The sequence below is a fragment of the Paenibacillus sp. FSL H8-0317 genome, from assembly GCF_045040685.1.
Classification (GTDB): domain Bacteria; phylum Bacillota; class Bacilli; order Paenibacillales; family Paenibacillaceae; genus Paenibacillus.
This window is the reverse complement of record NZ_CP150294.1, coordinates 403,701-519,043: the sequence shown is the minus strand read 5'-3', so window position 1 is coordinate 519,043 and position 115,343 is coordinate 403,701. Positions and strand designations below refer to the sequence as shown.

The 115,343-nt window shown below is 46.7% G+C and carries 95 protein-coding genes, 17 tRNA genes, 3 rRNA genes and 3 pseudogenes (1 of these 118 only partly in view); 40 read left to right on the top strand and 78 right to left on the bottom strand.

The features are described 5' to 3' along the window. Positions 1-295 precede the first annotated feature (295 nt). Both MHB43_RS02610 and MHB43_RS02605 read left to right on the top strand, forming a co-directional pair. On the top strand, positions 296-1,000 hold the full coding sequence (locus MHB43_RS02610; protein ID WP_405131258.1) for a hypothetical protein: 705 nt from the start codon (positions 296-298) through the stop codon (positions 998-1,000). Between the two features lie 9 nt (positions 1,001-1,009). Next, positions 1,010-1,210 carry a hypothetical protein gene (locus MHB43_RS02605; protein WP_405131257.1) on the top strand — a complete coding sequence of 67 codons (201 nt, stop codon included), beginning with the start codon at positions 1,010-1,012 and terminating at the stop codon, positions 1,208-1,210. 162 nt (positions 1,211-1,372) lie between these two features. Here MHB43_RS02605 and MHB43_RS02600 read toward each other — a convergent pair. Beyond that, a pseudogene (locus tag MHB43_RS02600) lies at positions 1,373-1,591 on the bottom strand (transposase); the annotation flags it as partial. 323 nt (positions 1,592-1,914) lie between these two features. Between MHB43_RS02600 and MHB43_RS02595 the strand changes: the two are divergent. Further along, on the top strand, positions 1,915-2,118 hold the full coding sequence (locus MHB43_RS02595) for a hypothetical protein (RefSeq protein WP_405132495.1): 204 nt from the start codon (positions 1,915-1,917) through the stop codon (positions 2,116-2,118). Between the two features lie 123 nt (positions 2,119-2,241). Here the strand turns inward: MHB43_RS02595 and MHB43_RS02590 are convergent. From MHB43_RS02590 to MHB43_RS02560, 7 genes and pseudogenes are all read right to left on the bottom strand, one after another. Continuing rightward, positions 2,242-2,720, bottom strand: a pseudogene (locus tag MHB43_RS02590) (reverse transcriptase/maturase family protein); the annotation flags it as partial. A 277-nt stretch (positions 2,721-2,997) separates the two neighbouring features. Then, the gene (locus tag MHB43_RS02585) at positions 2,998-3,756 is read right to left on the bottom strand and encodes a nucleoside phosphorylase (RefSeq protein ID WP_405131256.1); all 759 of its coding nucleotides are present in this window, start codon (positions 3,754-3,756) and stop codon (positions 2,998-3,000) included. 1 nt (position 3,757) lies between these two features. After that, positions 3,758-4,429: a sulfite oxidase-like oxidoreductase gene (locus MHB43_RS02580; protein WP_221823885.1), complete on the bottom strand. Its 672-nt coding sequence runs from the start codon at positions 4,427-4,429 to the stop codon at positions 3,758-3,760. 47 nt (positions 4,430-4,476) lie between these two features. Continuing rightward, positions 4,477-5,400 (bottom strand): ABC transporter permease, encoded by a 924-nt coding sequence (locus MHB43_RS02575; protein WP_017691011.1) that lies wholly within the window; start codon positions 5,398-5,400, stop codon positions 4,477-4,479. Beyond that, entirely contained in the window at positions 5,384-6,451 is a 1,068-nt protein-coding gene (locus tag MHB43_RS02570; RefSeq protein ID WP_405131255.1) for an ABC transporter permease, read from the bottom strand. The genes MHB43_RS02575 and MHB43_RS02570 overlap by 17 nt, the downstream gene beginning before the upstream one ends. Continuing rightward, on the bottom strand, positions 6,448-7,947 hold the full coding sequence (locus MHB43_RS02565) for an ABC transporter ATP-binding protein (protein WP_405131254.1): 1,500 nt from the start codon (positions 7,945-7,947) through the stop codon (positions 6,448-6,450). Before MHB43_RS02565 ends, MHB43_RS02570 begins: the two co-directional genes overlap by 4 nt. 293 nt (positions 7,948-8,240) lie before the next feature. Further along, positions 8,241-9,272: a BMP family protein gene (locus MHB43_RS02560; RefSeq protein ID WP_221823881.1), complete on the bottom strand. Its 1,032-nt coding sequence runs from the start codon at positions 9,270-9,272 to the stop codon at positions 8,241-8,243. A gap of 276 nt (positions 9,273-9,548) precedes the next feature. On the opposite strand from MHB43_RS02560, the gene MHB43_RS02555 reads away from it, so the two are divergent. The 3 genes from MHB43_RS02555 to MHB43_RS02545 all read left to right on the top strand — a co-directional run bounded on the left by MHB43_RS02555 (position 9,549) and on the right by MHB43_RS02545 (position 13,946). Next, positions 9,549-10,970: a hypothetical protein gene (locus MHB43_RS02555; RefSeq protein ID WP_405131253.1), complete on the top strand. Its 1,422-nt coding sequence runs from the start codon at positions 9,549-9,551 to the stop codon at positions 10,968-10,970. A gap of 243 nt (positions 10,971-11,213) precedes the next feature. Further along, positions 11,214-11,804, top strand: a complete 591-nt coding sequence (locus MHB43_RS02550; RefSeq protein WP_076216483.1) for a DUF5317 domain-containing protein — start codon at positions 11,214-11,216, stop codon at positions 11,802-11,804. Between the two features lie 309 nt (positions 11,805-12,113). Further along, on the top strand, positions 12,114-13,946 hold the full coding sequence (locus MHB43_RS02545) for a diguanylate cyclase (protein ID WP_221823876.1): 1,833 nt from the start codon (positions 12,114-12,116) through the stop codon (positions 13,944-13,946). A gap of 133 nt (positions 13,947-14,079) precedes the next feature. Here the strand turns inward: MHB43_RS02545 and MHB43_RS02540 are convergent, their stop codons facing one another. Beyond that, the gene (locus MHB43_RS02540) at positions 14,080-14,247 is read right to left on the bottom strand and encodes a hypothetical protein (RefSeq protein WP_017691019.1); all 168 of its coding nucleotides are present in this window, start codon (positions 14,245-14,247) and stop codon (positions 14,080-14,082) included. Positions 14,248-14,551: 304 nt separating this feature from the next. Here MHB43_RS02540 and MHB43_RS02535 point away from each other — a divergent pair, with 304 nt between their 5' ends. The 4 genes from MHB43_RS02535 (at position 14,552) to MHB43_RS02520 (ending at position 19,246) form a co-directional block, all read left to right on the top strand. After that, the gene (locus tag MHB43_RS02535) at positions 14,552-15,382 is read left to right on the top strand and encodes a sensor histidine kinase (protein ID WP_405131252.1); all 831 of its coding nucleotides are present in this window, start codon (positions 14,552-14,554) and stop codon (positions 15,380-15,382) included. 1 nt (position 15,383) lies between these two features. Beyond that, positions 15,384-16,040: a response regulator transcription factor gene (locus MHB43_RS02530; RefSeq protein WP_211084473.1), complete on the top strand. Its 657-nt coding sequence runs from the start codon at positions 15,384-15,386 to the stop codon at positions 16,038-16,040. A 250-nt stretch (positions 16,041-16,290) separates the two neighbouring features. After that, positions 16,291-18,006, top strand: coding sequence for a copper resistance CopC/CopD family protein (locus MHB43_RS02525; protein WP_405131251.1), 1,716 nt, complete (start codon positions 16,291-16,293; stop codon positions 18,004-18,006). 463 nt (positions 18,007-18,469) lie between these two features. Further along, positions 18,470-19,246: a YcnI family protein gene (locus tag MHB43_RS02520; protein WP_405131250.1), complete on the top strand. Its 777-nt coding sequence runs from the start codon at positions 18,470-18,472 to the stop codon at positions 19,244-19,246. A 229-nt stretch (positions 19,247-19,475) separates the two neighbouring features. Here MHB43_RS02520 and MHB43_RS02515 read toward each other — a convergent pair whose 3' ends face one another. The 4 genes from MHB43_RS02515 to MHB43_RS02500 all read right to left on the bottom strand — a co-directional run bounded on the left by MHB43_RS02515 (position 19,476) and on the right by MHB43_RS02500 (position 23,047). Then, a complete protein-coding gene (locus tag MHB43_RS02515) occupies positions 19,476-19,754 on the bottom strand; it encodes a hypothetical protein (protein WP_237177562.1) in 279 nt (92 codons plus the stop codon). Positions 19,755-19,799: 45 nt separating this feature from the next. After that, positions 19,800-21,140, bottom strand: a complete 1,341-nt coding sequence (locus MHB43_RS02510) for a hypothetical protein (RefSeq protein ID WP_237177561.1) — start codon at positions 21,138-21,140, stop codon at positions 19,800-19,802. Positions 21,141-21,155: 15 nt separating this feature from the next. Next, entirely contained in the window at positions 21,156-21,437 is a 282-nt protein-coding gene (locus MHB43_RS02505; RefSeq protein WP_405131249.1) for a hypothetical protein, read from the bottom strand. Positions 21,438-21,790: 353 nt separating this feature from the next. Next, a complete protein-coding gene (locus MHB43_RS02500) occupies positions 21,791-23,047 on the bottom strand; it encodes a DUF445 domain-containing protein (protein ID WP_221823869.1) in 1,257 nt (418 codons plus the stop codon). Positions 23,048-23,380: 333 nt separating this feature from the next. On the opposite strand from MHB43_RS02500, the gene MHB43_RS02495 reads away from it, so the two are divergent. The 3 genes from MHB43_RS02495 (at position 23,381) to MHB43_RS02485 (ending at position 25,849) form a co-directional block, all read left to right on the top strand. Continuing rightward, entirely contained in the window at positions 23,381-24,208 is an 828-nt protein-coding gene (locus MHB43_RS02495) for an aldo/keto reductase (RefSeq protein ID WP_221823867.1), read from the top strand. A gap of 274 nt (positions 24,209-24,482) precedes the next feature. Continuing rightward, a complete protein-coding gene (locus MHB43_RS02490; protein WP_405131248.1) occupies positions 24,483-25,001 on the top strand; it encodes a sigma-70 family RNA polymerase sigma factor in 519 nt (172 codons plus the stop codon). Next, positions 24,998-25,849 (top strand): hypothetical protein, encoded by an 852-nt coding sequence (locus MHB43_RS02485; RefSeq protein ID WP_405131247.1) that lies wholly within the window; start codon positions 24,998-25,000, stop codon positions 25,847-25,849. The genes MHB43_RS02490 and MHB43_RS02485 overlap by 4 nt, the downstream gene beginning before the upstream one ends. Positions 25,850-26,001: 152 nt before the next feature. Here MHB43_RS02485 and MHB43_RS02480 read toward each other — a convergent pair whose 3' ends face one another. Further along, entirely contained in the window at positions 26,002-26,460 is a 459-nt protein-coding gene (locus MHB43_RS02480) for a cupin domain-containing protein (RefSeq protein ID WP_076216501.1), read from the bottom strand. A gap of 257 nt (positions 26,461-26,717) precedes the next feature. Between MHB43_RS02480 and MHB43_RS02475 the strand changes: the two genes are divergently transcribed. Continuing rightward, positions 26,718-27,569, top strand: a complete 852-nt coding sequence (locus MHB43_RS02475; protein WP_017691033.1) for an AraC family transcriptional regulator — start codon at positions 26,718-26,720, stop codon at positions 27,567-27,569. A gap of 152 nt (positions 27,570-27,721) precedes the next feature. Here MHB43_RS02475 and MHB43_RS02470 read toward each other — a convergent pair whose 3' ends face one another. After that, positions 27,722-29,335 (bottom strand): glycoside hydrolase family 28 protein, encoded by a 1,614-nt coding sequence (locus tag MHB43_RS02470; protein WP_221823861.1) that lies wholly within the window; start codon positions 29,333-29,335, stop codon positions 27,722-27,724. A 487-nt stretch (positions 29,336-29,822) separates the two neighbouring features. Here MHB43_RS02470 and MHB43_RS02465 point away from each other — a divergent pair, with 487 nt between their 5' ends. The 4 genes from MHB43_RS02465 (at position 29,823) to MHB43_RS02450 (ending at position 33,007) form a co-directional block, all read left to right on the top strand. Further along, a complete protein-coding gene (locus MHB43_RS02465) occupies positions 29,823-30,551 on the top strand; it encodes an amino acid ABC transporter ATP-binding protein (protein WP_051449904.1) in 729 nt (242 codons plus the stop codon). A gap of 39 nt (positions 30,552-30,590) precedes the next feature. Beyond that, a complete protein-coding gene (locus MHB43_RS02460; protein WP_017691036.1) occupies positions 30,591-31,421 on the top strand; it encodes a transporter substrate-binding domain-containing protein in 831 nt (276 codons plus the stop codon). Positions 31,422-31,522: 101 nt separating this feature from the next. Next, complete coding sequence (locus tag MHB43_RS02455; protein ID WP_036616642.1) at positions 31,523-32,245, top strand: amino acid ABC transporter permease; 723 nt, start codon at positions 31,523-31,525, stop codon at positions 32,243-32,245. 111 nt (positions 32,246-32,356) lie between these two features. Then, positions 32,357-33,007 carry an amino acid ABC transporter permease gene (locus MHB43_RS02450; RefSeq protein WP_315370831.1) on the top strand — a complete coding sequence of 217 codons (651 nt, stop codon included), beginning with the start codon at positions 32,357-32,359 and terminating at the stop codon, positions 33,005-33,007. 519 nt (positions 33,008-33,526) lie between these two features. Here MHB43_RS02450 and MHB43_RS02445 read toward each other — a convergent pair. The 16 genes from MHB43_RS02445 to MHB43_RS02370 all read right to left on the bottom strand — a co-directional run bounded on the left by MHB43_RS02445 (position 33,527) and on the right by MHB43_RS02370 (position 50,698). Continuing rightward, positions 33,527-34,864 (bottom strand): FAD-dependent oxidoreductase, encoded by a 1,338-nt coding sequence (locus MHB43_RS02445; RefSeq protein WP_340907611.1) that lies wholly within the window; start codon positions 34,862-34,864, stop codon positions 33,527-33,529. 59 nt (positions 34,865-34,923) lie between these two features. Then, positions 34,924-35,778, bottom strand: coding sequence for a carbohydrate ABC transporter permease (locus MHB43_RS02440; protein WP_405131246.1), 855 nt, complete (start codon positions 35,776-35,778; stop codon positions 34,924-34,926). Then, positions 35,762-36,676: a sugar ABC transporter permease gene (locus MHB43_RS02435; protein ID WP_339181419.1), complete on the bottom strand. Its 915-nt coding sequence runs from the start codon at positions 36,674-36,676 to the stop codon at positions 35,762-35,764. The genes MHB43_RS02440 and MHB43_RS02435 overlap by 17 nt, the downstream gene beginning before the upstream one ends. Before the next feature lie 276 nt (positions 36,677-36,952). Continuing rightward, positions 36,953-37,663 carry a hypothetical protein gene (locus MHB43_RS02430; RefSeq protein WP_221823856.1) on the bottom strand — a complete coding sequence of 237 codons (711 nt, stop codon included), beginning with the start codon at positions 37,661-37,663 and terminating at the stop codon, positions 36,953-36,955. A gap of 32 nt (positions 37,664-37,695) precedes the next feature. Beyond that, positions 37,696-38,991 (bottom strand): sugar ABC transporter substrate-binding protein, encoded by a 1,296-nt coding sequence (locus MHB43_RS02425; protein ID WP_339181415.1) that lies wholly within the window; start codon positions 38,989-38,991, stop codon positions 37,696-37,698. Between the two features lie 103 nt (positions 38,992-39,094). Then, positions 39,095-39,862, bottom strand: a complete 768-nt coding sequence (locus MHB43_RS02420; RefSeq protein WP_339181412.1) for a response regulator — start codon at positions 39,860-39,862, stop codon at positions 39,095-39,097. 5 nt (positions 39,863-39,867) lie between these two features. Continuing rightward, positions 39,868-41,691: a sensor histidine kinase gene (locus tag MHB43_RS02415; RefSeq protein WP_405131245.1), complete on the bottom strand. Its 1,824-nt coding sequence runs from the start codon at positions 41,689-41,691 to the stop codon at positions 39,868-39,870. A 242-nt stretch (positions 41,692-41,933) separates the two neighbouring features. Next, on the bottom strand, positions 41,934-42,122 hold the full coding sequence (locus tag MHB43_RS02410; RefSeq protein ID WP_036673231.1) for an aspartyl-phosphate phosphatase Spo0E family protein: 189 nt from the start codon (positions 42,120-42,122) through the stop codon (positions 41,934-41,936). Positions 42,123-42,311: 189 nt separating this feature from the next. Continuing rightward, positions 42,312-42,581, bottom strand: a complete 270-nt coding sequence (locus tag MHB43_RS02405; RefSeq protein WP_405131244.1) for a hypothetical protein — start codon at positions 42,579-42,581, stop codon at positions 42,312-42,314. Between the two features lie 76 nt (positions 42,582-42,657). Beyond that, positions 42,658-43,056, bottom strand: a complete 399-nt coding sequence (locus MHB43_RS02400; protein ID WP_405131243.1) for a hypothetical protein — start codon at positions 43,054-43,056, stop codon at positions 42,658-42,660. 191 nt (positions 43,057-43,247) lie between these two features. Beyond that, positions 43,248-44,216, bottom strand: a complete 969-nt coding sequence (locus MHB43_RS02395) for a hypothetical protein (RefSeq protein WP_405131242.1) — start codon at positions 44,214-44,216, stop codon at positions 43,248-43,250. 465 nt (positions 44,217-44,681) lie between these two features. After that, a complete protein-coding gene (locus MHB43_RS02390; protein WP_076319567.1) occupies positions 44,682-44,855 on the bottom strand; it encodes an aspartyl-phosphate phosphatase Spo0E family protein in 174 nt (57 codons plus the stop codon). A gap of 207 nt (positions 44,856-45,062) precedes the next feature. Next, positions 45,063-46,403: a helix-turn-helix domain-containing protein gene (locus MHB43_RS02385; protein ID WP_405131241.1), complete on the bottom strand. Its 1,341-nt coding sequence runs from the start codon at positions 46,401-46,403 to the stop codon at positions 45,063-45,065. A 24-nt stretch (positions 46,404-46,427) separates the two neighbouring features. Next, complete coding sequence (locus tag MHB43_RS02380) at positions 46,428-47,786, bottom strand: helix-turn-helix domain-containing protein (protein ID WP_405131240.1); 1,359 nt, start codon at positions 47,784-47,786, stop codon at positions 46,428-46,430. Positions 47,787-47,816: 30 nt separating this feature from the next. After that, complete coding sequence (locus MHB43_RS02375; protein ID WP_405131239.1) at positions 47,817-49,187, bottom strand: transcriptional regulator; 1,371 nt, start codon at positions 49,185-49,187, stop codon at positions 47,817-47,819. A 260-nt stretch (positions 49,188-49,447) separates the two neighbouring features. Beyond that, entirely contained in the window at positions 49,448-50,698 is a 1,251-nt protein-coding gene (locus MHB43_RS02370; protein WP_405131238.1) for a transcriptional regulator, read from the bottom strand. A gap of 405 nt (positions 50,699-51,103) precedes the next feature. Between MHB43_RS02370 and MHB43_RS02365 the strand changes: the two genes are divergently transcribed. Then, on the top strand, positions 51,104-52,228 hold the full coding sequence (locus tag MHB43_RS02365) for an LLM class flavin-dependent oxidoreductase (RefSeq protein WP_339181396.1): 1,125 nt from the start codon (positions 51,104-51,106) through the stop codon (positions 52,226-52,228). Positions 52,229-52,337: 109 nt separating this feature from the next. Here the strand turns inward: MHB43_RS02365 and MHB43_RS02360 are convergent, their stop codons facing one another. Next, positions 52,338-52,913: a TetR/AcrR family transcriptional regulator gene (locus MHB43_RS02360; RefSeq protein WP_221823956.1), complete on the bottom strand. Its 576-nt coding sequence runs from the start codon at positions 52,911-52,913 to the stop codon at positions 52,338-52,340. Positions 52,914-53,218: 305 nt separating this feature from the next. On the opposite strand from MHB43_RS02360, the gene MHB43_RS02355 reads away from it, so the two are divergent. Then, positions 53,219-54,427, top strand: coding sequence for an MFS transporter (locus tag MHB43_RS02355; protein WP_339181395.1), 1,209 nt, complete (start codon positions 53,219-53,221; stop codon positions 54,425-54,427). 111 nt (positions 54,428-54,538) lie between these two features. Here the strand turns inward: MHB43_RS02355 and MHB43_RS02350 are convergent, their stop codons facing one another. Next, complete coding sequence (locus tag MHB43_RS02350; protein ID WP_127548030.1) at positions 54,539-54,949, bottom strand: DUF2000 family protein; 411 nt, start codon at positions 54,947-54,949, stop codon at positions 54,539-54,541. Beyond that, positions 54,946-55,509, bottom strand: a complete 564-nt coding sequence (locus MHB43_RS02345; RefSeq protein WP_339181390.1) for a hypothetical protein — start codon at positions 55,507-55,509, stop codon at positions 54,946-54,948. The genes MHB43_RS02350 and MHB43_RS02345 overlap by 4 nt, the downstream gene beginning before the upstream one ends. Positions 55,510-55,726: 217 nt before the next feature. Between MHB43_RS02345 and MHB43_RS02340 the strand changes: the two genes are divergently transcribed. Both MHB43_RS02340 and MHB43_RS02335 read left to right on the top strand, forming a co-directional pair. Further along, the gene (locus MHB43_RS02340) at positions 55,727-56,968 is read left to right on the top strand and encodes an ATP-grasp domain-containing protein (protein WP_405131237.1); all 1,242 of its coding nucleotides are present in this window, start codon (positions 55,727-55,729) and stop codon (positions 56,966-56,968) included. Positions 56,969-57,034: 66 nt separating this feature from the next. Continuing rightward, positions 57,035-58,321: an MFS transporter gene (locus MHB43_RS02335; protein WP_405131236.1), complete on the top strand. Its 1,287-nt coding sequence runs from the start codon at positions 57,035-57,037 to the stop codon at positions 58,319-58,321. A 46-nt stretch (positions 58,322-58,367) separates the two neighbouring features. Here MHB43_RS02335 and MHB43_RS02330 read toward each other — a convergent pair whose 3' ends face one another. Then, entirely contained in the window at positions 58,368-59,429 is a 1,062-nt protein-coding gene (locus MHB43_RS02330; RefSeq protein ID WP_405131235.1) for an alkene reductase, read from the bottom strand. Positions 59,430-59,585: 156 nt separating this feature from the next. Here MHB43_RS02330 and MHB43_RS02325 point away from each other — a divergent pair, with 156 nt between their 5' ends. Continuing rightward, positions 59,586-60,449, top strand: coding sequence for a LysR family transcriptional regulator (locus tag MHB43_RS02325; protein ID WP_405131234.1), 864 nt, complete (start codon positions 59,586-59,588; stop codon positions 60,447-60,449). A gap of 154 nt (positions 60,450-60,603) precedes the next feature. Here the strand turns inward: MHB43_RS02325 and MHB43_RS02320 are convergent, their stop codons facing one another. The 3 genes from MHB43_RS02320 to cdaS all read right to left on the bottom strand — a co-directional run bounded on the left by MHB43_RS02320 (position 60,604) and on the right by cdaS (position 64,928). After that, positions 60,604-62,679, bottom strand: a complete 2,076-nt coding sequence (locus MHB43_RS02320) for a methyl-accepting chemotaxis protein (RefSeq protein ID WP_405131233.1) — start codon at positions 62,677-62,679, stop codon at positions 60,604-60,606. Between the two features lie 227 nt (positions 62,680-62,906). Next, positions 62,907-64,013: a Glu/Leu/Phe/Val dehydrogenase gene (locus MHB43_RS02315; RefSeq protein WP_405131232.1), complete on the bottom strand. Its 1,107-nt coding sequence runs from the start codon at positions 64,011-64,013 to the stop codon at positions 62,907-62,909. Between the two features lie 285 nt (positions 64,014-64,298). Then, on the bottom strand, positions 64,299-64,928 hold the full coding sequence (cdaS, locus tag MHB43_RS02310) for a sporulation-specific diadenylate cyclase CdaS (RefSeq protein WP_405131231.1): 630 nt from the start codon (positions 64,926-64,928) through the stop codon (positions 64,299-64,301). A gap of 82 nt (positions 64,929-65,010) precedes the next feature. Here cdaS and MHB43_RS02305 point away from each other — a divergent pair, with 82 nt between their 5' ends. Next, on the top strand, positions 65,011-65,169 hold the full coding sequence (locus MHB43_RS02305; RefSeq protein WP_405131230.1) for a hypothetical protein: 159 nt from the start codon (positions 65,011-65,013) through the stop codon (positions 65,167-65,169). On the opposite strand, the gene MHB43_RS02300 is transcribed toward MHB43_RS02305, so the two are convergent. Beyond that, positions 65,138-66,652, bottom strand: a complete 1,515-nt coding sequence (locus MHB43_RS02300; protein ID WP_405132378.1) for a DUF6359 domain-containing protein — start codon at positions 66,650-66,652, stop codon at positions 65,138-65,140. The genes MHB43_RS02305 and MHB43_RS02300 overlap by 32 nt on opposite strands. 389 nt (positions 66,653-67,041) lie before the next feature. Here MHB43_RS02300 and MHB43_RS02295 point away from each other — a divergent pair, with 389 nt between their 5' ends. Continuing rightward, a complete protein-coding gene (locus MHB43_RS02295; protein ID WP_017691064.1) occupies positions 67,042-67,197 on the top strand; it encodes a hypothetical protein in 156 nt (51 codons plus the stop codon). Positions 67,198-67,322: 125 nt separating this feature from the next. Then, on the top strand, positions 67,323-67,880 hold the full coding sequence (locus MHB43_RS02290) for a GNAT family N-acetyltransferase (protein ID WP_405131229.1): 558 nt from the start codon (positions 67,323-67,325) through the stop codon (positions 67,878-67,880). A gap of 162 nt (positions 67,881-68,042) precedes the next feature. On the opposite strand, the gene MHB43_RS02285 is transcribed toward MHB43_RS02290, so the two are convergent. Next, a complete protein-coding gene (locus MHB43_RS02285) occupies positions 68,043-68,819 on the bottom strand; it encodes a Crp/Fnr family transcriptional regulator (protein ID WP_237177533.1) in 777 nt (258 codons plus the stop codon). A gap of 560 nt (positions 68,820-69,379) precedes the next feature. On the opposite strand from MHB43_RS02285, the gene MHB43_RS02280 reads away from it, so the two are divergent. The 6 genes from MHB43_RS02280 to MHB43_RS02255 all read left to right on the top strand — a co-directional run bounded on the left by MHB43_RS02280 (position 69,380) and on the right by MHB43_RS02255 (position 73,593). After that, the gene (locus MHB43_RS02280) at positions 69,380-69,811 is read left to right on the top strand and encodes a GAF domain-containing protein (RefSeq protein ID WP_339181370.1); all 432 of its coding nucleotides are present in this window, start codon (positions 69,380-69,382) and stop codon (positions 69,809-69,811) included. A 109-nt stretch (positions 69,812-69,920) separates the two neighbouring features. Then, a complete protein-coding gene (locus MHB43_RS02275) occupies positions 69,921-70,571 on the top strand; it encodes a response regulator transcription factor (RefSeq protein ID WP_017691068.1) in 651 nt (216 codons plus the stop codon). Continuing rightward, positions 70,564-71,679, top strand: a complete 1,116-nt coding sequence (locus MHB43_RS02270) for a PAS domain-containing protein (RefSeq protein ID WP_339181368.1) — start codon at positions 70,564-70,566, stop codon at positions 71,677-71,679. Before MHB43_RS02275 ends, MHB43_RS02270 begins: the two co-directional genes overlap by 8 nt. Before the next feature lie 271 nt (positions 71,680-71,950). After that, entirely contained in the window at positions 71,951-72,445 is a 495-nt protein-coding gene (locus MHB43_RS02265; RefSeq protein WP_036616550.1) for an Lrp/AsnC family transcriptional regulator, read from the top strand. A 12-nt stretch (positions 72,446-72,457) separates the two neighbouring features. Further along, positions 72,458-73,045 (top strand): chromate transporter, encoded by a 588-nt coding sequence (locus MHB43_RS02260; protein WP_339181364.1) that lies wholly within the window; start codon positions 72,458-72,460, stop codon positions 73,043-73,045. 2 nt (positions 73,046-73,047) lie between these two features. Beyond that, entirely contained in the window at positions 73,048-73,593 is a 546-nt protein-coding gene (locus MHB43_RS02255) for a chromate transporter (RefSeq protein ID WP_017691072.1), read from the top strand. Positions 73,594-73,753: 160 nt separating this feature from the next. Here MHB43_RS02255 and MHB43_RS02250 read toward each other — a convergent pair whose 3' ends face one another. Continuing rightward, positions 73,754-76,129 (bottom strand): Ig domain-containing protein, encoded by a 2,376-nt coding sequence (locus MHB43_RS02250; protein WP_405131228.1) that lies wholly within the window; start codon positions 76,127-76,129, stop codon positions 73,754-73,756. A gap of 208 nt (positions 76,130-76,337) precedes the next feature. Here MHB43_RS02250 and MHB43_RS02245 point away from each other — a divergent pair, with 208 nt between their 5' ends. After that, positions 76,338-76,943 carry a class I SAM-dependent methyltransferase gene (locus tag MHB43_RS02245; RefSeq protein WP_339181360.1) on the top strand — a complete coding sequence of 202 codons (606 nt, stop codon included), beginning with the start codon at positions 76,338-76,340 and terminating at the stop codon, positions 76,941-76,943. Between the two features lie 323 nt (positions 76,944-77,266). Here the strand turns inward: MHB43_RS02245 and MHB43_RS02240 are convergent, their stop codons facing one another. The 7 genes from MHB43_RS02240 to MHB43_RS02210 all read right to left on the bottom strand — a co-directional run bounded on the left by MHB43_RS02240 (position 77,267) and on the right by MHB43_RS02210 (position 85,687). Further along, complete coding sequence (locus MHB43_RS02240; protein ID WP_339181357.1) at positions 77,267-78,403, bottom strand: glycosyl hydrolase; 1,137 nt, start codon at positions 78,401-78,403, stop codon at positions 77,267-77,269. 190 nt (positions 78,404-78,593) lie between these two features. After that, positions 78,594-80,546, bottom strand: a complete 1,953-nt coding sequence (locus MHB43_RS02235; RefSeq protein ID WP_339181354.1) for a glycosyl hydrolase — start codon at positions 80,544-80,546, stop codon at positions 78,594-78,596. After that, the gene (locus tag MHB43_RS02230) at positions 80,539-82,530 is read right to left on the bottom strand and encodes a heparinase II/III family protein (RefSeq protein WP_405131227.1); all 1,992 of its coding nucleotides are present in this window, start codon (positions 82,528-82,530) and stop codon (positions 80,539-80,541) included. Before MHB43_RS02230 ends, MHB43_RS02235 begins: the two co-directional genes overlap by 8 nt. Before the next feature lie 266 nt (positions 82,531-82,796). Continuing rightward, complete coding sequence (locus MHB43_RS02225; protein WP_339181349.1) at positions 82,797-83,453, bottom strand: SGNH/GDSL hydrolase family protein; 657 nt, start codon at positions 83,451-83,453, stop codon at positions 82,797-82,799. 302 nt (positions 83,454-83,755) lie between these two features. Beyond that, positions 83,756-84,553 (bottom strand): NAD(P)-dependent oxidoreductase, encoded by a 798-nt coding sequence (locus tag MHB43_RS02220; RefSeq protein ID WP_339185287.1) that lies wholly within the window; start codon positions 84,551-84,553, stop codon positions 83,756-83,758. 109 nt (positions 84,554-84,662) lie between these two features. Further along, positions 84,663-84,992 (bottom strand): AzlD domain-containing protein, encoded by a 330-nt coding sequence (locus MHB43_RS02215; RefSeq protein ID WP_339181346.1) that lies wholly within the window; start codon positions 84,990-84,992, stop codon positions 84,663-84,665. Continuing rightward, positions 84,983-85,687 carry an AzlC family ABC transporter permease gene (locus tag MHB43_RS02210; RefSeq protein ID WP_036616527.1) on the bottom strand — a complete coding sequence of 235 codons (705 nt, stop codon included), beginning with the start codon at positions 85,685-85,687 and terminating at the stop codon, positions 84,983-84,985. Before MHB43_RS02210 ends, MHB43_RS02215 begins: the two co-directional genes overlap by 10 nt. 374 nt (positions 85,688-86,061) lie before the next feature. Between MHB43_RS02210 and MHB43_RS02205 the strand changes: the two genes are divergently transcribed. Beyond that, complete coding sequence (locus MHB43_RS02205) at positions 86,062-88,062, top strand: methyl-accepting chemotaxis protein (RefSeq protein WP_405131226.1); 2,001 nt, start codon at positions 86,062-86,064, stop codon at positions 88,060-88,062. Positions 88,063-88,265: 203 nt separating this feature from the next. Here the strand turns inward: MHB43_RS02205 and MHB43_RS02200 are convergent, their stop codons facing one another. Together MHB43_RS02200 and MHB43_RS02195 are read right to left on the bottom strand one after the other, a co-directional pair. Then, positions 88,266-89,462: a DUF2087 domain-containing protein gene (locus MHB43_RS02200; protein WP_221823779.1), complete on the bottom strand. Its 1,197-nt coding sequence runs from the start codon at positions 89,460-89,462 to the stop codon at positions 88,266-88,268. 219 nt (positions 89,463-89,681) lie between these two features. Beyond that, entirely contained in the window at positions 89,682-91,655 is a 1,974-nt protein-coding gene (locus tag MHB43_RS02195) for a methyl-accepting chemotaxis protein (RefSeq protein ID WP_339181342.1), read from the bottom strand. Positions 91,656-91,923: 268 nt separating this feature from the next. Between MHB43_RS02195 and MHB43_RS02190 the strand changes: the two genes are divergently transcribed. The 3 genes from MHB43_RS02190 to MHB43_RS02180 all read left to right on the top strand — a co-directional run bounded on the left by MHB43_RS02190 (position 91,924) and on the right by MHB43_RS02180 (position 95,588). Beyond that, positions 91,924-93,324 carry a serine hydrolase gene (locus MHB43_RS02190; protein WP_405131225.1) on the top strand — a complete coding sequence of 467 codons (1,401 nt, stop codon included), beginning with the start codon at positions 91,924-91,926 and terminating at the stop codon, positions 93,322-93,324. A gap of 256 nt (positions 93,325-93,580) precedes the next feature. Beyond that, positions 93,581-94,993: an N-acetylmuramoyl-L-alanine amidase family protein gene (locus MHB43_RS02185; protein WP_339181336.1), complete on the top strand. Its 1,413-nt coding sequence runs from the start codon at positions 93,581-93,583 to the stop codon at positions 94,991-94,993. Positions 94,994-95,027: 34 nt separating this feature from the next. Then, complete coding sequence (locus MHB43_RS02180) at positions 95,028-95,588, top strand: GerMN domain-containing protein (protein ID WP_405131224.1); 561 nt, start codon at positions 95,028-95,030, stop codon at positions 95,586-95,588. A 76-nt stretch (positions 95,589-95,664) separates the two neighbouring features. Here MHB43_RS02180 and MHB43_RS02175 read toward each other — a convergent pair whose 3' ends face one another. The 4 genes from MHB43_RS02175 to MHB43_RS02160 form a co-directional block, all read right to left on the bottom strand. Beyond that, positions 95,665-97,254: an MBL fold metallo-hydrolase gene (locus tag MHB43_RS02175; RefSeq protein ID WP_405131223.1), complete on the bottom strand. Its 1,590-nt coding sequence runs from the start codon at positions 97,252-97,254 to the stop codon at positions 95,665-95,667. Further along, entirely contained in the window at positions 97,251-98,921 is a 1,671-nt protein-coding gene (locus MHB43_RS02170) for an iron ABC transporter permease (RefSeq protein ID WP_339181329.1), read from the bottom strand. Before MHB43_RS02170 ends, MHB43_RS02175 begins: the two co-directional genes overlap by 4 nt. A gap of 88 nt (positions 98,922-99,009) precedes the next feature. Then, on the bottom strand, positions 99,010-100,083 hold the full coding sequence (locus MHB43_RS02165) for an ABC transporter substrate-binding protein (RefSeq protein ID WP_036673000.1): 1,074 nt from the start codon (positions 100,081-100,083) through the stop codon (positions 99,010-99,012). Between the two features lie 70 nt (positions 100,084-100,153). Beyond that, positions 100,154-101,170 (bottom strand): ABC transporter ATP-binding protein, encoded by a 1,017-nt coding sequence (locus MHB43_RS02160; RefSeq protein WP_221823770.1) that lies wholly within the window; start codon positions 101,168-101,170, stop codon positions 100,154-100,156. Between the two features lie 356 nt (positions 101,171-101,526). Between MHB43_RS02160 and MHB43_RS02155 the strand changes: the two genes are divergently transcribed. Further along, positions 101,527-102,453, top strand: coding sequence for a LysR family transcriptional regulator (locus MHB43_RS02155; RefSeq protein ID WP_339181326.1), 927 nt, complete (start codon positions 101,527-101,529; stop codon positions 102,451-102,453). A 128-nt stretch (positions 102,454-102,581) separates the two neighbouring features. Continuing rightward, entirely contained in the window at positions 102,582-103,442 is an 861-nt protein-coding gene (locus MHB43_RS02150) for a hypothetical protein (protein ID WP_307540547.1), read from the top strand. Between the two features lie 272 nt (positions 103,443-103,714). Here MHB43_RS02150 and MHB43_RS02145 read toward each other — a convergent pair. The 24 genes and pseudogenes from MHB43_RS02145 to MHB43_RS02030 form a co-directional block, all read right to left on the bottom strand. After that, positions 103,715-103,785: transfer RNA gene (locus tag MHB43_RS02145), tRNA-Gly, on the bottom strand. Positions 103,786-103,798: 13 nt separating this feature from the next. Then, positions 103,799-103,872: transfer RNA gene (locus MHB43_RS02140), tRNA-Pro, on the bottom strand. Between the two features lie 16 nt (positions 103,873-103,888). Beyond that, positions 103,889-103,965, bottom strand: a tRNA-Arg gene (locus tag MHB43_RS02135). 6 nt (positions 103,966-103,971) lie between these two features. Continuing rightward, positions 103,972-104,046: transfer RNA gene (locus MHB43_RS02130), tRNA-Gly, on the bottom strand. 8 nt (positions 104,047-104,054) lie between these two features. Further along, positions 104,055-104,142: transfer RNA gene (locus MHB43_RS02125), tRNA-Leu, on the bottom strand. Between the two features lie 9 nt (positions 104,143-104,151). Continuing rightward, a tRNA-Lys gene (locus MHB43_RS02120) sits at positions 104,152-104,227 on the bottom strand. A 9-nt stretch (positions 104,228-104,236) separates the two neighbouring features. Next, a tRNA-Gln gene (locus tag MHB43_RS02115) sits at positions 104,237-104,311 on the bottom strand. Between the two features lie 11 nt (positions 104,312-104,322). Beyond that, positions 104,323-104,398, bottom strand: a tRNA-His gene (locus tag MHB43_RS02110). Between the two features lie 97 nt (positions 104,399-104,495). Further along, positions 104,496-104,571: transfer RNA gene (locus tag MHB43_RS02105), tRNA-Thr, on the bottom strand. 22 nt (positions 104,572-104,593) lie between these two features. After that, positions 104,594-104,671 (bottom strand) — tRNA-Asp (locus MHB43_RS02100). Positions 104,672-104,698: 27 nt separating this feature from the next. Next, positions 104,699-104,772: transfer RNA gene (locus MHB43_RS02095), tRNA-Met, on the bottom strand. 17 nt (positions 104,773-104,789) lie between these two features. Beyond that, positions 104,790-104,865: transfer RNA gene (locus MHB43_RS02090), tRNA-Val, on the bottom strand. Positions 104,866-104,871: 6 nt separating this feature from the next. Further along, a tRNA-Glu gene (locus MHB43_RS02085) sits at positions 104,872-104,943 on the bottom strand. Positions 104,944-104,960: 17 nt separating this feature from the next. Beyond that, positions 104,961-105,052 (bottom strand) — tRNA-Ser (locus MHB43_RS02080). A 3-nt stretch (positions 105,053-105,055) separates the two neighbouring features. Then, positions 105,056-105,131, bottom strand: a tRNA-Asn gene (locus MHB43_RS02075). A 1-nt stretch (position 105,132) separates the two neighbouring features. Continuing rightward, positions 105,133-105,208: transfer RNA gene (locus MHB43_RS02070), tRNA-Ala, on the bottom strand. Positions 105,209-105,241: 33 nt separating this feature from the next. Further along, a tRNA-Ile gene (locus MHB43_RS02065) sits at positions 105,242-105,315 on the bottom strand. Between the two features lie 59 nt (positions 105,316-105,374). Continuing rightward, positions 105,375-105,491 (bottom strand): 5S ribosomal RNA (rrf, locus tag MHB43_RS02060). Between the two features lie 74 nt (positions 105,492-105,565). Next, positions 105,566-108,493: ribosomal RNA gene (locus tag MHB43_RS02055) — 23S ribosomal RNA — on the bottom strand. Positions 108,494-108,798: 305 nt separating this feature from the next. After that, positions 108,799-110,351: ribosomal RNA gene (locus tag MHB43_RS02050) — 16S ribosomal RNA — on the bottom strand. The 16S, 23S and 5S rRNA genes sit together here with 17 tRNA genes alongside, the layout of an rRNA operon. Positions 110,352-110,964: 613 nt before the next feature. Beyond that, positions 110,965-111,927 (bottom strand): arginase, encoded by a 963-nt coding sequence (gene rocF, locus MHB43_RS02045; RefSeq protein ID WP_307540549.1) that lies wholly within the window; start codon positions 111,925-111,927, stop codon positions 110,965-110,967. Further along, a pseudogene (rocD, locus tag MHB43_RS02040) lies at positions 111,917-113,093 on the bottom strand (ornithine--oxo-acid transaminase). The gene rocF and the pseudogene rocD overlap by 11 nt, the downstream one beginning before the upstream one ends. Positions 113,094-113,234: 141 nt before the next feature. Continuing rightward, on the bottom strand, positions 113,235-113,891 hold the full coding sequence (locus tag MHB43_RS02035; RefSeq protein WP_339181320.1) for an amino acid ABC transporter permease: 657 nt from the start codon (positions 113,889-113,891) through the stop codon (positions 113,235-113,237). Between the two features lie 23 nt (positions 113,892-113,914). After that, entirely contained in the window at positions 113,915-114,736 is an 822-nt protein-coding gene (locus MHB43_RS02030; RefSeq protein WP_339181317.1) for a transporter substrate-binding domain-containing protein, read from the bottom strand. Positions 114,737-115,057: 321 nt separating this feature from the next. Here MHB43_RS02030 and MHB43_RS02025 point away from each other — a divergent pair, with 321 nt between their 5' ends. Further along, positions 115,058-115,343, top strand: the beginning of a protein-coding gene (locus tag MHB43_RS02025) for a GntR family transcriptional regulator (protein WP_405131222.1). 359 nt of this gene lie beyond the right edge of the window; only the first 286 of its 645 coding nucleotides appear in the window; its start codon is at positions 115,058-115,060; its stop codon lies off the right edge, out of view.

The window sequence follows — 115,343 nt, the reverse complement described above, 5'->3', positions numbered from 1 at the left end:
AATGTTATTGAAATTTAAGAAGACTTGGTTAATTGCGGTACGTTTGCCCTAAGCTTCAGCTTAATGGGCAACGTGTCAGGAGACCAACTCAGGGCAGGAAAAGAAATCCAAATTCAGGCCTAGCAGCATTCAGTTCTATAATACACTCCCAGGTACGAAGAACAACGAGAAAGAAAAAGCCCTCATTGAACATGCAGATGCTATCGAACTGGTATCTAAGCAATTGCATACAGATGGTATCAATCTTGAAGAGGAAATGTTATACGAAATATTAAAAAATGGGAGGTTTTTTATTATGTTAAAGGCGAAAAAGGTCTTTTTTCCAGTATTAATGATTTTGTCTATTTTCTGTTTAAGTTTATCTCCAAATTTGAGTGTTACAGCACAAGCGGATAACAGCCAAGATTTTGCTGTAGTTATAGGTAATGAAGCCAAGGAATTGATCGATGCAACGCTACATGGAGTAGAAGCAGGTGAAATTGAGAATATCGCCCCTGTCTCTGCTTTTGATTTGGAAAAATCGAGTGTGTACACGGTTGGCGGTGGAGTTACGGTTGTTACAGTTCCTTTGCATGGGGATTACAGCCTTCCTAGTAACGTAACAGTATTCTTCGATGAGGATAATACCGTATTGCAGACAAATGAAATGCTGGTGACCAAGAATGAGGCAGGAAACTTCCGAGTTGAGACGTATTTGAATGGATCAGTTGTTAAATCCGTGGACACTGACAGACCTTATATCACAGATGAAGAAATGCTTGCAGAAGAGCCAGTTAACTCTGGAGTTCAACCAAATAGTGTAGGCGCAGTGGCAGGTTGTCTTGGAGCAGTACTTGGAATTGGTGGTACGGCGGCTTATATTATTGCGGTCGCGTGTGGGGGTTCGTGTGCAGTACCGACACCAGTGACTGCTCCGATATGTGCTGCATGTATTGGTGCATATGCACTTCTTGGTGGTGGTGCTATCGCTGGGGCAGTAGCTTGTTTCAATTACCTGTGAGGTGATTTGATGAACAAAATTTTAGCGTTCTCGATTTTGGGAATGGGTTTAACTGGTGCCGTTTTAATCATCTCAATTGCTCTGTTGTTTAACCCCCCAATAGGAAATGTGTTGAAGATGGTTACTGCTGCTGCAACATTATCTTTTATTATATTTGCTGTCTCGGCTTTGGTATTTCGTCGGCGATTAGATGCTGAAAAAAGAGAGTAATATATTTATACTTCCTCAATTTAGGACGATGATTCCTAGTAGCAATCCTAACAATGTTTTTACTCAAGAAAAAAAGCATCTCCTTCAGGGAGGCCACTGAAAAACGATTACAGAATATGTAAGTGAGGCTGATGAGCGAATCATCAGTCTCTTTTTTTACCTCAGACCAATGAACCATTTGTACGCCAAATTAACTTTGGTTTCTTCAATGACTCTCTCATCGGAGAGGTTGTACAACTTTTGAATGAAGATCAATCGAAACAACATCTCGCGATCTTTCGCACGCCTGCCATAAAAGAGGTTATATTGCTCTTGAACAAATTCAAGAATAAATGAAAAGTCGATAAGTAACTTAACAAACAACAAACGCTCTCCTTTCATAGCGAGCTATATCATTTCATTCCCCAAAATCATTTACTCATTCGGATTCATCACCCGGAAGATCCTTTGCCCGACTCTTCGCTGCTTTCTATCTTTCGTGTTCACAAAATTGGGGCCGGTGAGGTTGAAAATCTGCTGACTGTGGTCGTTAAACAATGCGTAGAAAAAGGGTTTCTGAAATCGTCGGCTATCCTCGTGGATGCAACCCATAGCTATTCTAAACATGAAGCCTCTAAACCGCTTCAAGTCCTGAAACAGCCGCCAATCGTTTACAGCGAGCGGTCAAAAAGCATAATAGCAAACTGCTAAAGCAGTTGCCCAAAATGCCTGAATTCGAGGGGGAAACCAGGGATAAGGAAAAACAGGCACTTGCTTATCTTGCTGATCTAGGCGATACCGTGGAACAACTGCTTCCCGATGCCGAAGGATGGTTGAGGTCACGTCTGGAAGAAACAAAGAAGATTGTAAGCGATGAACGATTATTAGCTTGGAAAGGGGTACAGTCGGCAATTGATCCTTTTTCTTAAGCTCTTTAATGTGCTGCCTGCACATTTCTTTTTCCACTGGTTTAAGTTCGGTCCATCTGGCTCGGTAGCTTCCTTTGGCTCTTATGAGTCTGGCCTCTCTTGTACGGTACTCTTTAAGCCTCTTCCGCGCTTTCCCCTTATCAAATGAATTTTTCAACTTCGCAACGAAGTTATCAAGTTCATTGAGATAAATATTTGATAGGACAGGGCTGATAATTCCCCCCTGTGGAGTACCACTGTATGTGTTATTATGTCCAGTTCTCAACGAATCCTGCTCTAAGGAACTTCCAGATCAGATTCATAAACACTTCATCATCAATTCTTCGTTTAAGTAAGTTAATGAGCGTATGATGGTCAATGTTGTCGAAGAATCACTTTATGTCTCCTTCAACGAACCATTTAACCCCAGTGAACGTGTTCTTTACTTGTTTGAGTGCAGTATGGCAGCTTCTGTTTTCTCTGAAACCATGAGATTTTGTTGAAAACACAGGATCATAAATACTGTTCAGTATCATTCTGATCACTTCTTGCAAGAGCTTATCTTCAAATGAGGGAACTCCCAAGGGGCGTTTTCCACCATTCTTTTTCGGAATGTATACCTTTACGGTCGGTAAAAAAATTGAGTGTTGAAAGTCTTTAAAGGTTTCGAGAAGGCGATACCTTATTTCTAAAATCCATCAATAGGTTTGGCTGTAACAAGCAGGAGATTCTAAAGAATGGCAATGGTTAAAGAAAAAAGGGAGAACTCAAAAAAGGACGCCCCCTGGGTCATATTCATGACCTTGCGGGACGCCCTTTTATATTATCCACATCCAATGGACAACTTCTACTATTTTGCTTTGTAACACTGAGCAAAAATGCATACTTGTCTTAACCAACCTATGCCTGATCCTGGCGAGCAAGCGTGGCGAGTGCACGTAGCGCTGCATTAATCTCACGCTCCACCGCTTGTCCAACCGCATCCGTATGTGGATCATACTCGGCAGCCAGGTCGCTGTCCGCGAATCCATCGATCGCGACAATGGCTCCAGCACGCGCGCCACGCAAGGTGCTGACAATATAGAGCGCTGCAATTTCCATCTCGGCCGCAAGTGCTCCAGCCTGCTTGTATTTGCGATGTGGGATCTCTTCCACGCCTGCGAAGAACGCATCCAGCGTTACGGTGATACCTACGCCCACTTTACCTGCAAAGCTTGCAGCATCCGCGCTTTCTTGCTCACGAGCAGCTTCGATCAACGCTTGTGTCACCCCAATGTCCGCTACCGCTGGAAAACCTTCCGGCACCAGTTGGCGAGTCAACCCGTCCGTACGAACGGCTGCTGTACTCACTATCACACTGCCTGCCGGATAATCGGCTGTATACGACCCAGCTGTACCTACACGAATCAGAGTTGTTACACCCGCGCGAATCAATTCCTCGAAACACACAGCTGCTCCTGGTGAACCTACACCGTGGCTGACCACAGCGATCTGTACCCCTTCATACAATCCAACAAATGTACGATACTCCCGACTGAACGCCAGTTCTCTCGCCTGATCCAGCTTGTTGGAAATCTTCTCCGCACGTGCCGGATCACCACAGACGATGGCGTATGCCGGCATGTCTTCCGAATGAATCTGCAAAATAGGCATTAACATCTTAATCAAACTCCTTCTTCGTCCACTCGTCTTCCGGAATCGGCAGATCTTCACCGGAGAAGCGTTGTTCCTTGAACGGATCGGCAAAATGGTGGAAACCATTCACTTCCCAGAATCCGTTCCGATCTTCTGTCATAAACTCAAGACCACGTATCCACTTGGCACTCTTCCAGAAGTACAGTTGTGGCACAACCATACGCAGTGGAAAACCATGCTTGGGTGTTAGTGGCTCACCGTTATATTTGAATGCAAGTAATACATCATCATGCATCAATTCTTCAAGCGGTACATTTGTCTCATAATCATGATCCGCATGGATCATGACGTATTTTGCCTCCGGCTTAACCCCAAGAAGCTTCACAAAATCGGAAAAGCGAATACCTTCCCACGGCGTATCAAATTTCGACCAACGGGTAACACAGTGAATATCACTCACCGTGTTCACCTGTGGCATCGCCTGCAACTCAGCTAGGGAGAACACCTTCTCCTCTTCCACTTCGCCAAATACCTTCAAGTCCCAAGTGGACAGGTCATATTCCGGCACTTCCCCTTCATGCAGAATTGGGAATTTCTCCGTCAGCATCTGTCCTGGCGGCAGCCGATCTCCGTGATCGTAACCTGTTTTGGGTGCCGGGGTTTTACTTTTTTTCAAACGTTCAGCCTTGTTATGCAAGTGGAATTCCTCCTTCTTTTACTGTCTCTAACATAGACATTCAGGAATTAACGCGAGCTTCCGCCCGCTTTCAGTGCATCCTGTGCATAGGTACGGTCTTTGAAAAAGAACATCGCGACAAGCGTTACAATATACGGCAGCATCAATGTGAAATGGGTTGGCAGGGAGAATCCTTGCAGACGAATACTTAATGCTTCCATGAAGCCAAACAGTACACTGGAGCCCATCACACCAAGCGGATTCGCTTGCCCCAGCATCGTTGCCACCAGCGCGATAAAGCCACGACCAGCAGTCATGCCTTCCGTAAACATCGTTACCTGACCGAGCGACAACTGTGCTCCAGCCAGAGCACACAACACACCGCACATCAGAACGGCACCATACTGGATGCCACGTACCTTGATCCCGATGCTCTGTGCTGCAATCGGGTTCTCACCGACCGAGCGCAGACGGAAGCCGGATACACTTTTGAATAGATAAAATTGCAATGCAATCACGAGCACAATGCCGAGGTAGACTAGCGGACTATGTCCCGATATTACATCGCCCACCCACGGAATGTCCTTAATCAATGGAATATCCCACTTGGGAAGTCCCACCATGTCTTTGTCGTAGTATGCACCTTTCACATCAAAAATCGCACGCAGTGCAAAGGTCGTCACCCCCGCAGCCAGGAAGTTGAGCGAGATCCCGACCACGATGGCGTTGGCCTTCAGATTAATGCTTATAAAGGCAAAGAGCGCTGAGAATAACATCACAATTATAATGGAAAAGAGTACAGCCAGCAGCACATTGCCAAACAGATAATTACCAACAATCGCGGAGAACGCACCGATCAGAACCAGTCCTTCAAGACCGACGTTGAACAGACCGACACGAGAACACAAAGCCCCACCGAGCGCTGCAAGCAGGATTGGAGTCATAATCCGCAAGGTTGAGCCAAACATGGCTGCATCAAACAGTTGTTGCATTGGACTTTTTCTCCTTTCTCCGCTTCAGGAATGAATAACCGATCTGAGCTGATACAAATAACGTCAATACAGCCTGGATGACACTGCCAACTTCCAGCGGTACATCCGTGTTCCGTTCCATCCCCATGGCACCTGTCTGTAACGCAGCCAGCAAAATAGCTGCCACAGCAGTACCGAGTGGATGTGAGCGAGCAAGCAGCGTTGCCATAATGCCGCTCCATGCGTAACTTGCCGATGACAGCGAGCCATCAAGGAAACGGTACTGTGTACCAAGCACTTCCCCCGCACCTGCAAGTCCAGCTAGTCCGCCACTGATGACCATGGACAGCATCATCATGCGAATGCGGCGAACACCCCCGTAGGTTGCAAAGGATGGGTTGCTGCCGAGCATGCGGATTTCATAACCGGTCACCGTTTTATGTGTAAACCAGTAGATCAGAATAGCTGCTACAATGGCAATAATGAAGCCTGCATGCAGCCCCATGCCCTGGAACAACTTCGGCAACCAGATACTCTGGTCAATCATGGGTGTCTGAGCCATCGCAGCAGATCCTGTAGTGTCCTTGAATGGATAGGAGACCATGTAGCCCCCGAAATAAATGGCAATATAGTTAAGTAGTAAGGTTGTGATCAACAGATTCATGCCGAAACGCGCATCCAGCCACCCTGCAAACAGGGACCAGATTCCCCCGGCAAGAATACCTGCCATTATCGCAGCAATACACACAAACCAGCCTGGGCCTGGCAGATAGAGCGCCGTGAGCGCGGCACTAAGCCCGCCAAGAATCATCTGGCCTTCCGCTCCCATATTGAAGAATCCGGCACGGAATGCCAATGCTACGCCAAGCCCTGCCAAGATAATTGGTGTGGAACGAGCCAGCGTATTCGTGAAGAAGTAGAAGTTGCCGAAGGCCCCTTTCCACATCTCCGCATACGTATCCACCACATTACCGCCAACGATCAGAATCGCCACAGCCCCTGCAAGCAGACCGATGAATACGGCAAGCAGCGGCTGTACGAGTCCGCGAAGTGTTTCTTTTACCCGATTCATATCCGCTCTTTCCCTCCTGCCATTAACAAGCTGATCTGTTCCTCAGTCGCTTCCTCTGCTCTCAGTTCTCCGGCAATTTCGCCTTCATACATGACAATAATCCGATCAGATAATTGCAAAATTTCGGACAACTCGGATGAGATAAGCAGAATGCCCGCACCTTCACTACGTTTGCGCAGCAATTCAGCATGAATCGTCTCCATCGCTCCGATATCCACACCACGAGTCGGTTCGGCTGCAATCAGAAACGGTGTATCTTGTGCAAATTCACGGGCAGCAATCAGCTTCTGTAAGTTTCCTCCCGACAAAAACTGTGCCTTGGTCTCCGCAGAACCCGTCTTGATGCTGAACTGTTTGATCCAGCTCTCTACCATCGTTCTTGCTGCTTTGGCTTTGATAATGCCACGTGACTGCAAGCGATGATGGTGTCCCATCAGTCCGTTCTCACGAACGCTTGCATCCTTGGCCGCTCCCCACATATAACGATCTTCCGGGATATGAGCAAGTCCATGCTCCCGAATGCGCCGCACAGGCCAGTTTGTTGTATCCTGCCCTGAGAGGAAGACACGACCATTGTCTGACTTACGCAGTCCGGCAATGACCTGAATCAGTTCCGACTGGCCGTTACCCGAGATGCCTGCTATACCCACGACCTCGCCTTTTCGTACCTCCATGTGGATGTCCTTGAGCGCCGAACGATCCTTCGCTCCAGACAGATTAACCCCTTCGACCTGAAGCACCGCCTCAGCCGGAACCGATGGCTGCTTGTCCATACGCACAAGTTCACGACCAACCATCAGACGAGACAATTCTTCTACATGTGTATCTTTGGCTTCCAACGTGCCTGTCACCTGACCATCCCGAAGAACCGTAATCCGGTCGGCTACATCCATGACTTCTTGAAGCTTATGTGTAATCAGTACAAAAGTTTTGCCCAATTTGGCGAGCGATTTCATGTTCGCCAGCAGTTCTTTCACTTCCAGCGGTGTCAGTACCGCCGAAGGTTCATCCAATATAATGATGTCTGCGCCCTGATGCAGCACCTTGAGAATTTCAACACGCTGCTGCATGCCAAGCGGGCACTCGGACACTTTTTTCCACGGGTCGACCGGCATACCATATTTTCTGCCAAGCTCGTTTACTTGAGCCGCTGCTTTTTTGCGGTCAAATGCGCCTGCCTTAGCCGGTTCGCGTCCGATCACGATGTTCTCCGCCACCGTAAAGGAAGGGAACAGCATGAAATGCTGATGCACCATACCGATGCCACTTGCCATCGCCTGGGACGGCGTGGCAAAGCTCACCTCACGTCCGCGGACTTTGATTGTGCCTGACGTGGGCTGTTCCATACCGTACAGCATACGCATCAAGGTTGTTTTACCGGCTCCATTCTCACCTACTAGGGCATGAATCTCTCCCTCACGCAAATTAAAACGGATGTCACGGTTAGCGGTGAAGCCGCCGTATTTCTTCGTAATCTGCTCCATCTCCAACAGCATATCTCGCGTTCGCTCCCCTCAATTCAACTTAAAAAGGTTACACTCGCCACTACGATGACAGAACAACCTTCCGATCGCCGTTATCCCCAGATTTTTTGATTCCCTTTTGACACGGGAAAATCCGGGGATAAATGCGAACACTTCGCTTCTTCAGGTTATTTCTGTCCTCTTCGTTATCGTGTAAACGATAAGTTGAACATATACTGGTCATTTAATAGCAGCAAAACCGGCTGCCTGATCGGGCAGCCGGCTGATCATTTCCATCACTCATTCATTGAAAAGAACATTCAAAACTATTGTTGCAATGGATCTTTGACTACGATCTTGCCGGATACGATATCATCCTTGATTGCTTTAACCTTGTCGATCACTTCTTGTCCTACGAAAGCATTCAATGGAGATTCGCTATCACGTGTAACGTAAGTCAGGCCTACACCGTCTTCTTTCAAACCATAGTTTACTGCACCTGCTTTGAAGTTGCCTTCTACAAAATCTTTCACGGTCTCATAAGCAACCGTATCGGTTGACTTCAATTGAGACAATACGATATGTTCCGGGTCTTCAACTGTACGGTCCGTATCCTGACCTGATGTGTAGAATCCTTTTTCCTTGGCTGCTTCGAACACGCCGAGATCACCTACAGCGGATGCGCCAGCGATGAAGTCAGCGCCTTTGCCGAATTGCACCAGCGCCAATTCTTTGGCTTTGGCCGGGTCATTAAATCCACCTACATAGTTCACGAGGAATTCTGCATCCGGATTCACGGATTCCAATCCAGCTTTGAAACCTTCCGTATATTTCTTGATCAATGGTACATCCATTGCTGCGATCATGCCGAGTTTGTCTGTTTTGGTGGACAATCCAGCAGCTGCACCGAGCAGGTACGCCCCTTCATATTCACGGAAACCAACGCTACGAACGTTAGGAAGATCAACGGTTGTATCTACAATTGCAAAGGACTTGTCCGGATTTTCTGCAGCGACTTTCTTCAATGCATCTTCTGCCTGGAAAGTTGCTGTAATAATCAGATCATAATTCTCGGCAACCGCAGCACGCAGATTTTGTTCAAATGCTGCCGGGTCTGTCGATTCAATCGTCTTGGTGTCTACTTTGAATTCTTCACCTGCTTTTTTGAAACCTTCATCCATCTGTACAAAGAAAGGGTTAACCCCTATTTTTTCGGGAAGTACGAGGGCCATCCGAAGAGATTTCTCAGAATCACTGCCTTGGGCGGATTGTTCGTCTTTGGAAGCCGAATTTCCACAAGCTGCTAACAAAATAGCCAACATGATGATCGATAAGACGAACGATAAACCTCTTTTCATTTTGAAAATACCCCTTTTCAACATTCTTTTTTCTTATCCTAGCGGATACTGTCGATCCTTGTCAATAAATCTTTGAGCGTATACACTCAAATAGAATATAATTGACAATTCACTTTCTACCAAGCTTTGGAAACCGTTCTGTATCAAGCTTTTTTTCGTTGACATCCAGCGCGTCTCCGTGCTAAAGTCAATCCAATTATTATATTCTGATAGGAATTGTCAGGATTATAACCCGAAGCTATTTATTTTCCAACCCATTTTAAGGAGGCTATTCATTTGAAAAAAATCACCCAGATCACACTGGCGGCTCTACTCGCCGCTCCGGTAACACTCGGCAGCCTAAGCTTGCCCGCTTCCGCTTCTGCAGCATCTGCAACTCCGGCTAAACCAACCACATCACAAAGTGTCAAAGGACCGGTAGCTCAGGCGCCAGGCGCTTATACGGAAAGCGCAGCGGATTTCGCTCAATTCTTGCAAGCGAAATACAACATTCAATTGCCGCAACAGATTACCAAAGGTGATTTCATTCAAGCCATTGCAGCCATCACGGAAACAACTCAAGCAAGTGACAGTGAAGCCAAAGCTCCAGTCTTTACCGATCTGTCTTCTGGTGATTCTTCATATGATGCTGCCGTATCCTTATACAATAATGGGGTTCTTTCCGGTACAGAAGTACGTGCCAAGGATCATCTGAGCACTTATGCAGCGGTCTTCATCGCGGTGAAAGCAGCCGGATTCAAGGAACTGGCTTATACATATCCTGCAGAGAAAACAGCCAAAGCGCTTGCCAAAGTCGGCATTAGCCCGAACCGTGTTCAGGGACAAGCCGCACAGGAACTGGCTGCGGCGATCGATACAGGCCTGATTCCCGAAAGCCTATACCCCGCTCTCCTTAAAGGTGGCGTAGCAAGTAAAGATTTCGCTAATACTTTGCTTGGACGCGTACTGGTCAGTCAAGGGAAATACAAACATGAGATTGGGCGTTCCGGCGATGCGGACATCTATTCCAAACTATACGCTGCATATCGCACAGCGGATCTGATCGAGTCACCTGAGCTGAGAAAGATTGTGGATCAGGCCCTGCGAGATGATCTCGTAACAGGTTATAATCTGAAGGATAGCCGCTTTGATTCCAACTTTATTGATGAACTGACACTTACCTACGGCCACGATAATATTCAACATGCTGTACAGTTGGTTGGTTTGTTGCGTAGCGAAGGTATTGATGCTGATGTACAATTCCAGCCGAAGACATCTGCCTTCATTTTTTTGAAGGAATGGGGCGAGCCGAAGGAAACGCCAGACTATAAAGTGACACAGATCGAGAACGGCAACTATATTGCTTCTGCGAAGGAATATGATATTCAGTTCGAGTTCAACAATGTGGCAGACAAAGTCCGCTTCAACGACATTGTGCTGAAATATGCCAAAAAGAACAGTGACAGTACATCTCCATTGATTCTCAGTTCCTGGTGGCAACCGCTGTATTATTCACCAACTACATTGGCGAACTATCCTGTCATTTCCAATAATAAGATCGCGCTTGGCAATTACTATGCTCAGTCCTTCTCTCTGAAAGAGAATGCCAAATCCATTCGGGAAGGTTTCCTGAAGCTGGCACCTGATGCGGACATTACAACGTATGACTTCTGGGTGGACCAGCCTTTCTTCAACTATCTGAACGGTGGATCCGAATAAAATAAACTCCGTCTTCAACCGAATTAAAGCTCGTATTTTGGCACCATAAGCAGCCGTCCTTTACCGAATTTTACAGGGGTTTCGACCCCTAGATTCGTAAAGGCGGTTTTTTGTTCAGCATTTTGCAAATTTCTTCTACAAAATCATTTTTCTCATGCAGGAATTACCAATATAAGGTCGAATCCTATATGTACACAAACACGCAATCATATTGCATATCTCCGCACGAACAGGAGTTACTCCATGGTATATGACGGTATTCTACTAGGCTTAATCGTTGGATTTTTTCGGGGTGGGTTGCGGCATGGGCTCAACCAGTTTGCAGCACTCAAACTGCGAAGCGGCTGGATTTTCCCTGTATTGTTACTAATCCAGTTCTTTATTTTCTATCTCCAGGAACGATTCGAATGGGTGGCATCCATTAATGGATATCTCTTTGCTGCCGTTTACATTACAGGGCTCGCTTTCCTGTGGCTCAACAGACACCATACCGGGTTCATGCTCATCTGGATTGGGGTATTTCTCAATTTTGCCGTTATGGCTGTAAATGGTGGGCGCATGCCTGTTTCTGTGGAAGCCTCCGCTGTACTGGGTCCCTATTATGTAGACATGCTCAGGGAAGGCGGCGCCGTATCGAAGCATTTTATGATGGATGCATCTACAAATCTGCCTTTTCTCGGTGATATCATCCCACTCTCCAGCCCTTATCCACGGACTCAGGTGATCAGTATCGGTGATGTGGTCATGAACGTTGGCATATTCCTTTTTATCCAATACATGATGGTGAATCGGGACAAAAAGGCTGTACAACCTGCTAAAACTCATCAGGCTTGAAGAAAGCAGGTAGACTCCAAGGAAGGGAGGTCTTCTCCATGAAAAAATTAGAAGGTGTGAAATATTCCCGCATTGTCATCAACGCAATCATCGTAGCTTCTGTCGTTGTAGCGTTAACTTCGGGATACAAGTTGGGCGGCTAGTATCCATACCGCCAAACAAGACAAACAGGCTGCCAGCGGCCTGTTTTTTCTTTCTGGATTTTTGGCAGGCAACTTGGTATGTTATACATCTATATAGTATATCCATATACAGAACACCAATTATATACACATCAAGAGTAGACTAAACCCAAGCAGGAGATTTTTTATGAACTTTATTCGTAACCTTATCCATAAGGCTGATCGAAGCAGTCTGTATGTTATTTTGCTTAGTTTTACCGGGATCGGTGTTTTTCTGTACATGAACAAGTGGTCTTATCTTCATCTAACCACGGCGGATTGGGTTATGGTCTACACCATGCTGGGTGCGGCGTTAATTCTGGATTATTTCACGTTCCAGATTCCACCCAAAGGCAATCAGCAATCCATGGATTCATCGGTATACCTTGCCTGTATATTCATGTTTGGCGGAGCTTTCAGTTTATCTGTACTGCTTCCTGTCTCCATCATCCTGTTAATCAAAGAGCGCAAGCTTACCTGGTGGAAACATATTGTCAATTTCAGCATCTACAGTCTCATGATTACGGGAGCAGCTGCCGTGTTTGAGTGGACTGGCGGGCAATCGGGAACTCTGGACGGTTATAACCTGATTCCTTACTTTGCAGCGCTCGCAGCCTACTTCATCATCAACACAATCACACTTGGCTTATTCTTTCATTTCTCAACAAAGGATGCATTACAGCAGATGAAGCGGGCATTCGTTACCGAATCCCTGCTGGTTTATTTATGTACGCTGATTCTGGCGCTTGTCCTGACAATTCTGGTTGTACACAATGGCGTGCTCGGTCTGTTGTTGTATCTGAGTCTCAGTATTCTGCTTTCCCATGCATTCAAGCAATTGTTTGTCATGTATCAGACCATCGAGGAGAAAGCTAACACAGATCAACGCACAGGTCTGTTCAACCATAGTTATTTTGAAAGTATGTTGGAAAATGAACTGACTACTGCTCGTACGCAGGGAACGCCGCTCTGTCTGGGGCTTATTGATATTGATGATTTCAAAAAGTATAACGATCGGTTTGGCCACCTACAAGGCGACAGTCTGCTGGCCCTGCTGGGGGATTTTCTGATGCGCAAGACGGAAGGCACACCTGTTACCGCCTTTCGTTATGGAGGGGAAGAGTTTACTTTGCTCATGCCAGGAATGGAACTGGACGAATCCTACAGGTTCATGAACAAACTGCGTAAACAACTGAACGACACGCCGTTTGAAGGCGTTGAAGTGTTTCCACACGGTTGTCTCTCCTTCTCTGCTGGCGTCGCGCCCTATCAGGTGGATATGTATAACAAATCCCAGCTGGTGGATCAGGCAGATAAAGCACTGTATTATGCGAAGAAACAGGGCAAGAATAACGTGCACCGCCACGGCAGCAATGATGGCATGGAACACGAGATTGATCTGGTACAGGACGTTCGTGACATCGAGCAGCAGCTCAATCTGTTCAGATACAAGGATATGGATACGTTTAAACATTCCAAACGGGTCTACAAATATGCACTGGATATCAGTGAATTGCTTGCACTGGACAATGCGGAAAAACGTCGTTTCGTGCTGGGAGCACTGATTCATGACATCGGCAAACTGGAGATTCCTTGGTCCATTCTGAACAAAAAGGACAAGCTCACTGCAGAAGAATGGGAAACGATCAAAGGACATGTCACCTGGGGCAAAAAAATGGTGATCACCAACGATCGCTTCGCCGATCTGATTCCGTATATTGAACTTCACCACGAACGCTATGATGGCAAAGGCTATCCTTACGGCCTGAAGGGTAACGAGATTCCCCGGCTCTGCCGGATGCTGACCGTGATTGACTCCTTTGATGCCATGACGACAGAGCGGCCATATCAGGAAACCAAGAACGTGGAAGAAGCGATTCGGGAGCTACGCGCATGTTCGGGTTCACAGTTCGATCCGGAGCTTGCCGAGTTGTTCATTCAATATATTGAGAAAAGAACCGCTCAGCAACAGTTGCAGTAAGATGAACGAAGCTTCTTCTATAAGCCCTAAACAAGTCAAAGCGCTATCCCCGGTCTGATCGGAGATAGCGCCATTTTCATTTTCATGGAATGAATCGTACACCAGACAGCTTCATTCTCGTGCAGATTCTACATTAAGATTTGGTATTCAGTTCATGTGAGGTCTGATGCAGCTCTTTAATCATCTGCTGCAAAAACATGTTGTCTTGGCGACTGATACCGTGCTGATTGTCTTGAACAAGCATCTGGTGAATGTTCTTTTTGAGCAATTCACTGCGACGTTCCAATACTTCTTGACTCATGTTGTTGCTTCACTCCTTAACATGTTTTGTAATGAATTCACGTTCTATATAAGTATAGAGGACCTTCTCCGATAGGGAAAACGGACTCAGCCTTCCTCAGCTGTTCACACCAACCCTCACCTAGCGTGACAACATTTCACCCCTTGTCATTCTTAGATATCCTTCTAAATACTCCCTGATCCTCCCCAGCTTTCTCCAAAGACACAGACTAGGGTCTTGGACAAGCTTGCGTTATAATGGTCCCATCCCTGTATAAATAAAGTACCTTATTAAGCTAATCCTAGATCAAAGGAGTTCTGCATTCATGTCCTATAAACAAATCAAATGGATGATTCTGCTGATCCCCACATTCACGGTTGGCATCTGGGAATATATTCGCCATCAGTTTCTGATGCCATACCTTTCGATGGACGCCGGGAACTGGTTAACACCCGTCATTGTTTATCTTGTCAGCGTGACACTGCTCAGCCGATTGTTCCACATGCTCGAAGGTGCCAGGGCTGCTCTGGAGCAGGAACGTGCAGCGAAAGCAGCTCTGGAAGCTCGTGACCAATTGGCACGGGAACTTCACGACGGCATATCTCAGTCTCTTTTCCTGCTCTCAGTGAAGACTGATAAAGCAGGCCGTAGTCTGGCAGGCAGCGGACATGAGCATGAGATCCAGGAGATTCAAAAAACCGTGCATGAAGTCAATACATATGTAAGGCAAGCTATTGCCCAGTTGCGTTTTGTTCCTTCCTCTACGGTAACATCAGAAATTATTTCACTGCATGCGCAGGTTGAAGTGCTCGTCAAGGAAACGGTACCTGGTGCACAGATTCATTGGGACCTCAAGGGTGTAACGTTCTCTGCCAAGGAACAAGTGGAACTGCTCGCTTGTATCCGGGAGGGTTTACTGAATGTACGCAAACATGCGCAGGCTACCCGCGTTCAGGTTCACGCGGAAGGTAACCCAATTGCCTGGTTCATTTATATTCAGGATAATGGGAATGGACTACGTGGAGATCCTCTTCATCTGAAGGATCGGTACGGACTCCGAATTACGAAGGAGCGTGCTGCCGAGATGGGTTGGTCTTTTACCCTCGATTCAAGACCGGGGCATACCCGAATGATGATAGGAAAGGAGCATGCTTAATATGGAACATGTACGTGTATTGGTTGTTGATGATCATGCGCATGCGCGTGAAGCGATCTGTAGCATTTTATCCGAGGACAGCCTGTTTGAAGTGATAGGTACAGCTTCGAATGGACAGGAAGCGCTGGAGCTCACCGGGCAATGGATGCCCGACCTGATCCTGATGGACGTGCAGATGCCGGGCATGGATGGGCTGGAAGCCACCCGTCAGATCAAGCTGCGATTCCCTTATGTTATTGTTGTTATGGTCACTGTATCGGATGATGTGACCTTTCTGTTCGAAGCATTGAAACAAGGCGCTCAAGGCTATTTGCTCAAAAATCTAACGCCTTCCACCTGGCTTGAATACCTGCGCGCCATCGTCAGTGACGATGCACCGCTCAGTAAGGAACTGGCCTACCGGATTTTGCAGGAGTTTCCCGCACCACGCAGTGAAGATATGCAAGATAACCCGCTAACAGCGCGGGAACTTGAGATTCTGCAATGGGTATCCGCGGGATATACCAATCGGGAGATCGCCGATCAACTCGGTATTTCAGACCAGACCGTGAAGAATCATCTCAAAAACATTTTGCAGAAGCTCCAGCTTGAAAACCGGGTACAACTCACCCGCTATGCGCTAGAGAGCGGGCTTGCGGGACGTAAACTTCGCAAATAGCGCAGTTTCGTAGTGATATGTGAATGGTAGCACAAACGTAACACATACCTATATGAGATTTGTAACATGAGACGAGATGTTGTTCTGCAACGTACACATTCATGCTTTTGTCACAAATATGTAGACCAAATCGTTTTTTTATAGCCCAATGTAGTCATACGCAGTCATTTTGGACAAAGTTATAATGGGATAGATTGTGTTTAAAGGACCATGAATGACTACAAATCTATAACCTGAGGGTGATGATTTTTTGATTTTTACACGCTTTACCCTGAAATGGGGCAAACGGCACTGGGCATTGGTCACCTGTCTGTTGCTCGTATGTTGCCTTGTTATGCCACAGTGGGCATCTGCCCATGCTTATATTGTTAAGGCTTCGCCAGGAGAAAATGAGATCCTCGTAGCTGTTCCGGAGCAGCTGACGCTGGAGTTTAACGAATCCTTGCAGACGGCCTTTTATGATATCAAAATTACCGGCCCTGACGGCAATCAGGCAGACGATGGAAATGTACAGATTGATGTGGATCGCCCTCATATTCTGGAGACTGGCCTTCAGGCTGGACTCGGGAACGGGACTTATGCCGTTAACTGGAAAGCTGTATCTGCCGATGGGCACCCCATCCAAGGGGCATATGTTTTCCACATCGGTGAACCATCCGGTTCTCCTGCCGGACTGAGTGATCTTACATCCGGTTCCGGTTCAACAGGTGGACCGCTGAAATGGATCGTTTCCCTGACAGACTGGATTCAGTATCTCGGATTGTCTGTCATTCTGGGGACACTTGCATTCTTGCTGCTGCGAATTGCACCGACATCCATGACAAGAGAACCTATGGACGTTCCGGGTAGCTACAGATTGTTATGGATCAGCTATGCTGCTGCTTCCTTTGCCGCCTTGGTCAGCCTGCCACTGAATACATTGTATGAATCTGGTGTGGCTCTGAACGAACTAAGCTGGGGACTGATCGGAAGTGCGCTCAAGCTGACATCCTTTGGCCAGATCTGGATGTTACAGATCCTCATTGTAATGCTGCTGGCTGTCACGATTCTCTCCGGATATGATCGCGATCGATCCATCCGTGCTCGCATCTGGTCTTCTTACGGCTCACTCGTGCTCGTGCTTGGATGGCTGTTCACGCATGCTATGACGGGACATCCGGCTGCGGCGGATCAACGTGCGCTGGCGATTGCCATGGATTTCATACATCTGATTGGTGCTGCTTTTTGGATTGGCGCATTAACTGCCATGGCGATATGTCTGCCCCCACTGGCAGACAAGCTGCCTTCGAAGGTACGAGGAGAAGTTTACTGGGTTGCTATTCGCAGGTTTACCGCCTGGGGGATTGGCGCCGTAGCCGCTCTGGTTGCTACTGGGATATACAGCAGTCTGATTATTCTGCCTGCACCCGTGCTAACCTCCCTGTTCACTACAGCCTATGGCCTTGTCCTGATTGGCAAGATCGTCCTGCTGATTGTGATGGTTCTCTTTGCATGGCGTCATGCCAGATTGGCAAGAGCAGCTACGGGAAGCAGATTATCCGGCAGCCTGAAAGCCGAGCTTGCTACTGGTGCTGTGATTCTCGCTCTTGCTGCCGTACTGACACATCTGTCTCCAGGACAACCCGCTGCGGTCGGTCCGTATCAGGAAACAAAGACTACAGAAGACGGCTCGTCGATCACACTTCAGGTGAGTCCCAATGTAACGGGAGAGAACCAATTTGAAGTCGATGTGAAACGTGCAGATGGCAGTATCGTTAATGATCTGGAACAGATCACCCTGTCACTCACACATCTGGACATGGATATGGGGATCTATGAGATCACCATTCCGAAAAATGATACTGGTGTGTACAAGGCTGAAGATTACATCTCCATGCCTGGACGTTGGAATATCAAGGTACATCTCCTGACCAAAACGCTCGATGCACTGGATGCCGAATTTGAGATCGACACCGCCAAGCCATAGTTACACAACGTTTATATTGAAAAGTGACCCAATCTAAAATTAGTGTTTCTACAAACTGCAAATGTAGTGAAGGGAATGAAATTGATTCTGGAGAAGCGAAGCACTCGCCTTTATTCCCGGATTTCAACTTATTACTATTTAAATTGAACTATTATTTACACTGAAACGGAGAGGGCAGAAAAAACCTGAAAAAGCGAAGCGTTCGCCTTTATCACCAGATTTTCCCCTTTAAGAAAAGGGAATCAAAAAATCTGGGGATAACAGCGATTGGAAGGTTATTCTGTCATCGGAGTGTATGTGTAAACCATCTTTAGTTCAATTTATATAGTTGGATCAATAAATTCGGGAATAACGGTGATCGAAAGAACCATTCGTAACCGAAACGGCCTTTGCAGAACGTAGACACTCATTTAAGAAAATGGGCCGCATCATATATGATAAGAACTGAAAGGGGTTATTTATTTTGAAGAAAACATCATGGATTTCCAAACTAACATCCACTATCGCAACAGGTACCGCAGCATTCATGTTATTCGCCGGATTCGCGAGCGCTCACGTTACCGTTAGCCCAACCGTTGCACAGACAAGCGCATGGCAGACGTACACGATTAAGATTCCATCCGAGAAAGAACTGCCTACAACCAAAATCACCATGAAAGTTCCGGAAGGTGTTGCATTCAAGCAGTATCAACCACTGGCAGGCTGGAAAATCACTACAGAGAAGAACGATTCCAATGAAGTAACCTCGATCACATGGGAAATTGACGGCGATAACGAGGGAATTCTCGCAGGACAATTCCAGCAGTTCAACTTCGTTGCACAGAACCCTAAAGCGGAAGCTGAAGTAGCTTGGGATGCCTTCCAATACTACAGTGATGGCAGCATCGTAGAATGGACAGGCCAACCAAGTGACGCCAACCCGCACAGTATCACAACGATCAGCGAAGATCCGGCTGCTGCTGGTAATGCTGCGGCAGGTGGAGGTCATGCCAACGATGGACATGATAGCGCAGGTACAGAAGGAGCCACTGGGGATAATGCAGCTACCGACGATAGCAAAGCAAACGATGACACCACGCTGGGCGATGCACTCAATGACACCGTTACAGGTGAACCAAACAACACGGATGCAGACCCGGGTACACTGAAACTTCAACAAGCAACATTGATCGTATCCATTCTGGCTCTGATTCTGTCCTTCTTGGGGATTGCGTTGGCTACACGTCGCAAAAAACGTTGAGAACTAACTTACAGTTCAAGATAACTTGAGAAAAATTTAGATAACAAAGAAGCCTATGGCATCGGGATCAAACCCGGTATGCTATAGGCTTCTTTAGCTATCATCATCGTGATTGGGGCTACCCATGTTCTTTACAATCCGTGGTTTAGGCACTAATCATGCCGCTCCACATTCATACTCTTATCCACACTGATTGCCATCCGCAATATGGCATCAGCCTTACCACTCTTTAGCGTTCCTGATCCGTCTGGATCATGATCTCAATGTATTGCAGCAAGCTTTTCTTCTGCTGTTCAATGGATTGAATACGTCTGGACAGGCCCGCAAAAAACTCTTCAATCTGCTGCCTTGTATGATCTGCGGACTGGCCTTTCCAATCGTTCAGGCGACTGTATAACGCCCTCGCCTCCTGTTCATCGGCTTGCAGACGGGCAAGCAGCTGTGTCAGTTCTTTTTCCGCAATTCGAAGATCATTCAATTCCACCAGCAATTGTCCACCCACTTGCATTCCCCTCCCCCATGTACGTGATATCGATATTAACCAACCTGGTTCCTAATTAAAATGAACCGGACTCTCGTCAGCCTGCCGGAAGGCATCTGCTTTCTCATCAATAAAGTTCAGGAACTGGCTGGTATGTTTCATATGCCATGTGCTAAGTTCTTGAATCGACGCGTCCAGTTGGGTGACAATCGGCTCCAGCCTGCGACTGCGACTTGTATGCAGGTATTGAGCCATGCGGCTTCGTACCTGGTTTAGCTCCGCATTGCATTGTTGTGCATTTTGCTTCCACCGCGAAGCGACACTTTTCAGTTCTTCCGGCGTTACCTGAATCAGTCCTGAAGCCGCAGCAGCCGAAGCCATTCCTCCACCGCCGCCAGACTTGGAACGTAACGGACCTAAGTTCTTGCTGAACGGTCCCATGTGATCCATAAGGCGTGGTGAATAGCGGATTCTCTCTCCAGTAATCGGATCGTACAGGTCATTGGATATGTAACCATTTTTGAAATCATATTGATCCAGACTGTGATAGTTTTCCCCGCCAAATGAGTTCTTGGCTTTATCGATAATACTCACGCCGTCATTCGCCGAGTCATAATCGGAGTTGATGTAATAGGTCGATCCCACATGCCGGTCATATCCTCCCAGCGTCCCGCTGGCTACCAGATCACTGGGATTCGCATAGTTCACAACCTGCCCGTCAAATGCACCCGCTTCAGCCCGGCGCCGCATTTCTGGCGTCAAATTACCCATTACAGATGGTGCACTAAACGTCACGGCTGGAATTCCGGTATAAGCAGATGCATATTGTGCATTTCCCCCGCCCAAGGAATGTCCGGTCATCGAGAAATTCAGATCCTTATGCTTGTTCTGCATGTGATTTGCGTAGTCTTCGGATTGATACATCTGATTGGCCCAGCCTGTAGGGGAAACGGTTTTTTCAATATCCTTTACGCGATCACCCGTCCAGTTCTCCACATCTCTTACCCTGTCACCAGCCCAATCCTCCACTTTGGATATCCCCGTGAAGTCCTTGACACCTTCGACCCCTTTGTCGAGCCAATCCGGCGTAAGATTATTGACAAAATTCCCGGCCTCCTGCTGGCCCTTACGAATCAATTCTCCGCCCCCAATGCGGCCATCCATGACAAAGTCAGGTACAGAGCGATCCAAGGATGCACTTCCTTCTGTACCACGATAAGCAATGACAGCTTCCTTGGTCTCGGGATTATAAAATGTTACAGCATCAAAACCGGAAAATTTATTGCTTTCCGTCCCCTCAAGGACCTCCCATCCGGGAAGTTCCGTTAATTTGTCTCCAGCCTTTTGATCCTGGTAGGCTAGATCAGACATCGTTTTATACGTTTCATCATCAATATTGGACCCGTTACTCAATAACTACACCTCCCTTTATTTGTCGTATGGATTATGTCCCTTGGCCATCATCGCTTCCTCAATCTCAGGGCTAATGACCAGGTTCTTGGTTACTTTCTTTTTATAGTCGTACGAAATGCCAAAGCTCTGATCTTCATGATCTTTCACATGCCCTTTCAGCCCAATCTGGGACACTGCCATTTCCGGCAACAACTCTTTGCTTGTAATCACAACATCCAGTTCAAACTTCTGCTTGAAGTGCTGAATTACGGTTGCTTCAGCTTCTTGGTATAGAGCTTCCTTCTCACTTGCATTCATGTTCTGACAACCTCCCAAAAATATAGTAAACACCATCATTAGTGTGAACAAACCCTTCAACCACCCTGCACGTTTAATACGGATCCCCCCTCATGATAGAATAGAGGCATTCACTATATGTGAAGTACACCCTATTCATCTGTTACCTGCATCATAGTACAAAATCAACATGAGCCATATCGGCTAACAGAATCGTTTTCATGTAACTTTCTTCCTATATGATTCAAATAGGACACTTTGGTGTACATTACCCACTTTCCTAATTCTTGCATCAAGTACATAATATTTTTCCCATACACGACAAAAAGAGCCTGCTCCTCGAAAGAGCGGCCCTCCTTTTGCATGATTTACTGTTATGCCAATGCCATCTGCAGCGCAGTCAGCGCAATCCCGATAACAAATCCGGTAACGGCTCCGTTGATCCGAATCCATTGCAGATCCTGTCCAACCTTATCCTCAATCATCGAAACCAAAGTGGCATTGTCCATTTTGTCCACATTTTCGCGTACCAGTTTACCGATTTTGGAATGGTTTTTCTCCAGCAGTGTTGTGACGCCATTTATAATCTTGGCATTCATGCCTGTCATCAACTCGTCATCTGCCCGCAGATCAACCAATACCCGCTCAATGGCAGGCAGTGCATACGTATCTACATACTGTCCATCTTCCATCGCGGCGAGCGCCTTGTCTCTCAGTTCGGTGAGTTTGTTCAGCACCGTTTCCTCTGCGTTCCAACCCTCCAGCATATTGTTCTTCCAATTGTTGATTCCATCTTGCATAGCCTCGCTCATTGCCAAACGCACCGTCTGGGTACGTACCATATCAAGCACCTTGTACCTTAGAGCGCTGCCTTCACGTTTCATATCCTCTACCCGATCGAAGAGATATCCTTGTAAAATGCCACCCAGACGCTCCTCGTTCATATAACCCAGGAACGCATTCATCGCAAACTGCATCAATCCGTTCATCTGAATGCCGCTGATGGCTTTCATGCCGCTTTCACCCAAAAACATGATCGTCTCGGGTTTAACCAGCCACTCCTCGGCTTGCTTCAGTCCGTAGTCCAGCGCTTTGGCGTCATAACCCCGCTCTGTCATCTGGTGGGCAGCCCGTTCCAGAATCGGACCCAGATCAAAGGCGCCCGCTTGTGACTTGATCTCACGTGCCACGAGCGGAGCAATCTGCTCTAACGGCAGACCCGCCAGAATTCGTTTGCAGAGTGTATCAATCATCGTCTTGATCCCGTCACTGTGAAGCTCACGGGTCAACGTATCGAGTACCGTCTCTGCTGCTTTGAAATCTGCAATTTTCTCGGTAATACTGTCTTTGTTGAGCAAGTTATTCTCTACTGCGGAGACCAGACCTTCCGTCATTTTATCACGATTTTTCGGCAGCAATGCCGTGTGTGGAATGGGAATGCCGAGCGGGTGACGGAATAATGCGGTAACTGCGAACCAGTCCGCAAGTCCACCCACGAGTCCCGCTTCAAATGATCCTACCAGCAACTTGCCCACAGGAGCGCCCTGGAACGGCAAGGATGCAGCAAATCCTGCTCCCATCACTACGAGAGACCAGGCAGCTGCTTTTTTGGTTTGTTTAGGTTTAGCCATTGTATTCTTGCTCCTTTATCGTTAATCGTACGGTCCGGTCTGTACCCGATTCCGTACTTCGTCTGTTCTTATGTAAACTCTCCAATTACAAAGTCTTGACTTCCATGTTTCGTATACTTCATCTTATCACCCACAAGCGTCAAAACCAAACCTCTGGTTGAAGAAAAAGGATAATAGCGGCGTTTGTCTCGTAAAATGGATCGCTCCCTTTTCCAATACAAGGAAGAGTTTAGTATAATCATTCAAGACGGCTCTTCGATATCGATTGGCTGCTGAACAGCAGGGTAATTACATAGTGGAACAATGAATCAATAAGAGGAGGAATTTCGGACCATGAAACACGTGCAGGACACAACCACACTCTATAACGGAGTCAAAATGCCATGGCTGGGGTTTGGGGTATTCAAAGTTAAAGACGGAGACGAAGTCGTTCATGCTGTCAAAACAGCCATTCAAGCTGGTTATCGCAGCATCGACACAGCCAAAGCTTATAACAACGAAACAGGTGTCGCTCAGGGTATTCGTGAATCTGGAGTAGCTCGTGAGGATCTGTTCATTACCACTAAAGTATGGAATAGCGATCAGGGATATGAATCCACGCTAGCTGCCTTTGAAGCCAGCATGGAACGACTTGAACTGGAGTACCTGGATCTCTATCTCATCCACTGGCCGGTTAAGGGCAAGTACAAAGATACATGGAGAGCGCTGGAGAAACTCCATAAAGAAGGACGCATCCGGGCGATCGGTGTGAGCAACTTCCAGATTCACCATCTGGAAGACTTGATGATCGATGCCACGATCAAACCAGCAGTTAATCAGGTGGAGCTTCACCCACTATTAATTCAGTCAGAGCTTCGTGAGTACTGCAACAAACATCAGATTCAGATTGAAGCCTGGTCTCCGCTCGGACAAGGTCATCTGATGGATCATCCGTTGCTGAAGGATATCGCCGCCAAATACAGCAAGTCCCCCGCACAAGTAATTCTGCGCTGGGATCTGCAGAACGGCATCGTGACGATACCGAAATCCGTCACCCCTGAGCGTATTCGCGCGAACGCCGATCTCTACGATTTTGAGTTAACTTCGGAAGAAATAGAGCAGATTAACGGCCTGAACGAGAACAAACGCTTTGGTTCTGATCCAGATAACTTTAACTTCTAATATAAGCAGATGAATTCGATTACACCCGCCTTCGATCTTGGAAGAGCGGGTGTTTTGGTATGTGATGTTATAGGCCAACTATTCGTTGTTAAGAATGGAGGCGAGGCTCATTATCCTATACAGGGCCGAAAGAAAAAAGTTTTTTTGACCGTTTAGAACTATTTTGTCTCCTCATCAGTCTAACGAGTGTCAAGCGAACTCAAGCACTTATATAGAATCCAGGCCTGGAACAAGCGGTGACTTGAATATTTAGGTTGATCAGGGGGGATCAGGAGTGATTAGACTGAACCATAAAAAGACAAAAGAAGAACAGTTCAGCGAAAAAATAACAGAGATTCAAAATAAATTATATCGACTGGCATACTGCTATGTTAAAAATGAACAAGAAGCGCTGGATATCGTATCCGAAGCGGTCTATAAAGGGTTCATCGCTTATGGAAAGATGGAGTCCATGACTTATTTTGATTCCTGGATGTCACGAATTGTGATTAACACGGCGATAGATCATATTCGACGTAACCAGCGAGTGACCTATATGGAGGATCATGTGCAGGAATTTGTGGCTCCAGAGCGAGGGGCGTCGCTGGAAGAAAAAATGGATCTATATGATGCACTGGACCGGCTTATCCCCGAGGAAAGAGCTTATATTATATTAAAATTCTTTGTGAATCTGCCTTTTCGAGAGATGGCTGAAGTGCTCTCCATACCGGAAAATACAGTTAAGTCCAAATTCTATCGTATTATCAAAAAATTAAAAATTTATTTGATTGAAGGAGAGGTCGAGAACGTATGACAGGAAAAGATCGTTACGAAAATATTGAAATCCCTGCTCAACTTAATGACGTTATTCATCATGCACAGAAAAGAGCCGCTGCTCGCAAGAGTTCATCTCGAATGATTCGTTATGCCTCAGTCATAGCGGCATGTGCTGCTTTTCTCTTCGTGGTGAACATCCCTTCCGTAGCAAACGCCATGTCCAAAATACCTGTGGTCGGAACGATTGTTCAGGTACTTCAATTCGGCGATGGCGGCAAGATTACCGATGGAGTAACTGTCGGATCGGAAGCAACCGAAAATACGCTTAAAATCAATTTTAGCACCGACGAGCAAGATCAGACTAATGATGCGCCCCATTATAATGTGGTACACAAAGAAGCACCGAATCGTATCCTCTTCACTTTTAGCGGTGCACGTTACATGGATATAGAGAAAGTCAAAGCCGACTTCATGACCCAGCCTTTAGTGAAAGATGTTTATGGTTCCATGATTTTAGACGACTCTTCCGTCGGATTCGTAGTTGTACTGAAAGAAGGGGTACAGTATGCCGTAACGGAATTCAAGAACCCTGGATACCTGGAAGTGAAACTGACTTCCGACGGCAAACCGGTCACACCTTGGAAAGTATACTCTCTCCGCACAGAATCAATGCCTTTTGGAGAATCGATGGGTATAATTAAAGAATCCTATCCGGATGAGGACATCTCTTTCCTCAAAACGCCCACTGGTGAGTTTACAGCAGTTATTGGAGAATATCTTACCGCTGAAGAAGCTGAACAGAAGCTTAAAGAACTCGCTCAGCAACCGGATTATCATGAGGAGTTTTATGTGGACAGCTGGATGAGTAACGAGAATCCCAAGTGATCAGTTATTGCCAAAAGTGATGCTTATTCAAAAGGAAATGATCTATCCCTGAACTGGGTACAGACCTTAGCATACTTAATACGCGCAATCCAAAAAAATCCCGATTCGGATGCCTATGCACCTGGATCGGGATTTCGTGATAAAAGTTATACTTAACCTTTGGATACCAGCTTGAAATCATCAAAGTGGAAACCTGGCGCTACTACGCAAGTTACCAGTACAGGCTCATCACCCAGCGGACGCGCTGTCTGCCATACGCCGGCAGGAACGAGCACCTGTGGTGATTGCCCCGCAGCAATATCCATCCCCAGAACAAGAACTTCCTCGTTCTCCGGGTTCTCCCCGTTGCCGCCCAGCTTCAGTTCAACCGGACTGCCGCTGTGCCACAGCCAAAGTTCATCGGACAGAACCGTATGCCACTCGGAGATTTCATGTGCATGCAGCAGGAAATATGTGGAACTTGCCGAGAATCGTGGGCCGGAGTATGTATCCGGCAGAACGGACTGTGGAATCTGATAAGATGCCTTCCATTCTTCCTTATACCAACCGCCTTCAACGTGAGGCTGCATATTGAGCGCAGCAACCAATGGCGATAATTCATGTGTCGTCATAACATGTTTCCTTCCTTCCAAATCATATTGGAGACACTCCTTAACCAGAGTTTCGCCTCTCTCCCCCTACTCTAAAACATCATTCAAGTTTTGTCACCTTGACAGTACATATGGGCCATGCCAGATTCGTTCTCTCGGTTTTTAACGATAGGATTAAAGAAATATTTAATTTCCAATGATAGCGTTTACAAAAAGATGGATTTTCCGTTATGATATGGATATCGTTGTTAATCCGTGAAGCAGAGGGGAGCTGTACCATGAGTCTCATAGAGGATCGGATTGGACCCAAATATCGAATCGGTGAACATTCATTTACCATTGAACATATGCGAAGACATGATGGGAATGGTATGCCACAACCTCACGCTCATCCATTCTACGAACTGTATTACTTACTTGAAGGTGAACGAGTGTATTCCATGAATGGTCAGATTCTGTCCGCCCGCAAGGGTGATTTCATTCTGATTAATCCACACGATGTACATACCACCTCCAAAGGAAGTATTCCCGGCTTCGAACGGATATTAATCGGTTTTTCGCCTGCTTTTGCAACGGGGATGGAACTTGGCATATGTGGTCTGCTGCCTTTTAATTGTTCAAGGCTCCTTCGCCTGCCTGAAGCGGAACAGCCCGAGATGGAACGTATATTGTGGCAGATGCTGCAAGAATGCAAAGAGCGACGCCCTCACTATGAGATCGCCGTAAGAAGTCTGCTTGCCCAACTTTTGATCCGTATTCATCGGGTAGAGGAGAACATCCGGCAGTCATGCCCCGGCCCCTTGCATCCGATGCAGGACAAAATCAGTGAAATCGTCACTTATGTGAATAAAAACTATACCGAACCACTTACGCTGGAGGGTGCAGCCAATCGTTTTTATATCAGCCCATCCTATCTGAGCCGGATGTTCAGCCGATTTACGGGGTTTCGATTCAGCGAATACTTGCGTGTTGTCCGCGTCCGAGAGGCACAGCGAAGACTGCTTTCCACACAAGAGCGTGTACAAATGATCGCAGAGAAGGTAGGATTTGAGCATACGGCTCATTTTAACAAAACATTCAAACAGGTTACCGGTACAACACCGCTGCGCTATCGCAAGGAACACCGGTAGATCATCCGATAACTTCATATAAAAGCCGAGTGGGTGGCCTTGCTCCAGAGATTACGCATCCCTTATATCGTGAAGCACCACGATTACTGGATCTATGGCTACGCCACTGCGGCTGAGTTTGACCAACTTGTATAAACCTTATTACATAACTTTTACCTGCGAATGATCACACCACTTCGTACCTCGGGACCAACAGAGATCTGGCGACCTTCTGTGTCGGCATCACCTTCTCGGCAGACAATGCCTGCGGATTCGTGTCCTGTCACCATCAGAAGTCGGCCATCTGCGCCTTTGCCCTGAATGCTCTCTAATTCTGCCCCTTTACACTGGTGCAAATGAACCAGCGGACCTTCGGTGATCTGCGCCTGCAATTCAGCGATATGCAGATGTTTCGCATGAGCACATTGGATACCACTGCGGGCTTGCACGCTGTAACGCTGGATGATCACCCCATCCAAAGGCAGTTCCGGCAATCCACTCACAAGCAACGCAGTGTCGGCACCAGCACAGACCACATCCGATATTCGAATATCCCGGAACACTGGCGTCTCTTCGCTAATCTCCTGAGACAGATCACTGCCCCGGGCAGAGCCCTCCTGATTCGCATAGAAAAAGGAAAACGAGATCGCTTCCATAATGATATCTTTCATATATATACGCTCAATCTGAATGTCCTCAACCACTCCGCCGCGCCCACGTGCGCTTTTGAAGCGAAGTCCAATGTCCGTTCCGATAAACGTACAATCCGATACTCGCACATGCCGCACACCACCGGACATTTCACTGCCAATGACAAACCCGCCATGACCGTGATACACCGTGCAATCCCGAATGGTGATGTACTCCGATGGCAGGCCAAGCTCACGGCCTTCGGCGTCCTTGCCTGATTTTAGACAGATCGCATCATCACCGACATCGAATATACTCTTCTCCACCACCACATGACGACAGGATTCAATGTCCAGCCCATCTCCATTCTGAGAAAACCACGGATTCCGCACACTCACGTTACGAATGGTGACATGCTCAGATGCCCAGGGGTGCAGATTCCATGCAGGTGAGTTCTGGAACGTTGGACCGTCCAGCAATACCCGTTTGCATCTCCGTAAACTGACCATGTTGGGACGCAAAAAGTCTCTAACTTCTTCATAGGCAGTGGTATCACTTACCTGCTCCTGATGCAATCGATTCGCAATGGTGCCGCCTTCAAGTGCAGCTGTGGTAGGCCACCAGATTTCTTCATCCCCACCGGATTGCTCTACAACACCACCGGAAGCGACTAATTTTTTCCATTGTGAAGTGGTCATTTTGGAGCGTTTCACCGGACGCCACGCTTCCCCGCCACCATCCCATATCCCCTCACCAGTAATCGCAATATCCTCCAGTTGATCACCATCGATCGGGGATTGGCAACGTACCACCTGCCAGCCTTCGAAGCTTGATGCAATTAATGGGTATTGATCGAAATCTCGGCTAAATGTAACCAGTGCCCCTGCTTCCACATGTAGCTCGATCCGGCTGCGCATTACAATCGGACCTGTGAGCCATACCCCGGCAGGAATAACGATTCTCCCACCTCCTGCTTCAGCACATGAAGCGATGGCAAGTCGGAACATCTCCGTATTATCTGTTACTCCGTCTCCAACAGCTCCATAGTCTGTAAGCTGAAAATCCTGAGCAGGAATGACAGGCAAATTGGCTTCATAAGCTCGAACATCGAACTGGGCACTTGCTCCTGTCGACATTGGGGAGTGATATGTATTCATCGTGCAGAATCATCCTCTCTACATGTAATGGAATTGTTATGGGATCAATGATCAATATATCGCTTTTACTTTCTTTACTTACGTTCAAACGGACACTCTCTCACTCCATCATATCAATGGGATGACGTGTAGGGTTGAGCTTTCTTGCCATGTACACGTGGAACTTGATGCTATTTGTTTTGTTAATCAGAGTCATAAATCAAACATCACTTCTAGTATACTCTATACAACTATTCCAAAGGTTGGAAAACAACTAGGAGAATAGATTCATTTTTCTGTCAGGATTCGTCACAAGTGAGTTAATAACATGACAGATATATAACATATTTTCTGGCTATAGCCCTAGGTTACCCATTACTTATGTCATGTTTTATCACAAACCAATTGCCATAAGCAGGATGACTATGTATGATTAAATAACTAGTTTCAATTTATTCCTTATTATCCCTTTTACACACAGACGTTGCAGAAAGGATGGGGTGTACTCTTGATTGAATTTAGGGGTGTCCAGAAGCATTTCGGTCATTTTCATGTCCTCAAGGATATCCATCTTCACATTGAAGAAGGAGAGGTCGTCGTCATTATCGGACCTTCCGGCTCCGGCAAAAGCACATTACTCCGCTGTATTAACCGCCTGGAGACCATTACCGAAGGTGAACTTGTCGTCAGTGGGATTCCTCTACATCAGAAAAAGGTGGACATTAACCTCTTCCGCCGTGACATCGGCATGGTATTTCAACACTTCAATCTGTATCCTCACAAAAAAGTCATCGATAACATTACCCTTGCACCCATGAAGGTGCGCAAACAACCCAAAGAACAAGCAGCCGCAACAGCAATGAAGTATCTGACCCGAGTGGGCATTGCCGACAAAGCAGACAGTTATCCCTCCCAGTTGTCCGGTGGACAGCAACAAAGGGTAGCCATCGCCAGAGGACTCGCCATGGAGCCCAAAATCATGCTTTTTGATGAACCTACCTCCGCACTCGATCCCGAGATGATCGGGGAAGTCCTCGATGTTATGCGTTCCCTTGCCCATAATGGCATGACCATGGTCGTCGTTACCCATGAGATGGGATTCGCCCGCGAAGTTGCGGACCGGGTCATCTTCATGGACGAAGGCCGAATTGTTGAAGAGGCCAACGCTGCTGAATTTTTTGACAACCCCAGAGAAGAACGAGCACAGCAATTCCTGAGCCGTCTGATTCATCATTGAAAATAATCCAATATTCCATTTTGAAAGGGGTCTTTATTCATGAAGAAATTATTGAAATGGCCATCATTTATGCTTGTCCTCATTCTCTCCCTTGTATTGTCAGGTTGTAGTACAGGTACAGATACACCTTCAGCGAGCGGTGGTGGTGACGCCGAGGCGAAAGGCACAATTGAGCGGATTAAGGAACGCGGCAAGCTCATTGCCGGTGTGAAATACGATACGAAGTTGTTTGGCTTGAAAGATCCCGCAAGTGGCAACGTTGAAGGATTCGATATTGATATCGCCAAAGCACTCGCCAAACAAATCCTTGGAGATGAGACCAAGGTCGAACTGAAAGAGGTCACTTCCAAGACACGTATTCCCATGCTGCAAAATGGAGACATCGACATCATCATCGCCACGATGACAATTACGGATGAGCGTAAGGAACAGGTAGATTTCAGTGATGTTTATTTCGAGGCAGGCCAATCCCTGCTGGTGAAAAACGACAGTGCGATTACCGGCCTGGAAAGCCTCAGCGGGGTGAAAGTACTCGCGGTGAAAGGCTCCACATCCGCTCAGAACATTCGCGAGAAAGCCCCGGATGCTGAGGTGCTTGAATTCGATAACTATCAGGATGCATTCACTGCTCTCAAAGCAGGTAAAGGCGAAGCGCTGACCACAGATAACATCATCCTCATCGGTATGCAACAGACGGATAACAGCTTCCAATTGGTTGGTGGCAATTTCACAAGCGAACCTTATGGTATGGCCATTCGCAAAGGTGACACTGCCTTCGTGGAGGAAGTCAACACGCTGCTCAAAAGCATGAAAGACAGCGGGGAATATGACACATTACATGAGAAATGGCTCGGCTCCAAGCCCGAGTAACCCGAATTAAGATAGGTAAGCGGCGAATTCGTCTGCTGGATGCGAAGCATGAGCAGACGTAATCGCCGTTTCTACATCTGGAGAACGGAGGCTTCGCCTATATGGGCACATTGGATTTCAGCGTACTGATGCGACACTCGGATCGTTTTCTGGAAGGGTTCCTGAATACGATTCAAGTGAGCATTATGGCTCTCATTGGCAGCTTTATCCTTGGCGCGATCCTGGCTATCTTTCGGATATCCCCTGTGAAACCGCTGAACTGGATCGGCACGGCTTTTGTGGAATTTATCCGAAACATCCCATTGCTGCTGGTTGTGTTTTTCTTCTATCTTGGACTGCCTGCACTAGGCATCTCGCTGGATGGGTTTGTCTCCGGTACTCTGGGTCTGACCATCTACACCGCCGCTTTCATTGCCGAAGCGATCCGAGCGGGCATTCAGACCGTGCCGCGTGGACAACTGGAAGCAGCAAGGTCTTCCGGCTTGTCCTATGTACAGGCCATGAACCTGATCATTCTGCCCCAGGCCATCAAGATTGTACTGCCGTCCATCGGCAACCAGTTCATCAATTTGGTCAAAAACTCATCCATTCTTGCCGTTGTCGCCGGTATGGATCTTATGTATTTTGCCGACCTAGTTAACTCGGATACGTTCCAACCGCTAAGTGTGTACACCATTGTTGCGCTGTTCTATCTGGTGCTGACACTACCACTTAGCTTCCTGGTGCATTATATGGAGCGCAGGTTTGGACAGAGCGATGCAGAAGCGCGCAGCACCAAAGGCAAACCGAAAAAGAACAAACCGGCAGGTCAGGTTACCATGTAACAGATTGACTTGTACCTGCGCAGATTTTTAGGGAGATATATTGGCTTGTCCATGCCCCATCTATTGATCTTCGATATTCCATTCCTGCACACAGAAGGAGGCTAATAAAATATGGACTTTAGCGGGGCCTATGCGTGGCCCAACCTTCGTTTCCTGCTTCATGGATTCCTGATTACCCTGCAGGTAGCAGGGCTATCCATTATATTCAGCTTTGTGCTCGGCACTGTGCTGGGTACGATCCGGTTTACCCGTATCCCTGTTCTGTCACAGATCGTGGCAGTGATCGTGGACACGATCCGAAATCTGCCGCTGTTGCTCATCATTTTCTTCATCCACATGGTACTTCCACAGCTCGGGATTAAAATGTCCGTCTTCTGGTCCACAGTTGTTGGACTGAGTCTGTTTGAAGGCGCGATGATCGCTGAGATCGTCCGTAGCGGTCTGAAGTCTGTTGAGCGCGGTCAGGTGGAAGCTGCCCGCTCCTCGGGCCTGAGTTACATGCAGACTCTCGGTGGCATCATCATGCCACAGGCGCTACGCCGCATGTCCCCGCCGATGGTAAGCCAATTCATCTCACTCCTGAAGGATACTTCACTGGCGATCATCATCTCTCTGCCGGAGCTGATGCACAACGTGCAGATCCTTGGCGGTCAAAGTTTTGATTACATTATCCCGGCCCTGCTGCTCGCAGCCGCATTGTATTTTGTCATCAACTACGCGCTGTCCATTGTCGCAAGGCGACTTGAGGCACGGATGAATTGATAATCGGAGAGAATAAGGCATGAAGGAAAAATGAAGGAACAACTAGGAACATCAAGGAACCGAGACCCCATGATTGATCAGATATGAAGAAATGAACTTGAAGGAAAGAACCTAATAGATGAAAAGAATGAGAACGCCCCAAAAACTCTAAATTCACCTATGCTATGCAGTGGATTTGGAGTCTTTGGGGCTACAGTTATGCTCATCAATTCACAAGCTTCCCACCAATTTCTAACGAACTGAGGGAAGCTTATTTAGCTATTTTGGGGATAGTTTCTAATCTAACGAATCGTAGACGCTCTATTCTTCCGATTCACCCCACTTTTACCCCCTATTGCAGGGTTTTGAGTAAAATAACTTCACTGAGATTCGTTACATTTTTCATTTCAGCTTATATCCCGAAATTAGACGCCTCAGGTTCGTTAAAACTTACGCCACCACCGCGAATTAAATAAACACCCACTCCCACTATTAATGATTCACCCGATTCGCCCAATTCGTCCACAATCAGCTCATCCGCTAGATCGCTGCTCCGTTGCGACGTAATTCCGCCTGTAACAGCGCGATCGGCAGTTCCACCGGGTCCAGCTTCATCTTCACTGTGAGTGCAGCCGCTGTTCCCGCGGCCTCCCCGGTAGCCATACAGCTTGGAGTCAACCTTGTCGTTGCATGCGCCTCATGTGTGGTGGAGATGCAGCGTCCTGCCGCCAGCAGATTGCGGATATTTCGAGAGATCAGACAGCGATACGGAATATCATATGCTCCATCTCCCTCTATAAAGGCAGCCACAACGCCTTGACCCGAAGGGTCATGAATATCAATCGGATAACCACTTCTGGCAATCACATCTTCAAATTTTTGTCCTGCAACCACATCCACCTGGGTCAAAGCGTAATGACCTATGATTCGCCTGGATTCACGGATACCAATCTGCGTTGCTACTGCCGAGATCGAAGCCCGTTTGAATCCAGGCACATCACGCTGCAAAAACTCAGCGATCATCAGCACCTGCTTCCGGCCTTCCTGTTCCGCAGAGGTTAGATCCTCGGCATCCGTCGCATCAAGTCCCTGCACTCGGGTACAATTAATCAGCACTTCATCCTCTGCCGGTCCGGTAAAAAACAATACCTGGTCGCGATTAATCGGCACACCTGCTTTTTTCCACTGGGAATAGAATCCACTCACCCCGGTTAACGGAATGCTGTCCAGTTCAGCAAAAGGAGTTTTCACATAGAAATCCTCCGGGTGCTCCAGCATGTATTGTTTCACTCGTCCAAGATCCACACCACGCATGCGGAATTTCATGGTCATCGGCTGTGACTGATGGTCGCCGTCTCGTCCCTTTGCCACAGAAGCACCCGCAAGATAAGCCAGATCCGCATCCCCGCTTGAATCCACAAATACATTCGCCTGGAATTCCATTCTTCCAGACTTGTTGGTCACTCGCACCGCTTCCACCCGTTCACCTACAACGACCACCTCGTCCACAAAGCTGTGTAACAGCAGCCGGACACCCGCCTCCTGTAACATCTCTGCCGCAACCACCTGAAAGATGGCTGGATGGTACGGCGTAACGGTATGCACAAATCCAACTGTATCGCGCAGATGCCCCGGAGAGCCACCACGTGCCTGCAAACGATCCACAATCTCCTGCGCAATGCCTTTAATGACCTGCTCACCACGCTCCGTATGGAAAGTCATCCAGGGATAGACCATAGCGGCAGTTGACATCCCGCCCACGAATCCATATCGCTCCACCAGCACTGTTCGTATACCCTGCCGTCCAGCCGCAATGGCTGCCGCTATACCCGCAGGGCCCCCTCCCACAATAACGACATCTGCTTCTTCTTTTTTCATGCTCTTCTGTTCACGCAAATGTTGTCCCTCCTTCCGTTCTATTGCACATGTTGCACTGCTCACTCTTTCAGCCCTGTCATGGCAACCCCCTCAATGAAGCGCCGTTGTGCCAAGAAAAAAACAATTAACAATGGCAAGGTCGCCATCACGGTGGCACTCATCAGGTATTGCCAGGCTGTGCCCACTTCATCTGTAAACAGGGATAATCCAAGCGGCAGCGTCATTAGACCACGCGAGTTAATGAAGATCAACGGATCAAAAAACTCATTCCAGATCGTCACAAACGTGAAGATCGTCAGCGTAGCCATACCCGGCTTGGCAATGGGCAGCATAATTCGCGCATATATCCGGAATCGGTTGCAACCATCAATCATCGCCGCTTCTTCCAGTTCCGTTGGCACCGTAATGAAGAACTGCCGCATCACAAAGATGCCAAACACACCACCCGCGCCAAAGATCGGCAATAATATCAGCGGAAGATGGGTATCAATCCACCCCAGCTGCCGCATGAACAGAAACATCGGTATCGCTGTCACCTCATGGGGAATCATCATCGCACTTAGCAGAATGAGAAATACCACATTACGTCCCTTAAACGGAATTTTGGCGAATGCATAGCCGGCGAGAGAGGCAAAAAATACTGTTCCCAGCACAACCAATGCAGAAATGTAGATACTGTTCCAATAAAAACGGTGAAACGGAATCAATCGAAAGACATCGATATAGTTCTGAAATCGGAAAGTATCCGGTATCCACTGCGGTGGATAGGTGAATATGCTCTGGGGTTCCTTGAATGATGTCGATATCATCCAGATAAATGGCACAATCATAATGAGCGAAATCAGAGTCAGCAACAAATACGTCCCCAGAGTACTTCCTATCTTCCGCCCCGAAGGACTAGGCATCGCCTTCATTGAATACCCACCTCTTTCGGAGCTGCCATTGCAGCAGCGTCAGAATTAGCACGATAAAGAATAGTACATATGCGAGAGCAGAAGCATAGCCAAACTGAAATAGTTTGAATGCTTTTTCCCAGATATAATAAACCAATACCTTGGTGCTGTTGCTCGGCCCGCCCTGTGTCATCACATAGATCTGCCCGAATACTTTGAGTGAACCAATCACGGTCATGACTACAGTCAGAAACACCGTTGGCGTGATCATGGGCAACGTGACGTGAAAGAAGGTTCCCCTTTTGCCCGCCCCGTCTAATGTTGCTGCTTCGTACAGTGAACGCGGTACCTGCTGAATAGCTGCAATGAACAGCACCATATTCAGACCGACATTTTTCAGCACACTTGTCACTATAACCGCTGGCATTGCCAAATCCGGATTGTAAAGCCAGGCCGGACCTTTGATGCCCAGCATCAACAGAAGCTGATTAATCAATCCAGACTCTGTCGCATACATCAGCTTCCACACGATGGCCCATACGATCAACGAGGTCATGACCGGAACAAAGATCGCTGTTCGGAAAATTCCGATGCCCCGCAGATTTCTGGACAATAACAACGCGAGCAGCAAGGCGAGCACAATATTAAGCGGCACCAGCCCCGCTGTGAAATAAACCGTATTGGCGAGCACTTTCCAGAACATGGCGTCTGTCATAATATTCCGGTAATTATCCAATCCAATAAAATGATAATCCCCCAGCAGCGGCCAATCGGTCAGGCTCATGTATAACGCGAGACCCATGGGAAATAACAGCAGCAGGGTAAACCCAAGCACCATCGGCGATACAAACAGCCAACCCGCGATCTGGGCCTCTCTGGCGAGCGGCCCCCCTCTTTTGCGCTTGAGTGAATGGGTCAATCAGGCCTCCCCCTTTTAATCAAATTTCCTCCGAAGCTGAACTCTGCGACGATTCTATATAAGGTGAACTATACATTTACACAAGAACGTAGAGGACAGAAAAAACCTGAAGAAGCGAAGTGGTCGCCTAAAAGCTTTCTGGAAGAAAGCTGCATCGGAAGCATATGCTTTAACCCGGATTTCCCCTTTATATATGGGATTCAAAAAAAATCTGGGGATAACAGCGATCGGAAGGTTGTTCTGGCATCGGAGTGGCAAGTGTAAATATTCTTTAGTTCAACTTATATAGTCCGAACGGTTCAGACTGTCCACCGCATTGCGGAACCCGTTTACGGCCCTTCGCAGCTGTTCCACCGTGTTGCCAGTCACGACCGCCCCAAGCATGATCGCTTTTACCCCGGTATCGCGCAGCACCCGAACATCCTCCGGCACCAGCTTTCGCTGGGAAGGGACTAATACCGGAACCTGGGCTTGCAAGACCAGACGGCGATACTTAAGCACATCCGCGAAGCTGAGCGGTGTACCATATTCTTTTCCAGGTACAATGGATGCCTCCAGAGCGGTGAAGCCGAAGTGCGCTGCCGATGTTACGAGGGAAGCATCATATTCTTCATTGATCGCAAACGTTGGGTCCAGCCCCAAGTCATTCAACATGAAGGATGGCAAGTGATGTGCATAGATGGAATAGAAGTCAAAACCCAGTCCGGAAAGCCTCTCCACATCCTCTCGCCTTGCTCCCTCAATACTGCCAGAAGGTACGACCCCAAGCGGACCACCAAACTCACTGCGGATCGCCCGAAACACCTCGGCATACATGTCTAATGGACCAAAATGATTCCCGCTGGCGCGATGACCGACATTATAATGCACCTTCAGTGCATCAGCGCCCTCTTCCATGGCTGCCCGGGCCAAAGATAGATCGTTCTCTGGCAGGCTGACCAGCAGCGACAGCGGTTTCCGCTCAAGTAATTCTTTGAATTTGCCCATCCTCCCTCTCCTCCTCTTTCTCATCGAATGATCTAGGGTTGCAACACACTTTGGATCTCTTCCTGCATCTGTTTCAGGTTATCCTCAGCTGTCGCTGTCTTTGCAAACAGTCGGTCAAATCCCTGCAATACCGCATTGTCGATATCCTGCCAACGGATATGACCGGGAATTAAGCGCGCTTTTGGCATTTCATCAATGACCGCCTGTACAATATGCTCTTTGCTCGGGTTATTCGGCTGAAGAATGAATGCATCTGAGTTCAGAACAGAGGTACGCGGAGGCACAAAGTAGGTGGCTGTCGCCTGAATCCCCTGCTCACTGGCAAAATACTTCAACAGTTTCTTCGTTTCCTCTGGATGTTTGCTGTCGTTGAACATGGCATATCCGGCCTGCCCCAGCATCGGTACACTGCCTTGAGAGCCGGAAGGCATAGGAGCGATGCTCCATTCAAAATCCGTAATTTCTCTTGCTTTGGAAACATAGCTGTAATTATCAAAGAACATGCCCACATTGCCCGCATCGAAGCTGACCTGTTCGCCTGCCTTCGGGTGTGATTCATCGGTGAACATCATGCGTTCCAGCAATTCAAAGGTCTGTACGCCATAGGCATCGTTCCAGGTGAACGTTGTCATGCCTTCGTCGAATGGACCGCTTCCATTGGACCAGGAGTAGGAGGAAAGCACCGCCCAGGTCTTCCAGTCGCGAAAAAAGTTGGCACCATAGACTCGGTAGGTCGCATCCTTGCTGGTAATGCCTTTGGCGGACTCTTCGAACTGTTCCCATGTCCATTTCCCTTGGGTGGCAAGTGAGTTTGGATCAGTCAGACCGGCTTGGTCAAACAGCGTTTTATTGTAAAACATGACCACCGGAGGTGTAGAGAAAGGTAATCCCAGCAGTTGATCTCCATCACGGAACAAATCCAATGTACTTGGAATATAATCATCCAGCTTAAACTGTGCATCATCCTTGAACTCGGATACATCGGCCAGAATATGGTTGGACTTGAATTGTGGCACCATTCTCTCCGATACCCAGGCGAGATCGGGAAGAGAGCCTCCGGCGGCAAGCACCGAAATTTTTTGCTGGTATTCTGCGAAAGGTACGGATTCCATCGTTACTTTGATGCCTGGATTTTCCTTTGTGAAGTCATCGATCAACTTGTTGTATACATCCATATGCGCCTGATTGCCCCACATCATGAACTTAAGCTCGACCTCACCATTCTCCCCGCCCGTACTGTCAGGTTCACTGCTGGAATTGGAGCCTGTGCACGCGATTGAAGCCATCATCATGAATATAAACACCAGTATCAGTCCTGCTTTTTTCATGGAGATCCCCCTTATGGACGTCGTGGTATACATGTGCAACCAAAGTATAACGAAAGCATCGTTCCCCCTTAAATCACGTCAACTACAGAAATGGTATGGTTTTTCAAGAGATACTGAATCGGTCTCGATATTCTCCCGCAGTCCATCCCACCTGCTGCTTGAACACCAGCATGAAGTGTTTGGGGCTCTGATGCCCGGATAACCGTGCCACATCATAGATTTTGAGACCCGTGTTGATCAGCAACCACTTGGCCCGCTCCATACGTGCCTCCGTGATGTATTCGGAATAATTGATGCCTATTTCATTCTTGAACAACTGGCTTAAATAAGTAGGGTTCAAGTTAACAAGATCTGCTATCGTCTGAAGTCGCAGATCTCCATCGGGATGTTGCTTGATGTGCTCCTTCACATCTCGGATAATCTTCCGTGTATCTCCGCCAGCGTGTTCTGTTTTCCCAGATGGCTCAGGGATAGAAAGAGTTGTTATACCGTATCTGCGATCCAGCAGCAATTGAATCTTTTGTATGGATAATGCCAGTTCATAACGATCGATTGGCTTCAACAGGTAGTTCAACACCCCAAACTCCATCGCTCTGCGTGCATATTCAAATTCGCCGTAGCCACTAATGATGAGCATTAACAATTCAGGGTACATGACTCTGGCTTTGCTTACCAAAGTTAATCCGTCCATTTCACGCATGCGGATATCCGTGATTAACACATCCGGTACCTCACATCTCAGAAAATCCAGCGCCTCGGTACCGCTCGACGCTTCGCCCGTTACCTGAAACTGAGAAGACACTTGTACAATCAGCTCCCTCAGTCCATGACGGATGACCGTCTCATCCTCTACAAGCAATACTTTATACATGTGCTTCAATCCCCTTTCGGTAGAAGTTGAATGGATATCGTGACCACCAGGCCCTGCCCTGGACTTCCATCAATGCTTAGGCTGCCGCCTTCTCCATACATGAGGCGAAGCCTCTGAGCGATATTGTTAAGCCCCAGACTATCCCCGGCATGGCAACGTAATGCCTCATTGGAAGGCTGTTTTGATATGGACTCATTTAACTCGTCAATCTTTGCCTGAGCCATACCCTTACCGTTGTCTCGTACACTAATCAGCAGCTCGTGGTCGAATTTCAAGGCAGATACCCAGATTACTCCACCATTTTCCTGCCCTTCAATGCCATGGTAGACTGCATTCTCCACCAGCGGTTGCAGCATCAGCTTGGGAATCAAATACTCCGTTATTGCTTCTTCGATGTCATAGATAATCTCTAACTTGCCGTCGTAACGTACCTGCTGAATGCGTACATAGGATTGTACAAAAGCAAGTTCTTCCCCAAGTGGGACCATCCGGTCCACCTTATCAATCGTATAACGCAGCAACTTGCCAAGCGCCGTCACCATGTCCGATACCTCAGCATGCTTCTGGCGAATGGCCATCATGTTAATGGACTCCAGCGTGTTGTATATAAAATGGGGATTCATCTGGCTTTGCAACGCTGACAACTCTGCCTCCCGCTCTTGAATGCCCAGCAGAAACACCTCATTGAACAGTCGATGAATCTCTTCCATCATTCGGTTAAAGCCCCGGCTAATCTGTCCGAATTCATCACTGCTGAAGTGTGCTACACGCTGGCTAAAATCTCCCTGCTCCACCCGAATCATGTGGTGCTTCAGTCGAATCAGCGGCCGGGTGATACGATAAGATAACAGAACCGCCAGAATTGCTATACCCGCCATACATAACACTGCGAACCATATTGTAAAGGTGAGCATCTCACCCGACTCCTTTTGAATCACAGCAATAGGTGTAAGACTGATCACCGAAAGCCCGGAATAGCTGGAATGGTGTTGTACATAGAGATAGGGCTGCCCATCCAGAACAACTTTTTGGTTTCCTGCATAGCTTTGAAGCTGTCCCTGCATTAGCAACTGGTCGTACGCAGACATTCCTCCGGTCGAGGTCCGTTCGAACAGCAGACGCTGTTTGCTGTCTACAATCATCAGGCTTGCATCTTGCTCATAATTCAGATTGGATAACAGTTGACCGAAGGCCTCCAAACGGATGTCAATCAGAATGTAACCCAGTCGCTGGAGCGTACCCGGATCTCGAAGCACTCTGCCCACCGATATATACGATTCTTGCTGACCACCCGTGTAATAGCTGGGATGATGCGGAGGAAGCAGGCGCCATGTCCCTTCCGAATCTTCAAGCTCTGCAAACCAATCATCCTGCCTGCTGTCCCATACCGGCTTGACCGCCAGCGAATCGAGATTGGAGAACAAAATGCCGCTGTTGCTGATCAGATGAATTCCCCGAATCTCTGGCCGGTCATAAGCTTGACCAGATGTGTAGAGCTTCATTTTCAGATAATCCTCAGACCTCGCCCATGTACCCGACCCCATTGGAGCGTTGTATTTCCCTAGAATGCCAAGCACCATCTGATCGTAAAGCGGCAAGAGCGACAACCGCTCAAAGTCCTTCAGCAGCCGATTCAGATTGGCGTTAATCTGGCGAACCATATCAATGGTGAACTGCTCGGTCTTGCGATCCATCGTCTGCGAGAAATGCTTGTAGTTCATCACTCCCTGCAAACTTAGCGGCAGCAACGTCAGCGCCAGGAACAACAGGAGCAACTTGGTGCGCAGGTTTACGTTTTTTCCGAAAAGCATGCGTACCTTGTCCATCATTTCCGTTCATCCCTCCCTCTCCCGATCATTGTATGAGCCCCCTTCACAGATCAATCTGGATATAACTGGGGTCATCATATCCAGTTTTAAGGATCATTCGCTATCCTGCCAACCCTGGAATTGGTACGGAATTTCAAGTTATCCGCCATAGGTATCAGGTGAACGCCAAAAAGCCGACTGTATCGCTACAGTCGACTACGCTATTTCTATAGAACACTAATTAGACCAAAAAACCGACTGCATTATGCAATCGGTTGTCTGTTCCTGAGATGGCTTTTATATTTGAATCGATTATATTCATTAATAAGCTCGTCCAGTACCATGGACTGTCGGAGGACTTGGTTGTCCTGCATGCCATGATTCTCCGCCAAACGACTCAACTCTTGCCTGTTCCGTTCGATTTTATCTGTGATCTGTATCGGTTCACTCACAGCATGCACCCCCTCTTTGTATAACATTTTAGGATACATTGCCAAAAAATTCATATTTTATTCCTTTGCAGAATAAAATGTTTATTTACAAAGGTTTTCAAAGAAATTCAACCTTTTTCATACTTATATGTTGAACTACAGATTAAATTGTAAATAAGAAAAAAGTATTCGGGACCCGAATACTTTTCATTATTTACTTCGTAATGAATTTGCTAAATACAACATTAACATCCCTAAAAATATCAATAATATTCCTTCAATTTTATACGACCAAATCTCTGAGTTTATAAAACTACCAAAGATATCAGAGGTATCAGACTTTACATTTTGGTATTCTGCAAGAACCAACATAGCTTTGTCCATACCCCAATCAGTACTTTGAGCAATAAACTGAAATCCAATAACAAATAATACAAATGAACAGATAAGGGCTACTAAGGAAATCCTTTTATTTTTCAAATTTAAATTCTCCTTTGATAATATAATATTGGAAAGGGGAACCTCAAAACTCAATTAAAGTAAATATCATCTCAGTCTATTCCATGTTACGTATAATCTCCGCAGATGCTATTTTCCATGTGATATTATTGCGAGTCATCCTAAAAATTAGAGCGCCCGATTTGATATCCGTGATTTGATTTATGTCGTCATAAATAATGATCTCGAAACTGGCAAGCACTTCCTTTGAATTTGAATTACTATTAATTGTTTTATAAGTGACACTAGGTCTTTGGAGATTATTAATAGTATGATAATTCAGGAAATGAATCACAGAATCAGGATAGGTGTAAGACGTGCTCTCATTCTTAAAAAAATGGGACAGATCATGTTCTATCACTCGCTCGGGTGATTTGAATACATATACTCCTCCAATCCCCCCGATTAAAATAGCAAGTAAAAGAGCCAATAGAATAATCGTTTTTTTTCTGACCATATGGCTGCCTCCTAAAGCATAAAATAAGTATATTTATTTGAAGGTGTGTGTTTTGATAAAAGATATATCTAATGTTAAATGTTTCATTATAAAGTGTTTAAAAAATCAAACCTATAATGGAAATAATTATGTTTAAAAAGCTTAACACAGATAACATTGTCTGTGTTAAGCTTTAAATTGTTTTGAGTATATTAATAAGACATTTTCCCTTTAGTCTTCCAATCATTTCTATAACCTTCGGATTTAAATATGTCTTTAGCAGGAGTAGAACGATTAGGTTCAACTCTATATTGATGTTGTGCAATCTCGATAATATCTTTATTACTATAGAAATAAGTTGAATAAACCCAATTTATAGGAAGGTAACCAAACGAGTCGGGAAGGTAGTAAGTTGTAGCCGCATTTTTAATGCTACCATTGCTATTGTATGTTACTGCTTCATGTTTCCAGTACCACTCTTGTTGGTAGGTTTCAAAATAACTTTTAAAAGAGCCGTTACGGTAAACCTGACCCGTTTTCTTTGCTAATCTAAAATAGCTAGTTGCATCACCACTACCCTCTAATCCTTTAAGCAAATCATTTTGTAATTCCCCTACAAAAAAACCAACAACATAATTAGAAATAAGTTTTCCTGATAACAGTGAAAAGTACTTTTGATAAGACTTAGCTGCTAAATTAGAGCGTAGATTTTTTTTAACCGAGTCAAATTTTGTTTGTTCGACTATGGGCTCAAAAGATGTGACAATTCGTACGTCTCCCTCATCATTTCTTTCTGCGAAAGGAGTGACAGTATCATTCCCAGATTTTTTTAAGTTTGCGATTTGTTTTTTCAAGAAATTTGCATCATTCGTATTTTTATAGCTGAGCTTGTAGTAATCATAGATATATTTGGTCCCATCAGAGCCAGTTTCTTCTTCTGTTTTGTATAAAGTCATATCGTCAACGATATTCCCAAGATATTCAGTATTTATTTTTTCTGGAATATCAATATTGATTTTATTATAATTTTCTATTACTTGATCATCAGAAAGTTCACCGATAAATACACCTGGTTCGACTTCTTTGATCTTATTTTCATTTTCAGAAGCGGATACAGTTAGCGACGGAACCAAAAGAGCAAATATCAGTAGTGTGGAAATAAAGCCTTTAGTTATCTTCATTGTTCAACCTCCATATAGTTTGAGATTTTAATCCAAAATAGTAATTCTATACTCATTTCTAATTAAGATGTATGATACATAATCAACTACCCACGTAAGAATCTTGGCAGAAAGAACATTTTCAATTATAGAACTGTGATATTTTTGAACTTAGAATTTTTTTATAATCATTAATTAAAATATATCCCTATCCTAACGATATAATCACCTCCATTTTTCGGAAAAAGAGAAAGAAACATTAATCTTTTCATAAAAATTTAAATAGTAATATAATTGGCCCAAAAAAATCATATAATATTTTGCAAAACATAGTAAAATACTCTTTTTGTGAATAAAATACCTCTAAAGAAATATCTTAGCTGAATCATGCTTATTAGAGGTTAATCCTCACCGTTCAGACTAGATAAGTAAATCATTTAGCATCGCAAAAAGAATCCATTGACTACGTTTGGACAACATACCATTTTACTTTCTCACATGAATTACTGAGATATATCGATTATATTCATTAATCAATTCATCCAATGCTTTGGACTGCTGAAGCACTTCAACATTGGGAATTCCATGTTTCTCCACCAAACGATACAATTCTCGCCGACCTTGCTCTATTTGGTCTCTTAAGATACTCAGTTCTCTCATGGCATGTACCCCTCTAGGATATTCTTAATTGCATCCAAAATCTGGTTGAGCTATTTAGTTTCTCTCCTGGATATAAGTACTTAAAGAACATAATCTCCTTTGCATAATTTTGTAAAAATTATTCTTTAGAAAACGTAATGTTCCATACCTGTTTTAAATTTCGAAACACAAAATAGCCTAACCTCAGATTCAGGTAGGCTGTTTGTTTTATTTAATATTTATCGTCTTAAATAATTGTGAATACGTCTCTTGCTGAGACAAACTAGCTTGCTGTCTGTAAGTTCCGTATAAATCAACGCATTTTACTGTCATGTGATCGTCTTGGTTCAATGTTGAAAGATATAAGTTATCAAGTACTATATCTATACCGTTTTGGTAATCTTGTCGATTGCATTTATACTTTGCAAGTTCATAATTATACAACATATATCTATGAGTCATTATCCGTGAATTGCACCCTTCATCTAAATAAAATCGTTTGATTTTGTTTTCATATTTTTCTAAATTAAACTCAATTTTAAGGGATTGTTCATTAGCAACTTCAAGAATATTAATAAAGGCAGTTAACGTTTCCTCAGAGTAAGCTTCCAGGTAATTAAGATACTCATTCATAAATTCTTGATTTCCAGACATTAAATTAATTGTTATACGATTTCCTTTAGCCCATCTCTTAAATTTGGCGATCATAACCCTTTCTTCTTCTGATGGATCAGGAATATCAACTACTCTCTCATAAATATCTGTATATTTTAAAGCCATTGCATATTCTTTACGTGCCTCAAACACACTTGCCTTTAGCAGACTCGCATAAGCTTTGTAAGTAATTAAAGGATAAACTGTAATACGTTTAGTCTTTACTCGCGACCTAAATCTTAATAGAGCATCCGATTTTCTTTCTATTTCTTCTGCCAATGAATAAACTTTTTCCCATATGTGCATTGTACTATATACATTAGCCAATTCCTTGATCGCATCCAACTGTACCTCTTCATTGAGCTTCTCTACATAAATCTCTAAACGAATGGCTGCATTAAGATTATTAAATTTTTTTAAGTTTATACTTATCAGAAATATACGATACTGGCATATAGCCAAGCGTTCAGAGTGCTGATATTTTTCGCATTCAGACACACATTCATACAAGATAAGTGCTACTTGCTTCATTCCTTTGTTATACAAATCTTCGGCTAATTCAAACAACTCATCTATATATGAATGATCATCTGTCACATGAGTAATGACTTGTTGAATAATATCCAGCTTACCGAGCTCAGCACAACGGTATATAAACGGTTCTAAGCGTCTCCAATGGGGTGCAGATTCAATAAAATATTCCACACCATACATATCATAAAAGCACCCCTGTTCCAAACCCATTGCAGAGGTAATCCGGTCTAGTTGGTTCATTGAAATAAGTCTGGTTCCTCTGATGATAGCACTTAATGTACCTACATTAATGTCAACAATTTCTGAAAACTGCTGTAGTTTATACCCATTGTCTTTCAAGTATTTATCAAAATAGGAACGTATATTGTGCATCTTCTTCATCGTCCCTTCCCAGATATTTCATTATCAAAAAGTCGGCAAACTTAACTTTTCTATTACATTTTTGTACTTTCTGATCTGTGTTGCATTGGCCTCGCTTCTATACTCCCCGTACAAATCTACACATTTAATACACATCAGGTCATCTTTACTTGAAGAAGAGAGATCTAAACACATAAGTAAGGCATCCATTCCAAGTGAATAATTACGTTGTTTCATTTGATAATTTGCCAATTCATAGTAAAAATCTTGATATACGTGGTTTAACATTTGATCGTTATAACTACCTTTAATATACATGTCAGTATTAAACAAATTGATCTGATCTTTAAATCTGTCTAAAGCATAGTCAATGTTAAAAGAATACTGGTTAGCTGCTTGCAAAACATTAATGAGTCCAGCTAATATTTCTGACGGGTTGTTTTCGATATAATCCAAATAAGAATTGATTACTTTTTCTTGACCAAGCATTAATTGGGAAGCATATTGATTTCCTTCTCCCCATATTAGAAACAAATCTATTATTTGTTGATCCTCTTGTGTAGGATTCTCAACCTCAACTATTTCCAAGTATTTTTCTATATACTTTAGGACATTTTCATATTCCTTACGAGCATCATAAACGCTTGATATTAACAAGTTTGCATAGGCTACATATGTAAAAAGAGGATAGGCTGTTAGCCTTCTTTTATTACTTTTTCGCCTACGAGATTGAATTTTTAATTGGAATTCTGCTTTCCGTTCCAGTTCCCTTGCCCATGCATCAACCTTGTCCCACAAATGTATCGTATTATATACGTTTGCCAAATCTTTAATTGCATCCAATTGCACTTCTTCATTTAATTTATCAATATAAGGTTCGAACTTTACTGCTGCATTGAGATTATCATATTTACTCAGTGTTTTCTGAAGCAGGAAAATGCGGTACTGGCAAAGAGCCAACCGCTCCGAGTGTTGATACTTCTCACTGTCGGCCACACATTCATATAAAATGAGTGCCGCTTCATTCATGCTTTTACTATAGAGACTCTCTGCCACATCAAATAACTCATCAATATAGGATTGATCATCTGTCACATGAGTAATGACTTGTTCGATAATATCCAGCTTGCCAAGCTCAGCGCAACGATATATAAACGGTTCTAAACGTCTCCAATGAGGTGCAGAATCAATAAAACATTCCACACCATACATATCATAAAAGTATCCCTGCTCTAAACCCATTGCTGATGTGATTAGGTCTAGTTGATTCATTGACATAAGTCTGGTTCCTTTGATGATCGCACTTAATGTACCAACATTAATGTCAGCCATTTCTGAAAATTGCTGTAGCTTATATCCCTTATTTTTCAAGTGACTTTCAATATAGGAACGTATATTGGACATTGTCTTCATCGTCCTTCCCCAGATGTTTTACTATCGAAAAGTCAGTACACTTAACTTATCTATTAGTTTTGTATACTGCTCTTCCTGAGTCTTACTGGCGCGATCTCTATATTTTCCGTATAAATCAATGCATTTGATACACATCATGTCATCATTACTTGAGACAGATCGTTCGAAACTAGTAATTAAATGTTCGATCCCCTGTCCAATCTGGTTTTGGTTTAATCTATATTTTGCAAGTTCGTAGAATAATCGAGTATAGCTAAAATTCAAATCATGCAAATTGTTCGTCCTTAGTACATAGTTATCTAGCCTGTTCTTATCAAGATAATTATGGAATCTATCCAATGCGTAATTAATATTGTATGAATACTGATTAGCACATTTCACAATATATACGAATGCTGTTAGAATTTCTTTAGGATTGGCATCCAGATAATCTAAATAAACATCTAGAACTTCGAAATCACCTAAAAATAATGTATATAAATATCGATTACCCTTCGCCCACCCCTTTAATAGCTTTATTAAATCTTGTTCTTCTTTAGATGGATCTTTAATTTCATCCACAATATTCTCATATATATCTATGTGCTTTAACGCCTGTACATATTGTTTACGCTCTTCAGACACATTAGCCTGTAGCAGATTAGCATAAGCTTTATAAACAAATAGAGGATAAAAGGATTTCCTACGTTTAATCTTATGCTTTTTATTTTGAAATTTAATCTGAAAGTTAACTCTCCGTTCCAGTTCTTGAGCCAATTCCGAAACCTTATCCCATAAACTAATTGAAGCATATATATTAGCTAAATCTTTAATCGCATCCAGTTGTACTTCCTCATTCAATTTATCGATATACGGTTCAATCTTTACTGCTGCATTGAGATTACCAAATTTATTCAGCGTTTTATGAAGCAAAAAAATGCGATACTGACATAAGGCCAATCGCTCCGAGTGTTGATATTTCTCACTGTCTGCCACACATTCATACAAAATAAGAGCTGCTTCTTTTAGTCCTTTAGCAAAAAAGTCTTCAGCCACTTCGAATAACTGTTCTATATAGGATCGATCGTCCGTCACATGAGTGATAACTTGTTGTATACAATCCAATTTACCAAGCTCAGCACACTCATATAGATATGGCTCCAAACGTCTCCAGTGGGGCGAAGATTCTATGAAGGATTCCACCCCATAACTCTCATAAAAATATCCTTTTTCTAATCTCATTGCAGAAGTGATCTGATTCAGTTGGTTCATAGACATTGGTCTGCTACCTTTAAGAATGGCACTTAATGTCCCAACATTAATCCCAGTAATATCGGAAAAATGCTGCAACTTGAGATCGTTCTCTCTCATGTATTTCTCAATATGTATTTTTATCGTAGGTACCGATTCCACGATCTCACCTCCGTCATCCAAATCACTTATAATTCAATTACATATAATAAATGTTATTTTAATCCTGTATTTTACATCGGTCAATCAACAAAAAAAAGTAAGTAAGCATTATCATCCTTAAATCAGGATCTGATATTGCTTACTTACTTTTCAAAACAGTGTAAATCTCCTATAATCCTGCTCCACCATGAGTGCTTGGGCTATACATTATAACATTTTCGATATTGCCCTGAGAAAAGACATTGATTAACAAAACAACACTAAACAAAACTACGATCAAAGCTACCTTTTTTCTCATAGTTACGATAGACCTCCTCGATTATAGTTTTATATCTATTTTCTAACTCTAATGAAACTTTGAATCTATGTCTTTCAAACAGTCCTACACACTGTATAATTACGGATTCACTCTTCATACTCTGTGCTACTTCTAAACATTCAAACAAATGTTGAAATCCCATTGTGTATCTTTCTCTATTAAATTGATATATTGATACCTCTTTGAGGAATTGAACGTAACGTTCATTCGTAATCTGTTCAGTATAACTTCCAATATCTCCATAGGTTTTGCTATACATTGAAACATATGAATCCATTTTTTCAAGAACTGAATCAACATCTATATTATGGTGGTTAGCTGCCTCCATTATTTTCAACATTGCAGGCAAAACCTCTGCCTCGTTCTTTGTAACTATTGCAATATAAGGACTTATAACCTCGGAATCTCCCATCATAAGTCTGTATAAGTACCGATTTACTTCAGCCCATCCACTAAATTTATTAATGTATTTAAGATCCTCATCATCTGGCTGTTCAATTCTAATCAAATTGGAGTACGCCTCTGTATAGCGGAGAGCATCAAGGTACTCTTCTTTTCCATCGCAGGCAGCAGCCTTTAATAGATTTGAATATGCCGAGTATACAAAATGAGGATATGAGGTAATTCTAGGTGTTTCTAATTTTCTTTTTTTATAAGAAGTCAGGAAACTAGTCTTTTGTCCCAATTCTTCTGCCAAATCAAATACCTTGTCCCAATACCTTAAAGCCAGATACGTATTCGCCAAATCCTTAATCGCATCCAGCTGCCTCTCCTCATCCAAGCGATTAATATATGGCTCAAAGTGCACAGCGGCCCGCAGGTTATCATGTTGATTCTGACCAAGCGAGAGGGTGAAGATGCGATACTGGCACAGAGCCAGACGTTCCGAGTGTTGATATTTCTCACACTCCGCCACACATTCGTACAACATCCGTGCAGCCTTCGTCTGTCCACGTTCAAGCATGCCTTCCGCCATCTCAAACAACTCCGAGATATACGAGCGATCATCCGTCACTTCCTGGATAACCTTATGAATACATTCCAGCTTGTCCAATTCAGCACAGCGTTGCAGGAATGGTTCCAGTCTCCTCCAATGAGGTGCCGATTCCACGAAACATTCAGCCCCATAAATCTCGTAGAAATACCCCTCTTCCAGCTTCATGCCTTGGGTAATCAGATCCAGTTGCGCCATAGCGATGGGCCGAGTCCCCTTAATAATTGCGCTAAGCGTTCCAGCGTTAACTCCCGATATATCGGCAAAATACTGCAGGGTGTACCCCTGTTTCCTGATGTAGTCCTCAATATATGAGCGTATCGTAGTTGTAGGTTCCATGTATCCCACCTCCACAATGAAAATCCATAATTTTGAATTTATATGATAAGCACAATTTTAATCCTAAATTTTACAGCGGTCAATAAAAATCGTGGCAATTTCCTTCATATTTATGCAAGGAGCCCTCGCTGTTCCTGCTTATAGAAAAAATCCATTAGAAGAATCCGTGAGAACGTGATACATTTAATTCAACTTACATATCCTACTATTTCAATAGGATTATACGACACAGATACTATCAATTCAGTTCGAGGAGAAGGTCAGATGAAATTTGCCTTGTTTAGTCTCATGATGAATCTGCCTAATGCCGTAACCGGGGAAGCTCTGACAACTCAGCAGAAATTCCACAATATATTAGAGCAAGCGAAGCTGGCTGAACGACTGGGATTCGATGCTTATGGAATCGGTGAACGACACGGTGCGCCTTTTCTATCTTCCTCGCCACCTGTCGTATTAACCGCAATAGCCGCAGCAACCACACGCATTCGGTTACTAACCACCGTCACTGTTCTTAGTATACTTGATCCAGTCCGGGTTGCCGAGGATTATGCTACGTTGGATCAATTATCGGGCGGACGGCTGGAAATGATCATCGGGAAAGGCAATGACCCTCGCCACTATCCGCTGTTTGGCATAAGGGAAGAGGAACAATGGGACTCACTCGATGAACGCTACCATCTGCTAAAACGGCTTTGGTCTGAAGAGAATGTAACCTGGCAGGGAACGTATCGCCCTCCGCTTGATGGAGTGACCACGTGGCCCAGGCCGCTTCAGCAGTCCATCCCAATCTGGCATGGTAGCGCGTCCAGCACGGTCTCGACCGAACTCGCTGCCAAATATGGCGAGCCGCTCTTTACGTCGAATTCTTTTCACCCTCAGGCCAAATACAAAGCGTTAATTGATCATTATCGGGAGCGCCTCGATTATTATGGTCATGATCCGCAGCAAGCCGTGATTGGCTCTGGTGCCGGCAGTCTCTATCTGGCGGATACGGGTGAAGAAGCCATTCGCCGCTATAAGCCATATTATGAAGCGTTCCATGCCACCGCCGCCGCACAGCATAACCAGTCGCCCTTCACCGATCTGGAGGATAACATTGCACGAGGCCCTGCGTTAATCGGCAGTTCGGAGCAGGTCATTGAGAAAATTCTGGACTATCATGCCGCTTACGGACATCAGGTGCTGAGTATCAGCGTAGATGGACTGACGCATAGCGAGCAGTTGGAGCAAGTAGAGCGTTTTGCCAAGGAAGTTGCCCCTGTATTACGCCGCGAACTGCCCAGTTCGGTATGGAATGAACCCCCGCTCTTGAACCAGTCTCTTCCCACTTCCACATCGCATTCTCCTGATTCATGGCCCCCAGCCATCTCACCGATCTTCCAGGTGTAGTTCTCAATTCTCCACACATTCTCCATTCATCCACAAGCCTTTTGCCCCCACACCCAGGGCGATACTTTCGAATCGCCCTCTCCCTCCCCCAAGACGTCCTTCTCTATGATCAAGATTTAATACCTTCAAACAAGGAAACCAACGAACGCTGCACGAATTCAGTATCTAACGGTTCGCCAGTTACCAACATGCGATAGAACATCGCTCCATAGACGAGGTCTATGCACAGTCCGATGTCACAATCCTTTTTCAACTCTCCCCGTTCTACACCTTTTTCAAAAATTCCCCACGCTTCACGCCGACGAGGTTGGATGTATCTGGTTCGGTATTCTTCTGCCAGACCCGGATCAGACTGACCCTCTCCAACAATTTGTGTGATCACTTTTCCTTCCCGGCTGATCAAAAAATCAACCAGATTGCTCGCATGAATACGCACATCCTCAAATACCGATCCTGTATCCGGTACAGGCAATCTTGCCGTTGCCGCAGACATGTACCCATCCATAATGACAGCTCCTTTATTGGGCCACCATTTATATATCGTTGCTTTACTCACCTTAGCACGTTCAGCAATTTTTTCGATCGTAACCGCTCCGAAGCCGTGTTCCAATAATAATTCATAGGAAGCTGCAAGAATTGCATTCTGGGTTTCCACATTACGGGGACGCCCTCTTTTGGCTGTCATCATAAGCCCTCCTTGGTGTAACAAATGTATCTCTAATTCATAAAAACTGTACGTTCATTATACTAAAACACCGATACATTAAACAATTTCGTTCTTACCTTACTTCGACATACAAAAATTCCTATCGCCTATTTACAATACTGAACGTTTAGTTTATTATATGTCTGTAATTAGTAAACGAAGCGTTTAGTAATTGGTGAATCCATAAAAGTGCCGCAAAGGTTTGGACGCCTGATCGGTCATGGTTTGAGTGGAACCATTAGGGCACTAAGGATCATTAACATAAAAATTGGAGGATGATAATCATGCATTTGCAAAACGGTGTGAAGACAACCCCGGTTCCAAGCTGGTTGATTTTGCTTTTGGCCGCGGCATGCGGGCTACTTGCGGCAAACTTGTACTATGCTCAGACAGTTATAGGACCGATCAGCATGACAACAGGGCTTTCCTCTGCTGCTGCCGGACTGATTGTGACGTTAACACAGATCGGTTACGTAATTGGCCTGCTGTTCATCGTACCGCTCAGTGACATTCTGGAGAATAAGCGGCTGATCACTTTTTTCCTCATCATTCTGGTCGTTGCATTGATTGCCGCCGCCTTCTCTCCCAATGCCATATTATTTCTGGCTGCTTCCCTCTTCATCGGTATTGGTTCCGTCGTTGCACAGATTCTGGTTCCCTACGCCACCTACCTCACTTCGGAGGAGCAACGCGGACGGGTGGTCGGTAATGTGATGAGTGGCCTGCTGCTGGGCATTATGCTGGCTCGCCCTGTCGCAAGTTTTATTACGAGTCTGCTCGGTTGGCAAGCGGTCTTTGTCTTCTCCGCAATCATTATCGTATTGTTAACCTTGCTCCTGTCACGCGCACTTCCTGCACGTCAGCCCCAACCGGCGATGAAGTATGGACAATTAATCCTGTCATTGGGTTCCCTGTTAAAAACATTTCCCATGCTCCGCCGCCGAGCCCTCTATCAGGCCAGCCTGTTTGGCGCCTTCAGCTTGTTCTGGACTACAGTTCCCATGCAGCTCGCCAATGAGTATGGCATGTCCCAGCAAGGAATTGCATGGTTTGCATTGGCTGGCGTCGGAGGCGCCGTTGCAGCACCGATTGCCGGAAGATGGGCGGATAAAGGCTTTACCCGCATATTAACCGGACTCGCCATGGTTATCGCGGCTGGTTCTTTTGGGCTCGCCTATCTGTTCCAGGGTCACTCTACCGCTACCCTTGTACTTCTTGTGATCGTTGCCATCACGCTCGACATGGCGGTCTCGGGTAATCTGGTGCTGGGGCAGCGTATTATCTATTCATTAAGTGAAGCAAGAGGACGGGTAAACGGAATCTTCATGTCGATCTTTTTTATCGGGGGCGCGATTGGATCATCACTTGGCAGCTGGTCTTATGCGCATGGGGGTTGGAGTCTCACCACTCTGATTGGTCTGGTGATGCCTTTGCTGGCACTCGTATACTACTTAACCGAAAAGAAAGCTGCCGTTATCAGCAATCATCTATAAGTGCGTGTTCAAAAAGGGCGGTTTTCAGTACCTTGAACAATCTCTATAACGATTCTTTCATATGTAAAGAAGGGCAGAGTGATCGCTAAGATCAGCTTCTGCCCTTTTCCCTTATTTCATGACACTGAATTTTTTGGTCGCTGCCCTAACTTGATCATCCTCGCCCCATACAATGACACCTACCACTTTGGTAGCTTCCAATTCCATCGAAGCAATCTCAACTGCATATTGTTCAAAGGCGTTATTGAGCGACTGGCCTGTCTGTGAAAAAACAACATGGCTCAATCCTCCGCTGTCATCTGAGCAGAGTTTGGCCAGATTGATCAGTTGATTCTCCCCGGCCTTCAAAATGACAGTGCTATATCGGATGCCGGCATGCTGAACACCGCTATGATCCAGCACAGGTTGATCAGAATATAACTCCGGCTCATTCAGGGCTGCTTGTCCCATTAACAGAGCAGCCACATTAGCGGCGGCGCCAGGTTCCAGATTTTTATCCAGTATAATAGCAATTCTTTTCATATGACTGTATTCACCCTCTGTGTATTTTGTGTAAAACATACCCATGGCATATTGATTCCCTCGCGCAATACTTTGTAGGTCACAAGCCCGTAATGATCAGCGCATAGCTGATTCGTTAGCGCAATGGACTTCTCCGTGTTGTGCATGACCTTCCTGCAAGCTTCAGGGTTGGACGATACGGTGCTGTTCTCTCTATAGGTTGTATCAAGTTCAGATAACAAGTATGTGGTTGCTGGATGATGATAGATAATATCGATCTGATCGGGACATACCGCATGGAAGCCGGATAGAACCAGCGCAGGAATTTTCTCCACAAAGCTCTCAGACACCGCTAGTTCAGAATCCATGATGAAGCTGTTGAGCTTGGGATACGCCCCGGGGACCAGCAAGCCGGATATGATCCCTGATCTCAAGTCTTCCGCAGCCGCTTCAAATTCAGGGTATGGCTTGATACGTTCCGAGTTGCCTAATTTCTTCGCGATATGCATGCTGCAAGTCAGGAATCCTTCATCGTCTCCCAGCGTTCCCAGTATGGCATATTTCTCTTTAACGATCTCCATTTATTTCTATTTCCTCCTTTTTATTTCTAATCCGCTAAAGATCGTATACCAAAAAAATCCTATTGTCAATTAACACTTTAACGCAACACAAATATGTATTTTGGTTCATATTTTTAACCAAAAGGTGTATTCAAAATGGAAAATATTGAGCTATAATGTTATGAAATGAATTTTTACTATTTTTAGTATTTTGTTGAAAGGGGCTATACGAGAACGTATGAAAACCATTGTATACATATCTGATTTCAGGCTTCCAACTGGATTAAACTTCGTTAAACCTTTGCGGAAATTGGCGGATCACAAAAAAATTCTGATTATTGAACGGCATAATTTGCATCATGATGAGGTGCTCAGGGACTTCTTTGATGAAATTAGATATGTCGATCATCTGGAGTCCGTAGATGCCATCCGGGAGCATATGATGCAGATCCGAGAATCCCATTCCATCTCTGCTTTGTTAACGCCGGGTGAGAATGCGATTGAGATCGGTGGTCAGCTCCGTTCCGAGTTCGGGATCCCCGGTATGCAGCGCAATCAGGCTGAGGCTGTTCGCAACAAATGGATCATGAAACAAATGCTGCATCAACGCGGAATTCGGACATCCGAAATTGCAATTGCTCTACATGAACAGGACTATATTCGTTTCACTGCTGTACACGGCTTCCCGATTATTGTGAAGCCACTCAGCGGATATGGAAGTATCAATACGTTCAAATTGTCCAGCATGGATGAACTGGTGCATTATCTTCACCATACAAGACAAGCACAGCAAAAGGATTTGCTGGAGGAATTCATCCACGGTACGGAGTTTCATTGTGATTCCATTGTGTCCAAGGGCAAAGTTGTATTTGCATCTGTTTCCCAATACCTGTATAACTGCCTGGATATTGCGACGAAGCAGAAACCTCCGGCCAGTATTACGTTCCCTGAAGGCACGGAAGCTGATTTTATCCATCACATCAAAGAACTCAATGAACAGGTCATTGCTGCCTTGGGTATCAATCAATCCGTAACACATGCCGAACTTTTTCTGACTCCGGAAGGAGAAGTGGTGTTTGGAGAAATTGGTGCAAGAATCGGGGGATCACATGTTATGCCTCCTTGTATCAAGAACACCCATGGCGTTGATTTCTTCGAAGCCGTCACTGATCTGGAAGTTGGAATATATGAATTTAAGCAACAGGAGACGAGTCATAAATTCACAGGCATGATCTGCTTCCCTTCACGCGCAGGGGTAATTCAACACATATCCGGGATAGAGAATTATGCGGATATCCCTGGCATCATTGAGTTCGATGTATCCTATCAAGTGGGGCAGCTCGCCGGAGACGTCAACGATACCATGACCCGATCAGGCTATGCTATCGTGGAGGGTGATTCGTTCGAGGAATTGCGTCAAACCCTGCTGGATATGTACGATCGTTTCAAGATTGAAGTGACGGTTGCTGAAACCGTATAAGATGTACGGATCATCCTCACCGTTTTTGTTCTGGAGTGACAGTTATCTTGGGGAGGGCTGGAATTATTGTCTTTATTCAAAACGTACGCGGGTCTGAGCCGCGATATCTATTATCTCTGTTTAGCCAGAACGATTAACAGCACGGGAGATTTTGTATTTTCCCTGATTACCTTGGTGCTTACGTTGCAGATGGGCATGAATGTGGTCAGTGCAGGGATCTTTGTGTCCATGGCAGCCCTGATTAGCGGACCCGGTGTACTTCTCGGCGGCTATTTAAGCGATCTTATGGGCAAAAAAACAATTATTGTCATCGGGCAACTGTTGTCTGCCATCATGATTATAAGCTGCTCTTTTTGGTCAGGCACCATTACCGTTGGTTATCTTCTGATTGCAGTCATGTTTTTCATCAGTATTACCCGGCCTGCTTATAATGCACTGATTATTCAACTGTGTACGGAGGAGAAAGAGCGAAAGTCCGCCTTTTCCCTCATGTATCTGGGGGCCAATCTGGGTATAGCCATCGGACCACTGGTTGCCGGTTTTTTTATCAAGGATCACGTCAACATTGTCTTTATAAGTATCGGTACCGTGTTTCTGATATCTACCTTTATCATCATCAACCAGGTTAAGATCGGCACACGCAAGGAATTGGCATCAACAAACAGCGAACATGCTGGACAACAACAAGAACAACAACGATCGAGCCAACCGCCTTCGCCGTTATTCAGACTACTGCTGAAAAATCCACTCGTTGCCTTTTTCATCATTGTGTCATTTCTTAACTATTTTATCTATATGCAATACTCATTTAGCCTCCCACTCCAGATGAATCACTCGTTTGGCGAGAACGGGGCAGCCTATTACGGCTCTGTCATGACCATCAATGCCATTAGCGTCATTATTCTTACCACCGTGATCCTGTCCGCTACACGCAAATTAACTGCCCTAAACTCCATAGCTACAGGCGCACTCTTCTATGGAATCGGATTTGGAGCCTTGAACCTGCTCGGAACCTTCCCCCATTTTTCCATCGTCGCCTTATCCACGGTGCTGTGGACTATTGGAGAGATTCTCGTGCAGACCAATATCAATCTGTATATTGCTTCGCGTGTACCCGATACACATCAGGGGCGGTTTAATGGCTTGCTGTTATTCGTAGGTTGCCTGGGTTATACACTTAGTCCATATTTGACAGGCATTTTCATCAAAAGCATGGACATGGAAAGTGTATGGATCATTATTCTGGCTGTCAGTCTGTTCTATGCGTTGTCTATGATCATTCTCTGGTATATCGAAAAAAGCTCAACAAGAAGAAACGAAATGAAACCGCTGGATCACTCAAAAAGTATCTGAAACTCAGGGCAGGGCAGCCTATTCTGCCCTTTTTTTCACTTTATTTTCACACCAAAATAGGCAAATGTGCATTCGCATCATACTCAATCAATTGCTGACCCGTATGCAATCTCTGTACTAGATCTGGATTGGCAATAAACGGTCTGCCGAACGCAGCCAGATCTACGCTTCCCTTACCAATCGCGTGCTCCGCGGTCTGAACATCCAAATCCCCCACACCAATAATGATTCCATCCCACCGACTTCGAATCCGCTCATGAAAAGTCTGCTCCCCTTCCCATGCTTTCGCATAATGGTCTGTTGAGGGATGCAAGATCGTAATTCCCGTCTCGCGGAACAAATTAAGATATGCATCGATCATTCCAGCTTTGTCTGCCCAAGCATAGGATGCATCATCATCCTTTTTCTCCGAAAATCGTACCGATATGCGATCCACAGGGATCTCTTTTTTCACAGCCACAATAATATCCCGCAAAAACCGCAATCTGCCCTCAGTATCTCCTCCATATTCATCTGTTCTGTGGTTGGTCTTCTCATTAATAAACTGGTCGATCAGATACCCATGCGCAGCATGCAGCTCGATCCCGTCAAACCCTGCCAGAACCGCATTGCGGGCGGCCGTCTGAAAATGCTGAATGGTATCCGCTATATCCTGTGTACTCATCGCTTGAGGAACCTGATACGGCTTATGCAGCTTATGCACTCTTCCCTCTGCCGCAAGGCTGGAAGGTGCTAGTGGAGCGGTTCCGATCAGGTCGGAGTGGGACAACCTGCCGACATGCCAGAGCTGAGCAATAATGGTGCCTCCATGTCTGTGAACAGCATTCGTTACCCTTTTCCAAGAAGTCGTCTGTTCATCTGTATATAAGCCAGGGATGCCATAAGTGCCTTTGCCTGCCAGATTCGGGTTAACGCCCTCGGTAATAATCAGCCCCACACCATCTCGCGCACGCTGCTCATAATACGCCACCATCTCATCCGTTACCGTCCCCTCCTGATCATCAGCAAATCCCCGAGTCAACGGTGCCATCACAATTCGGTTCCTTAATTGCCACTGATGAATCGTTACCGGGCTTAATAGTGTTGAACGTGTATTCATGTTATCCATGTCATATCCCTACTCTCTTTGTCATTAAGGATATTGTACGGCGGCTTCGATATATCGTAAAATGATTGAAATATATAGTTGTATCTCTCAGAGAGATACCTAACATCACCATCTGCCGAATTAATTGAAGGTAATCCACGTTCAGGAGGATACAGCATGGAACTTTCCGATATCGATATTGTTCTCGCGGTGGCGCGTTCAGGCAAAATCTCACAGGCCGCCAAAGAACTGAATTACGCGCAATCCAATGTCACCACGCGCATCAAAAAACTGGAGCAGGAATATCAAATCCAGTTGTTCAACCGATTTCCCAAAGGTGTTGTACTGACCTCCAAAGGAGAACAGTTCGTCCAGTACGCCACACAGATTCACAACCTTTTATATGATCTGAAGCAGGATATGACCGATCCCGGTGAGCCTTCCGGCACGCTGAAAATCGGCATTGTAGAAACAGCGGCATCCAGCCGCTTTATGGAGATTCTGAATGAATATCAAATAACCTACCCGAAGGTGTCCATCTCACTCGTCAACGCTACTTCACCCAAAGTACTGCGCAAGAAAATACAGGACGATGAGATTGATGGTGCCTTTATCAGCGGGGCTTGTGTGAAGGAAGGACTGAAAGTGGAATACGAGATGCAAGACACGGTGCATATCATATCCAAACAGATGGACACACCACCCAAAAGTCTGTGCCAAGTATCGTGGGCCGTTTTCCCCGAGGGCTGCCCTTATCGTGAAATGACCGAAGAATTTTTGCTGGAAGAGGGGCTGTCCGCTCGTAATATCATCGAAGTGAGTACGATGGAAAACCTGCTCAGCTGTGTGGAGTCTGGAATTGCTTTTACCATTATGCCGTGCAATGTTATTCACAAAAGACCAGATCATTTCTCTGTATTCGACTTAGCCGAGCGATTCACACATACTACAACCACCTTTGTTCGCGGTGAGGGTCGTTATGTCAGCAGTGCGCTCGATCAATTCGTGAAACTGCTGAACCAGAAGTGCATTACGTTCTGATATAGGTAACTTAGCACCCCCTCTTCCAACTGCTGATCTTCTTGATCACTAAATGGACCAGAGCACATTGATCGAGACCCTAAAAAACAAAGCAAAAGGCACTCATACAGAGTGCCTTTTGCCTTCCTTCCCTCTATAGCTATTCAATTAACCCTTACTCTACCTTGAACCGCGCAGCCGATTCGGCCAGCTTTTGTGTCAATTGATCGATCGTATCGACCATGTTCGCCAACTGCTGCACCGTTGAAGACTGCTCCATCATGGTTGCCGTTACCTCTTCAACCGAAGCAGATACCTGCTCCCCTGAAGCGGACAAACTGTGGGCTGACTCCAGTACGTCATCCTTGTTCTGCAACATCTCTTGCATCTGTCCTGCCATCGTGGCAATTTGCCGATTGATAACCGTTACCTTCTCCAGAATCACATCGAATGCTTGACGAGTCTGCAAGACAAGCTCATCCTGTCTGGAGGAGATGGTATGAATCTCTGCAACACTTTGGTTGTTCTCGGCTACATCGGCCAGATTCTGCTCAATGATGCTGGAGATTTCCTTGGACTGGCGGGAACTCTGCTCTGCCAGATTGCGGATCTCCTCAGCTACAACAGCAAATCCTCTGCCATGTTCTCCAGCCCGGGATGCTTCGATGGAAGCATTCAATGCAAGCAGATTGGTCTGCTTGGCAATCTGGCTGATGGCTTCCGTGATCTGACTAATACTGCCCGAACTCGTTTGAAGTTTGACCGTAATCTCCGAGATTTTCTCGACTTCCCGTTCGTTCACCTCATTAATACGCATCAATTCATTGACGACTTCATTCCCGTTGTGGAATACCGTTTCGATCTCATCCGCTCTTGCCTTCACATCCTGGGCACTGCTGTTCATGGCAGCCACTTTATCGCCGAAGCTGTTGAATTTGCCTGCAATCTGCTCGGTATCTTCGGATTGGGCCTCCATCGCCTTCGCGATGCCCATGGACGTCGCCGATGTCTCATCAATGGATCTTGCCGTCTGTCTGGATGTCTCCTCCAATTCTTGAGTGCTGGCTTGAAGAACATGGATCGAACTATTCATATCGGTAATCAGGTTTCTGTTCTGCTCCACCATGCCATTGAAGCTCTCCGCCAGATCCTTGAATTCACTGTTATATCTACCATTGGCCTTGACGGTCAGATTCCCTTGAGCAAGCTGTTGGAACAGCCCGATCAGACGAACAATAGGTCTCGTAATACTACGAGAAATCAATAGTCCTACGCCAATAGCCAGAGCAATTCCGATCAAGGTCACGATAACCATCTGACGTTGGATATCCTCTATTGGGCGCTTGATATCGTCATAATCGTCAATGATGACCACAGATAGATCTGCACCGGGAATCTGATTAATACGATAATAGATGTTTTCTCGGTCCATCGAAGTGATCTTCACTTCGTCCGTTGCCTTGACATTTATAAGTTCCATAGCTTCCTTGTCTTCCGCAAGTGTCTGTCCCACAACCGAAGGGTCCAGTGAGTCGAACATGATGATGCCGCTCCGGCTCAGCACTTCAACTCTGCCTTGGGCATTGATTTTAATGTCTCCCAGTTGCCCCAGGAAAAAGCTGCTGTCCACCGACATGGCGAACACACCCAGTATATTCCCCTGTTCATCGGTGATAGGCTCCGAGAATACAATAATGAGCTTCTTGCCAGTCTTAGAGACGACCGCGTCACTGATGAAGGATTTCCCCTGTATAGACTCCTTAAAATATTCCCGATCTCCCCGTGACTGTCCAATGACTTCCGGCATGGTTCCCGCCACCATCGTTCCTTCCTTGTCAAACACGAACAAGTCCGGCTTGGTGCCTACCGTGTCGGATATACTGTCGGTGAGAATCGTATTTGCTCTGTTGAAATATGGATTCTCATCCGTAAAAAAAGTTTCGTCTGTCATTTCGTTTGTATCACGCAACTGCAAGAGTTCTTTGAACGTGTTATGTACAGATATCGCATGACTCATCTGTTGCTGAAGCTGCATCGCTGTCCAAAGCCCTTCCCCAAGGCGGTCAGCCATCACATTCATTTCATCCTTGCTTTTCTTGACCACAACATCAGATGAAATCATATAACTTGTGGCCGTTGCACCGAGCAGAACCAAAACAACCAGTACACTGATCATGATTGGCAGCTTGATCTTAAGTGACATATTTTTGATCTTATACCCTATCCCTTGCTTTTCCCCCGTTTTTCCCATTCCCACTTCTCCCCGCTTCCCTGAACCATCTCCATCTAAATGATGTAAATACATTATCGGAAAAATCCATAGTGAAATTGATCGTTTAGGCAGATATTGCCACTGTTTTTCTTTGTTATGTTCTGACAGTGCACAAAAAAACTGCCTGTCAGATCGACAACATCCAATTTTGGAGTAGGTTTGCCGATCCTAACAGACAGTTTTCAAATTATATGAATGGATTACGATTACTTGCGCAATCTCCGGGAACTCAGCGCGTGGTGACCATTCTGCAAGAATGTGCTGCGCGTATTCTTCATCTGCTCAATCCGCCGTTCAGCCAGACGATCTGCGGCAACATAGGTAGCGATGCCCTCGGTACGTGAGCTTTCGAATATTTTCTCCAGATTGGAATAGATCTCTCCGATCTTGCCCCACGCCCGATCCGCGTTGTAACCGTTCAACTCATCTGCGATATTAATCACGCCGCCTGCATTGATAACATAGTCAGGTGCATATACGATGCCCATATCATAGAGCTGATCCCCATGACGGGTCTCCAGCAGCTGATTATTGGCACATCCCGCTACGACCTTCGCCTTGAGCGTTTTGAGTGTATCGTCATTAATCGTGCCGCCAAGCGCACATGGAGCATAGATATCACACTCCACACCGGTGATATCTGCGGGATCAACTGCTGTCGCGCCGAAGCGGTCCACGGCCTGTTTCACCGAGTCCTTATGAATATCCGTAACGATCAGATGTGCACCTTCCTCATGCAGATATTTACACAGATGCATCGCCACATTGCCCACACCTTGGACTGCTATCGTTTTACCCTCCAGCAGATCGGTACCAAATGCTTCTTTGGCTGCTGCCTTGATCCCCCGATATACACCCCAAGCCGTTGCAGGTGATGGATTACCGGATGAACCATAACTCGCCGAGATGCCTGTTACATAATCGGTTTCTTGATAGATCAGGTTCATATCCTCTTCCGTTGTTCCCACATCTTCGGCTGTGATATAACGTCCGTTCAAGCCTTGAATGTATCGGCCAAAAGCCCGAAACATCGCTTCATTTTTGTCACGCCGCGGGTCTCCAATAATGACGGTTTTGCCACCGCCCAGATTGAGGCCGGATACTGCATTCTTATATGTCATACCACGGGCAAGGCGCAGGGCATCTTCAATGGCGGCTTCTTCTGAAGCGTAAGTCCACATCCGCGTGCCTCCCAGCGCAGGGCCGAGTGTTGTGTCGTGTATGGCGATTATTGCTTTTAACCCTGAATTTCGATCCTGGCACAGAACCAGTTCCTCATAATCGTGCTGCTCCATTGCTTCAAACCAACTCATGTGCTAACCGTCTCCTCCAACCATTTTTGCGATCCAATCGCATTGTTCTCTATTTATTTACCATCCTCTATTGTACCCACGAATACCCATTTTGTGCAAAATCACATCGCAATGTTAGAGAAGCATCGGTCGATGTTTCTCATATGGCGGGAGCAAAGCGGTCGAATTTCAGATTATAATTTTATCGTCTATCAATAGAAAAACCTCTCTCCCTTACAGGAGAAAGGTCATTTCCCTCAACTGCATCAACGTAATCGTCCGAGGAATCCCATGAATCGTTCACATTCAAGATAGCGTCTCAACCACATTAATCGGATGCAGATCTCCATCCACAGCAAATGAGGCCTGTCCCGTCTCTTCGGAGACAACCAGTACAACGGCGTCCGTCAATTCACTTAATCCAAGCGCAGCCCGATGACGGGTGCCTATCTTTCGTTCATGCACTTCCGCCTGCGATAAAGGCAACACATTACCAGCGGATACAATCTGATTGCCACGAATGAGAACAGCCCCATCATGCAGAGGTGCACCGGGGATAAACAGCGATTCCAGCAACGCATGCGTCACTCTTGCATCCACAGCCACGCCTGAGTGAATGATCGTCTCCAACGGAACTTCCCGTTCAATCACAATCAGCGCACCATATCTCCGGTCAGACAGATGCTGTACGCTCGATGTTAATTCGGCAAACTTCTCGGTAAAGGGTGACAGATAACAATCCAGATAAAAAGAAGAGGCGAGAACCTCAATCTGCTTAATCTCCGCTCGAATCTCTGCAAACTGCCCCAACAGACAGACACTATCATTGTCAAAACGGGATAACGTCATGTTCATTCGATCCGCCACGCGATGCAGATCTGCCTTGAGCTTCTGCTTCATCGAGGAACTGTCACAGTCTGCTTGCTGAGTCATCATTCGCCGCCTCCTCTGGTTGGGTTGGGCTTCACGCCGCATCATTAGTACCCATACCTTCCCCTCCGGAGCAGTTATTTATGCAATGGCAGGGCTGCAGGAACTGATCATCGTCGTGATTGTAACGGGTATAGCAGTCAAAAAAGAGCCTGTCCGCAAACCTTCACGGTCAGACCCTATTCGCATGATGATTGATGTCCTGTTTATTTCACTTATTGCGCTTTGCCGTATGAACCTGTCTTAAATGTAGTCGGGTCATACCATTTGTACCCTGCCGCAGGTGCAGCCCATGGCTCAAGTTGCGGCTCGGTTGATGCAGCCGGAGCTTCCATCGAAAGCAGGCTTGTTGCCGTATCCAATGTCAGTCCAGGCACTTGTGCCAGACTGGTATAGCTCTCTTTGACTGCGAGCCATTTCACGGTATTCACGAGGAAAGTAGCATCATCCACTTCTTTGAATCCATCATAGGTTTTCTTGGTAGCGCCAGTCTCTTCACGCAAATATTTCGGAGTAGCATCTTCCACAGGAGAAGAGTCGCCGATAAATGCAGCTTTGCCTGCGCCAACCTTTGCAATGGCAGCATAGGCTCCTTCAGCTCGTCCACCACCGTTATATACGCCTTGATCCACGGCATTGCCCCACTTGGACACACCACTTGGTAGATACACCAAGCCTTTGGCCTTGTTCGGGTCTATAATCGCTACGGTCGATCCCGCATGCATGGCTACAGAATTAACACCAGCCGTAATGCCGAAGGATTGTGCAGGTGCAACGATATCCGATGCATTTACATCTCCAAGGGCATTGTAGCGGAAACGGACACCAAAGTTCGTCGCGAGCCAGTCTGAACTCGTCACACTCTGCATCGCTGGTGATTCGGCTTCAGCCGAAGACATGCCTTTGGCCGGATTCAGGAAGGCACCGCGGCGATAGCCGTTGAATACTTCGGAAGAATCCCAGCGGTTTTTGTTGCGGTCTGCATTATAGTGGTCGGAGATGAAGAAGATACTTCCTCCGTTCTGTACATACTGCACCAGCGCAGCCTGCTCAGTCGCTTTGAACGGCACGTTGGCTTCTCCGATGACGAAGACGTGGTAATCTTTCAATTTATTATAGGTGATGGCTTGCTCACCAAATGTATACGGGATACTGCGTTCCAGCTGATCCACGGCAAAGCCTGCGTTTCGCAAACCATTGGCAAAATCCGAAAATGCCCCGTCAATAATCCAGTCGGCAGCACCTGCTGTCTGGGCGTGGGTATTATCAAATAATACTTTCTTGCCGGTACCATCCGGCAGTGTTGTGCCCGGGTTCGGTTCTGGATCAGGATTGGTTGTTCCGGAGGAAAGCGTGATAGAAGTTGGACTTTTGACTCCTGCATAGCTGTTGTAGGCACCCAAGGTTCCCGTTACGATGATCTTTTTGCCTACAAGACTGGGGTTGGACGCCAATCCATATTGCGAACGGAAAGATGAGGGAATCTGTACATCCAATAATCTGGCGTTGGTTCGCTCTGATGCTGAATCTGCAATCAGGACATTGAAATCATTGGCATACGGAGATGTAAACTTCGCGGTAAGTGACCCGGTGGCATGTCCAACAATGATTCCTTCAACCGTTGCTGTTCCTCCACCGCTCTGGGCAGCGATGGCCTGAGATACCGTAAGTGGTGCTGCAGCTTGTACCGGACTCTGTGAACCCGGCCCCAGCAATGCGGTTGCCATCATGATAAAGACCAGGAATGCCCCGATCCAGTGCTGCCATAACGCCTTCTTCATATTCCCTTTCTCCTCCTCCAAATTACCTGATAATGGGTTATCCTCCTTTAATTTAATTGTTCATATGCTGAATTCCTCTTTCTTTTTGTAAAGTTTATGAAAAAGTTTAGAAGTTGAGTCTATTGGCCCATACTGCTTATCATTAGAATTCCATTTTAATGAGCCTATTTTCAGAAAAAAGTTAAATTCGATGCGGACTTGGGATTGCATTTTACCAACGTTCATTGCATAATGAATATATAAACGTGATAATGATTATCATTCTTGAACTTGTCTCTTTGTAACTTTCTACTGCATATGATTTTACGATTTTATAGATAAAGGGGAACGAACATCGAATGAATACAACTCTGCAAAAGGCTGATCTGCAGCTTGACGATTATTTGGATCTTCTGAACCTGGCAACCAACCTGGGTGATACGAGATGGCAAAAGGAAATTATCCGTAAGCTGGCTTATACTTATCCCGCAGTTCAATGTAAACAACCACAATAGCATTCCACATACATCATAGATCTACATTATGGCTCATGACCGATTCATTCTTTGAATCTGTTATGGGCTATTTTTGTTGTACAATGAACAGTAAAGTTATTCAAAACGTGAAGGAGTGAACAACGATGCAACTGGAGACTGACAGACTGATCATCCGGGAGATTCGGGAGACCGATTGGGAGAGGATTCATGCCTATACTTCCATACCGGAAGTTACACAGCATACAGCGTGGGGGCCGAATACCGAAGAAGATACACGAGCATACGTGCAGTTTGTGTTGGACATGCAGCAGACACAACCACGAGAAGGCTATGAACTGGCAATATGTTTGAAAAGTGACGGTACTCTCCTTGGCGGAGTAGGTATTCACGTTATGGAGAAGCCCAATGCAGAGATCGGTTACGTCCTTAATCCCGCCTATCAAGGAAAAGGTTATGCCGCCGAAGCAGCCAGTGCTCTACTAGGGTTTGGCTTCAACGAACTGGGCATTCACCGGATTTACGCCAAATGTCGTCCGCACAACACAGCTTCGGAGAATGTCATGAAGAAGATTGGCATGCAGCGTGAAGGTCTGCTGCGGGAGCACTGGTTCTACAAAGGTTCCTTTCATGACTCTGTGATCTATTCGATTCTCGCCAGTGAATATGCACATGAACAATTTCAAAGAAACACAAAAAGCTGACTTCCCTATATGGGACGCCAGCTTTTCTTTTACTCCGTAACGACCCCAATCGCCAATGGAGATGAAGCCTTGAAGCCTCATTTGCAATCCAAATCAAATTTGTTCCTCAGGGATGCTGCAAACGTTGTTCTTCCCTCAACTCGGAACACCGGAACAAGTTATTTACAGTCGGCAGAGCTCTACCGGACAGCTCGGGAATGTAGGACATCCACACATACAGCGCAGGGCTGCCAGATCACGAATCATCAGTTTGCCGTCCATCATATCCAGCGTACCTTGTTCCTTCCATGCCCCCAGCATCCGCGTTACACTCTCCCGGGTCGCTCCAATCATCTCGGCAAGATCGGTATGGTTTAGCTTCATGTCCAGCACAATACCATCCGGTGTCACCCTGCCATACGAATTGCTGGCACGGATCAGTGTCGAAGCGAGCGCACCCGCCTTGCCATAGAGCAGCAAATCACGGAATCTCGACTGGGTAATCCGCTGCGACAGCGCCATCCATTGCAAGAATTTCAAGGCAAGGTCGCCATGTTTGCTGAGTATACTTTCCAGATCGCTAAGCGAGATAATCGCCAGTTCCCCTTTTTCCGCCATCTCTGCACTGTAGCTATGATTCAATCCGCCGATGCCGCCGAATTCACCGATGAGATCGCCGCTTTGCTGAATGGATAAAATAATTTCCTTGCCATCCTCCGTCGACTTGGTCATTTTCACTCGTCCCGAACGAATGTAGTACAGATATCCGGCTTCATCGCCTTCGAGAAAGAGACTATACCCCGACTTTACCCGTTTGGGTTGCATTTTCGCTTCAATCAGGTCCCATTGCTCAGGTGTAACAAACGAAAGGATTCCGCCTGTTTCTCGTGTCATATTGCCCGCCTCCGTTTGTTTCTGCTCTGTTCTTTGGGTTGTTCTTTCCACAAATACTGTACCCATAACCTTCGTCCCCCTCGGTGATTCCTTATGTATCTATCATACCGCGAAAGTAGCGCGAGGGTTATCGGGGGATTACCTGATCATTAACGAGAAACTCCCTGAGTTTGCTGTGAGAAAAGTCACATTTCACCGATATGCCTCATCCTTCGCATTTCTTCAATCCCTTGGTGCACCTGACTCAGGAGCCCTCCACTGCCCAAGTTCAGTAGATTATAGAACGGAAATAGGGGTTTTCCCTGAATTACAATGTATGAGAAAGGGTCTACAATAGAATTAACATTGTAATACCCTTACTTTAAGTGCATGTTCAAAAAGAGCGATTTTCATTACCGAGAAGATGGGATGAAGCTAGAAATGGAGTAGCGGAGCGTAGGCAAAACTACATGAGCAACGGACATTTCGGCTGAATTCCATATTCGATGCTGATGATGCCGATGGGCATCCTTCGTAATCAAAAGCGGACTTTTTGAACTACCTCTTTAAGATGATCCTGTTCAAAGGTTAATGATAATAATTACAGGTTACGTACGTTATAATTTCGAAAAAGGAAGTGTCCTCTCATGCATGATGAACTGCCATCTGGCATTCAGGAGATGATCGACGGCCTGCGCCTGAACACATCCAGCGACTTCTGTGGACTTGCCTGTCTGAACGGGACGATGCTACGCTGGAAGTATACCTCTGGGGCTAGTAATGAACGGGTGAAACGCATGGAAATGCGCCCCGGACAAGATCTGGTAGGCACAGCCCTTCGGACTGGACGCACAGCCCGATCTGATGCACAATCCACCGGAGAGCATACACCCGGTCGTTGCCCGTTAATGCTTGCTGAGCGGCTGGTAAGTGCCATAGCGGTACCTGTGTTCCACGAAGGAAGCGTGCCTGGTGCCGTGCTGCTCGTTGGCAGCAGACTGCCTTGCACCTTCTCACCCGACATGATCCGGCAGACGGAGCAAGTTGCTCTACATCTTCAGCCGAAGGTGTTTGGATAAAAGTATGAACTAGAGCGTGAGAGAAGCTATTCGGAGATTAAAGCTCTGAATGGCTTCTTTTTTTGTTATGATATAGATAGAACTAAGGAAGCGGACAGGGGGAAATCATGTGATTCAACTATTAGTTGTAGACGACCATGTTGTCGTACGTTCCGGGCTGATCGCCTTACTTGAAGGAAAGAATGATATACATATCGTTGGAGATGCCGCAGATGGCGATGAAGCCATTGCCAAGGCTCAAGAGTTGAAACCAGATGTGGTCTTGATGGATTTCAGCATGCCGCCAGGCAAAGACGGTCTGACCGCTACCGCTGAGTTGAAGAAGTTGATGCCGGATGTCTCCATTTTGATACTAACCATGCATGACGATGAAGAATATCTGTTCCGCGCCATCCACGCGGGAGCATCCGGATATATCCTCAAAAGTGCACCGCATGAAGAATTGCTTGCTGCAATTCGTTCCGTAGCAGAGGGTAGCGCCTATCTGTACCCCAGTGCAACCAAGCGGCTGATGAGTGAATACCTGGACAAAGCCAAACAGGAAAACGCCGGACCGTATGACACGTTATCCGAGCGGGAGAAAGAGATTTTGTCCTGGATTGCCAAGGGTTACGCCAACAAGGAAATCGCCGAACATCTGATCATCAGTGTCAAAACGGTCGAATCCCACAAAAGCAATCTGATGGAGAAACTTGGCCTGCGTACACGACCGGAACTGGTGAAGTTCGCCATGAAAAAGGGGTTGCTGAACTTTGAGTAGTGCACGCAAGAACAGATTAAGTGGACTCGCAGACCAGCCCGTACGCCTCCTGCTGAACGAAATCGATAATCACATTACGGATAATGAATTTCGCAGCAGGTTGAAGGGTTCCCTGCATCAACTGAGTGATCTGAAATTTGCCTTGGATGAATCCTCCATTGTAGCCCTGACAGACCGCAAGGGTAAAATCCAGTATGTGAATGATAAATTCTGTGAAATCTCACAGTATGAGCGCGAGGAACTGATTGGTAAGGATCATCGAATCATTAATTCCGGATACCATGGCAAAAGTTTTATGAAAAACCTGTGGGACACGATATCCTCAGGTAAGGTATGGAACGGGGAAATTCTCAATCGTGCCAGAGATGGCAGTCATTATTGGGTCAACACCACCATCGTGCCTTTCCTTGATAACGACGGGGAGCCATATCAATATCTGGCTGTACGCAGTGAGGTCACCAAGCTGAAATCCGTCGAAGCCGAATTGCAAAAGATGATGTCCCAAGTGATGAATATTCAGGAAGAGGAACGACGCCGGATCTCGCGTGAACTGCATGACGGGATTGGACAGAGTCTCTTCTCTCTGGTGATTCAGATGGACCGACTGCTGGCAGACCAGCCTCACCCCGGGGTTGAAGCACTTCGTAAGCAGGTCACGGGTATCATGGAAGATGTACGCGGTATGGCATGGGAGCTGAGACCATCCGTTCTGGATGACCTGGGTGTTGTTCCGGCGATTCGTACGTATATCGAGAATTACACCCGTCACTACGGAATCGAAGTTGATCTGGAATGTAATTTGCGCAAACGACTGGAGATGAATCGGGAGATAGCTATCTACCGAATTATTCAGGAAGCCTTAACCAATGTCGCAAAGTATGCCGATGTTGCCGAAGCACGTGTTACTATAGAAGACGCTGAGAACATGACAATGGTTATTATTGAAGACCAAGGTGCCGGATTCAGCGAAGCAACCGCTGGCAATGGCGTTGGATTGTTCAGTATGGAAGAGCGTGCCCGTGGTGCAGGAGGAACGTTGAGAGTTTCTTCCGAGCCTGGCGAAGGGACTACCGTTACCCTTTTACTGCCCAAGACAGCACAAGCATAATCGGACATGCCTCGTATCGTAATTTGCGCTTCACCCCAGCTTATCTATTATTTAATGGCTGCTCGCTAAAGGACTGTGCGAGTGGTCTTTTTATTTTCCGATTGGTCGAAATGACAAAATGAAGGCTCAAAATCGGTTAAATTCAATAATCATGATAAATAGATTGACTCCAGTTACGATTCGTCATTAAACTATGAATGCCACATACACATTGTATGATTAGTAAAATTTCATTGTTCATTTCATATAGCGAGAGAAAAGGATGATCAACATGTCAGAGAAACGCTCCTCCAAAGGAGGAGAAATTCCGCAAATGTACAATCTGGACGAGATGGATCGCAAAATCATCGCCGCGCTTCACCACAACAGCCGGATATCCTATACGGATCTGGGGACACAGATCGGGTTGTCTCGTGTGGCTGTTCAGGCACGCATTAATGCTTTATCCGAAAAAGGAATCATCGAACGCTTCACCGTTGTGATCAACCCTGGCAAAGTTGGGCTCCAGGTCTCGGCTTTTTTCAATGTCGATGTTGAACCGCCCTTCCTGGATGAAGTCGCGGAGAAACTGGACGAAGAACCGGCCGTCACTAGCCTTTATCATATGACAGGCCCAAGTACCCTGCACATGCACGGTATTTTTGCGGATATGGAAGAGATGGAGCAGTTCTTGCTCGAGAAGCTATATAAGATGCCAGGCATCGTCAAAGTGGAATCACAGCTGTTGTTGAAACGTTATAAAAGCCGGATGGGCATGAGACTCTAGGAGGAAATCAGCATGGGTTGGAAAGATTACAAAGGTCTCGTCATCGGAATGGTCCGAACCGGAATTCTCGGATATGGCGGTGGACCTTCGGTTATTCCATTGATCCGTTATGAAGCTGTTATGCGTTACAAATGGGTCAGTGATGAGGAGTTCGGCGAGATTTTGGCTATCGCTAATGCCCTGCCCGGTCCTATTGCGACCAAGATGGCCGCATATCTGGGATACAAAACCAAAGGTGTACTGGGCGCGATTGTGTCCGTACTCGCTCACATCTTACCGACCAGTATTGCCATTATTGCTCTGCTCGGTTCCATGTACGCACTGCGCGAGTCGAAAGTGGTAGCAGGCATGGTAGCCGCCGTGCGGCCGGTCATTTTTGTCATGCTGGGCATGATGGCTTATGAGTTTGCCATGAAAGCCTGGAAGGGACTTGGCAAAGTTTTTGCCGCCCTATTCGGCGTAATTGCCTTTGTACTGTTGCAGCTACTGGATATCCACCCGGGGATTGTGATCGCGGTTTTCCTTGGATATGGTGTCTTCCATCTGGAGCTAGTACAGCGCTTCAAATCCAAAGGCAAGTCCGATAAGGAGGTGTCCTAAGGATGCTCCAGACTTGGTGGGAATTATTTTGGGGATTTTTCGTAGCAAACATCTTGGGATATGGGGGTGGTCCGGCCTCCATTCCGCTCATGCAGGAAGAGATTGTGAACCACTACCAATGGATGACCACCGAGCAATTCGGTGATGTACTGGCGATTGGTAACGCCCTTCCCGGCCCGATTGCAACCAAAATTGCTGCATTTGTCGGGTACCACGTAGCAGGATGGTTTGGGGCATTTATCGCAAGTTTTGCCACAATCGTGCCTTCCGCAACCGCACTAATTATATTACTTCGTCTGTTGAACAAACATCGCACTTCACCAAAAGTCAAAGGTATGACTCTACTCGTACAGCCTGTTATCGCCGTACTCATGATTCTGCTCACATGGGAATTCGGGCAGCTGTCCACTGATTCCATCGGCATCTGGCAGACGTTGATCATTGCAGGCATCTCGCTCTGGGTTATGACCAAGACCAAGCTGCATCCGGCCATTCTGATCGTGATCGCTTTTGCCTATGGTGCGCTGGTACTGTCTCACACGATGTAGTTATAGAACATACAGGGAACGATCCCTTAATAAGACGTTTCAGATTCGTTAGCGCTTGAAGACATGCCTAGTTTATAGACCAAAAAACGGTGATACCAGCTATTAGCTGGCATCACCGTTTTTATTTGCACGTTTCACACTCACAGTTGAAACATATCGTTTACTTTGCTTCAACCACTACCGTTACTTTGGTTTTCACACCTGCAAATGTCACTGTAATTGTTGCTTTACCTTTGCCGTTCGCCTGAATAATTCCATCTTTCACCGATGCTGTAGCAATACGGGAAGATTTCCAGAGAGCCGGTTTGGATACATCGGCTTCACTGCCATCGGCATACGTTGCAGTTGCAGCCACAGTTACCTTTTCACCAGGTTTCATGGTCAACGTTACTTTATCCGTCTGCAAATATTTCAGTGTATCCACATCTACAGCAATCGTTACAGACTTACTGCCGTATTTTGCAGTAATTTTAGCTTTACCTGAACCTGTAGCTTTGACTTTACCTTTGGCCACTTGAGCTACTTTGTAGCTGTTCGTTTTCCATTCAGCTTTGTCAGAAACATCACGCTCGCTACCGTCGCTCAAGAAGGCAGTTACCGTCAAATCAGCTGTATCGCCTGATTTCAGGGAAAGAACCGGCTCGGAAGCTTCAATACGTGTGATGACATCCACTTCAACTTGGATCGTCACTTTTTTGGAGCCGTATTCTGCTGTGATGTTGGCTTTACCACTGCTGTTACCTGTGATCACGCCTTTTTTCACATCTGCTACACGTGCATTGCTGGATTTCCAGGTTGCTTCGGATGTAACATCCAGCGTGTTTCCATCTTCATCCGTACCTGTCAGAAGAATATTCTGAGTTTCTTTGGCAGACAGAACAACGAAGTTCACATCTGCTTCCAGTCCACTAGCCATACCTACTTCAACAGGCAGAGTCAGTGTTTTGCCTTCAATCTTCGCGGTAATGGTTACTTTACCTGTAGCAACACCTGTGATAACCCCTTTGCTATCTACCTCAGCGATTTTGTCGCTGCTGCTGCTCCAAGTTGCATCTTCAGATACATCTTTGGATGTTTCACCATACAACGCCAGTACTTTGGCAGAAGTCGTTCCACCAACGGCTACCGATGCTTTCTTCTTGTCCATCTCATACTTGTCTGCTACGTCTACATTCACTGTGAATTTAACCGTTTTACCGCCATAAGCTACAGTGATCGTAGCCGTACCGGATTTGTATGCAATCAGATCGCCGTTTGATACATATACGACATCTGGATTGCTTGAAGTCCATGTTGCTTTGGAAGTTACATTTTCTGTACTGGCATCAATATATTCGGCATTGGCTACCAATGTCTTAGACTTGTTATCACCGGTAACACTCAAGGCGAGCTTGTCATTTACATCTTTGATATCCAGATATCTTGCCGTATCTACATCTACAGCAATTTCTACAGTTTTTCCACTATAGGTTGCTTTGATCGTTGTTGAACCTGCGCTAATGGCTGTAATCTGCCCCTTGAATACCGTTGCAACTTTCTCGTTGCTGGATGTCCATGTCGCCTGATCCGTTACATTCACATCGCTACTGGTTGGATAAGAAGCCGTTAATACGATATTGGCTGTATTCTTGTCCCCACCCAAACGGAAGAAAATACTTTGTTTCTCCACACTCAGCTTGCTGGTCAGATCTACATCCACGTCAACGGATACTGATTTCGTACCGTATTTGGCTGTGATCTTGGCAGAACCTGCCGAGTATCCTGTAATTTCGCCTTTGAGTACGTCTGCAACCTTCTCATTGCTGGATGTCCACTCCGCCAGATCGGTTACATCTTTGGTTGTGCCATCTGGATACGTAGCCGTCACTTTCACACTTTCACTTTTGTTCAACAACAGATTAACTTGTTGTTTATCTACATCTACACGTTTAACCACTTCAACGTTAACATCCACCGTCACGCTTTGGCTGCCAACTTTGGCTGTGATAACGGCCGTACCCGCACTTTGTCCAGTCACTTTACCATTCACAACGGTAGCAACCTTCTCATCACTGGTAGACCATTCTGCAGTACTTGCTGCTTCATTATTTGTTTCATTGTCACTATACGTTGCTGTCAAAATAATTTCTTTTGTATCTCCCGTGCGCAAATCCAGACTTTGCACGTTTTTCGAAAGGGCTTTGACCTTCTTCGTCACTTTCACTTGAACGGTCTGACTCTGACCCTGGTAAGCTGCGGTAATCGTCGCTTTACCTTCCTTTTTGGCCGTGATTGCACCATTATATACAGTTGCTATCGAAGTATCTTCGCTACTCCAGGTTGTACTAATCGTTACATTAGCCGAGGTATTATCTGAATATACCCCTGTCACCGTAACAGACCCAGAATCACCAACTTCGAGCGACATCTCATTCTTGGAAACCACAATTTTGGACAGTTCTTTGTCTGCCGCAGCGGCCAAGCCTACGTTGGAAATACTCAGCATCAACACCAGCATCATCACCATGTACTTGGTCAATCTTGGCTTTAACATCATTTCCCCCCGATTATCATCATTTTTTTCCTTATCTTTAATGTCGGCAAGTCCTTTCCAGATGTTTAGACTTTCAGGAAATTTTCAGGGAATTCTATGGAAGTTAATTTATCTTCTATTCCTGTTTCAACCGATCATACCTGCGAATATAGCGCATACCTATGTATATTGACTGTCTTGAACTTCTTTTAACAGGATTGGAGGAAACATAATGAGTCAGCCTTTTGATTACATCGGGTATTGGGAGGAAACATATCGTTCGGGTGAAACTTCTGGCAGGGGTTCATACGGAGTTTTGGCTGAATTCAAGGCCGAGGTCGTAAACGGACTGATTCAACGTGAAGGGATTCATCGTGTCATTGAGTTTGGATGTGGAGATGGCAACCAGTTGCAATACATGAATTATGAGGACTACCTGGGCGTGGATGTAGCGGCTTCTTCAGTAAAGCGTTGTGCTTCCCAATTTGCCAAGGATTCATCCAAGAGCTTCATGCTGTATACACCAGGCCTATGGATTAACCATGGTTTCCTGCAAGCCGATCTGACGGTCTGTCTGGATGTGTTATATCACATCACGGATGAAACAGACTTTCGCAACACCCTCTATGATATTCTGCACTCCTCAACAGCATGGGTGGTGCTTTACACCCGCTTGAAAGAAAACGGCAACCCGGGGATTGATACAATCCAGGACCGTAATCTGTTTGAATATCTCTTCGACTACCCTGATTTCAAAGTTCATGAGATTATTCCGCAGCGCTATCCAGATCAATCTTCTGCCGACTTTGTCATTCTGAGACGTACGCCTTCGAAGTGAAAATCGATTCTTTCAGTAAAGCATAGCTAAGTCTGCACCCCAACTGGACCTGTAAGAATGAATATTCATATGCCAGATATTCTTTTGTCTTCCTTCGATTATGTAAACCATCCGCCTGTCCGCTCACCTTGATTCGTCTATTCAAAGCTCAAACTTAGGTGTACTCCGTCTCCAATAGTAGGAATATCGTTCCTAATACTGGAGACAGCCTTATGCGGACAGGTGATGATGGTTTGCTAACAACTCGAAGACTCATAACACTACGACCTTACTAATCTGTTCTCACCTTCAGTTCTTCCAGCCCGTAGTTCTCGATTCTTCTTTTAAAATAACCCCGCATGTCCACGCAGCTTCGCCAGCGCTTCCATATAGAAATAATCGCCGTATATAATCGGCACATTCAACCCTCGCCCTTCCGGGTAATGCACCGTTCCCTGCATGATCAGACCTTCTTCCGCTGCCGAGTCGCCGGAGCTATAATGCTCATGCAACCCGCGGACAATACGCTCTCCCGCGGCAGCATAGGTTTCACCGCGTGGCGACAGCTTCGCCAGCTCAAGCAACCCGCTCGCGGCAATCGCCGCAGCGGACGAGTCCCACGCCACCTGATGCTCCGCAGGTGCGCGGAAATCCCACACCGGCACGATCTCTTCGCCAAGCATGGCGAGGAAGAAATCGGCCGCACGCTCCGCTGTCTCCAGATATCGGGCTTCGCCCGTATACCGGAAAGACAGCGCAAACCCGTGCAACGCCCAGGCGGTGCCCCGCGCCCAGGCGGAACCTGGAGCATGGCCCTGTCCGCCATGCTCTCGCAGCTTCTGCCCCGTGTGTGGATCAAACTCCACCACGTGACAGATGGACCCGTCAGCGCGGATGAATTCGCGCGCCACGGTGTCCGCATGCGCTTCCGCCAGCCAGCGGAAGCGAGGGTCGCCGCTCTGCTCGGATGCCCAGTAGAGCAGCGGCAGGTTCATCATGCTGTCAATGATGGCTACGCCGCGCGTATCCATTGCTGACGAGCTGAAGTTCCAGGCGCGGATGAACTCACCGCGCACGTGGAACCGGGCAGCGAGCAGGTTGGCGGCAAGCATGCCGCGCCGCCGTCCATCCATGCTGCCCGTCTGGCGGTAGTTGGCTACGCCACTAAGCAGCCAGATGAACCCCAGATCGTGATCCACCGATTCGGGATCACGCAGACAACCCTCCAGTTGCCGCTCACAGCTTTCGGCAATGCGATGTAGCGGAGCCGCCGCTTCACTTTCTGGAGCATCCCCATAGACCAGCCATAACAATCCAGGCCAGAAACCTGCTGTCCACCATTCCGGATCATTCCGGTCATATGTCCCTTGCGGTGCAATGTGTGGAAAAGTATCCTTGATCCGCTTTGCATTCCGAATTGTCTTGGCAGCCCCCTGTTGCCACGCTTCCTCGAGCCATTTTACCGACGTTGATGTGTTCATGAACATATCCCTCCTCGATTCAATACCAGACATCTATGCTTGATGCTCCAGCTCATCCTCAACTTATCTATAGCGTCGTATGCCATAACTGCAATAGCTATCAGTTAAATATCACTAATCATCCACGAATAACACTTTTAACTATCATTCGAGATGTTCAGAGATCTAATGATCCTCAACCTGAACACCTTCAGTTAACCTCGCCCAATCGGATTGCAAATGACAACCTACGTGCTCCGTTCACTTCAATCCGTGCTTCCTTCAGCAACCCATTACGGGAGGCCACGGCCTGCTCTTCCAGATGAATATTGGCCCCCTGATCCAGCGCTGTAGATTCTACATAGGCCCCCCGATACTCCGTTCGCACGCTATGATCCGTATGGGTAATTACCGCCTGTTCACGGCCATCATGGAACATCAACGGAATGAGTGCCCCTGCTGCCGCGATCTCACCTTCGAATTCATACGTTATGGTCAGCAAGTCTGCCTGTTGCACATAATGAGTACGCAATGTTTCAATTCCGGGTAATGGACCGACCCATGTCACGGCAAAAGAATTCTCCAAGGCATTCACACCATCTTCTGACGCTTTTTCCACCAGATGCTTCTCTACTTTATTCCGCGTACCATGGTCCACCTTCTCGTACACAATGGACCCTCCTCCCTGTGCAGGGTCCAATCCAACATCCCGATCATATGCATCACCGGATGGAATCCCCTCTGCAAGGCTATGCCATACCCCATCTAGTGTCTTCCACGCAGGACAGTAGCTGAGCGGTCGGACCGCCCCTTCGACAAATTCCGTGAATCCAGCCTGCACATGGCTGGCGGCGGACGGGCCAATCAGACCAGGTAACCTCATCTGCTGAATCCGTACCAAACCAGGGATCGTATACGGGTCATTCATCGCCGTGTGTAATACCAGTTGCTGACCAGGTATGGAAGCAATCACGGTTTCGAACCACCCATCGGTCTGCAATACCCTGCTGCCTAACTCGGAAGGAAGGTACACTTCGCTCACATCGTCTCCCGGATCACTCAGACAAGCGTGAGCCAGCGCTGCCGCAGTCCACAGGTTGTAACAGGTATGGTTGGTATAGATTTCATATCCATGCCGATCTTCTGGCGCGTATTCATTGCGTACAATTTTCAAGCGTCCATCATCCATCTTCCAGCGCTCAACAGCAGCAAAACACCGATTGGCCGCACGTGCAAAAGCACCCGCCATCACCGGATCTCCCGCCTCCAGAGCCTGCGTTGCATGTGTAGAACATACATAAGCTGCGGCAGCTTCATTCCACTGATGCTGGGAGCTGCGACCACGTGGTGGAATCTCACCTAGCGGCGAGAGCGACAGTAACGAGCTGAAGGCACCATGGCGCAGCTGCTCACGTAACGTATCGGCAGTAGTTCCCTCGTAACCAGCTTCAAGCATCACCCCAAGGTGATACCGGGTGGCAATATCATAGGAAAATGGACAATTCGGACGGTCCAGCGGTCCATCCTGATACAACCCAAGTGCCGTAAACCGTGGCAGATGATAGGCTTCCAGATAACGATCCATCCAAGTTGTATCCTCACTTGCCAGCTGTTCACGCCACCGCAGATATTCGCCAGAGATCATGATAGCGTTCCAGTTAATCATGCGATTGGGATTGTTCATCTTGCTCATCGTAAATACATAATCCTGTTCAGGACTGATCGTTTTGAGTGCCTCAGCCCAGATCTTTGCTTGTTCCGGCAGATATGACTTCAACAACATGTAAGCTCGCATCATGAGCACTGGATAAAAATCAGGATGATTGTCAGGTACGCTACCTTTCACCACGGCACCAATGCTCTGTGACAGGGCTGCCGCTGCGGAATCAAGCAGACCTGTACGCCCCGCGTCAACCAGAACTGCTGCCGCCATCGCATAGGCTGGTGTAGCATAATATCTCTCCACACCCGAGAACGGGTCGATAATTGCACCCTGGCTGTCCTGATATGGTGTATAAGCACGAACAACACTTTCAACAAGTGCCAACTTGCGCTCCCGACTCCAGCCGTCTGCCGGAGCAGGGCCCGCTTGTTCTGCCAATGTACGGTAACGTTCGAGTTCATCTTTCCATGGATACGTGGACGCAGATGTATATTTACTCACGCATGCTCACCTCGGTTTCTCCCATTTTCAGTTCAATAATGAAGCGCACCTCACATACCGTTTCAAGCGGATTAGGGCGTTCTGTCCGAACTTCCGTCTCATCAATTGCACCTGTCCATGATAGTGACGTCCGATAGAATGTGACTGGAACATTGTCATGATCAACTGTGTCTATTGCCTCCGTAAGGACTTGCCACTGGTTCGCATCATACGTCATATGGACCGTTCCATGTACACCTTGCCAGCGAAGATTACCGCTCATCACCACCTCAGGTTGTACTCTGCTCATCCATCGCTCCACAACACTCGAACATCCTGCATCTGAATCGTCCACCGAAGAGAATCGTTCTGCCGAAGACACCATCCTGCTCTTCCAATGAAAATGGTCAATCAGATGCAATTCTGCTCCATTCCTGCTACCGCCAGAAGCCATCTTCCAATGAAATTGGCGCGTATAACGAGCCAGTGAAGCAGCTCCAGAGTAAGCGGATGTCAGATCCAATGTTGTATTCAGCTCACCGCCACCCTCTGCCAGCTTTGCCTCTAACACATGGGCTTGCGCTTGTCGGCCCGAACTTTGCTCCTGGCCTTCAATGAGCGGAACGTTATGCCCGGATGACGAGATGTGTAACAACTGCTCTCTGTCTGGTGCAAAATACGCTTGGGTATACAACCCTGCTCCTGGATCACACAGAATATTCTCACCACCGCAATGGATAATGAACTGCCCCAGATCATTATGGTTGTGAGGTTCATCGTTATGTCCACCTTTAACGGAAATAGCCACATGAAGAGGTCCGCCGTTTGTACGTTTTGTATCTGGAGAATCAAGCGAGCCTTTTGCAATCATCCAACCCAAATTTTGAAAAATAAATCCCCGTTCAGCCTGTGAAGAGGCACCTTCATCACCATACATTTTCGGGTCGCTCCACATCACGTTCCGCAATAGATGAGCCCAGCGATGACAGGGATCTTCGGTAAACAGTGGAATATGAAGTGGCAAATCCACCTGCAACCCAACCCGGGACGCGAGCAGGGAAAGCAATCCGGAAGGGATCTCTTCCTTCTCGGCACTGTCCGAATAATTCACATATGTGCCGCCCGACAGATGCACTCGCAGCGGGAAGGCTGCGATGGCTGTTATTTTGGAACCCGTCAGCAGATCTAGTTCGCCCTTACTGTACTCACGAAGCATCTCGGCATAATAGGTGAAATAACCGAAGCCATATACCCAATATCCAATGCCTTCGGCACAGCCGCCATCCTCGCCATAACCGCTCAGGAAGGCGTCCATACAACTGACTGTTTGGCAGATCGATTCCCGTAGTGTTGGCTCATCTTCCAACAGCAACAATGCAGCCATGCCACAGCAGCCACCACAGACTGCCGACCAGTTGTGATCCGCTGTCTGCCAGTGGAACTTCCGTTGATCCCGGTAAAGCGGAGTGAAGATTCGCCGCTCGGCTTCGAATCTGATACGCTCTATGACAAGGCGATCCAGGCGCTCGGCGTGAATCGTTACAACTTCGGCCAACATATGTACCGTCTCTGCGGCGAACAGATCGATGTTTCCATCTACCTGATCGACTTCTCCCGTACCCAGATGCGCTGTCAAACACCACGTATACTCACCACATATGTCCCACAACATATCTTCCAACACTTGCATTGCATTCGGCCTAGACAGGTCCAATGCGAGCATCGTCACAGCAGCCAGTCTGCCCCTTCGATCGAAATAAGCCTCTTCATAGGCTTTCCGCTCACCCGTATCGCTGAACTGTCGATATAAACGGAACGACAAGGAAGGCATGGGTTCTTTCAAGGCACGTTCACCGTAAGCCTTCAAGTCTGTGTATAAGATAGCCAATTCAGGCCGGGATAACTTCTCCAAGAGTCTATCGGCACTTAAGGAACTCCATATTCTGTTCTCAGTTCCACGTTGGTTTATATTTTCATTTTCGACTTCATGAATGGAATCTTCCACTGGATTCACCACTCTTCGTTAATGGATTGTCATACTCACATTATAATGTAATCGATTTCATTTTACCGGATATGATAGCACTTTTGAAGAATTATCCATTAAAACTCTTTCCACGACGTTACTTCCTTCTCCTTCCCAACACAAAAAAACGAAGAACCTTTGTCAGGTTCTCCGTTACATTCTGCCTGTCACCACAGGCTTTTATGGCTATCTTAATCCTGAATACCCATTCCTACTGCCCATATCGCAACTGTCCGCTGTTGTTATTACACAATCGCAAGCGAAGAATTCTGTACAACAGACAACCATTGGCGTGCAATCAGCTCATGACCTGCTGCGGTTGGATGTACGCCATCCCATAACCAGTACGCTGCATCCGCCTGTTTCAGAGCGTCATTAAACGTCTGCTGCAATGGCACCCACACAGCTCCGAATTCTTCAGCAAGACCTTGAGCCAGTTTCTGATATTGACCGATATACTCTTCCCAGGCTTCCCATTTCTCCGCGGTCGCTCCGGTTCTCAGAATAAACGGCTCCATCAAAATCAGCCCCGTATCCGGCAACACTTCCCGAGTCTCTTCGAGCAAATGGCGATACGCCCGTCCGAAACGATCCGTGACCCCGCTAGGTTCACCATTCATCGTGCGCCAGGCATCATTAACCCCAATCAGGATGCTGATCAGGTCCGGTTTCAGACTAATTGTATCCTCATTCCAGCGTGCGTACAGATCGGATACCCGATCCCCGCTGATGCCTCTGTTATAGAAGGTCTTTTGCTTGCCCGCCAGTTCCATACCCAGTTTGCTGGAGATCAGATACGCATACCCGTGTCCGAGAAAATGATTCGGATCATCATTGCGTGACCTTCCCCCATCTGTAATCGAGTCTCCCTGAAACAATATAACGGATGGACTAGTACTCATGATTGAAATCGTTCCTTCCTCTTGTGCAAAATGGAAACACTGAACACCTCAGTCTCCATTTTATCCCTTTCGGTCACAATAGAAAATAGCGTTTTCATCACTATATAAGTTGAACTACATATATTTACACTGACACTACGATGACAGAACAACCTTCCAATCGCTGTTATCCCCAGATTTTTTTGATTCCCTTTTCTGAAGGGAAAAATCCGAGGATAAAGGCGAACGCTTCGCTTTTTCAGGTTTTTTCTGCCCTCTCCGTTATCGTGTAAAAGATTAATTCATCTTATATAGATACCCATCTATGAATCTTTTGGTTCTTTCTCTACATGGCCTCCGCCCTGATAGGCTGTCTCATCCTGTTTATCAGGTACGCCTCTAAGCTTTGCCTCTTCCCACAACTCAGCTGCATCATCCTGTGGGCGGTATCCAATTTTCTGGGCCAGATAGCTAATATCATAGTAATTATCTGTATTCGCTGAAGTCCCGTACAGATTCAGATACTTCATATCTGAATAGGCTTCAATACAGCACTCAGCGAGCTGGACCATGTCCCTTGGTGAGATCCAGATATGAGCCGAGCGCTCCGAGTGCGGGTATGTATCACCTGAGAAGTTTCCAATCCGAATGTTGAATGAGGACAGGTCATATTTGTCAACGTAATAACGTCCCAGCAGTTCAATATAACATTTGCTAAGTCCATAGAAGCTGTCCGGCCGGTACGGGTCATCCACTTCAATATCCTCACCTGTAGGATAGAAGCCTGTTGCATGATTGGAACTTGCAAAGATCACCCGCTGAACCCCATTCAACCGTGCTGCTTCATACACATGGTAGGCTCCGGTTACGTTGATCGGCAGAACTTTGCCCAGAAAATCTTCCTCATCCTTGGCCCATGCAATGTGCAGAACGGTGTGAACCCCCTGCATTAGTTCCTTCAGGCGTTCCCCATCTGTCACATCCATGGCTACAATGCCAGCTTCCTCGTCCTCACGCAGATCAGCTGCAACGATGTCATACGCACCCTTAGCTCTCAGCCCCTCCAGCAGACTGCGACCAATGACTCCGGCAGCTCCCGTAATTAACAGCTTGCGCTTCAGTTCACTCATGAATCCAGCTCCCTTCGCTCAGATAGGTTATCTGTCCTCTATAGAACAGTATTAACCGATCCTTCAAAGGAATTACCGGATTTTACAATACAACCTGCAACTATCCAATCCAATATCGCAGTATCATCATAGCCACAATACCAACCAATACGGTTCCAAGCAGACTGCGTGTCCAGATAGCCACTGCAACCGTAGGCAGGGATGCCCACAGAGCTGCATTGTGCGTAATCGGCACTAACTGGTTGTCTGACATGAACAGTTCCTGACCAATTAGCGCTGCCATGACCGCTACAGGTACATACTCCAGCCAGCGTAACAACCACATTGGAATCTGTATCTTGCTGAACAGCATCAGTGGCAGTACACGCGGGATAAATGTTAACAGTGCCGAACCCATAATAATCCAGAATACATCCCATCTTACTTCCATCGTTCCATGAACACTCCCATCGTTGCCGCAATGACCGCAGCCACAATGACACTCATACTGCCAAGTGAAGCCATGCTGGCGAAGATTACACAGACAACGGCGATAATCGCCACATTAATGTGTATTTTTTTGTTTTTGCGATGCACCAACTGGAGTACAACCAGTCCAATAAACATGGCTGGCAGAGCATAATCGAGACCCAGTCGTTCCGGATTGGTGATCCAGCGTCCAAAGTACGCTCCAGCCATATTAGCCACGAACCAGTTCAGATATGCGGTAATATTCAGACCGTGCATCCAGCGTTCACTCAGCCTTTCCCTGCCAATTGCACGTGTCATCGCGACGCCAAAAGATTCATCGGTAAGCAATGAACCAATCCACATATTTTTAAGCGGGGTCAGATGCCGAAAATATGGTGATACAGCTGCACTGAGCAGCAAATGACGAAGATTCACAAAAAATATGGTGAACATGATTGCTACTGCTGACCCATTCGATGCGAGCATGCCTGCTGCAATGAACTGAGCCGATCCTGCATATAAAATCAGGCTGAGCAGAGCTGTTTCCGCCAGACTCAGACCTGCGGTCATTTCAATGACACCCGCCGCAAAGCCAATACTTAAATAACCAAGCAGGGTTGGGATACAATCTTTGACCCCCTGCATGAATGTAGCCTGATCCTGAACCTCTTCCATGTTCTCCTGTCCAGATATCTGTAGTGTACTTTGGTCCAACTGCCGTACAACCCCTCTCCAATTTCTGTCCCCATAAACCGATATATATGGATGAGTATTAATTCAGGTGCATTTTTCGTACCACATTAATTCAGAAATATACCACAAGACGTGCACTAAGGGAGAGACAGATTACTTTTTATAGAACAGATGTAATCCTAAATACCTACAAAACCGAAAAATATTTTCGCAAAACTCATAAATTATGTTGAATAAACGCGAAATTTGTCATACGATAGCACCAGAAACTTCTGGAAAGGATGGAATGAAATATCTTTTATCAGACGGGCTTGTCCACTAGACATGGGGATGGGTTATACAGAGGGGGAATGTGTATGAAGAAAATTCGTAAACAAGGGGTCAAAAGAACAATGCAGATGAGAGAGAAACTGATTTTGTCATTTGCCATTGTATTGCTCATTCCAACCATTAGTCTTGGCATTATCTCGTTCCAAACAGCTGATGCCAAGGTTGAAGAGAAAATGTATGAGAACGCGATCAGCAGTGTTACTGTGCTCAACCAGACTATTGACCAGATCATTGGTGCAACACGCAAAAATGTTGATTTCCTGGCAAGTCAGCTGGATGCAGGCAATGTCGGACCCAATCAGGGTGACGAAACAGATACCATCCGTACCTTGCTCGACGCGTATAAGGAAACACATGATGACGTGGAACTTGCCTCCATCGGTACCGATCAGGGCGTGTATATTAACTCCCCTGTAACTGCGGTGAACAAAGAAGGATATGACCCGCGCGAACGCCCGTGGTATCAGGCTGCTACGCAGAACAAAGATGTCCCTACCGTAATCACCCCCTACTTATCAAGTAATACCGGCAATGTTGTTGCTTCGGTAGCTCAGACCTCAGCGGATGGCCATGGTGTCGTCTCTGTCAGCCTGTCGCTTGAAGCCCTCTCGAAGACGGTTAACTCCACGAAGATCGGCGAGAAGGGTTATATCTATATCATTGATAATGCCAATAAAATCATTGTACATCCTACCGAGAAACCGGGGACCGAAGGAACCATGGCACCCTATAAAGATATTTTTGCACAGAAAAACGGAAGTCTGACCTATACACTAAATGGAAACCAGGAACACGCCTTTTTCTCCACCAATGAAACGACGGGCTGGACCGTGGTTGGTGTCATCGACAGTGGGGAAGTGACAGCATCTGTCCGTCCGATCCTATACACCACACTTATCGTTGTAGCGATTGCAATTGCGTTAAGCTCCATCATTATTTTCTGGATTGTGCAATCAATAACCAAACCACTGAACCGCTTGGTGAAGGCATCTGACGAAATTAGTAATGGTAATCTGACTATCGAGGTTGCGGTATTAGGACAGGATGAATTCGGCAAGCTGAGCACCAGCTTCAATAAGATGAGCGAATCCCTGCGAACCGTTATTCAGGACGTGCGACACACGGCTGACGAGTTAACCGCCTCATCCACACAATTGGCAGTCAACTCATCGGAGACAACCAAAGCAACTGAGCAAGTCGCCTTGATCACGGAAGAATCCGCAGCTGGACTTGAGAAACAAGCAAGCAGCCTGAAACATACGGCACTGCAGATGAATGAACTTGCTGGAGGTGTGGGACAGGTAACGAACAGCACACAGCAAGTATCCGAAGCTGCCATGCAAGCAAGTGAGCTCGCGGATAAAGGGAATGCGACCATGCAGACGGCCGTATCCGAGATGAGTTCCGTCAGTCGCTTTGTGCAAGGTATGGCAGATACTGCCGGACGACTTGAACAGCATTCCACATCCATTGGTGAGATGGTATCTGTCATTACAGATATCGCTGCACAGACCAATTTGCTTGCTCTCAATGCTTCTATAGAAGCAGCACGTGCAGGTGAGCATGGACGCGGCTTCTCCGTTGTTGCCAGCGAAGTCCGCAAGCTCGCGGAACAATCCAGCCTGTCCGGCCAGAAGATTGTAGAGATGGTCGGAGCGATTCAACAGGAGATTTCAATGGCCAATCACAGTGTACAGATCGGGCAACAGGATGTAAGCAACGGCATTCGTGCCGTTCAGTTTGCAGATGAAGCTTTTGCCCAGATTAGTGAGGCTGTCGGGGTCGTTAATCATCAGCTTGAGAACATTGCAGCCGCCTCACAACAGATGTCTGCAAGTACAGCAGAAGTGGTGCAATCCATTGATCAGATCCACGCCATATCGGAAACCAATGCCGATGGAACGGAGAACATCTCTGCTGCTACGGAGGAGCAAGTGGCTTCCATGCAGGAGATATCATCCTCTGCTGATTCACTTGCCCATCTGGCTCACAAGCTGCAGAAGCTGGTGGAACAATTCAAGCTGTAGTCGTTGAACTAAAGATTGTTTACACTAACACTACGATGACAGAATAACCTTCCAATCGCTGTTATCGTGCAAACGATTAGTTCGACTTATAAAATTAAGTAGTCTGTAGTACCAAAAGCCCCTTTGCCATCATATTGGCAAAGGGGCTTTTGGGTTATATTTGAGTTATAAGGAACGGGAATTCTAGAAAGGAAATATCCCTCCTATTCAGCAGATTGCTTTTTATCTCCGTGGTATCCTTGATCTCCGTAGGGCTCTAACTGTTCAAACCAGCGATTCAGACATTTGGCGAGTGCATCTTTGGGATCGTAATACGGGTTATCATCTTGCTTCAATGTCTCCAGCACCTCGATTACAAACGCATTCTCTCCATATTCATTCCATTCAGCCTGCAACTTTCGATTCAGATGACTACCCATCTGTAACATGAACCGTTGTCCGTTAATGGTTTTCAGGTTAAGTGTGCTATCGATATAAACTTTGCCGTTACGTTCATTCCGAATTTGGTAGACGCCCGCTTCCGTTTTGACTTCTTTGGCCTGTTCCTGCAATTCTTTGCGACGATTCATCTTCTCCTGCTCCCTCTTTTCTTTGCGCTCCGGTTTTCCAACTTCGGCGCTCTGTTGTTCTGCGCGGCTTCCCAGCCAATACTGACTGCCGTCTGGCTCACGTTCCAGCAAGCCATAGTCGATGAGATACCTCCGTATTTCCACGTAATCGTCATGAACTTCCTTCAACAGCTCATTGACCTGTTTCTCGGAATATTTGTGCTCTGTCTCGAATCGTTTGGCAATCTCGATGAGCACGATATATTTATGCTTTTGCTGCATTTGAAACGTCGTCAGCGGACCACCGGTACCCTCTGGAAAAAATTTATTTAGCACCTTCTCCCGATCCTGTACTGTAATATCAAATGAATCACGATGGATTGTATGTCCATGTCTTGTCACCGGTGACACCCATTCGGCTGGAGCCTGGGTATCCTTACTTTTGAGAAGTTCCATTAATGCCAGGAATATTTTGGCCTGCCGTTCCTTTTCCTTTAATACAAACCGATGATTCCGAATCGTGGAGGCACTCCCGATACCAAGGGCCTTTTGTACTTCAGCATCCTTCTTTCCTTCATGAAACTGGGCCAGCAATCCACGCTGGACATCAGACAATCCGGTTACGCTTTTATCCAGCTCCAGCAAATATTCAAATACCGATCCATGAACCTTTTCAATATGCACTCGCATATAACGGGCTGCCTCATAGAGCACTCCTTCTTCAGGATAGATAATCCCGGCTTCCGTCCTGTATCCGCAGCAGACACATATATAGGCGGGACCCTCCTCCGTATAACCACGCTTGATCTCTTCCAATGAAGCTGTTTGCAACCAGGATTCCGATGATTTCATGTAAAAGCTCCTTTTTATCATTGTTATGGTCATTCCAAACGTATATTAATCAAACATATTATATTTTTGTTTGTTCATTTATAGATATAATATAATTTAGTTTATAATATGTCAACATAATGGAAAAGGATACTGTGTTTGAAGACACAACGGATACCCCTTTGTTCAACAGAAAAAAGACCGCAGGGTCGCAACCCTGCAGTCTCATCTCAATACCTGTTACAACTTAAAACGTTCAATCATGCTTTGCAGATCTTCAGCCATACGTGACAATGCTGCCGAAGAAGCTGCAACCTCTTCCATTGTAGCCAACTGCTCTTGAGCCGCCGCTGATCCATCTTCCGTTCCAGAGGCAATTCTGTCCGACAGAACCATGGTATCACTTACTGCCTTGTTGACATGACTCATGCCACCATCAATTTGACGGGAAGCCGTGGATACTTCTCCAGCTTGTGCAGCCACCAACTGTACCGCAGTACGAATGTTATTGAATGCTTCGCCCGCTTCTGTAACCATCTGCGAACTCTTCACCATGCCTTCTCCCGTACGGGCAAAAGTGGATTGTACCGCATTGGTTTTCTCCTGCATCTCATGCATAAGCTCATTGATCCTCTCGGCTGAAGCGCCTGAACTGTGAGCCAGTGTCTTCACTTCGTTGGCTACAACCGCGAATCCGCGCCCTTGCTCGCCAGCTCTTGAAGCTTCAATGGATGCATTCAAAGCAAGAATGTTCGTCTGCTTGGCAATGGCCGTAATCTCGGCCACAATCACAAGAATCTCTTCATTTTTCGCGCGTAGATCCTCAATGACCACAGACATGGCTTTGCTCTCGTCATTCACCTGCTGAATATGGGTAACCGCTTCTTCCACGGTAACCATGCCCGCTTCCGACTTGGTGGAAGCATCCAGAGCGATACGAGCGGTTTCTTCAGCACTTGATGAGATTTCTTTCACTCCAATGGACATTTCGCCCACGAGTTGGCCTGTAGCAGCAAGACTATTGTTCTGCAAATTCGTTCCCGCTGCTGCATCCTGCATCAGTTCTGCCACCTGTTCCGTGGCTTTGGATGTCTGCTCGGAACTTGCCATCAGTTCTTCAGAAGATGCTGCCAGCTGGCTGGACGTATCATGTACTTCTCCAAGCACACTACGTAGTGAAGTCGTCATCATATCGAAACTTTCTCCAAGCTGTCCGAACTCATCCTTACGCTGCAAACCTACACGTACTGTTAGATCCCCTGCGCTAACTTGGGATGCTGCCTGCGTTAATTGCAGTAATGGCCGGTGAATGCTGCGGATAATGAATATAAGCAGAATCAACCCAATAACCAATGCAGATGCCACAATCGTAATTGCACGGATCAAAATAGGCATTACGGCTTCACTTGCTTCGGAAGGAACCATCTCGCCAACAATTTTCCAACCTGTCACCGGATTGGTAAAATACACAGCTTCCACTTCGTGACCATCATATGTATACTTCACCGTTCCACTTTCCTTCGTATACATCTCATTAATGTAGCTTTCATCCGACTGTGTACCGGATTCAATATTGTAGTGGAACAGGAATTTACCCCCGTTATCCAGCATGTACAGTTTTCCTTCTTTACCAATACGTATCTGATCAACGGATTCTTTCAGATGATTGAGACTGACATTGGCTCCGAATACCCCTTTGCCGTCAGCCAGCTTGACCGCTGCGGTCACAACCCATTCGCCCGTCGAAGCCGACTGGAACGTATCCGAGATGACCGGTTCATCCTGGGACATGCCCATCTTATACCATGAACGTTCTCGAGGATCATAATTCTGTTCCTCGGATTCAGGGGACTTCATCCAGCTGCCATCTTCAGCACCTGCAGTAAGTACACCCAGTTCCTTATGATTCTGAGACATCCGATCCATCTGCCTTTGCAGTGCAGGGGATTTAGTAATAATATCGTTTGAAGTCATACCCGCAGCCATCTGAGCTGCGTTATCCTTCTCCATATCGAGCATTTGATTTATCTGCAGACTAAGCATTTCTGTTTTGGCCTGTGCGGAACGAATAATCTCCATTTTAACCTGGTCAGCAGCTTTTTGATAAGACAACCATCCCACGGTAATGCTCGGTACTATCAGGAACAGGAGCAATGCAGCAATCAGGCGTTTTTTTACGGTTAAAGTAAACCAATTTCGAATCCTTTTCTTCATTTTAACTATCCCCCATCATAATCTTCACCCATCCTTTTATCGGACAATCGCTGTAAAAATATTATGTATAGATACTAAATTAGTACAAATTTAATTTAAATGATCTGATCAGATGTTATGGATTATATCCGCTTCATCGTTTTGACCCTCTACCCGAGATCGTTTACAATGCTCATAAGCTGGTTATTCATGAAACGATTGGAAGGAGAGGATTCAAATCTTACGCAAGTCAAATGAAAGACAACGTATTTCCACAGTATATTCATCCATGTTCCGCATTCTGTTAGCGCTCATCCTGTGCACAGGACCGATTCTGGGACAATCTGGTATTACGGCATCCGCAGCGCAGGCAACGCAAGCAGTTCACATTGAAGTGAATGGTGAGCAACAATCCTGGAAGAACGCACCACTTATAATCAAAGGTTCAACGTTTGTTCCACTGCGGGATGTGGTCACATCGGTTAAAGGCACGTTGAAATGGGATAATCGTACCAAGACGGCTACCATTACCGTTGGCAGAGACAAGCTGATCCATCAGGCTGGCAGCAATTCCATTAAAGTAAATAAGGTCGATCTGGCTACAGGTGTGAATTCACGTACCGTTAACGGTACGTTGATGGTACCTGTCCGGGCAATGGCTAATGCAATCAAGGCAGACATCAAGGTCCAACGCACAGCCACGGGGCAGATGAGTGTAAATATGGTCACTGATCAAGTCAGCTTGCTGAATAGCGAGGTTGCCAGCGTGGATACATATCTGCGCGAGATCAACTATCCAGGTATGGCTCTGATCGCCCGCGATGGTGAAGTACTTCTAAAGCAAGGCTACGGACTTGCCGATGAACAGACGCTGAATCGCCCGGATCAGAAGACACGAATCGCATCACTAAGCAAATCCTTCACGGCCGCGTCCATTCTGAGTCTCGTGGAGAATGGTAAGATTAATGTGCAAGATCCAATCTCCAAGTATATCTCTGGTATACCGAAGGGAGATCAGATCACGCTTCATATGCTGTTATCCCAGACTTCAGGTCTGCCATCCGCATTTGGTCGGGGTGAAGGAACTTCTATGGAAGAGACGGTAGAAGAGATTCGTCACAAAACGCTGAAGTTTGAACCGGGGAGTGCCTATCTGTACAGCAACAGCGGTTATGTTTTGCTTGCATATGTCGTTGAACAGGTATCTGGCATGAGTTATGCCGATTACGTGCAACAGACGATACTGAAACCGCTTGGCATGAAAAATTCAGGAGAGGCTTCCCGTAAAGTGCATACCATTAGTGGTTTTGTTCAAAAAAATAACGCATGGGTAACTGCGCCTTACTATGTGTCTCAATCCGGGTCAGGAACCATCTATTCCACGGTGGACGATATGCTGAAATGGGATCGTGCGCTTTATACAGACCAGATTCTAAGCCAGGATACGATTGAGCAGATGTATGAGCCTTATTCCGATAAGAACTACGGCTACGCCTGGATTCTTAAAGAAAACGGCACGAATCGTACCGTCTTCCATAACGGGAGTGGCGGCGGGTTTGCCACAGCTTTTTCACGTAATCTGTCCGATGATATCACGATTATCCTGCTCGGCAACCACGCAGGTATGGACATGACTTCACTTTTGGATGAAGTTGAGGCACAGACAGCCAAAGCACTGCAATTGCAATAATTTTATTGTCATAAAGAGTAATTGGAGACGGTCCTTCAACAGGATCGTCTCTTTGTTCTAGATACATCCTCAATTCCGACTTCGAATACATACATCTACTAGAAATCCCATCAATGTCCAAAAGAATACGTGCTCATCTATAAATAAATTAGATAATTTAAGATCAAAAAAGAAACATTTTTACATTTTTACCGTTCATACTATGTAGGTATATTTTGGAAGTAAGCTATAGATCTAATACTAGTCGAGGTGCATAATGAAGAAAACCATTTTACTACTGTTTTTGAGTCTGTTCTTACTCGTTTTGCTCCCTCATCAGGGAAATGCCGCTGCAAGCACGTCGAAAATCTTTATGGATGGAGAGGAATTAGTCCTCCCAAATGATGTACAGGTGAAGATTATCAATAAAAACGTGATGATCCCGATTCGTGTCGTTGCCGAAAATTTGAAATTCAAAGTCGATTGGAACCAGCAAGCACACACTGTAAAAATCCAGCAAGATCAACAGATCATCTCTCTAACCGTGGACCAAAAACAAGCCATGGTTGCTGACAAGCAGGTCACCTTGAACACAGCACCGCAAATTTTGAATAAAACGCTGGTGGTGCCCATTCGATTTGTCAGTGAACAAATGGGGCTTACGGTAAAATGGAACAATCAAGACAAGATCGTATACTTAACAAACACCAGCAAAGAACCTGCTGTCGACCCTGGCAACAGTTCAGGGAAAGGGGACTCCTCTTCTGTCGCTCAGGTTACCGATATCCAATTTGCCAACAATCAGCTCGTCTTATCCACGGATGGGACCGTTCAGCCGGTAGTAACGACCCTCAAGTACCCTGATCGTCTGGTTGTGGACTTGCCTGGAGCCACCTTTGGTGATATCTCCCAACCACTGGATCAAGGACTCAATGGCAAGTTGGATGTGAGCGGTTATCCCAATGTGACGGAAGTGAGATATTCGCTTTTCAAACGAGATCCAGGACAAGTTCGAATTGTCGTAGAATTGAATAATGTGATGGATGTCCAGTACAGCCAGAATGTGATTGCCGACAAACTGATTATTGATCTGAATGTTGCGGGAGACAACATCGCACCTGCTCCTGTCACTCCAGTAGGCGATTCAGGACGCAAGGTCGTTGTGATCGATCCAGGACACGGTGGCAGTGACCCGGGGACGATCAGCATCACGAACAAACCCGAAAAAGAATACAACCTGGCATTGGCTCACAAAGTACAAGCCCTGTTGCTCAATGAGCCCAATATCGAATTGGTGATGACTCGTGAAGGTGATACCTATCCGACCCGCCCTGAGCGTGTTCAACTCGCCAATCAATTAAATGCGGATGTATTCGTATCTATCCACGGCAATAGTGTGAAGTCTGCCCCCCAAGCGACAGGTACGGAGACATATTATTATCAACGCAGTAACAGCAAGGAATTAGCCAATATCATTCATCAACGTTTGGTGAAAGCCATGGGTCTCAGAGATCGTGGTGTGAAAAATGGCAACTTGGAAGTAATCCGAGACACGACCATGCCTGCAGTGCTTTTGGAAGTGGGATTCTTAAGTAATGTGCTCGATGAAGAACTGATGTCGTCCGAAGTTGTTCAGACGAAAGCCGCTCAAGCGATAGCCGATGGAATCAAGGAGTATTTGGGCCTATAAATCATCAAATAAATCAGATGAAGGAAGTGATTTTTTGAATAAGAAGCTAGGTTGTGCACTTATATTAACATGCTTGATCCTTATCGGAGTTGGATGTGCCCAGAAGCCAGTGAACGAATCCGGTTCGAATGAACCTGCTGTTCAGGGAGGACAGGCGCAGTCACCAAACCCATCCGAACCGGAGGTGGATCTGGGCACAATGAATACACAAGTCATCGATGTATATTTGGCAGATTCTCAGGTCCTTGAGCTGGAGAAAACAGAACAGGAAATTGAATACAAGGATGATTCCGAAAAATATGAAAAAACATTTGCAGCGTTGCAAACGAACACCGATTCGGAGCTTGTTTCCCTCTGGGAGCAGGTGGAATTGCTCTCTATCCAATATGTTGAGGGTACAGTGACTTTGGATGTTCATATCCCCGCTGAAGCCAATCTCGGTACCAGTGGAGAAATGCTCGCATTGGAAGCTTTAACAACAACGATGTTTCAGTTTGATGAAGTGAAGAGCCTGGATATACTGGTGGACGGTGAAGCCGTTGATAGTTTGATGGGTCATGCCGAACTGGAACACCCCATTCATCGCGAATCCTAACTGATCAGACAACAATGGAAAAAGAACGTCCCCAGGGACGTTCCAATCTGACGCATCAATTCGATTCATGCACTATTCACACATATAGCTCGTCACCAGCAGACAGTGAATGTATAACTGTTCCCGGTGACGGGCTATTTCTGAGCAAACCTTCTTTTAATCGGTCCGTCTCTGCCCGGTCAGCATGTACAAGGACCGTATGTCTTGCTGGAACCTGATGCAGCATCCGTTCAACATCCTTCCAGCCCTGATGCACTTTATAACGTATTTTCCGCACTTCACATGCTCCATACTTTTCAGGAACCCGTAGCAGCTTATCAGCAAATGTATCATGAGCAACATGCCCAGTGAGCAGAATCAGATTCTCCTCCCTGTCCGATAATTGACTATAGTACCAACGGGCAAGCGAGGACTGCATCATGCCGTCCGGAATGAACCATAGCGAAGCAGCATGATGTTCCAACAGTTGTTCCCGCTCTTGGGTGGTTGTAGGTAGATCCCATCCTCGTCCGGTCAGAAAGCAATCGATTTCGTCTTTCAACGAACTTCCGATGACATGCTCTCCCTTCTCCCTCAACCAATACGGAACATGCATAAGCTGCTTCATACCGTCCACCAGCCCTTGTTCCACTACGATTGGAATAGCCGGGAATTGTTGCTGTGCCCACAGTATGATCTCCTGTCCACGCCCTACGACAGGCATGGGTAAGAGCACCTTTCCACCTTGAGCAATCGTCTGGCGAATGGCTCGTTCAAGCTGTTCCAGTTTGTCGGCCTGTGTATCCTGGTCCGTACCGTAGGCCGCATCAACGATTGCCAGATCCACCAGTCCGACGGAAGATATTGGCGCAGCGTCTGCTACGTTTGCTCTGCCTGCTCTGACTGCTCCATCTGCTCCATTGGATGAGAAATTCCTCTGCTTCATGGGTATCTCCATGGATACAAGTGTTCTTGACGACGCTTCTGATGCAACAGATGTCTGATCTTGTGACGTTATGAATTCTCCAGCCTTTTGCCCACTGTTTATAACGATTAGTTGCTCCGTACCCCACCGCTCGCTGCTCGGAGCATCGGACACAGGATTCTCACGAAGCATGCTTTTCTGCCAGAACGACTCCGCTGGACAATCCTCCTGTAAAAGCATTGATTCGGACGTGTAGTCCCCGGAATAGAAAATCCGCTTACCTTCCATTTCAACCCCAAACCACACCGATCCAGCCAGATGTCCACTCCGTCCCCACATCACTTTTACTTCGGGAATCGGTTGGAACCAGGTTTGGGATACGACCTCATCTTCCAGATACCGATAACGAATAGCCTGCTCATCTGCTTCATCGTATGGGAGCTTCTCTCCGACACGTTCTGCAAACCTTCGCCAGTTGGCAAAATACGTACGCAGCTGCGCCCTCGTCTCTCTCGTCGTCCACACTTCACCCTGGTAGCCCATCTTATACAACAAAGGGATGGCGACCGAATGATCCTCATGGGCGTGAGATAACAGGACCGCGTCCAGTTGCGGGACAATCTCCGGGTCAATAAGCGGATACTGGCCTGTGCCTTCTTTTTTCACACCACAATCCAGCAAAAGGCGAAACCGGCTCCCGCTCAGGAGATAGGCGGAACGTCCATGTTCCCCTGCACCGCCCCATACGTTCAGTTTGATCATGATGCATTCCACTTTCTCTTTGAATTCAGCAGTTCGATTCCAAGCAGCATCAGCACCGTCATACCTACAGTTACAACGGCCATCGCCATGCCAAGTGATACCTGACCTTGTTCAAACTGCGCAAAAATATACGTAGCCGACGTCTGCATCGACGGTGGAAGAATCAACAACGATCCGACCAGTTCCCTTGTTGCAATCGTAAAGGTCATCATCCAGCCCGCCAACATGCCGGGCAGGATCAGTGGGATCAGGATGCGCCGCAGAATATACAGCGGCTTCCCGCCAAACACTTGCCCAGCCTGGAACAACGTTCCGTCAATCTGGGTAAAGCTCGATTTTACATACTGCACGGTGTAAGGCAAGAAGAGAACAACGTACGTGAGCACAACCATGCCGTAGGTGTTATACAACGTGACTGGCATCCAGGGTGAGTTCCAGAACAGAATCAGTCCCACCACCATCACGATGCCCGGCACTGTATTAGGCAACAGACTGAACAAGTCAATCACACGCTGCATGAATGAAGATGATTTGCCGATCGCGAGTGCAAACCCAGTACCGATAATAACAGCAACGGTTGAAGCCGCGAGGGATAATCCCAGACTGTTCCCGATCGCCTTCATACTCACCGAACCCCAAGATAACAGCTCCTTGTAATGATCCAAGGTCAGATTATCAAAAGCAATCCCCGATCCCCGTAACTTCATGGTCGAAGCGGCAATGATGGAGAAATATGGGATACCTATCGACAGGATCAACAGAATTGCAAGATACGCCCCACACAACCATCCTGCTCCGCCACGAAGGGAATATCGCTTCGAACGTTGCCCTTTGCCACCCACCAGACGATACGTGAACTTCCGGCTCATGGCAGACTGCATATACCACATCACCAGACAGACGGATAGCAGTACCGATGCCAGCGAAGTCGCCTTACCGAAGTCAATCGGCCAACTGGAGATGTACTTATGAATTTCGGAGGTCATGACATAATAGCCAATCTTTCGCCCAAAGGTTGCCGGTGTTCCGAATTCCGCAATCGTTTTGACAAAGACCAGCATGATCCCCATGCCGTAAGACGACAACAACAGGGGTAAAATAATACGTCTGAAACGGTATCCTGCTTGTGCACCGTGTACAGCTCCCGCTTCTTCCAGATTGCCACCGATGCGGATCAATGCATCCCGAAGCAGCAGATACAGGAACGGGAACAGGTGCAAGCTCATGATGAGCACCATGCCCCAGAAGCTGAAGAATAGCTCACTCCAACCTGCAGATGAGGGCACCCATTGCTGGAGATATCCCCCTTTTTGCATAAACAGAATCCAGCCCATTGAGCCGATATACGGCGGGGTCATGAACGGAATCATCAGGATTACATCGACCCAGCGATGCTCGCCCATCCGAGTCTTCGCCATCATCCAGGCCAGCGGCAGCGCCAGCAGTGTGGTTACCGCTACAACGCAGATACCAAGCCAGACGGAGTTCAGCAATACACCTGATAGATGATGACCTGTAATCGTGCGAATCGGAGCCATCCAGTCCCATTGTCCGTCCGGATACACACTTTGCCAGAAGATCAGCAAGAGCGGTACGCCAATGCTTATAGTCAGCAGAAAGAGGGCCAGAATCACGCCCACTCTCCGAAAAATTCGGTTGTTGTCCATTCCAACAGGTTTCACTACGTTCACCTCACATGACTTTCCACAGACAGCAGGTATTCCTTTTGCCTAATTTTCTTTTTCGTACTATGTCTTATTTAAAAGTCTCGGAGAAACGAGCCGCAGTCTCTTCGCCATGTTCGCTCATCCAGTTCCAATCCACTTTAAGTTGTGGAATATCCTTCACATTGGCACGGTTAGTCGCTTCAATGTCTTCGCGGCCTGGGATCAGATAGGCATCTGCAACGAGCTTCTGTGCTTCATCGGATAACAGGTAATCAATGAACGCTTTGGCGTTCTCTACATTTGGGCTGGATTTCAGAATTGCTGCCGGTCTTGGGCTGATTACCGTGCCTTCCTCAGGATATACGATATCCAGTGGTTCACCTTTTGCTTTGGAGGAATAAGCCATGTAGTCCACACCTGCCGCTACGATGCTTTTAGCACCCGTAATGACCGGATCCAATGCTTCCTGATTGGCGCCTGCCATCGCTACACCATTGGCTTTATAGGCACTCAGCAGATCCCATCCTTTTTCACCATTCGCACTCAGGTATCCTGTGATGAAGTCGAGTGCTGAACCTGATAATGTAGGGTCGGGAATGTTCACTGCATCTTTCCACGCAGGCGTTGCGAGCTCTGCCCAACTTGTTGGTGGTGTAGATACCAGTTTGGTGTTATATACAATACCCAGTGCAGAAGCACTGCTGCTAAAATAGTTGCCCTCTGCATCCGACCAATCCTTGTTCAGCTTGTCTGCATTGGCTGCTTCGGGGTAAGGCATAGTCAGTCCATCAGCTTTCAAAGCCTGTGCAGAAGGCAAGGAAGCCAGAATCACAACGTCTGCAACCGGATTGGATTTCTCTGCTTCCATACGAGCCAAAATTTTGCCTGTCGTTCCCTGGAACATCTCAACTTCGATCCCTGTTTTGTCTGTAAATCCGCTCACGATATTATCCGCCAGCTTCTGTGGGCCAGCACTGTACAATACCAACTTGCCGCCAGCCGGTTTCGTTGTTTCCGCCGCCGCTGCTGTGTTTCCTTCACCTGCAGGTTGTGCCGCGTTACCTGTAGTTGAGTTCCCTGTGCTACATCCGAACAAACTGATACTCATTACCGCTGTTAATAACAGCATTGCGCTCTTTTTCCGTGTTTTCATACCCAACATATTCGTCCATCTCCCTTGGTTTCTTATAAAATGTGTACTCCTGCTTCCAACTGCGTGCTCGTTCAATAATTTAGTATGCCACTGCGATTGCTTCGTTCTGCTTCACACTCGGGTGGTCATAACCGTCCATTCGGCATATCTGCTCAGGGGTTACATAGAGCTGCACCCGCTCCCCGACGCGCACCCTTTGGTTCATATAGGCTGTCCATACGCCCAGCCCTTCCATCTGCACTCGTACTTCATAACGCTCACCTACATAGCTGACACTAAGTACCGTCCCCGGATAACACAGATCATCATGACCTGTTTTGTTCCAGGTGACATGCTCTGGTCGCACCATCGATTGATTAGGCGTGAGCCAGTTGGACTTTCCGATAAACGAAGCGACATACGGATCACTTGGCGCCGAGTAGATCGTTTCCGGGCTTCCCTTTTGCAATATCCGCCCCTTCTGCATCACCACAATCTCATCCGACATCGACATCGCTTCAATCTGATCATGTGTGACGTACAGCGCAGTCAGTCCCATGTCTCGTACCAAAGACATCATCTCAATCCGCATCTCTTCCCGAAGTACAGCATCCAGTGCACTCAGTGGCTCATCGAACAGGATCACACCAGGTCTGACGGCTACGGCTCTGGCAAAAGCAACCCGTTGCTGCTGTCCACCAGACAACTGATGAGGATATCGATCTTCCATGCCTTGCAGGCGAACCATGCCAAGTGCTTCGTTCACCTTTTGCCGCAGATCAGATTTCTGTTTTCCGGCCTTCAGGCCAAACGCTACATTTTCGTATACGGTCATATGCGGCCATAATGCAAAATCCTGAAACACCATGCCCAGATTACGCTTGTGTGTTGGTATATCAATCCGCTTCGCCGCAGAGTAGATACACTGACCATCTGCCCGAATCTCCCCCGCGTCCGGCTGTTCCAGCCCGGCCAACATGCGCAGCAATGTTGTTTTGCCACAGCCCGATGGGCCGAGCAGGGTCGTGAACTTTCCATGTTCAAGCGTTAGATCTGTCGGCAGCAGTGCGGGTGTTTGATTAAATGATTTTTGAATTCCCGTTATCTCTAATTTCATAAGCATCCCTGCCTGTCTTCTGTTACTTGATCTCTTGCACTGTTTTCAGTCTAACGTCCGCTTTCGCGAGTTGTATGTCTTGTATGTAAAATTGGAATTAACTTTTTAGATGAATTCTGTTGATGTTCATAGATTAAATCTATAGTAGGTGAACTAATCATTTGCACGATAACGGAGAGGACAGAAAAAACCTGAAAAAGCGGAGCGTTCGCCTTTATCACCGGATTTTCCCTTGAGAAAGGGAATCAAAAAATCTGGGGATAACAGCGATTGGAAGGTTGTTCTGTCATCGTAGTGTCTGTGTAAATAATCTTTAGTTCGATTTATAAAGTAGAAGTGAGAGGAGTGCTGGGACATTGAATCTGATCAAATTGCAAATTGTTGAGCTGATCGACAAGCATCATCACATGACAAGCGTGGCCGAGTTACTGGGGATCAAACAACCTACGGTTACATTTCATATGAAATCATTGGAGGAAGAGATGGGTGTGCGATTATTCGAATCACGCAGTGGAAAGACATTTTTAACCGAAGCCGGACAGGCTTTGCTCCACTATTCCGTCAAAATCAATGCTTTGACCCAAGAGGCAAGGCGGGTAGTAAAGGAATATGACAGTCTATATCGGGGCACTCTGCACATTGGGGCAAGTTATGTACCGGCTACATATCTGCTGCCCGCCATACTCAATACCTTTTCTCAGGAATTCCCTGGTATTCGTATCGTCTTATCCGTCAAACCATCACCTGTTATTCGCGAAATGTTAATTCGGCATCAGATTGATCTGGGGGTGATCTCTTCGGAACCGTTTGTCGGACCCGCGCTGCAAGCTGAGACGTTATGTGAAGATGACTTGGTATTAATCTGCTCTCCGCAGCATGGGTTGGCCCAGAAGGAACCATTGACGCCTGAGCATATTGCTCAGATCCCATTTGCCCTACATGGCAACGAATCCAGTACTCGGCGACTAACCAACCAATGGCTTGCGCAACATGACATTCGTTTGCGGAGCACCGTAGAGATGGATTCTCTGGAAGCAATCAAACAGCTCGTGTTAATCGGGGGGCATATCTCGTTCATGTCTCGGATGGCGGTACAGTGGGAGGAAAAGCACGGGCTCATTCAGGTTCTTCCCATTCCCGGAGAGCAGGCACCACGCCATATATACACCGTACATAACAAAGACCGCCACCCTTCAGTTCAGGTAAACCGCTTCAAAGAAGTGCTGCGAGAGGTGAGTCAAGGCTTCCCCCTTTCTATGGCTGATTGCCCTGATCCGCTATAAACTATCGTTTGCCATTCATCAAATCTATGCAGGGTTAACGCAATATGCGCTCCCCGTTAATCGCTTTCAGATACTCGGGCGATAAAGTGGGATCTGTACGTTAATCCAGATTAGGAGAGTGATTGGTTTTGAAAAAGTGGAAAAAGGTAACCGCCTCATTGATGCTGAGCATCGTAACATTGGGAAGTGGAATGACATTTCTGGGAGCACCCCAGGCTTCAGCTGCTGCCAATGCCGTTCCTGCTTATGAAGTAAAGTTTCTGGCCAAGCCGGAACTTGTATTGAATACAGATGGGACACCACGCAGTGAAGTGATTCAGACACTCGGCCTGAGTTCCACGCCAAGAAACATTAACGTAGAGTACTTTGACACCAATGCTCTCGGATTGGATCAACAAGGATGGAACGTTCGTTTTCGCAAAAAGGATGACAAGAATAACTACGAATTGACTTATAAAAAGCGCTACCCTGTAATCAATGGCGACATCAACGGTGCGCTGACCCTGGCTAACCAAGAGGGATTTGATCAATCGGATGATAATTACGAGGCTGAAATCGATTGGGGATATGGCAAACAAACCTTGAGCTTCTCCAACACCAAAAAAGTCGATACCAAGGCAACAGGTGTTCAGCTTCCTTCGGAGCAAGAAGCCTTGAACATGTTACTGGACAAGCTTCCGGGCAAATTGAAAAACTGGACTTCCTCCAACTGGGGCAAGCAGCAACTGACTCAATCCCGTGCATATGGTCCGATCACATTCCAACGATATGAAGGTACATGGAATGGACAAGAACTTACACTCGAAGTATGGCCAATCCGTGACGCAGCAGGTACAGGTATTGAGAATGTCGTAGAGGTCTCTTTCAAAAACGATGATGCTGTAGCCGTATCCGGACTCCGTACCCAACTGCTGCAATTGCTGGAGAACAACAACTGGCTGATTCCTGCCGATGGCTTGAAAACACAGACCATTCTGGAAAGATATTAATCGCAAGCTTTAATAAAAAAGACAAGCCCCTCTTCCTGCGTACATCGTAGGAGAGGAGCCTGTCTTTTTTTGCGTAGAGAACGAATTAAAATCAGTTAATTAAGTAATTCTACGTTTATCAACAGTTGAGATTTTTGCTTATCTACTTCATCTGTTCATCTCGAGTTGTCTACTCACATTAAACTCTGATTTTCAGAAAATCACCTCTTCTTATAGGTGAAAACAAAAAAAGCCCTTGCTATAAGCAAAGGCTCTTCTGTATGTTACTCGGAAGCGGGTGATGGGAATCGAACCCACGCTATTAGCTTGGAAGGCTAAAGTTCTACCATTGAACTACACCCGCAAAATAAAAAAAATCGGGATGACACGATTTGAACATGCGACCCCCTGGTCCCAAACCAGGTGCTCTACCAAGCTGAGCTACATCCCGATACTTATGAAAATAATGGCGCGCCCTGAGAGATTCGAACTCCCGGCCTTTTGATTCGTAGTCAAACGCTCTATCCAGCTGAGCTAAGGGCGCAAATATTGGAGCGGAAGACGGGAATCGAACCCGCGACCCTCGCCTTGGCAAGGCGATGCTCTACCGCTGAGCCACTTCCGCAAAACATATGGTGCGGTCGAGAGGACTCGAACCTCCACGGGGGGTTAGCCCACACGGACCTGAACCGTGCGCGTCTGCCAATTCCGCCACGACCGCAAAATATAATGGTGAGTCATGAAGGGCTCGAACCTTCGACACCCTGATTAAAAGTCAGGTGCTCTACCAACTGAGCTAATGACTCGTAATGAAATGGCTGGGGATATAGGATTTGAACCTATGCATGACGGAGTCAAAGTCCGTTGCCTTACCGCTTGGCTAATCCCCATTAAAAAATCATGGGGCGATCGAGGGGAATTGAACCCCCGAATGCCGGATCCACAAACCGGTGCGTTAACCACTTCGCCACGATCGCCATAGAGTAAGCCATTCATCCACTAAGAGTATCTTAGTATTAACAACTGCATCTATAATATACATTCTATCACAAATTCAGATATAAATACTAAAAATGGTGCCGGCGAGAGGACTTGAACCCCCAACCTACTGATTACAAGTCAGTTGCTCTACCAGTTGAGCTACACCGGCACGGTGTATATTTAATTAAAAATGGCGGAACCGACGGGATTCGAACCCGCGATCTCCTGCGTGACAGGCAGGCATGTTAGGCCAACTACACCACGGTTCCAGATCACTTTCTCAAAGGAAAGTATAATTGCGGGGGCAGGATTTGAACCTGCGGCCTTCGGGTTATGAGCCCGACGAGCTACCGGGCTGCTCCACCCCGCGTCGTTATAAAGTTTATATGGTGGAGGCTGAGGGGATCGAACCCCCGACCCTCTGCTTGTAAGGCAGATGCTCTCCCAGCTGAGCTAAGCCTCCATATTATGACCCGTAGGGGATTCGAACCCCTGTTACCTCCGTGAAAGGGAGGTGTCTTAACCCCTTGACCAACGGGCCTTGCTAAAAAAATTATCTGGCGGAGAGAGAGGGATTCGAACCCTCGAGACGCTTGTGACGCCTACACGATTTCCAATCGTGCTCCTTCGGCCAGCTCGGACACCTCTCCATATGGCTCCCCGAACAGGGCTCGAACCTGTGACAACTCGATTAACAGTCGAGTGCTCTACCAACTGAGCTATCAGGGAATGGTGGAGCCAAGCGGGATCGAACCGCTGACCTCCTGCTTGCAAGGCAGGCGCTCTCCCAGCTGAGCTATGGCCCCATACACTGTGTATTTCTTGTTGTGGTCTTGCTATGGGCCCTGGTGGACTCGAACCACCGGCCTCACCCTTATCAGAGGTGCGCTCTAACCAACTGAGCTAAGGGCCCTAATATATATCCCTTATTCCTTGGCAAGGGGGGCAAAAAAAATACCCCAAAGGGAAATCGCTTGGCGGCGTCCTACTCTCCCAGGACCCTGCGGTCCAAGTACCATCGGCGCTAGAGGGCTTAACGGTCGTGTTCGGGATGGGTACGTGTGGAACCCCTCCGCCATCGCCACCAAACGCGTAGCTTACATTTCAGAGATCGTTCTCTGAAAACTAGATTCGAAACGAAACACGCGAATTATCACTTGCTATTGGATAAGCCCTCGACCGATTAGTACTGGTCAGCTCCATGCATTGCTGCACTTCCACCCCCAGCCTATCTACCTCGTCGTCTTCAAGGGGTCTTACATACTGGGAAATCTCATCTTGAGGGGGGCTTCACGCTTAGATGCTTTCAGCGTTTATCCCGTCCGTACATAGCTACCCAGCGGTGCTCCTGGCGGAACAACTGGTACACCAGCGGTACGTCCATCCCGGTCCTCTCGTACTAAGGACAGCTCCTCTCAAATTTCCTACGCCCACGACAGATAGGGACCGAACTGTCTCACGACGTTCTGAACCCAGCTCGCGTACCGCTTTAATGGGCGAACAGCCCAACCCTTGGGACCTACTTCAGCCCCAGGATGCGATGAGCCGACATCGAGGTGCCAAACCTCCCCGTCGATGTGGACTCTTGGGGGAGATAAGCCTGTTATCCCCAGGGTAGCTTTTATCCGTTGAGCGATGGCCCTTCCATGCGGTACCACCGGATCACTAAGCCCGACTTTCGTCCCTGCTCGACTTGTAGGTCTCGCAGTCAAGCTCCCTTATGCCTTTGCACTCTTCGAATGATTTCCAACCATTCTGAGGGAACCTTTGGGCGCCTCCGTTACTCTTTAGGAGGCGACCGCCCCAGTCAAACTGCCCACCTGACACTGTCCCCGCACCGGATTACGGTACCAGGTTAGAACCTAGATACGATCAGGGTGGTATCCCAACGTTGCCTCCACAGAAGCTGGCGCTCCTGCTTCAAAGGCTCCCACCTATCCTGTACAGATCGTACCCAAATTCAATATCAAGCTGCAGTAAAGCTCCATGGGGTCTTTCCGTCTTGTCGCGGGTAACCTGCATCTTCACAGGTATTAAAATTTCACCGGATCTCTCGTTGAGACAGCGCCCAAGTCGTTACGCCATTCGTGCGGGTCAGAATTTACCTGACAAGGAATTTCGCTACCTTAGGACCGTTATAGTTACGGCCGCCGTTTACTGGGGCTTCGGTTCACAGCTTCGGGATTGCTCCCTAACCACTCCCCTTAACCTTCCAGCACCGGGCAGGCGTCAGCCCGTATACTTCGCCTTACGGCTTCGCACAGACCTGTGTTTTTGCTAAACAGTCGCTTGGGCCTTTTCACTGCGGCCCCCTCGTGCTATTCACACTACCGGGGCACCCCTTCTCCCGAAGTTACGGGGTCATTTTGCCGAGTTCCTTAACGAGAGTTCTTCCGCGCGCCTTAGAATACTCTTCTCGCCTACCTGTGTCGGTTTGCGGTACGGGCACCATCACCTGGCTAGAGGCTTTTCTTGGCAGTGTGAGATCATGACCTTCGCTACTATAATTTTCGCTCCCCATCACAGCTCAGCCTTACAATGTGCGGATTTGCCTACACATCAGCCTCACTGCTTAGACGGACATCCATCAGTCCGCGTCACTACCCTACTGCGTCCCCCCATTGCTCATAACGGCTTACGGTGGTACAGGAATTTCGACCTGTTGTCCTTCGACTACGCCTTTCGGCCTCGCCTTAGGTCCCGACTTACCCTGAGCGGACGAGCCTTCCTCAGGAACCCTTAGGCTTTCGGCGGATCAGATTCTCACTGATCTTTTCGTTACTCATACCGGCATTCTCACTTGTATAATGTCCAGCGCTCCTTACGGTACACCTTCAACCCTTATACAACGCTCCCCTACCCCTGATGCAAAGCATCAAGCCATAGCTTCGGTGGTGTGTTTAGCCCCGTTACATTTTCGGCGCAGAGTCACTCGACCAGTGAGCTATTACGCACTCTTTCAATGGTGGCTGCTTCTAAGCCAACATCCTGGTTGTCTGTGCAACTCCACATCCTTTCCCACTTAACACACACTTGGGGACCTTAGCTGATGGTCTGGGCTGTTTCCCTTTTGACAATGGATCTTAGCACTCACTGTCTGACTCCCGGAAGTAAGTCTATGGCATTCGGAGTTTGACTGAGCTTGGTAACCCTTGCGGGCCCCGCACCCAATCAGTGCTCTACCTCCACGACTCTGTTTTCCGAGGCTAGCCCTAAAGCTATTTCGGGGAGAACCAGCTATCTCCGAGTTCGATTGGAATTTCTCCGCTACCCCCACCTCATCCCCGCATTTTTCAACATGCGTGGGTTCGGGCCTCCAGTGCGTGTTACCGCACCTTCACCCTGGACAGGGGTAGATCACCCGGTTTCGGGTCTACGTCCACGTACTCAGTCGCCCTATTCAGACTCGCTTTCGCTGCGGCTCCGGCTCTTCACCTTAACCTTGCACGGGAACGTAACTCGCCGGTTCATTCTACAAAAGGCACGCCATCACCCCTAAAACGGGCTCTGACTTTTTGTAAGCACACGGTTTCAGGTTCTATTTCACTCCCCTTCCGGGGTGCTTTTCACCTTTCCCTCACGGTACTGCTTCACTATCGGTCGCTAGGAAGTATTTAGCCTTGGCAGATGGTCCTGCCGGATTCATACGGGGTTTCACGTGCCCCGCACTACTCGGGATCCGTCTCGGAGGGAACCAACTTTCAATTACAGGGCTTTTACCTTCTTTGGCGGGCCTTTCCAGACCTCTTCGCTTAACCGGTTCCTTTGTAACTCCATGTGAGACGTCCCACAACCCCAAAGAGCAAGCTCTCTGGTTTGGGCTTCTCCGCGTTCGCTCGCCGCTACTGACGGAATCACTATTGTTTTCTCTTCCTCAGGGTACTTAGATGTTTCAGTTCCCCTGGTATGCCTCTACACAACCTATGTATTCAGTTATGAGTAACTGGAAATTACCCCAGCTGGGTTTCCCCATTCGGACACCCCCGGATCAAAGCTTGCTTACAGCTCCCCGAGGCAGTTTCGTTGTTCGCCACGTCCTTCATCGGCTCCTAGCGCCTAGGCATCCTCCGTGTGCTCTTAGTAGCTTAACCTCGTGCTCCGGTTTCAACTGCTCGCTTCCCTTGTTTTGCTTGCGCAAAGCCAAAAGTCGCTCCCATTCGATACCATCGTACGTGCAATCTACCGTTTTTATTGAAACTTGTTTAACACAAGTTCAGCTAAAAAGGAATGTTCTAATTCGCGTTTGTTTCGTTTCGATATCTAGTTTTCAAAGAACAAGCTCCATGCAAAAGCAAGCTGTTTGAGAGTTTGAGCTCTCAAAACTGAGCAACGAGTGAGTGTTTTGCAGCTAAGCTGCGGTTTTGAATGTTTCCACTCGGGAAACGATTCTCCATAGAAAGGAGGTGATCCAGCCGCACCTTCCGATACGGCTACCTTGTTACGACTTCACCCCAATCATCTATCCCACCTTCGGCGGCTGGCTCCTTGCGGTTACCCCACCGACTTCGGGTGTTATAAACTCTCGTGGTGTGACGGGCGGTGTGTACAAGACCCGGGAACGTATTCACCGCGGCATGCTGATCCGCGATTACTAGCAATTCCGACTTCATGCAGGCGAGTTGCAGCCTGCAATCCGAACTGAGACCGGCTTTGTTGGGATTGGCTCCATCTCGCGATTTCGCAGCCCGTTGTACCGGCCATTGTAGTACGTGTGTAGCCCAGGTCATAAGGGGCATGATGATTTGACGTCATCCCCACCTTCCTCCGGTTTGTCACCGGCAGTCTATCTAGAGTGCCCACCCGAAGTGCTGGCAACTAAATATAAGGGTTGCGCTCGTTGCGGGACTTAACCCAACATCTCACGACACGAGCTGACGACAACCATGCACCACCTGTCTCCTCTGTCCCGAAGGAAAGATACATCTCTGTACCGGTCAGAGGGATGTCAAGACCTGGTAAGGTTCTTCGCGTTGCTTCGAATTAAACCACATACTCCACTGCTTGTGCGGGTCCCCGTCAATTCCTTTGAGTTTCAGTCTTGCGACCGTACTCCCCAGGCGGAGTGCTTAATGTGTTAACTTCGGCACCAAGGGTATCGAAACCCCTAACACCTAGCACTCATCGTTTACGGCGTGGACTACCAGGGTATCTAATCCTGTTTGCTCCCCACGCTTTCGCGCCTCAGCGTCAGTTACAGCCCAGAGAGTCGCCTTCGCCACTGGTGTTCCTCCACATATCTACGCATTTCACCGCTACACGTGGAATTCCACTCTCCTCTTCTGCACTCAAGTCACCCAGTTTCCAGTGCGATCCGGGGTTGAGCCCCGGGATTAAACACCAGACTTAAATGACCGCCTGCGCGCGCTTTACGCCCAATAATTCCGGACAACGCTTGCCCCCTACGTATTACCGCGGCTGCTGGCACGTAGTTAGCCGGGGCTTTCTTCTCAGGTACCGTCACCTTGAGAGCAGTTACTCTCCCAAGCGTTCTTCCCTGGCAACAGAGCTTTACGATCCGAAAACCTTCATCACTCACGCGGCATTGCTCCGTCAGGCTTTCGCCCATTGCGGAAGATTCCCTACTGCTGCCTCCCGTAGGAGTCTGGGCCGTGTCTCAGTCCCAGTGTGGCCGATCACCCTCTCAGGTCGGCTACGCATCGTCGCCTTGGTGAGCCGTTACCCCACCAACTAGCTAATGCGCCGCAGGCCCATCCCCAAGTGACAGATTGCTCCGTCTTTCCAGTTTCCTTCAGGCGAAGAAAACAACTATTCGGTATTAGCTACCGTTTCCGGTAGTTGTCCCAAACTTGAGGGCAGGTTGCCTACGTGTTACTCACCCGTCCGCCGCTAACCATCAGAGAAGCAAGCTTCTCTTCAAGTCCGCTCGACTTGCATGTATTAGGCATGCCGCCAGCGTTCGTCCTGAGCCAGGATCAAACTCTCCAATAAAGTATTGAAAAGAGCGATAAGCTCATTTTGAATCTGACGAGATTAAAAATCTCATTTGTGCTCCAGTCGATCCAAGCCAAGGCTTGTTTCCAACTTTCGCGTTCATTCTGCAAGCAGAATGTTTACTCACTCGTTGTTCAGTTTTCAAAGATCAAACTTGTTTCGTTACTGAATGTCGTTCTCTTCAGCAACTCTTATATAATATCATGTCCTAACCAACTTTGCAAGCTCTTTTTTTAAGTTTCTTTCGAAGCTTATTTGATTTGCTTGCCGCACCGTGTAAACCGTACTTTCTTGGCCGGACTTAGAATATATCATGTACAGATTTCAATTGCAAGTCTTTTTTAAAAATGATAATCAACCTACATCATCAGCACAATATGTAATCTGACGCTCCTGTACTATAGAAATAACTCTCAGCATCCTCATTACGGCGCCTCTAATATACTTATCCATTAAACATAACCAGGGAAGCCACTTCCACTGCGAATGCAGTGAACAATTTCTTGTGACTAGCCCTAGTTTTCGGAAATCTCAGTTTTCTTTCCTTCTATATAAATAAGAGAGTCATTCCTTGAGCGCAGCTTACACATTCCGATTCACTTCTCAGTGCTTATAATATGCGCTTACCGAGCAAAGAAGCGATCAGTTCCACACCAAGCCTTGCCGTATGTCTATTGTGATCAAGCAATGGGTTCACCTCAACCAGTTCCATGGACGTAACTTGATTCGTGGAAGCAAGTAGCTCTAATGCGTAATGTGCCTCTCGGTAATTCAAACCACCCGGTACAGGTGTGCCTACCCCCGGAGCTTCACGCGGATCCAGACAGTCCATGTCAAAACTGACATGAATACCATCCGTTCCATCACCAGCTATAGCTATTGCTTGCTCAATAACTTGCTGTATACCCATCCGGTCAATATCATGCATCGTAAATGCTTGGATGCCCAGTCCCTTAATCTGTTCCTTCTCATACTCATCCAGATCACGCAGACCAATATAGACCAAATTGGATGGATCTATAAATGCGCCTGCCCCAGCAATGTGAGACAGATTATATGCAGTATGACCCAAAGAAGCAGCCACACTCATCCCATGCATGTTACCGGACAAGCTTCGTTCTTCCGTATTCAAGTCTGCGTGCGCATCAAACCAGATCACCCCCAGATTAGAATAATGCGCAGTTAATCCGGCGAAAGTACCTATCGCTACACTATGATCTCCTCCAAGCACAAGCGGAAAGGCCCCCTCCTCTACCGCAACAGATACTTCATTAAACACATTCTCGCTGACCTGCCGTACTTCGTTTAAATATTTCACCCGATTCCGCTCAGCAGGGACAGATGGTTCAGTTGGACACTCTACCCGCACTTCTTTGGAAAGCACTAGTCCCAGGCTCGCGATCTCCCGCTTCAGTCCAGCTGTAATTAATTCATCGGGCCCCAACTCTGCACCGCCTCTCGCTCCACCGAGTCCGAAAGGAACCTTAATGATGGCAACATTGCGCCGCACAGAAGTATGACTTGTATTAGTAGAAGTATCTTGTGTGCCATCAAGGACATCATCATTTTTCATGTAGGTCAGCTCCCTCATCGGTTGTCAAAACCAGCTCAATTCTCTCCAATGCCCAGTCAATCTCGGACTCTTTAATCGTTAGTGGTGGAGCAAACCGAATGGTTGTCTCATGGGTTTCTTTGCACAGCAGTCCAGCAGACATCAAACGTTCGCAATAAGGACGTGCTGATCCATACAACTCAACCCCAATAAATAAACCTCTACCCCGAATATCCTTTATAGCCGAACTGCGAATATCACGAAGTCTTTTCATAAAATAGTTGCCCAGATGCTCCGATTGCTCGGCGAGCTTCTCATCTTCAAGGACTTTCAGAGCTGCTACAGCCACGGCGCAGGCGAGTGGATTCCCGCCAAACGTAGAACCATGAGACCCGGGTTCAAACAAATCCAGTTCCCAGCGCCTTGCCCATAATCCACATATCTGGTTCAGCACCTTCCCAGTCAGAGGCAAAACGGCGACCTGTTCTTCCAAAACCGGTCTGGATCTCATCAGATACGGTTAGCACCTGCTGTTGTTTGCACAATGCAAAAGCTTCAGCCAGATATCCATCGGGCGGGATAACAATTCCTGCCTCACCTTGAATGGGCTCTACAAGAAAGCCTGCTGTATTCGGTGTAATGGCTTGCTTCAGTGCTTCAATGTCTCCATAGGGAATAATTCGGAATCCAGGTGTGAACGGTCCAAAATCTTTTTTATACTCCGCCGAAGAAGAGAAAGACGTGACCGTCAGAGTTCTTCCGTGAAAGTTACCAGAGCATACGATAATTTCGGCTTGGTTCTCCGGTACACCTTTGCAACGATAGGCCCATCTACGCACCGCCTTCACCGCAGTCTCCACCGCTTCCGCTCCTGTATTCATGGCGAGAATCTTCGATTTCCCCGTGAATTGTGAGAGTTTTTGATAAAAAAGAGAAGCTGAGCTACTATGGAATGCCCGTGATGTCAGCGTAACCTGATCTGCCTGATCCTTGAGTGCCTGTATGATCACAGGATGTCTATGACCATGATTCAATGCAGAGTATGCACTTAACATATCCATATAACGGCGGCCTTCAGGGTCTTCCACCCATACCCCTTCCGCCTGTTCAATAACAATAGGAAGTGGATGATAATTAGGTGCAGCATAACGCTCCGACCAATCCATTAACATTTTGGAATCTGACATACACACCCAACACCTTTCCAAAATATTGTATACAAAATACAATAACAATGTATGCGATGCCACAGCCATTTACGACTACATCCCGCTATTTCCACAGTAGCCTATTCCCAGCCTTTCTCGAATCGAATCCTTTATCACTAGTTATCGAGAAGTAGATAGTTTACGTTCCAACCAAGAGAGCAAGTTGGCCAGTGCAAATGTGATTATAAAATAGAGGCCGGCGGCAACGAGCAGCGGAGCAAGCGGCTGGAACGTAACACCCTGAATCGTTCTGGCCGTGTATATAATCTCGGCTATGCCGATCATGGAGACAAGCGAAGAATCTTTAATGATAATAATGAATTCATTGCCGATAGCTGGAAGCATGTTACGAAAAGCCTGCGGCAGTATAATATAGCGAAGTGTCATACCATGTGTCATACCAAGGGAGCGCGAAGCCTCGGTCTGTCCTTTATCAATCGCCTGAATCCCGGCCCTGAACACCTCCGCCATATAAGCCGAGCTATTCATCGTCAGAGCTACCACCCCCGACATAAATGCCGGCAAGTTCACACCTACAACCGTCAGACCATAATGAATAATAAGAATCTGTACCAGCATTGGTGTTCCTCGGATGAGTTCAATATACGCCGAAGCCACAAATTTAAATGGCCATATTCGGGATATTCGCATTAATGCCATGATCACACCAAGTAACGTACCAAACAATACACCGAAGAAGGAAAGTTCAAGCGTGACCCACGCACTTCGTGCATAATCCTGCCAATGTTCTAATAGAAAGGAAAAATCTAAATTCACGGCATATCCCTCACTCGTCCGGTTTATTCGCCGAGCATCTCATTCGCTTCAACGACGAACCGTTCAATATCTCCGTTCGTTTTGAGCTTTTCCAATGTAGTGTTGATCTGATCCAGCAGCTTCTGATTGCCTTTCTTCACCGCGATGGCCGAACCACCCTCGTCTTCAGCCTGTTCGATCTCCACACCTGCAACAACAAGCCCCTCTTGGTTCTTCACATACTGTTCAGCCACCGGCCTCTCCAGGATGAGTGCGTCTACACGTCCTGTCTGCAACTCCAGAATCAGTTCAGGTATTTTGGCCAGAGAAGTGAGCTTTGCCCCCTCTATTTCCTGTGCAATCCCTTCCTGAATGGAACTCTTTTGTACACCAACCTGTTTGCCTGATAGATCATCCATGGACTTTAATGCCGTATCTTCCCCTTCTCTAACAAGTACAGCCTGCTCTGCATAATAGTAGATATCCGTAAAATCAACATTCTTCTTCCGTTCTTCGGTAGGGGTTAAGCCTGATATTACAAAATCAACCTTATCTGTACCGAGGGCCATAAGAAGGCCATCAAAGTCCATGTCCTCAATCTTCAGCTCGGCTCCCAGATCAGCCGCAATTGCTTTTGCAATCTCGATGTCAAAACCTACAATGGTATCTTTACCATCGATTTTCTTATGAAATTCATAGGGTGCATAGTCTGCACTGGTTCCAAGTACAATTACTTCCTTTTCTGCCGAGTTATTTCCCGAGGATGAATCTGGCTCCGATCCGGTTCCTGTCGTTTTTTCCTGCCCACATGCGGACATGATCACAACCACTAACAACAGCATCATTGGCAACAGCACTTTTTTCACACATCATACCCCTATTCTTTTTTAAATGAGAAACATCATGATTTGTATACAATATACACAAGACAATATATGGACTTATATGTAAGTTATACTAACAAACAATCTGGTTTATCACAATGATTATTTAAACATTTATACGCTTTAATTCCATAAAATGTACTATATATAACACAGTATTTACATCGCCTGAAACATGAAGTTTGCTTGCCCAACTTCCCCCTCGGTGTTAAGATGATAAAAACTTGAAACTCCTGAACGGCGCGTACAGTACGGCCTCACACTCATCTATTTATTCACTATACATAGAAAGGAGGATTCGGTATGGAGGTACCCAAATACCGATCCTTGAAAGATCACGTATACGATTACATTGCCCAGAAGATTCAGGACGGGACGTTACTTCCCAACCAGAAGATCAACGAGGCCGAAATATGCAAAAAGCTGGACATCAGTCGCACACCTACCCGGGAGGCGCTTTTTCAGCTGGCTTCAGACAATCTGCTGCAATACATCCCACGCAGGGGATTTATTGTCACTCCTTTTGATGCAGGCAAAAAACTGGAATTCTCCCAAGCGATCGGTGTGCTGGAGGCACTTGCTGCCACAC

Excerpts from the sequence above, each read along its gene's own strand:
- MHB43_RS02610 (WP_405131258.1), top strand. The coding sequence starts at position 296 with ATGTTAAAGGCGAAAAAGGTCTTTTTTCCAGTATTAATGATTTTGTCT.
- MHB43_RS02605 (WP_405131257.1), top strand. The coding sequence starts at position 1,010 with ATGAACAAAATTTTAGCGTTCTCGATTTTGGGAATGGGTTTAACTGGT.
- MHB43_RS02595 (WP_405132495.1), top strand. The coding sequence starts at position 1,915 with ATGCCTGAATTCGAGGGGGAAACCAGGGATAAGGAAAAACAGGCACTT.
- MHB43_RS02585 (WP_405131256.1), bottom strand. The coding sequence starts at position 3,756 with ATGTTAATGCCTATTTTGCAGATTCATTCGGAAGACATGCCGGCATAC.
- MHB43_RS02575 (WP_017691011.1), bottom strand. The coding sequence starts at position 5,400 with ATGCAACAACTGTTTGATGCAGCCATGTTTGGCTCAACCTTGCGGATT.
- MHB43_RS02570 (WP_405131255.1), bottom strand. The coding sequence starts at position 6,451 with ATGAATCGGGTAAAAGAAACACTTCGCGGACTCGTACAGCCGCTGCTT.
- MHB43_RS02565 (WP_405131254.1), bottom strand. The coding sequence starts at position 7,947 with ATGCTGTTGGAGATGGAGCAGATTACGAAGAAATACGGCGGCTTCACC.
- MHB43_RS02560 (WP_221823881.1), bottom strand. The coding sequence starts at position 9,272 with ATGAAAAGAGGTTTATCGTTCGTCTTATCGATCATCATGTTGGCTATT.
- MHB43_RS02550 (WP_076216483.1), top strand. The coding sequence starts at position 11,214 with ATGGTATATGACGGTATTCTACTAGGCTTAATCGTTGGATTTTTTCGG.
- MHB43_RS02545 (WP_221823876.1), top strand. The coding sequence starts at position 12,114 with ATGAACTTTATTCGTAACCTTATCCATAAGGCTGATCGAAGCAGTCTG.
- MHB43_RS02540 (WP_017691019.1), bottom strand. The coding sequence starts at position 14,247 with ATGAGTCAAGAAGTATTGGAACGTCGCAGTGAATTGCTCAAAAAGAAC.
- MHB43_RS02535 (WP_405131252.1), top strand. The coding sequence starts at position 14,552 with ATGTCCTATAAACAAATCAAATGGATGATTCTGCTGATCCCCACATTC.
- MHB43_RS02530 (WP_211084473.1), top strand. The coding sequence starts at position 15,384 with ATGGAACATGTACGTGTATTGGTTGTTGATGATCATGCGCATGCGCGT.
- MHB43_RS02515 (WP_237177562.1), bottom strand. The coding sequence starts at position 19,754 with ATGCAAGTGGGTGGACAATTGCTGGTGGAATTGAATGATCTTCGAATT.
- MHB43_RS02505 (WP_405131249.1), bottom strand. The coding sequence starts at position 21,437 with ATGAATGCAAGTGAGAAGGAAGCTCTATACCAAGAAGCTGAAGCAACC.
- MHB43_RS02500 (WP_221823869.1), bottom strand. The coding sequence starts at position 23,047 with ATGGCTAAACCTAAACAAACCAAAAAAGCAGCTGCCTGGTCTCTCGTA.
- MHB43_RS02495 (WP_221823867.1), top strand. The coding sequence starts at position 23,381 with ATGAAACACGTGCAGGACACAACCACACTCTATAACGGAGTCAAAATG.
- MHB43_RS02485 (WP_405131247.1), top strand. The coding sequence starts at position 24,998 with ATGACAGGAAAAGATCGTTACGAAAATATTGAAATCCCTGCTCAACTT.
- MHB43_RS02480 (WP_076216501.1), bottom strand. The coding sequence starts at position 26,460 with ATGACGACACATGAATTATCGCCATTGGTTGCTGCGCTCAATATGCAG.
- MHB43_RS02475 (WP_017691033.1), top strand. The coding sequence starts at position 26,718 with ATGAGTCTCATAGAGGATCGGATTGGACCCAAATATCGAATCGGTGAA.
- MHB43_RS02470 (WP_221823861.1), bottom strand. The coding sequence starts at position 29,335 with ATGAATACATATCACTCCCCAATGTCGACAGGAGCAAGTGCCCAGTTC.
- MHB43_RS02460 (WP_017691036.1), top strand. The coding sequence starts at position 30,591 with ATGAAGAAATTATTGAAATGGCCATCATTTATGCTTGTCCTCATTCTC.
- MHB43_RS02455 (WP_036616642.1), top strand. The coding sequence starts at position 31,523 with ATGGGCACATTGGATTTCAGCGTACTGATGCGACACTCGGATCGTTTT.
- MHB43_RS02450 (WP_315370831.1), top strand. The coding sequence starts at position 32,357 with ATGGACTTTAGCGGGGCCTATGCGTGGCCCAACCTTCGTTTCCTGCTT.
- MHB43_RS02445 (WP_340907611.1), bottom strand. The coding sequence starts at position 34,864 with ATGAAAAAAGAAGAAGCAGATGTCGTTATTGTGGGAGGGGGCCCTGCG.
- MHB43_RS02440 (WP_405131246.1), bottom strand. The coding sequence starts at position 35,778 with ATGAAGGCGATGCCTAGTCCTTCGGGGCGGAAGATAGGAAGTACTCTG.
- MHB43_RS02430 (WP_221823856.1), bottom strand. The coding sequence starts at position 37,663 with ATGGGCAAATTCAAAGAATTACTTGAGCGGAAACCGCTGTCGCTGCTG.
- MHB43_RS02425 (WP_339181415.1), bottom strand. The coding sequence starts at position 38,991 with ATGAAAAAAGCAGGACTGATACTGGTGTTTATATTCATGATGATGGCT.
- MHB43_RS02420 (WP_339181412.1), bottom strand. The coding sequence starts at position 39,862 with ATGTATAAAGTATTGCTTGTAGAGGATGAGACGGTCATCCGTCATGGA.
- MHB43_RS02415 (WP_405131245.1), bottom strand. The coding sequence starts at position 41,691 with ATGATGGACAAGGTACGCATGCTTTTCGGAAAAAACGTAAACCTGCGC.
- MHB43_RS02400 (WP_405131243.1), bottom strand. The coding sequence starts at position 43,056 with ATGGTCAGAAAAAAAACGATTATTCTATTGGCTCTTTTACTTGCTATT.
- MHB43_RS02395 (WP_405131242.1), bottom strand. The coding sequence starts at position 44,216 with ATGAAGATAACTAAAGGCTTTATTTCCACACTACTGATATTTGCTCTT.
- MHB43_RS02390 (WP_076319567.1), bottom strand. The coding sequence starts at position 44,855 with ATGAGAGAACTGAGTATCTTAAGAGACCAAATAGAGCAAGGTCGGCGA.
- MHB43_RS02385 (WP_405131241.1), bottom strand. The coding sequence starts at position 46,403 with ATGAAGAAGATGCACAATATACGTTCCTATTTTGATAAATACTTGAAA.
- MHB43_RS02380 (WP_405131240.1), bottom strand. The coding sequence starts at position 47,786 with ATGTCCAATATACGTTCCTATATTGAAAGTCACTTGAAAAATAAGGGA.
- MHB43_RS02370 (WP_405131238.1), bottom strand. The coding sequence starts at position 50,698 with ATGGCGCAACTGGATCTGATTACCCAAGGCATGAAGCTGGAAGAGGGG.
- MHB43_RS02365 (WP_339181396.1), top strand. The coding sequence starts at position 51,104 with ATGAAATTTGCCTTGTTTAGTCTCATGATGAATCTGCCTAATGCCGTA.
- MHB43_RS02360 (WP_221823956.1), bottom strand. The coding sequence starts at position 52,913 with ATGACAGCCAAAAGAGGGCGTCCCCGTAATGTGGAAACCCAGAATGCA.
- MHB43_RS02355 (WP_339181395.1), top strand. The coding sequence starts at position 53,219 with ATGCATTTGCAAAACGGTGTGAAGACAACCCCGGTTCCAAGCTGGTTG.
- MHB43_RS02350 (WP_127548030.1), bottom strand. The coding sequence starts at position 54,949 with ATGAAAAGAATTGCTATTATACTGGATAAAAATCTGGAACCTGGCGCC.
- MHB43_RS02345 (WP_339181390.1), bottom strand. The coding sequence starts at position 55,509 with ATGGAGATCGTTAAAGAGAAATATGCCATACTGGGAACGCTGGGAGAC.
- MHB43_RS02340 (WP_405131237.1), top strand. The coding sequence starts at position 55,727 with ATGAAAACCATTGTATACATATCTGATTTCAGGCTTCCAACTGGATTA.
- MHB43_RS02330 (WP_405131235.1), bottom strand. The coding sequence starts at position 59,429 with ATGGATAACATGAATACACGTTCAACACTATTAAGCCCGGTAACGATT.
- MHB43_RS02325 (WP_405131234.1), top strand. The coding sequence starts at position 59,586 with ATGGAACTTTCCGATATCGATATTGTTCTCGCGGTGGCGCGTTCAGGC.
- MHB43_RS02320 (WP_405131233.1), bottom strand. The coding sequence starts at position 62,679 with ATGGGAAAAACGGGGGAAAAGCAAGGGATAGGGTATAAGATCAAAAAT.
- MHB43_RS02315 (WP_405131232.1), bottom strand. The coding sequence starts at position 64,013 with ATGAGTTGGTTTGAAGCAATGGAGCAGCACGATTATGAGGAACTGGTT.
- cdaS (WP_405131231.1), bottom strand. The coding sequence starts at position 64,928 with ATGATGACTCAGCAAGCAGACTGTGACAGTTCCTCGATGAAGCAGAAG.
- MHB43_RS02305 (WP_405131230.1), top strand. The coding sequence starts at position 65,011 with ATGGCAGGGCTGCAGGAACTGATCATCGTCGTGATTGTAACGGGTATA.
- MHB43_RS02300 (WP_405132378.1), bottom strand. The coding sequence starts at position 66,652 with ATGATGGCAACCGCATTGCTGGGGCCGGGTTCACAGAGTCCGGTACAA.
- MHB43_RS02295 (WP_017691064.1), top strand. The coding sequence starts at position 67,042 with ATGAATACAACTCTGCAAAAGGCTGATCTGCAGCTTGACGATTATTTG.
- MHB43_RS02290 (WP_405131229.1), top strand. The coding sequence starts at position 67,323 with ATGCAACTGGAGACTGACAGACTGATCATCCGGGAGATTCGGGAGACC.
- MHB43_RS02285 (WP_237177533.1), bottom strand. The coding sequence starts at position 68,819 with ATGGGTACAGTATTTGTGGAAAGAACAACCCAAAGAACAGAGCAGAAA.
- MHB43_RS02280 (WP_339181370.1), top strand. The coding sequence starts at position 69,380 with ATGCATGATGAACTGCCATCTGGCATTCAGGAGATGATCGACGGCCTG.
- MHB43_RS02265 (WP_036616550.1), top strand. The coding sequence starts at position 71,951 with ATGTCAGAGAAACGCTCCTCCAAAGGAGGAGAAATTCCGCAAATGTAC.
- MHB43_RS02260 (WP_339181364.1), top strand. The coding sequence starts at position 72,458 with ATGGGTTGGAAAGATTACAAAGGTCTCGTCATCGGAATGGTCCGAACC.
- MHB43_RS02255 (WP_017691072.1), top strand. The coding sequence starts at position 73,048 with ATGCTCCAGACTTGGTGGGAATTATTTTGGGGATTTTTCGTAGCAAAC.
- MHB43_RS02250 (WP_405131228.1), bottom strand. The coding sequence starts at position 76,129 with ATGATGTTAAAGCCAAGATTGACCAAGTACATGGTGATGATGCTGGTG.
- MHB43_RS02245 (WP_339181360.1), top strand. The coding sequence starts at position 76,338 with ATGAGTCAGCCTTTTGATTACATCGGGTATTGGGAGGAAACATATCGT.
- MHB43_RS02240 (WP_339181357.1), bottom strand. The coding sequence starts at position 78,403 with ATGAACACATCAACGTCGGTAAAATGGCTCGAGGAAGCGTGGCAACAG.
- MHB43_RS02225 (WP_339181349.1), bottom strand. The coding sequence starts at position 83,453 with ATGAGTACTAGTCCATCCGTTATATTGTTTCAGGGAGACTCGATTACA.
- MHB43_RS02215 (WP_339181346.1), bottom strand. The coding sequence starts at position 84,992 with ATGGAAGTAAGATGGGATGTATTCTGGATTATTATGGGTTCGGCACTG.
- MHB43_RS02210 (WP_036616527.1), bottom strand. The coding sequence starts at position 85,687 with ATGGAAGAGGTTCAGGATCAGGCTACATTCATGCAGGGGGTCAAAGAT.
- MHB43_RS02205 (WP_405131226.1), top strand. The coding sequence starts at position 86,062 with ATGAAGAAAATTCGTAAACAAGGGGTCAAAAGAACAATGCAGATGAGA.
- MHB43_RS02200 (WP_221823779.1), bottom strand. The coding sequence starts at position 89,462 with ATGAAATCATCGGAATCCTGGTTGCAAACAGCTTCATTGGAAGAGATC.
- MHB43_RS02195 (WP_339181342.1), bottom strand. The coding sequence starts at position 91,655 with ATGAAGAAAAGGATTCGAAATTGGTTTACTTTAACCGTAAAAAAACGC.
- MHB43_RS02190 (WP_405131225.1), top strand. The coding sequence starts at position 91,924 with ATGTTCCGCATTCTGTTAGCGCTCATCCTGTGCACAGGACCGATTCTG.
- MHB43_RS02185 (WP_339181336.1), top strand. The coding sequence starts at position 93,581 with ATGAAGAAAACCATTTTACTACTGTTTTTGAGTCTGTTCTTACTCGTT.
- MHB43_RS02175 (WP_405131223.1), bottom strand. The coding sequence starts at position 97,254 with ATGATCAAACTGAACGTATGGGGCGGTGCAGGGGAACATGGACGTTCC.
- MHB43_RS02170 (WP_339181329.1), bottom strand. The coding sequence starts at position 98,921 with ATGGACAACAACCGAATTTTTCGGAGAGTGGGCGTGATTCTGGCCCTC.
- MHB43_RS02165 (WP_036673000.1), bottom strand. The coding sequence starts at position 100,083 with ATGTTGGGTATGAAAACACGGAAAAAGAGCGCAATGCTGTTATTAACA.
- MHB43_RS02160 (WP_221823770.1), bottom strand. The coding sequence starts at position 101,170 with ATGAAATTAGAGATAACGGGAATTCAAAAATCATTTAATCAAACACCC.
- rocF (WP_307540549.1), bottom strand. The coding sequence starts at position 111,927 with ATGAAAAATGATGATGTCCTTGATGGCACACAAGATACTTCTACTAAT.